This window comes from Micromonospora sp. SD12, assembly GCF_052068495.1.
GTDB lineage: Bacteria > Actinomycetota > Actinomycetes > Mycobacteriales > Micromonosporaceae > Micromonospora > Micromonospora echinofusca.
Genome location: NZ_JBQHDF010000004.1, coordinates 112,199 through 226,134, shown reverse-complemented (window position 1 = coordinate 226,134; position 113,936 = coordinate 112,199). Strand labels below are relative to the sequence as shown.

The window sequence follows — 113,936 nt, the reverse complement described above, 5'->3', positions numbered from 1 at the left end:
CGTGGACCTGCTGCTCTCGGACTCCACCAACGCGGAGATCCCCGGCTTCGTCACCCCCGAGCGGGAGATCGGGCCGGTGCTCGACTCGATCTTCGCGAAGGCCAAGGGGCGGATCATCGTCGCGTCGTTCGCCTCGCACGTGCACCGGGTGCAGCAGGTCTTCGACTCCGCCGCCGAGCACGGCCGCAAGGTCGCCCTCATCGGCCGCTCCATGGTCCGCAACATGGGCATCGCCCGCGACCTGGGGCTGCTCAACATCCCGGCCGGGCTGGTCGTCGGGCTGGAAGAGGCGACGAACATGCCGCCCGAGCAGATCGTGCTGATGTCCACCGGCTCGCAGGGCGAGCCGATGAGCGCCCTGGGCCGGATGGCCAGCGGCGACCACCGGCACATCACCATCGCCCCCGGCGACACGGTGGTGCTGGCCTCGTCGCTGGTGCCCGGCAACGAGACCTCGGTCTACCGGGTGATCAACCGGTTGGCCCGGGCCGGCGCCGTGGTGGTGCACAAGGACGTGGCCAAGGTGCACGTCTCCGGCCACGCGCCCGCCGGCGAGCTGCTCTACCTGCTCAACGTGGTCCGTCCCAGCAACCTGATGCCGGTGCACGGGGAGTGGCGGCACCTGCGCGCGCACGCCCGGCTCGGCATCGAGTCCGGCGTCGCCCCCGACCGGGTGGTGCTCTGCGAGGACGGCGACGTCGTCGACCTCGTCGAGGGCCGGGCCAGCCTGGTCGGGCACGTGAAGAGCCGCTACGTCTACGTCGACGGCCTCGCCGTCGGCGACGTCAGCGAGTCGCTGCTCACCGAGCGCCGGATCCTCGGCGACGGCGGGTTCATCGCCACCACGGTGGTGGTCGACTCGGTGACCGGCAAGGTGGTGGGTGGCCCGACGCTCTCGGCGAAGGGCTTCTCGGAGGACCCGGAGGCGTTCAGCCCGGTGATCCCGCTGGTCACCGAGGCCCTGAACCGCGCGGCCTCCGACGGCATCACCGACCCGCACCAGCTCCAGCAGATCGTCCGGCGCACCGTGGGGCGGTGGGTGAACGACGCGTACCGGCGTCGACCCATGATCGTTCCCACCGTCGTCGAGGTCTGACCCGCGCCGACGACGCCCGCCCGCACCCCGTGTGCCGGCGGGCGTCGTCGTGGGGGCACAGGACCGGCCTCCGCCGATCAGGCCAGCAGCGCGTTCAGCTCGCCGTAGCTGATCGCGCCGGCAAGCGAGTCGTACGACCCGGAGCGCAGCGCCTCCTCGGCGGCCCGCCGGACCAGCCCGTACGCCGCCCCGGCGACGGCCGAGCCGAGGCTGACCCGGGCCACCCCCAGCGCGGCCAGCGTGGCGACGGGCAGCCCACCCGGCCCGGTGAGCACGTTGACCGGCCCGTCGATCCCGGCGACCAGCGCGCCGATGGTCTCGGCGTCGACGACGCCCGGCACGAAGACCCCGTCCGCGCCCGCCGCCCGGTACGCCTCCGCCCGGCGCAGCGCCTCCGCCAACCGGTCCGCCGGGTCGCCCACCGCCCGCAGGTAGACGTCGGTGCGGGCGTTGACGAAGAGCCGCACCCCCGCCTCGTCGGCGGCGTCCCGGGCCGCCCGGATCCGGGCGCACTGTTCGTCGACCGGCCGTAGCGCCGACGTCCCGGCCGCGGGGGCGTCCTCGATGTTCACGCCGACCGCGCCGGCGGCCAGCACGCCGGCCACGGTGCGGGCGACCCCGGCCGGGTCGGCGGCGTACCCGCTCTCGATGTCCGCAGTGACGGGGACGGTGACGGCGGCGGCGACGCGGGCCACCACCGCCAGGGCGTGCTCCCGGTCCAGTTCGTCGCCGTCCCGGGCGCCCAGGCTCCATGCGACGCCGGCGCTGGTCGTGGCGACCGCCGCCGCGCCGCAGTCGGCCACGATCCGGGCGCTGGCCACGTCCCAGGCGTTGGGCAGGACGAGCGGGGTGCCGGGGCGGTGCAGGGAGTGCAGGAGCTGGGCGGCGTGCTGCTGGTGCGTCGTCGTCATGGGCACCAGTCCACCAGGGCGCGAGGAGATCGTCCGGCGGGTTTCGGACACCACCCGTGGGCCGCCGGCCGGTCAGGGGAGGGCGGCCACCGCGTCGGCGTACGCGACGCAGGTCTGCACGGCCGCGTCGAGCAGGACCGCGAGCTGGGCGGGGGCCACCCCGTGCGCCAGGTCGGTGGCGACGTGGCTGGCCAGCATCAGCTCGCCGTCCTGCTCGTGCACGTACGCCTTCGGCAGCAGCCGGTCGTGGTTCCAGGCGTTGCAGAAGGCGTACGCCTCCGCGAGCCGGTCGGCCGGCAGCCGGCGGCTCGCCACGGACCGGGCCTGGAGGATCTCGCCCCGCTCGCCGCCGCGCCGGAACTGGATCAGCGCCTCGCCCCACCGGCCCGTCACGCCGCCGCGGTCGTCCACTTCGTAGCGGTCCCCGCGTCGGTCGAGGGCGGCGGTGATCATCGCCACGCTCAGCGGGCGGGGCTCGTCGTCCGGCGGCGGGGCCTCCTCGGCCGGGTCGTCGACGTCGTCGGGGCCGTCGTCGGACGGCAGGGGCACCGGCGCGGCGGCCGGCCGCTCGGCCAGCCAGGACGCGATCCGGCCGGACTGGTGGCCGGTGCCGTTGCGGGCGTCGAAGCTGCCGGCCAGCGCGGTGGCCACGCCCAGCAGGGTCGCGCCCAGCGTGGCCACGTCCAGGTCGGCGGCCGGCCGCACCCCGTACGCGGGGCGGTGCACCGTCCGGCCGCCGAGCCCCGCCTGCACGGCGAGGGCGCAGACCAGCGCCCCGGCGGCGGCGAACTCCATCGCCGACAGGTCGTCGTGCGGCTGGTCCAGCCGGGGCAACTGCTCGGCGAGGACGTCGAGCCCCCGGGCGGGGTGCCCGGCCAGCGCGCACCACCGCAGGTGCGCGGCGAGCAGCGGGAAGGCGGCCCGCTCCCGCCGGTGGCGCCGGTACGCCCGCACGTGCGCCTCGGCCGCCCGCTCCGGCTGGCCGACCCGCAGCCAGGACAGCATTCCGGCGGCCAGCGCCCGCTCCGGTTGCTCGGTGCAGCCGTCCGCGCCGTCGGCGACGTCCCCCAGGGCGGCCAGCGCGGCCGGATGGTCGCCCCACCCGGCGAGCAGGTCCGCCCGCCGGGCCGCCGCGCAGTCCGGGCAGCCGCCGACCGGTCCCGGATCCCCGGCCGCCCAGCGCTCGTAGCACCGCCGGGCGGTCGGCTCGTCGCCGAGGTGGTCGGCGATGCGGCAGCGCAGCTCGGCGACGACCGCCGGGTCGTCGGCGGCACACGCGGCGAGGTCGTCCAACATGGCCCGGGCCTGGTCCAGCCCGACCCGTGGCGAGCCGAGCAGGGCCTCGACCGCGTAGCGCCGGTGGCGCCGCAGCAGCTCGGCCTGGTCGCCGGCCAGCAGCTCGGGGTGACGCTGGGCGGTGGCGAGGCAGCGGCGCAGCGGCTCGACCAGCCGCCACCGCTCCCCGTGCAGGAGGTACGCCTCGATCAACGCGAACCGGGCCGCGAGCGCCGTCCGGTCGTCGCCCGTGGCGTCGGCGTGCGCGGCGATCCGCTCCAGCTCGGTGCTGCGGGCCTCGCCGTCTGGGGTGTCGCGGGCGTCGGCGAGCGCGCCGGCCAGCGCGGGGTCGGGCCGCAGGCCCCCGCGCCGCAGCCCGCTCCACCAGCCGGGCAGTCCGAACGGGTCGAGGCCGCGGCCGGCCAGGCCCCCGCCCTGACCCGTCACGCCACCACCCCGCCGGGCAGCCGGGCCACCTCGGTGGCGAGCTGGCAGCCGGTGGCGATGCCGCAGTCGAGCAGTTGGTCGAGCTGGTGCGCGGTGACGCCGCGCTCCAGGTCGGTGATGACCTCGCCGCAGATTCGGGCCCGCCCGTCGTCCTCGACGTGCACGAACGCCTTCGGCCAGAGCCGGTCGTGGTTCCACGCGTTGCAGAAGGCGTGCAGCGCCGGTACGTACTCGATGGGGAACGTCGGCGCGGTCAGGGTGCGGACCTGGAGCAGCTCCCCGGCGGTGCCGGGGCGCAGGAACCAGATCAGGCTGTCGTCCCAGCGGCCGACCAGGTCGCCGTCGGCGTCGGCCCCGACGTGGTATCCCCGGCTGCGCAGCACGGCGGCGATCAGCTCGCCGGTCAGCGGCTCCAGCGCCCCCGGGTGTCCGGTCAGGGGGCCGTCCCGGCCGTCCTCGGTCTCCGGCGACGGCATGGGGGCATCCCTTCTGAGGCAGATATCACGTGACGCGGCGGGCCCGCGCTGCGACACGCGGACACGACCCGGAAAGGCGGCGTTCTGCCGGGTCACGCCATTAGGTTGATGCTATGGCGGGCCGTACCTCTCAGGCGAGCCGGCGGCGCGGCGCGTCGCCGCGTGGCACCACGAACAGTCGTGCCCGTCAGCCGGCGAAGAAGGCCGGCCGGGCGGCGCCCCGGCGGCGGCCGGCGGCCCGGCCCGGCCCGGGCCCGATCGTCGGGCAGGCGGTCCGCGCACTGTGGATGGGGATGGCGCACGGCGTCGGCTGGGCGTTCCGGCAGGCCGGCTCCGCCCGGGGGCTCGACCCGGAGCAGCGTCGTGACGGCGCGGGCCTGCTGGTCTTCGGCCTCGCCCTGCTCAGCGCGGTGGCCCTCTGGTTCTCCGGCGCCGGTCCGGTCGGCGCGCGGCTGGCCGACACCGTCCGGCTCTTCCTCGGGGCGATCTCGGTCGTGGTGCCGGTGCTGCTGATGATCGGCGCCTGGCGGCTGATGCGCGAGCCCGTCGATCCCGAGCACCGCGGCCGGGGGCTGGTCGGCTGGACGTCCATGCTGGTCGCCACCGCCGCGATGCTGCACATCGGACAGGAACCGGCCGACGCGGGCCAGCGCGACTTCGCCGGCGGCCTGGTCGGCGCCGGCGTCGGCAGCCTCATGGAGCGGGCGGTCACCGCCTGGGTGGCCGTGCCGCTGCTGATCCTGCTGCTGGTCTTCGGCCTGCTGGTGGTCACCGCGACCCCCATCAACAAGGTGCCCGAGCGGCTCGGTCTGCTGTTCGGCACCCGGATCGCCCCGCCCGTCGGGCCGGAGGAGACCGACGAGGCGCCCGCCAAGCCCGCGCGCCGTAAGCGTCCGGCGAAGCGAGCCGCCCCACCGCCGCTCGACCCGGCGGAGTTCGACGAGGACCTCGACGGGGTGGACCTCCAGGAGACCCTGGTGCTGCCCCGCAAGCCCCCGGGCCGGGTCCCGGCCACCCGCAAGCCGGCCGAGCCGCCGGAGCACTCTCCCGCCCCGACCCGGGCCGAGCAGCTCGCGCTGACCGGGCTGTCGGGCGACTACACGCTGCCGCCGGCCAACATGCTCGGCAGCGGCGCGGCCCCGAAGTCCCGGAGCAAGGCCAACGACGAGGTCATCGTCGCGCTCACCGGCGTCTTCGAGCAGTTCGGCGTGGACGCCGCCGTCACCGGCTTCACCCGCGGGCCGACCGTCACCCGCTACGAGGTGGAGCTCGGTCCGGGCGTCAAGGTCGAGCGCATCACCCAGCTCTCCCGCAACATCGCGTACGCGGTGAAGTCGCCCGACGTGCGGATCCTCAGCCCGATCCCGGGCAAGAGCGCGGTCGGGGTGGAGATCCCGAACACCGACCCGGAGAACGTGGCGCTCGGCGACGTGCTGCGCTCGCGGGCCGCCACCAGCGACCACCACCCGATGGTGGTGGCGCTCGGCAAGGACATCGAGGGTGGCTACGTGGTGGCCAACCTCGCCAAGATGCCGCACATCCTGATCGCCGGCGCGACGGGTGCGGGCAAGTCGTCCTGCCTGAACTCGCTGCTGGTGTCCATCCTCACCCGGGCCACGCCGGACGAGGTGCGGCTGCTGCTGATCGATCCGAAGCGGGTCGAGATGACCGGCTACGAGGGCATCCCGCACCTGGTCACCCCCATCGTGACCAACGCCAAGAAGGCGGCGGACTCGCTGGAGTGGGTCGTGCGCGAGATGGACATGCGCTACGACGACCTCGCCGCCAACGGGGTCCGGCACATCGACGACTTCAACCGTAAGGTCCGCAACGGCGAGATCAAGGCGCCGCCGGGCAGCGAGCGGGAGATGCGCCCGTACCCGTACCTGCTGGTGATCGTGGACGAGCTGGCGGACCTGATGATGGTCGCCCCCCGCGACGTGGAGGACTCGGTCGTCCGGATCACCCAGCTCGCCCGCGCGGCCGGCATCCACCTGGTGCTGGCCACCCAGCGCCCGTCGGTCGACGTGGTCACCGGCCTGATCAAGGCGAACGTGCCGTCGCGGCTGGCGTTCGCCACCTCCTCGCTCGCCGACTCGCGGGTCATCCTCGACCAGCCGGGCGCGGAGAAGCTGCTGGGCCGCGGCGACGGCCTCTTCCTGCCGATGGGCGCCTCGAAGCCGATCCGCATCCAGGGCGCCTGGGTGACCGAGCGCGAGATCGCCGACGTGGTGAAGTTCTGCAAGGACCAGCGCGAGCCGGAGTTCCGCCCGGACGTGCTCGTCGCGCCGGACGCCGGCAAGAAGAAGATCGACGAGGAGATCGGCGACGACCTCGACCTGCTGGTGCAGGCGGTCGAGCTGGTGGTCACCTCGCAGTTCGGCTCGACCTCGATGCTCCAGCGCAAGCTGCGGGTCGGCTTCGCCAAGGCCGGGCGGCTGATGGACCTCATGGAGACCCGGGGCGTGGTCGGCCCGTCGGAGGGGTCCAAGGCCCGTGACGTGCTGGTCAAGCCGGACGAGCTGGAGGAGGTCCTGGTCGGGCTGCGCGGCGGCGAGGACTAGGACCGGCCGGCCGCTGCTGGCGCGGGGGCGTTCCCGGTCGTCACCGGCCGGAGGCTGAGCCCGGCAACCGCCCCACAGGGCGCACAGGCGACGGGCCCGCCGGCACGCCGGCGGGCCCGGTCTTCGCCCGGGGGAGCGGGGGTCAGTTGTTGACGAGCGCGTTGATGATCAGCAGGCTGATGACGATGGCGGCCACGTTGGCGGCGGCGGCGTACCAGCCGAGCGGCTTGTCGCCGAGCACGGCGCCGACGATGCCCAGGACCAGCCCGATCACGCCGAAGACGAGCGGGTTGAGCAGGAGCGCGAGGACCGCGAACACGAAGCCCAGGATCGTGCAGATGCGGGCGGCGTTGGTGCGCGGGCGGGCGGTCGAGTGCATGTTGGCCATTGTCTGCCTCCGTGGGTGAGAGCCTTTCCGGTGCCAGGCACAGCTCTACCCACTGTGGCCTTCCGTCACGCCTCGCCCCGGAAGAGGCCGGTCAGTGGAAGATCTTCAGGCCGACGACGCCGGCGACCACCAGCAGCAGGCAGGCGATCCGGGGCAGGCTGGCCGGCTCGTTCAGCGCGAGCATGCCGACCAGGGCGGTGCCGACCGCCCCGATGCCGACCCACACGACGTAGCCGGTGCCGACCGGGATCTCGCGCAGCGCGTACGCCAGCCCGGCCATGCTGAGCACCAGGGTCACCCCGAAGACCAGCGACGGGACGAGCCGCGTGAAGCCGGCGCTGCGGTCGAGGGCGATCGCCCACGCGGTCTCGAGAAGTCCGGAGATCACCAGCACGATCCAGGCCATGGGGAATCACCTCTGCGTCGGCGCCCGGACCGTCGGGCCGGGACGAGTGGGTCGGTACACACACGCGGGGCGTCTTGGCCTGACCGGGTACGCCCACCACTCGTCCGGGGCGACCGTGGCCGCCACGTCCGACGTTAGCACCGGCCGGGCGGCGGCCCGGGTGAGCCGGGCCACCACGACTTGACGTGAACCTCGCTTCAACTTGCAGTATCGGATCATGCCGCTGCTCTTCGCCGACTCCGACGTCGCCGCCGCGCTGGACGCACCCACCACGGTGGCCGCGATGCGCGACGCCGTGCTCGCCGCGTACGCCGGCCGCCTGGTGGCCCCGCCCCGGGCCGCCGCGCCGCTGGGCGGGGGACGGATGGTGCTCACCGCGGGGCACCTCACCGGCGAGTGGTACGGCTACCGCTCGTACGACACGTTCGGGCACCCGGGGAGCGAGCAGGTGGTGGTGCTGCACGACGGGCGTACCGGGGCGGTCCGGGCGGTGGCGGTCGGCGAGGAGCTGGGCTCCCGGCGTACCGGCGGGCTCGGCGGGGTGGCCGTGGACGCCCTGGCCCGACCGGACGCCGCCACCCTGGGCGTGATCGGCTCGGGCGGGCAGGCGTGGACCCAGCTCTGGGCCGCCGCAGCCGTCCGCCCGCTGCGCGAGGTCACCGTGCACAGCCGCTCCGTCGCCCGGCGGGAGGCGTTCGCCGCCCGGGTCCGCGCCGAGCTGGGCGTGCCGGCGCGGGCGGTGGAGTCGGCCCGCGCCGCCGTCCGCGACCGCGACGTCGTGGTGCTCGCCACCACCGCCGTCACCCCGGTGCTCGACGCCGCCGACCTGGCCCCCGGCACCCACGTCAACGCGGTCGGCTTCAAGCAGGTCGACCGGCACGAGTTCGGCGCCGACCTGCTGGACGCCGCCGACCTGCTGGTGACCGACTCGCCCGCGCAGGCGGCCGCGTACGACCCGCCGATGCTGGCGGCGCTGCCCGCGTACGCCGGGCGGTTGCGCGACCTGGGCGCGGTGCTGGCCGGCGCGGTCCCCGGCCGGACCGACGCGGACCAGGTCTCGGTCTTCTGCTCGACCGGCCTGGCCGGCACGGAGGTCTTCCTGCTCGACCGGCTGGTCCGGGTCGGCGCGGCGGTGGGCTGAGCCGGCCGTGACGGCGGGGGAGTGTGAGGCGGTCGATGCGGCGGCCCGCCGTTGACGGTCGCCGCCCGCCGGCCCGGTACCCTCGGATGGTGTCTGCCACCTCCTCCTCCGACAACTCCAGCTCGGCGCGTCTGGAGCCGCGCCGCGGCCTGGAGTCGTCGTCCAACGACTCCGGCTCAACGGCTCCGGCGACGCCGCGCCACGACGTGGAGTCGTCGTCCGACGGCCGTCGGGTCGCCCTGCTGACCCTGGGCTGCGCCCGCAACGAGGTCGACTCGGAGGAGCTGGCCGCCCGGCTGCACGCCGACGGCTGGCAGGTGACCACCGACGGCGAGGGCGCCGACGTGGTGGTCGTCAACACGTGCGGTTTCGTGGAGAAGGCGAAGCAGGACTCCATCCAGACCCTGCTGGCCGCCGCCGACACCGGTGCCAAGGTGGTCGCCGCCGGCTGCATGGCCGAGCGGTACGGCCGCGAGCTGGCCGACAGCCTCCCCGAGGCGCAGGCGGTGCTGAGCTTCGACGACTACCCGGACATCGCCGCCCGGCTGGACGCCGTGGTCGCCGGCGAGCGGATCGGCGCGCACACCCCGCGCGACCGGCGTGAGCTGCTGCCGCTCACCCCCGTCTCGCGGCGCGACAGCGCGGTGTCGCTGCCCGGTCACGGCACCCCGGCCCGGGGCGTCACCGAGACCGACGAGCACACCCCGGCCCACCTGCGCCAGGTGCTGCGCCACCGGCTCGGCACCGGCCCGGTCGCCTCGCTCAAGCTCGCCAGCGGCTGCGACCGGCGCTGCGCGTTCTGCGCCATCCCCGCCTTCCGCGGCGCCTTCGTCTCCCGTACGCCCGACGAACTGCTCGCCGAGGCGGAGTGGCTGGCCAAGACCGGCGTACGCGAGCTGGTGCTGGTCAGCGAGAACTCCACCTCCTACGGCAAGGACCTGGGCGACCCCCGGGCGCTGGAGAAGCTGCTGCCCCAGCTCGCCGCGATCGACGGCATCGTCCGGGTGCGGGCGAGCTACCTCCAGCCGGCCGAGACCCGGCCCGGCCTGGTCGAGGCGATCGCCACCACGCCCGGCGTGGCGCCCTACTTCGACCTGTCGTTCCAGCACTCGAGCGAGCCGGTGCTGCGCCGGATGCGCCGCTTCGGCTCCACCGACCGGTTCCTGGAGCTGCTGGCGAGTGCCCGCGCGCTGGCCCCGGAGGCGGGCGCGCGGAGCAACTTCATCGTCGGCTTCCCCGGCGAGACCCGCGCCGACTACCAGGAGCTGGTCCGGTTCCTGACCGAGGCGCGGCTGGACGCGATCGGGGTCTTCGACTACAGCGACGAGGACGGCACCGAGGCCGCCGGGCTGTCGGGCAAGGTCTCCGCCGCCACGGTCAAGCGCCGCTACGACAGGCTCAGTGCGCTCGCCGACGAGCTCTGCTCCCAGCGCGCCGAGGAGCGCCTGGGTTCCACGGTCGAGGTGCTGGTCGACTCGGTCGACGACGGCGTGGTCGAGGGGCGGGCGGCCCACCAGGCCCCCGAGGTCGACGGCTCGACCACCCTCGTGGCCCCGTCGGACGGCGGGGTGGACCTGGCCGCGCTGCGCCCGGGCGACCTGGTGCGGGCGACGGTCACGGGCACCGAAGGGGTGGACCTGGTCGCGGTCCCGGATGAGATGATCTCGGCTGCGCCCGGCGCAACACGGTGACGGCGGGCCCGGACGGAGCGGGGGAGCCACGTGGTGGGGTGCCAGGTGCGCCACGGCGGCCGGAGCGGGGCGCGGCGGTGACCGGGGCGACGGACTCGACTCCCGCGCCGGTGGTGGCGGGCGTGCCCGTGCTGAACGCGGCCAACGCGCTCACCGCGTTGCGCCTCGTCCTGGTGCCGGTCTTCGGGGCGTCCGTGGTCGCCTCGGCGATGACCCACGCCGGCTGGCGGATGGTCGCCTGCCTGATCTTCGTCGTCGCATCGGCGACCGATCTGGTGGACGGCTGGATCGCCCGCCGGTTCGCCCTGGTCACCTCGGTGGGCAAGGTCGCCGACCCGATCGCGGACAAGGCCCTCACCGGGGCGGCGCTGCTGCTGCTCTCCTGGTACGACCAGCTGCCCTGGTGGGTGACCGCCGTGATCCTCGCCCGCGAGCTGGGCATCACCGCGCTGCGCTTCTGGGTGATCCGGCACGGCGTGATCGCGGCCAGCCGGGGCGGCAAGATCAAGACTGCGCTCCAGATCCTGGCCATCACGTGGTACCTGTGGCCGATGCCGGCCGTGCTCGCCGCCGTCGGCCCGTGGATCATGGCCGCCGCCGTCGGCGTCACGGTGGTCACCGGCTTCGACTACGTCGCCCAGGCCCTCCGGCTCCGCCGCCCCACCACCTGAGCCGCCGCACGCCCGGATGTCGACGGCTCCGGGGGCGTACCCCCGCGCCGGTCGGGGAGGATGCGTAGGGCGGGCCGGGCGGGGAAAGGACCCGGGACATGGACAGTGACGCGGACGGAGTACGGCCGGTCGGGAGCCCGGCGGCCGGCGTGGTGCACAGCCTCTCGGAGCGGCACGAGACCCTCGCCACCGTCGAGTCGCTCACGGGCGGGCTGCTGGCCGCCTCGATCGTCGAGATCGCCGGGGTGAGCGGGATCTACCGGGGCGGCCTGGTGGTCTACGCCACCGAACTCAAGTCGCTGCTCGCCGACGTACCGGAGGATCTGCTGGCCGACCGGGGGCCGGTCGACCCGGACGTGGCGGTGGCCCTCGCGGAGGGCGGACGGCGACGCTGCGGGGCCGACTGGGGCCTGGCGACCACCGGGGTGGCCGGTCCCGAACCGCAGGACGGCAAGCCGGTCGGGCTGGTCTACGTCGCCGTGGCCGGGCCGTCCGGCACCGAGGTCCGGCAGCTCGACCTGGCCGGCGGTCGCGACCACATCCGCTCGGCCGCGGTCGTCGAGGCGTTGCGGCTGCTCGCCGGGCGGATCCACGAGACCGACGCCGCCGCGGCGGCGGAGTCCGACACCCGGGCGGCCGGGGCCCACGGCGGGCGGACCGACGCGGCCGGCGCGGGTCGCCGGTGACGGTTCTCCCCGGATCCGAGGGGCGGGGTGGGATGTCGTGAGGGCCCGCAACGGGTACGGTTGCGGGAAGGCTCCGGCGACCGGTGCGGCTCGACGCGCCGGACGGGCCGCGTGAAAGAGTGGTGTCCCTCAGGGGGAGGTGCGAATGGTCCTGCTACGCCGCGTGATCGGTGACGCACTGCGGGCACGCCGGCAGGGGCAGCACCGCACCCTGCGGGAGGTCTCCTCCGCCGCCAACGTGAGCCTCGGCTACCTCTCCGAGATCGAACGCGGCCAGAAGGAGCCCTCCAGCGAGCTGCTGGCGGCGATCTGCGACGCGCTCGGCGCGCGCCTGTCGGAGCTGCTGCGCGAGGTCAGCGACACGGTCGCCCTCGCCGAGCAGATGCCCGGCGTGCTGGTGCCGGTGCAGGACGAGCCGGCCGTGCCCGCCGCCCCCGTCGCGGTGCGCAGGAGCACGGGTCGGGGCGTGCACCAGGTCAGCTCGGACGGCACGGTCGCCGTCCAGGTCCGTCAGGACTCCCCGCTCAAGGCCACCCTGCGCAGCTCCCGGGTCCGGGGCAGCGAGCGCGACGTGGTCTGCGCCGCCTGATCCACCTTCCGCTCTCGCGCCACGTGGTCGGCCTCGACGGGGCCGCGTACCCTTGATCGCGGACGGCGTCGGCGCTCGCTTCGCTCGCCGGTACGGGTGCCCGGGTGGCGTCCGGCTGGGACGATGGAGCCACTGCCGCGCCGGAGCCGGCCGGGAGCATCCGGCGCGGTCGAGGCGGAGCGACGCTACTGAGGGGACAACGCAAAGATGGCGAACCCGTTCGTCAAGGGGTGGAAGTACCTGATGGCGCTCTTCGGCGCCAGGATCGACGAGCACGCCGATCCGAAGGTGCAGATCCAGCAGGCCATCGAGGAGGCTCAGCGCCAGCACCAGGCGCTGGTGCAGCAGGCCGCCGCCGTGATCGGCAACCAGCGGCAGCTGGAGATGAAGCTGTCCCGTCAGATGTCCGAGGTCGAGCGGCTGCAGGCCAACGCCCGCCAGGCCCTGGTCCTCGCCGACCAGGCCCGCGCCCGGGGCGACGAGACCGAGGCCGGCCGCTACGAGCAGTCCGCGCAGACCCTGGCCACCCAGCTGGTCTCGGCCGAGCAGGCCACGGAGGACCTCAAGACCCTGCACGACCAGGCGCTCGGCGCCGCCGCCCAGGCCCGCCGGGCGGTCGAGAACAACTCGATGATCCTCCAGCAGAAGCTCGCCGAGCGCACCAAGCTGCTCAGCCAGCTGGAGCAGGCCAAGATGCAGGAGAGCGTGGCCCGCTCGCTGGAGTCGATGTCGTCGCTGACCGCTCCCGCCAACACGCCCTCGCTCGACGAGGTGCGCGACCGCATCGAGCAGCGCTACGCCACGGCGATGGGCCGTGCCGAGCTGGCCGGCAACTCCGTCGAGGGCCGCATGCTGGAGATCCAGAAGTCGACCCTGGACTCGGCCGGCTCCTCCCGGCTGGAGCAGATCCGGTCGAGCATGGCCGGCGAGCAGCTCGGCGCCCAACAGGAACGACCGGGTGTGGAGCAGGCCCAGCCCGCCGCGCCGGCCGCCGACCCGGCGGCCGCCGCCCGGCTGAACGAGATCCGGGCCAGCATGGGCCGCGAGCGCGGCACCGGGGACACCACCGCCGCCGGCTGAGCGGCCGGGTCGAGGAGGCAGAGGTGGCAGACGAGCGCACGCGGTACTTCCGGCGCCTGAGCAGGTTGCGGGGGTCCGCACGCCGGTGGAGCGTCACGGCCGGTGGCCTGAGCGGCGCCGCCGCCGTGCTGACCCCGTACGCCGGGCTCGGGCTGCCCGACGCGGCGTGGGCGGCCGGCGCGGGCGGCGCGCTGGTGCTCGCCGCCTGGCGCTGGATCGACCTGCGGGCGCTGGCCGCCCAGCCGGCGCCGCCGCCGCTCGATCCGGCCGAGGCCGCCGCGCGGTCGCGCGCCAAGCTGGTCGCCGCCGTGGAGCGGCTGCCCGTCGGCCCGGGGGTGCTCGCCGAGGTCCGGCGGGTGCGCTCGCGGGTGGCGCTGCGCGGCACCAGCGCCGCCGAGCCGTGGGCCCGGCTGGACCGGGCCGCCCTCACCCTCGCCGGGATGACCGGGCGGCTGACGGGGCTGGCGTCGCCGGCCGTGCTGGAGGCCGCCGAGGCCGACCGGTCGCTGCGCGACCTCGCCGACCGGGTGGCCAGCGTCGAGCGCACGCTGCGGCTCGCCCCGGCCGAGTCCCGTCCGCCGCTGGCCGAGGCGCACCGCGCCCTGACCGCGCAGTTGGAGGAGGGCGTCACCGCGTACGAGCGGCTGGTCGTGGCCGCCGCCGGCTACGTCGCCGGGGACGCGCACCCCGACGCCGCGCACCCGGCGGCCTCACGCCTCACCGAGGCGACCGACCTGCTGCACGGCGTCGCCTCGGCCCTGACCGAACTCCGCGCCGTCAACGCCCCGCTCCGCACCCCCTGACGCCGCCCCGCCTCACGATCCGGCGCGGGCCGGTCACGGCGGCGTGGTTATCGGGATCGGGCCGGTGAACGGGGAGGCGCCGACCACGTTGAACGACCGGATCCGGTAGTGGTAGGTGACGCCGCGCGCCAGGCCGGTGTTGGTGAAGCCCCGGCCGGTGACGGTGAAGGTCGCCACCTCCCGGCTGAACGCCGGGTCCAGCGCCCGCTGCACGATGAACCCCGCGCCCGGCGCGGCCGGGGTGCTCGCCGCCCAGCCGAGGATGACCGTCGCCGTGTCCGGCCCGGGGGCCGTCGCGGTGGCGGTCACCCCCGTCGGCGGGCCCGGCGCCGGCGGGGTGGTCGCCCGGGCCACCGTCGACCAGGCCGAGGCGGCGCCGAGGTAGGTGGTCCGCACCCGGTAGTAGTACGTGGTGTCGGGGGCCACGGCGGCGTCGAGGTGGTTGTCGCCGACCCCGATGGCCGTGGTGCCCGGCCCGCTGCTGAACGTCGGATTGGTGGCCCGCTGCACGTCGATCCCGGTGGCGAAGGAACGGTTGGCCCAGCGCAGCGCGATCCGCAGCGGCGCGGCGGGCGGGATCGTCGCGGTCAGTCCGGCCGGCGCGGCGAGCTGCACCGAGGCCGGCACGCTGTTGGACCACGTGGAGCAGCTCACCGCGTTCTCCGCCCGGATGCGGTAGTGGTAGGTCACCCCGGGTGTGACGGTGGCGTCGGTGTAGCGGTTCGCCGTGGCCGCCACGGTGATCGACGTGAGCCCGTCGGTGAAGGCGGCGTCCGTGGCCCGCTGGAGCAGGTGGCTGGTGGCCGGGGGGCGACTGCCGTTGCCCGTCCAGGTCAGCGCGATCGCCGGCAGCGCGGTGGCCGAGCCGGGGGCCGGGGTCGCGGTCAGCCCAGTCGGTGCCCGGGGCGACATCCGTAGCACCAGCGGCCGGATCATGCCCTGGTCCCGGTGGCCGCCGAGTTGGCTGTGCCAGTGGTACTCCCAGCCCAGGTTGACGAGCTGGTTGACGACCAGCGCGGGCCGCCCGTCCACCGGGCTGACCGGGGTCGAGCCGGTCCGGGCGCCGGCCGGCCGGAGCGGGTCGAGCAGCCGTACGCTGTCGCCGATCTTGAAGGGCAGGGGTGGCGCGACCGGCCGGAGCGCGACGATCACGTCCTCGCGCGGGTCGACCCGGACGACCTGCTTCCAGCCCCGCTCCGCCGGGTGTGGCGCCCGGGTGGCGCCGTCCCAGCCGACCCGGCCGATCACCTGCACGTCGCAGCCGGTGAACCGCACGGGCTGGGTCTGCCGGCTGTTGCCGCGGATCCGCCAGATCTGGGTGCCGTCGGTGGGCCCACCCACCGCGACGGCCGGGTCGCTGACGTGCAGCACCTCGGTGGCCGGGTCGCTCGGCCCGAGCGGCAGGACGGTGGGGGAGAGCGGTCCGGCGTGCGGGTGCCCGACGCCGAGCCGGCCGACGAGCCGGCCGTGCTCCGGCTCGAAGACCTGCTGCACCGACTTGACCTCGATCGGCAGGAGCACCGGGGCGGCAGCGTCGGCCGGAACGAAGCTGACCGTCGCGGCGTGCACCGGCACCACCGTGTCGCGCGCCGTCCGGGTGCCGAGGGCGGCGTCGTACGCCGGCTGCGGCACGATCGGCGGCCGCTGGCTGGCCGCGTACGCGGCGGGCAGACGCTCGCGCAGCCGCGCCAGGTCGTACGGCGGCGCCGGGGTCCCCGCCACCCGGAACTGGAGCAGGGTGCGGGTGTTCGGCCCGTACCCGGGGCGGGTCGGCGGCGCCCCGCCCTCGGCGGTGCGGTCCGGGCCACCGGTGAAGTGGTCGGCGCGCGGGTCGAAGCCGGGCAGCGGGGCGGGACAGTCGTTGTAGAGGATCAGCGTGCCGCCGGGCGCGACGGTGGAGAAGTCGACCAGCACGTCGGCGACCTCTCCCGGGGCGAGCAGCAGCGCGTGCGCGTCGACGTTGAGCACGGTCGGGTCGCGCCGGTCGTACCGGTAGCCGACCGGCTGGTTCGGCACCGGCACCGGCGCGGGGAGCAGGCCGCACTCGTTGCCGATCTGGACGAGGCGCGGGCCGGCGGCGCGCGGGTCCGGGACCCCGCCCTCGCGCCCGTCCGTCGGCCAGCCGGCCGGCCGGTCCGGCGCGCGTACCGCCTCCACCATCGGCACCTCCCCGGCGTCGGCGTCGGTCAGCGCGCCGTCCGCGTCCCACATCGGCCCGTCCGAGCGGGCCCGGTAGAGCTGGAGGTTCAGGGCCCGGTCCAGGCAGGCGTTGAGGATCCGGAACCGGTACGTCCTCGGTTCGACCTCCAGGTACGGGTACGCGATCCCGTTGACCAGCACGGTGTCGCCGAACGCGTCGGGCACCGCCGAGGGGTGCGGTACGCCGGGTGCCAGCGGCGGTTCGTCGGGTTCGGCGACGGGATCGTGGTGCGGGTTCGGCACCGGGTCAGCCCGGTGGGGCGTGGCGGGCTGCTCCCGCTGCCCGGTGTCGTCGGCCGTACGCGACCAGGGGCCGTAGTCCCACCGGCCGGTCGGGTTCGCCCCGTCGGCCCGGTGCGGGTTCTGCCGGGGCTGGTAGACGTGCGGGTGCCAGAGGTTGCCCCGGGAGCCCCAGCGGTCCCGGTCCCACGTGGGGTCCTCCGCGGCGAGCTGGGCGTCCTCCGGCACGAAGGTCTTGTCCTCGAACACCAGGGGCAGCTGGTCGGCGGGGAGCACCCCGTCGGCGACGAGCCGCTCCTCGGCCGGGTCCGTGAGCAGGTAGAGCGCGAGCTGCCCGGAGTAGACGGTGAGCCGGGCCAGGCCCACGGTGTTGTCGTGGAACCAGCACAGCCGCCCGCTCTGCTCGTTCGGGTAGTAGAGCGTGGTGGCGCCCGCGCCGGGCGGCGGCATGTCGGGCACGTGGGTCAGGCCGGGCCCCGTCGGGTACGGGGTGATCTCACCGGCCGGGGTGACCCACTGCCAGGGGTTGCCGGCGCTGGTCCAGCCGGTGTGCGCGCCCGCCAGCCGCAGCACCGCGCGGTTCTGCGGGTAGGGCGCCGGGCCGTCGAGCGGGCCGGCACCGGCGCCGTCGACGGTCGCGTCAACCGGCAGGAAGAGCTCGCCGGAGCGGCCGGTGGGCAGCTGGTTGATGAACTTGACCCGGACCGGCCGGCCCCGCCGGGCCAGGATGAACGGACCCAGGTGCCAGGGCCGCCCCGCCGGCACGACCGTGTTGTGCCCGTGGGCGTCCGTGCCGAGGTTGAGCTGCCGGTAGCCGCGCAGCCGGGTCGCCGGCAGGTCCCGGTGCAGCCGCTGCGCGTACTGCTCCAGGCCGATCTCGTAGTAGTCGCAGCCCGGGTAGCTGACGGTGTCGGGCACCGCCACCGGCAGGCGGGCGCCCAGCTCGGTGCGGCCGGGCGTGCCGAGGCGCGGCAGCGCGTCGACGAACTTGCGGATGCCGGTGCCGGGCACCACGGAGCCGTCGGCGTCGACGACCGGCAGCGGGCTGCGCGCGTGGTTCGGCACCGGGCCGAAGTAGCGCGGGACGGCGGCCGGATCGAGGCTGGCCGGCGCGGCGACCGGCTCCGTCGCGCGCCGGGCCGCCGGGACGGGACCCGCCCCGGCCCCGTCGGCGGCCCCGCCGTCGGGGCGGGCCGGCACCCGCTGCGCCCACGGGACGCGGAGTCTGCGGAACAGCTCCATGGCTCTCCCCGGTCTCGGGCGCGGCGGCCGCCACCGCGACGTGGCGGACCCGTCGCGCGTCGCTGACGATGCGTGAGGAGTCAACCGCAGCATGCGACCTCGACGGCGGGGTTAGGAAGTACCCAATCGTCCGTTTCTGTGGCGGGGATGCGACTCGCCGCCGCAGCGCCGGAGTGTCCCGCCCGACACGCCGACCCGGGCGTCAGTCCGCCTGGCGTTCGGGTTGGCAGACCGGGCACCAGTAGGTGACCCGCTCGCCCAGTTCCTCCTTGCGGATCGCCGTGCCGCACCGGCGGCAGGGCTGGGCGCGCCGGCCGTAGACGTAGCTGGTCTGCCCCCGGTGCAGCGATCCGGTGGTGCTCTGCGTCCAGCGGCCCCGGTTGGCCGCGAGCAGCTTGCGCGCCAGCGCCACGGTGCCCGCGAGGTCCGGCACCGCGCGTACCGGGGTCCAGGGCGAGACGCCGCGCAGGAAGAGCACCTCGCACTTGTAGAGGTTGCCGACGCCGGCCAGGTTGCGCTGGTCCAGCAGCGCCTCGGAGATGGTGGCGTCCGGGTGGGCGGCCAACCGGCGTACGGCCTCCGCCGGGTCCCAGTCCGCGCCGAGCAGGTCGGGGCCGAGGTGCCCGACGAGGGACTCCTCCTCGGCGGTCGGCACCAGCGCCAGGTCGTGCAGGTGGTAGCCGACGGCGACGGCCCGCGCGCTGCGCAGCACCACCCGGATCAGGTGCGCCGGCCGGGCCGTCCACCGTTCCCCCGGCGCGTACGCCCGCCAGGCGCCGTCCATGCGCAGGTGTGAGTGCAGCGTCCAGCGCGCCCCGGCATCGTCGCCCGCGTTCGTCGACGAGGTCGCCCCGGTGGGCGGGGGCGCGGCCTTCGGTGGGGCGGTGAGACGGAGCAGCAGGTGCTTGCCCCGGCTGGCCGACTCCCGCACGGTCCAGCCGGTGAGGTCGGTGGCGGCGAGCTGCGGCACCCGGAAGTCGCTGCCGGTGAGGCGGGCGCCGGCCAGGGCGCGGTGCAGTACGCGGGCGGTGTTCCAGACGGTGTCGCCTTCGGGCACCCGTCCATCCTTCCTCGTCCGAGCCTAATTCGCATGTGTCGCCATTTGTATGGAGGTTCCTGTCGATCTACCCACAAGGGCACGATCAGGGGGTTCTGAGGAGAATGCCCATGATTCTGCCCCAACGTCGTGCCCGTACCACCGCCCTGACCGTCATCCTCGCCCTCGCCCTCCTGCCCTCCCCGAGCCCCGCGCTCGCCGCCGCCGCCGACGGCGAGCGGTGGAGCGCCGACCTCTCCCGCGTCGACGGCGACGACGTCAACGTCCGGCACACCCGAGCGGGGCTCCGCCTGGCCGACTCCCGCCCCGCGCCCGCCCGCTCAACGCGCAGCGCGGTCGCCGAGGGGATCTTCCTCGCGCCGCCGCGCACCCTGACCCGGCCCGCCACCCGGGTCAGCGCCACCGTCGTCGCCCGTACCGCCGCCGGTGGCACCGCCGAGGCCCAGGTGCGGGGGTGGCGGGCGGCGGGCTGGACCGAGTGGCGCGACGCCACCGGCGGAACGGTCTTCGACCGGCCGGTCACCCGCGTGCAGACCCGGGTGGTGCTCACCGCGAGCCGGCCCGGCGCCACCGCCGAGGTGCGCGCCGTGCGGCTCACCGCCGACACCGTCGCCGCCGTCTCCGCCGCCACGCCCGGCCTCACCTACCGGGTGTACGCGACCCGCATCGGGCTGGTCGGCGACGTGACCGCCAACGGGCACACGATCGTGGCGCGGGACCACTTCGTCGCGCTGCCGTCGCGGCGCGGCCTGTCCCCGGCGAACACCGGCGACTACACCGTCCGGGTCTGCACCACCACCGGCAGCCGCTGCGAGTACGCCCCGGTCTGGGACGTCGGCCCGTGGAACACCCGCGACGACTACTGGAACCTCAGCGCGGTACGGGAGAACTGGAAGGACCTGCCGCAGGGCCGGCCGCAGGCACAGGCGGCCTACCAGTCCGGCTACAACGGCGGGCGGGACCAGTTCGGTCGGGTGGTGCTGAACCCGGCCGGCGTCGACCTCGCCGACGGCACCTTCTGGGACGGGTTGCAGCTGACCACGAACGCCTGGGTGGACGTGGCGTACCTGTGGACCGGCAGCGGCCCGCGCGGCGTGGTGGGCGACGGCCCGCTCAACATCCGCACCGGCGCCGGTACGGGCTACGCGGTGCGCGGCCTGGCCGCCCGGTACGCCAACGTGCCGATCCAGTGCTACGTGACCGGACAGACCGTCGTCGGCCCGTACCGGACCACCAACCGGTGGAACCGCCTCGCCAGCGGCCAGTACGTCAGCCACGCGTACGTCTCGGCGGTCTACGGCGGCACCGTGCCGCTCTGCTGACCCCCCCACCCCGTACGCCCGCCGGGCCGGTCGGCGGAATCCGCCCGGCCCGGCGCGGTGACCGGACTGGTCCGGCCGGGCACCCGGCGGCGGCCCGCTCCGGTGCCCGGCCAGGTCAGGCGGCGGCGTGTCTGCTCAGCCGGCCGCGATGCGCAGCAGGTCGCCCGGCGTCACCGCCAGCAGGTCCACCGCCCGGCCGCCGTTGACCGCCACGGCGACCCGGCCGGCGGAGTCGGCGTGCACCACCAGCCCGCCCGGCGGGGCGTCGCCGAAGGTGCGCCCGTGCACGGCCTCCCGGCCGGGCGCGGAACCGGTGCCCGGCCCCACCCGGACCCGGGCCGGCAGCGGCGCCAGCAGCTCGCCCGGGGCGGCCAGCTGGACGTTGCCGAAGTGGTCGACGGTCAGCACCTCGGCCGCGAACCCGTCCGCCTCCCGCCGGAGCACCGGCGCCGGCAGCCGGACGAGGGATCCCGGGTCGACCGCCGGGCCGAAACGGGTCAGCGGCGCGCCGAGCGCCAGCCGAGCGGCGACCGGCGCGAAGACGTCCCGGCCGTGGAACGTGCGGGACACCTCGGGCGCGAGCCAGGCCGGATCGGTCAGCTCGACGGCCGCGCTCACCCCGCCCAGCGCCTCGGCGGCGTCGACCAGCAGGCCGTTGTCCGGCCCCACCAGCAGCCCGCGCGGGGTGGCCAGCGCGACGCCCCGACGGGCCGTACCCACGCCCGGGTCGACGACGGCCACGTGCACCCCCTCCGGCAGGTGCGGCACGGCCTGCGCGAGCACCGCCGCGCCCCGGCGCACGTCGGCCGGCGGGACCAGATGGGTCACGTCGACGACCCGGGCCTGCGGCGCCAGCCGCGCGATCACCCCGTGACAGGCGGCGACGAACCCGTCGGCGAGGCCGTAGTCGGTGGTCAGCGAGATCCACGGGGCGCGGTCCGCGCCGTGCTCCGTACTACCGTCGGGCACCCCTTCGCCGGCAGCGAGCAACAGCTCCAGGACCAGCTCGTCGTGCAGCCCGATGCCGTCCTCGCCGACCACCGGGATGCTCGGCTTGAGCCGGCGGGCCCGGTCCACCGCGCCCCGGTCCACGCGCACCAACCGCAGCCCGCGCCGCTGGTAGAACCGCAGCGCCCGCAGGTTGTCGTTCGTCGTGACGAGCCAGAGCCGGTGCCGGCCCCCGGCCCGGGCCACCTCGGCCGCCGCCGCCAACAGGGCCGTGCCGATGCCGCCGCCGGGCGCCGCGGCAACCACGCTGACGACCTCCAGCCCGTCGGCGTCGGCACGGTAAGCGAGCGCCCCGACCACCGCGCCCGCGCCGTCGGCCGCCACCAGCGTCGGCAGCGTACGCAGGTCGTGGCGGGTGTCGTGGGCGACGACGTACGGCCCGCCCCACTCGCGTTCGTGCAGCGCGTCGACCGCCGCGCGGTCCCCGGCCCGCGCCGGCCGGACGGTCATCCCGGTCATCGCGTCCACTCCCGTCGTCCTCGGCTTCCCTCGTCGACCGGTCGGGATCGTACCGGTGCCGGCCGACCGGGGCGGGTTGGCGGAAATGGGACAGCGGCACTGACCGACTGGCCACTGCCGGGACGGGACCCGGTTGGGCAGACTGCCAGGGGTGACCAACCGGAGCCTGCCCGCCGTCGCCGTGCTCGTGATCGCCGCCGCCCTCACCGCCGCCTGCGGCGACGACGCGGAGGACCGGCACGCCGCGCCCTCCGCCGCCCCGGCGTCGACCCCGGCCGCCGTAGCGTCGTCGGGCCCGGCCGAGGCGCCCGCCGCCACGCCGACGCGGCCCGCCCCGCCGGCCGCCTCGCCGACCGGGGCGGCTCCGGCGGTTCCGAGCGCCGGCGGTGCGACCGAGCGCCGTCCCGCCAGCCCGCCGCCCGTGAAGCTGCCGGCCCGGCCGACCGGTACGCCCGGCGCGCGGCAGGTCGTGGACGCGTTCAAGGCCGCCGGGCTGAAGGTGCCGAACCCTCGGGACCGGTCGGTCGAGTGCGGCCCGGACGGGCTCGGCCTGGGCTGCTCCGAGCTGATCGCCACCGACGCGGTCACCGTCTACGTCTTCCCCGACGAGACCAGCGCCAGCGAGATCGCCGAGACGTGGGGCGGCCAGTCGTTCCGGCGGGGCACGGTGGTGCTCAACTACCTGGAGGCGAAGACCCCCACCGCCGACCGCGCCCGCTACGAGAAGGTCCTGACGGGCCTGCGCTGACCGCCCGGGCCTGCCCTCCTCGGCGCCACCCGACTCGACTGGGCGCGGCCTGACGCGGCTCGCTCACCGGATGTGGCCTGGCGCGGCTCGGCTGGGCGCGGCCCGGCGGCGCCCGGACGTGTCGGGGCGGGTCAGCCGCGCAGGCGCAGGCCGCGCGGGGTGGCGCGGAAGCCGGCCGCGGTGAGCGCGTCGTGCAGTGGCGAGGAGTGCACCGCCCCGCCGTCGGCCCGCTCCACCGACATCGCGCCCAACGCGCCCGAGTGCACCGCGTCGGCGAGCGCCTTACCGGCCGCCGCCAGCAGGTCCGCCTCGTCGGTGAAGGAGAGGATGGTCCGCCCGCCGCGCTCGACGTAGAGCACCAGGTCGCCGGCGACCAGCACCACCACGGCACCGGCCTTGCGCCCCGCCCGGTGCCCGGTCGCCGGGGTGGCCCCGTCGCCCGAGTCGACGGCCCGCTCCGGCCAGGACAGCGCCGCACCGTACGGGTTGGCCGGGTCGGTGGCCGCGAGCACCAGGGCGGGCCCGCCGCGCCCCCGCCCGCCGTCGGTCGGCTCGGCCAGCGCCCGGATGCGGTCCACCGCACCCGGCACCGCGAACTGCGCCGCGCCCAGGCCCTCGACGAAGTAGCCCCGCCGGGCCGCGCCGCGCTCCTCCAGCGCCGAGAGCACCGGATAGACCGCGGCGAAACCGCCGGTGACCTGCTCGGCCAGCACCGCGCCCCGGGTCACCACGCCGTGCCGTTCGAGCAGCACGTCGGCCAGGGCCGCGGCGCGGCGGGTCGGGTCGGTGTCGCGTTCCGGCAGCCGGGACCAGCGGCCGGCGACGGTCGGGGGGCCGCCCCGCGTCGGCAGGGCCACCCGCCCGGGGCGTCGGTAGCGAGTGCGCGGCGCGGCGGCCCGGGAGCGGTGCGCCCCGCCGCCGCCGAGCGCCGCGCGCAACGGCGCCAGGGTGTCGTTGGTGAGGTGACCGGCCCACACCAGGTCCCAGACGACGGCGGCCAGCGCGGCGTCGTCGGTCGAGCCGACCCGGTCGGACAGCGACCGGAAGAACAGCGCCTGCCCGTCGCCGAGCGCGTCCAGCACCGCGTCGTGCAGCGGGGTGCGGGTGAGCGCCTCGTCGGGCGGGGGGAGCAGCAGCGGCGCGACGTCCGAGTACGCGAGGGTGACCCAGCCGTCGCCGCCGGAGATGGCGCCGGAGCCGGCCCAGAGCACCTCGCCGCTGGCGCAGAGCTCGTCGAGCTGGGCGGGGGAGTAGTCGGCGACCCGGCCGGGCAGCACCAGCCGTTCCAGCGCCGACGCCGGCACCGCCGCCCCCTGCAACTGCTCCACGGCGGCGGCCAGCGCCTCCACCCCCCGCGCGGAGGAGCCCACCTGCTGCCAGCGGGGCAGGAACGCGGCCAGCGCCCGGGGCGGCACCGGCTCGATCTCCCGGCGCAGCGCGGCCAGGGAACGGCGGCGCAGCAGCCGCAGCACCTCCGCGTCGCACCACTGGCTGCCGGCGGTGTCGGGGGTGAACTCGCCGGCGACCACGCGCCCGGTGGCGGCGAGCCGGCGCAGCGCCTGCTCGACCACGAAGACGCCGAGCCCGAAGCGGGCCGCGCAGGTGGCGGCGACGAAGGGCCCGTGCGTACGCGCGTAGCGGGCGACGAGGTCGCCGAGCGGATCGGCCACCGGGGCGAGGTAGGCCTCGGCCACCCCGACCGGCAGGGCCACGCCGAGGGCGTCGCGCAGCCGGGCGGCGTCCTCGACGCCCACCCAGCGCTCCTCGCCGGCGACGCGTACGCGCAGCACCCGCCGGGCCGCCGCCAGCTCCGTCAGCCACCCGGGTGAGGCACCCCGCTCGGCCAGCTCCGCCTCGGAGAGGTCGCCGACCACGCGCAGCAGCTCGACCACGTCCTCCGCGTCGCGCGGGCGGCGCTGCTCGGTCAGCCAGCGCAGCTGCCGCTCGGTCTCGGCCAGCACCGCCGGATCGAGCAGCTCCCGCAGGTCGACCCGGCCCAGCAGCTCGCCGAGCAGGGTCGAGTCCAGCGCCAGCGCGGCGGCCCGGCGCTCGGCCAGCGGCGCGTCGCCCTCGTAGAGGAACGCCCCGACGTAGCCGAAGAGCAGCGACCGGGCGAACGGCGACGGCTGGGCGGTCTCCACCTCGACCAGGCGCACCTTGCGGGCGGCCAGGTCGCGCATCAGCTCGGCCAGCGCGGGCTGGTCGAAGACGTCCTGGAGGCACTCCCGGGCGGCCTCCAGGGTGACGGGGAAGTCGGCGTACTCGCGGGCGACGTCGAGCAACTGGGCGGCGCGCTGGCGCTGCTGCCACAGCGGCTGGCGGCGGCGCGGGTCGCGCCGGGGCAGCAGCAGCGACCGGGCGGCGCACTCGCGGAACCGGGACGCGAAGAGCGCGGACGTGCCGACCGACTCCTCGACGAGCTGGGCGATCTCCTCCGGCTCGAAGACGACCACGTCGGCGCCGGGCGGCTCGTCGGCCGTGTCGGGCAGTCGGACCACGATGCCGTCGTCGGACGGCATCACCTGCGCGTCCACGCCGTAGCGCTCGGCGAGCCGGCGGCCGATGGCCAGCGCCCACGGCCCGTTGACCCGGGCGCCGAGGACGCTGTGCACGGCCAGCCGCCAGTCGCCCAGCTCGTCGCGGAACCGCTCGACCACCACCGTGCGGTCGTCGGGCAGGGACCGGGTGGCGGCGCGCTGCTCGCGCAGGTAGGCCATCAGGTTGCCGGCGGCCCAGTCGTCCAGCCCGCCGGCCCGCAGCGCGGCCACGGCCGTTTCGTCGTCCTGCCGCAGCAGGGCGCGCACCCGCGCGCCGATGGCCCGGCCCAGCTCGACGGGCCGGCCGAGCTGGTCGCCCTTCCAGAACGGCATCTTCGCCGCCTGGCCGGGGGCCGGCGAGACCAGCACCCGGTCGGGGGTGATCTCCTCGATCCGCCAGGACGACGAGCCGAGCAGGAAGACGTCGCCGACCCGGGACTCGTAGACCATCTCCTCGTCCAGCTCGCCGACCCGGGCGGCCCGCTCGGCCCCGGCCAGGAAGACGCCGAAGAGCCCCCGGTCGGGGATGGTGCCGCCGCTGGTCACCGCGAGCCGCTGCGCGCCGGGCCGGCCGGTGAGCGTGTCGGTGGCGCGGTCCCAGACCAGCCGGGGCCGCAGCTCGGCGAACGCGGTGGACGGGTAGCGGCCCGAGAGCATGTCGAGCACGGCGTGCAGGGCCGAGTCGGGCAGCTCGGCGAATGGTGCCGCCCGGCGTACCAGCACGGCCAGGTCGCCGACGCGCCACGGCTCCAACGCCACCATGGCGACGATCTGCTGGGCCAGCACGTCGAGCGGGTTGCGCGGATGGTGCAGCTCCTCGATGGCGCCGTCGGCCATCCGCTCGGCCACCACCGTGCAGGAGAGCAGGTCGCCCCGGTGCTTGGGGAAGACCACGCCGCGGGAGACCGCGCCGACCTGGTGCCCGGCCCGGCCGACCCGCTGCAGGCCGGCGGCCACGCTGGGCGGCGCCTCGATCTGCACCACCAGGTCGACGGCGCCCATGTCGATGCCCAGCTCCAGGCTGGAGGTGGCCACCACGGCGGGCAGCTGACCGGACTTGAGCGCCTCCTCGATGTGCTTGCGCTCCTCGCGGGAGACGCTGCCGTGGTGGGCGCGGGCGATCACGGGCGGCGCGCCGGCCGCCGCGCCCGCCTGCGCCATCAGCTCCGCGGGCGTACGGCCGACGCGCACCGGCCCCGCGGGGCCGCCCCACCCGTCGCCCTCGCGGGCCGCCGGCGGGGACCCGCCGGCCGACTCCTGCCCGGCCGACTCCTCGCCGGCCAGCTCGTTGAGCCGGGCGCAGAGGCGCTCGGCGGAACGCCGGGAGTTGGTGAAGACGATGGTCGAGCGGTGCGCCCTGACCAGGGAGAAGACGCGCTCCTCCAGCGCCGGCCAGATGGACGCCCGACGTGCGCCGAGACCGCCGAGGTCGTCCTGCGGCGGCTCCTGCTCGTCGAGGCGGGTCATGTCCTCCACCGGGACCTGGACGCTGACCTCGATCGTCTTGGCGCTGGGTGGCGCGACCACGTCGACGGGGCGGGCGCCGCCGAGGAAGCGGGCGCACGCGTCGACCGGCCGGACGGTGGCGGAGAGGCCGATCCGCTGCGCCGGGGCGGGCAGCAGCTCGTCGAGGCGCTCCAGGGAGAGCGCGAGGTGGGCCCCGCGCTTCGTGCCGGCGACCGCGTGCACCTCGTCGACGATCACCGTCTCGACCCCGCGCAGGGAGTCGCGGGCGGCGGAGGTGAGCAGCAGGAACAGCGACTCGGGCGTGGTGATGAGGATGTCCGGCGGGGTGCGCGCGAAGGCCCGTCGCTCGTCGGCGGGGGTGTCGCCGGTGCGCATCCCCACGGTGATCTCCGGCGGCGCGACGCCGAGCCGGGTGGCGGCCTGCCGGATGCCCGTCAGGGGGGTGCGCAGGTTGCGCTCGACGTCGACCGCGAGCGCCTTGAGCGGGCTGACGTAGAGCACCCGGCACCGGTGCCGGGGGTCGGCCGGGGCGGGCTCGCGGGCCAGCCGGTCGAGCGACCAGAGGAACGCCGCCAGCGTCTTGCCCGAACCGGTGGGGGCCACCACCAGCGCGTTGCGCCCCGCGGAGACGGAATGCCACGCGCCGGTCTGGGCGGCGGTGGGCGCGGCGAAGGCGGCGCCGAACCACTCCCGGGTGGCCGCGCCGAAACCCGCCATCGCATCCGTCACGCCGACCATCCTGCCCCGACGGACCGACATTCAGGCCCTCGCCGGGGACGCGGCGCCCCGCTCCGGCCCCACCGCGCCGTTTGCACGTTTAATCCATTAAGTCTTACTTAACTGCTTGATTGTGTCCCACAACATAAAGTAACTTCACTCGGAGCGTCAGCCTGGGGTGGAGGGGATCGGATTGACCGTCGAGCAGCGGAGCTTCGAGCCAAGCACCGACGTGCTGATCCGCAAGGTCGACAGTCATCTCGCCGCCGTCCGCACCGGCCTGTCCGGCCCGGAGCTGGAGCTGGCCGAGCGGCTCGCCGCCGCGCTGCGGGAGCTGGTCGTCTCCACCGCGCAGGCCAGCGCGGCCGACCGGGGACAGGTCCGCGCCGCCGTGCACTACTTCGTGCTACGGCGCGAGAGCCGGGGCCGGCTGCTGCCGGTGCGCTCCCTCGCCGCCGCCCAACGGGTGGTCAACAAGGTCGTGGTCCAGCTCGGCCGCCCCGACCTGCTGGTGGAGCCCCGGCGTGAGCGTCCCGCCCGCGAACCCGTCGCCCCCGCCGCCGAGGTCATCGTCGGCTGAGCGTCCACCACAACCGGGACGAATTCGCGCAAAACCGCCCGCCGTGTGACGAACTGGCGTGTGATCGCACCTAGGTGCCGTCCCACCTCAGGCGCGCGCCGCAGCCACCTCGACCGGGAGCGCGGGTGCTCGTACTGCTGATCCTCCACTGCGTGGCGGCCCTCGTCGCGCCGCTGCTCGTCCGGTGGTGGGGTCCCCGCGCCTGCTACCCGCTGGCGCTGGCGCCGGCGGCCGCGTTCGGCTGGGCGCTGGCCCGCACCCCCGCCGTGCGCGACGGCGGGGCGGTGGTCGAGACGTACCCGTGGATCGGCCAACTCGACGTGGACCTGGCGCTGCGGCTGACCACCCTGTCCTGGCTGATGGTCCTGCTCGTCGGCGGCGTCGGCGCGCTGGTCCTGATCTACAGCGCCCACTACTTCGGCCGGGAGTCCACCGGCGTGGCCCGCTTCGCGGCCGTCATGGTGGCCTTCGCGGGGGCGATGCTCGGCCTCGTCCTCGCCGACGACCTGCTGCTGCTCTACGTGTGCTGGGAACTCACCACGATCTTCTCGTACCTGCTGATCGGGCACAGCGCCGAGCGGCGTGCCAGCCGGTGGGCGGCGGCGCAGGCGCTGACCGTGACCACGCTCGGCGGGCTGGCGATGCTGGTGGGGTTCATCATGCTGGGCGGGCACGCCGGCACCTACCGCTGGTCGGAGATCGTCGCGGCCCCGCTGCCGGGCGGGGCGTACCTGGTCACGGCGGTGCTGCTGATCCTCACCGGGGCGCTGTCCAAGTCGGCGCTGCTGCCGTTCAGCTCGTGGCTGCCGGTGGCGATGGCGGCCCCCACGCCGGTGAGCGCGTACCTGCACGCCGCCGCGATGGTGAAGGCGGGCGTCTACCTGATCGGGCTGCTCGCCCCGGTGCTGGCGGCCGTCGGCCCGTGGCGGCCGGTGGTCGTGGTCGCGGGCCTGGCCACCATGCTGGCCGGGGGCTGGGCGGCGCTGCGGCAGACCGACCTGAAGCTGCTGCTGGCGTACGGCACGGTCAGCCAGCTCGGCCTGATCGCGGTGGCGATCGGGGCGGGCACCCCCGACACCGCGCTGGCCGGGGCGGCGATGCTGCTGGCCCACGCGCTGTTCAAGGCGCCGCTGTTCCTCGTCGTCGGCATCATCGACCACGGCGCCGGCACCCGCGACCTGCGGGAACTGTCCGGGCTCAGGCGCGGCGCGCCGCTGCTCGTCGCTGTGACGGTGCTCGCCGCCGCGTCGATGGCCGGGCTGCCACCGCTGGTCGGCTTCGTCGCCAAGGAGGCCGTGCTGGCCGCCTTCATCGACCGGCCCGCCGTCCTCGTCGTACTGGTGGCCGGCGCCGCGCTCACCGTCGCCTACAGCGCCCGGTTCGTCTGGGGCGCGTTCGCCACCCGGCCGGGCGTGGCGCCGACCGTCCTCGGGCGGGTTCCCGCGTCGATGCTCGGCCCACCGGCCCTGCTGGCCGCCGTCGGGCTGCTCGCCGGCCCGGCCGCCGGGATCCTCGACGGCCTGCTCCGCCCGTACGGCGAGCTGTTCGGCACGGTCGGCAAGGACCTGGCGCTGTGGCACGGCCTCAGCCCCGCGCTCGGCTTCTCCGCGCTCGCCGTGGCCGGCGGCGCGGTCCTGTTCGCGCTGCGCGGACCGCTCGCCCCGGTGCTGGCCCGGCTGCACGTCCCGGTCACCGGCAACCAGGGGTACGAGTGGACCACCCGCCGCCTCGACCGGCTGGCCATCGAGGTCACCGGAGCCACCCAGCGCGGCTCGCTGCCGCAGTACCTCGGCGTCATCCTGCTGGTGCTCACGGTGGTGCCCGGCGGGGCGATGCTGGCCACCCGGCCGTGGCGGGACCGGATCGCCCTCTGGGACAGCCCGTTGCAGGTCCTGGTGGTGACGGTGGTGACCGTCGCGGCGGTGCTCGCGGTGGGCGCCCGCCGGCGGCTGACGGCGATGCTGCTGGTGGGCATGACGGGCTACGGCACCGCGATGCTCTTCGTGGCCCACGGCGCGCCGGACCTGGCGCTGACCCAGTTCCTCGTCGAGACCGCCACCATCGCGGTGTTCGTGCTGGTGCTGCGCCGGCTGCCGGAGCGGTTCTCGGCCCGCCCGAGACGCAGGCGGTGGGTACGCCGCGCGATCGGGGCGGCCGTCGGCGTCGTGGTCGGTGGGCTGGCCCTGACCGCCGCGGCGGCCCGCCAGGCGCCCACCATCTCCGACGCGTTCCCGGATCTGGCGGTCACCCAGGGGTACGGCCGCAACGTGGTCAACGTGACCCTGGTCGACATCCGGGCCTGGGACACGATGGGCGAGCTGTCGGTGCTGGTGGTGGCCGCGACCGGCGTGGCCAGCCTGGTCTTCCAGCGCTCCCGCACCGGGCCCCGCCCACGTCGCCCCGAGCCGCCGAAGCGGGTGCAGCGGCCGGGGCACCGGGTCTGGCTTCGCGGCGGGGCGACCCTGCACGAGCGGCAGCGTTCGATCGTGCTGGAGGTGGTTACCCGGCTGGTCTTCCACACGGTGGTGGTCTTCTCCCTGTTCCTGCTCTTCTCCGGCCACAACGCGCCGGGCGGCGGCTTCGCGGGCGGCCTGGTGGCGAGCCTGGCGCTGGCCGTGCGCTACCTGGCCGGCGGGCGCTACGAGCTGGCCGAGGCGGCCCCCGTCGGCGCCGGCACGGTGCTCGGCGCCGGCCTGCTCGTCTCGATCGGCACCGGGACTGTCTCGCTGCTCGCGGGCGGGTCGGTGCTCGAGAGCGCCCGGATCGACCTGTGGCTGCCCGTGATCGGCGACTTCTACCTGATCACGTCCCTCTTCTTCGACGTCGGCGTCTACCTCGTCGTGGTCGGGCTGGTGCTGGACATCCTGCGCAGCCTCGGCGCCGAGGTGGACCGGCACATCGAGGCGGCCGGCGAGTCCGGGGGCGGGCTGCGGGTCGACCGGCGGGGGGAGCGGGCGTGAGGAGCGGCGTCGCGGGACCGGCCCTGGTGCTGGTCGTGGCCGCCGGGGTGTTGTGCGGCTGCGGGGTCACCCTGCTGCTGGAACGCAGCCTGAGCCGGATCCTGCTCGGCGTCATCCTGCTCGGCAACGGGGTCAACGTGCTGATCCTGCTGGGCGGGCGCGCGGGGGCCGCCCCGGTGGTCGGCACGGCGCCCGCCGGCACGCTGAGCGACGCGCTGCCGCAGGCCATGATCCTCACCGCGATCGTGATCACCTTCGGGCTGACCGCGTTCCTGCTGGCGGTGAGCTACCGCAGCTGGTACCTCACCGGCGACGACGAGGTCCCCGACGACATCGAGGACCGGCAGGTCCGGGAGGCGGCCGAGCGCAACGAGCTGGCCACCGCCGACCTCGGGGGCGAGGGCCCGGACGCCGACCCCGAGCAGGTCGACCCGGAGCCGCCGCGCCGGCGCGGGGGCGGCCCCGGATGACCGGGTACGCGGGAGGGGGCGCCCGATGAGCCGGCTCGTGCCGCTGCCCGTGGTGGTGCCGCTGCTGGGCGCGGCGCTGACCCTGCTGCTGTTCCGGTGGCCCGGGCTGCAACGCGTCGTCAGCGTCACCTGCCTGGCGGTCACGCTGGTGGTGGCGGCGGTGCTGCTGGTGCAGGCGTACCGGCACGGGCCGGTGGTGGTCCAGGTCGGCGGGTGGCCGGCGCCGGTGGGTATCGTGCTGGTCGCGGACCAGCTCGCCGCGCTGATGCTGGTGGTCTCCTCGGCGGTGACGCTGTGCGTGCTGCTCTACTCCGTCGGCCAGGGGCAGGGCGACTTCGGCGAGACCGTGCCGGTGACCATCTACCACCCGACCTACCTGGTGCTGACCGCCGGCGTGACCAACGCGTTCCTCGCCGGCGACCTGTTCAACCTCTTCGTCGGCTTCGAGATCCTGCTCGCCGCGAGCTTCGTGCTGATCACCCTCGGCGGCACCGAGACCCGGATCCGCACCGGCTCGACGTACGTGGTGGTCAGCATCCTCTCCTCGATGATCTTCCTCGCCTCGGTGGGCCTGGTGTACGCGGCCACCGGCACCCTGAACATGGCCCAGCTGGCGCACCGGCTGGACGCGCTGCCCGACGGCGTACGGCTGACCCTCCAGCTGATGCTGCTGCTCGCCTTCGGGGTCAAGGCGGCGGTCTTCCCGCTCTCGGCCTGGTTGCCGGACAGCTACCCGACCGCCCCGGCCCCCGTCACGGCGGTCTTCGCCGGCCTGCTCACCAAGGTCGGCGTGTACGCGATCATCCGCACCGAGACGCTGCTGTTCCCCGGCGGTCAGCTCGCCGGGCCGCTGATGGTGGTGGCCGGACTGACCATGCTGGTCGGCATCCTCGGCGCGGTGGCCCAGTCCGACATGAAGCGGCTCTTCTCCTTCACCCTGGTCAGCCACATCGGTTACATGATCTTCGGCGTGGGGCTGAGCACCGTGGCCGGGCTCTCCGGCGCGATCTTCTACGTGGTGCACCACATCACCATCCAGACCACGTTGTTCCTGGTCGCCGGTCTCGTCGAGGAGCGGGCCGGCAGTACCGACCTGCGCCGCATCGGCGGGCTGGCCCGGGCGGCCCCGCTGCTCGGCGTCCTCTTCTTCGTCCCGGCCATGAACCTCGCCGGGATTCCGCCCTTCTCCGGGTTCCTCGGCAAGCTCGGCCTGCTCCAGGCCGGCGTCGCGGCCGGCGAGCCGCTGCCCGGCGCGCTGGTGGCGGCGGGGACCGTGACCAGCCTGCTCACCCTCTACGTGGCCTCGCGGGTGTGGAACATCGCCTTCTGGCGCGCGCCGCAACTGGCCACCGCCGAGCCGGTCGTGCGCCTGCCGGCGTTGATGGTCGGCGCGACGATCGCGCTGGTCGGGCTGGGGCTGGCGTTGACCGTCGTCGCCGGGCCGCTGTTCGACGTCACCGCCGACGCGGCGGTCGACCTGCGCGAGCGCACCCCGTACATCCGTTCCGTGCTGCCGGCCGGTGCCCCGTGACCCCGGGCCCGCAGGCACCGCCGCGCGGGCGGGGGCGGCGGCGCGACCAGTTGATCGCCTTCGGCTGGCTGGTGCTGGTCTGGATACTGCTGTGGGGGGACTTCTCCTGGGGCAACCTCGTGGGCGGGGTGGTGGTGGCCGGCGCCGTGCTGGTGTTCTTCCCGCTGCCGCCGGTGAGCTTCGGCGGCCGGTTGCGCCTCGGGCCGCTGCTGGTCTTCGTGGTGCGTTTCGTCGGCGAACTGGTCAGCGCCAGCGCGCACGTCGCGCGGGTCGCGGTGCAGCCCGGCTACCAGCCACGGGCGGCGATCATCGCGGTCCGCCTGCGGGTGCACACCGACCTGAACCTGGCGCTCACCGCCGAGGCGCTGTCGCTGGTGCCGGGCACGCTGATCGTCGAGGTCGACCGCAACACCGGGGTCCTCTACGTGCACGTGTTCGACACCCGCGGCCCGCAGGACCTCAGGGGCAGCCGGCGGCGGATCCTCGCCGTCGAGCGGCGGCTCGTGCGCGCCGTCGGCTCCGCCGCCGAGGTCCGCCGGGTCAGCGCCGATCCCGTCGAGAGGGGACCCGAACCGTGACCACGTTACTCGCCGCCATCCTCACCCTCCTGTTCTCGGTGACCGCGCTGCTGGCCCTGATCCGGCTCTACCGCGGGCCGTCGCTGATCGACCGGGTGGTCGCGGCCGACATGCTGCTCGCCACGATGGTGGGCGCGGTGGGCGCGGAGGCCGCGGTGAACCGTCACGCCACCACCCTGCCGGTGCTGGTGGCGCTGTCCATGCTCGGCTTCGTCGGGTCGGTGTCGCTGGTCCGCTTCGCCGTCCGCGAGGACGGGGAGGCCTGATGTGGGGCACGCTGGCCGACTGGCTGGGCGGCGGCTGCCTGGTGGCCGGCGCGCTGCTGAGCCTCGCCGCGGGGATCGGGGTGCTGCGCTTCCCGGGCACGCTGGACCGGATGCACGCCGCGACCAAGCCGCAGGTGCTCGGGGTGCTGCTCCTTCTGCTCGGCGTGGCGCTGCGGCTGCGTACCCCGGCCGACCTGGGCATGGTGGCGCTGGTCGGGATCTTCCAGTTGGCCACCGCTCCCGTGGCGGCGCAGATGATCGGCCGGGCCGCGTACCGCGCCGGCCGGGTCGAGCCGGCCCTGCTCGACGCCGACGAACTCGCGCCCGCCGACCGTCGTGCGGGTGGCGGGGGCGATCCGTCCTGACCCGCGACCTCCGGGGGATCGCATCCGTGGCGTCCCAATTCGGGGACTGCGACGAATCTGAGTCTTGCGTCTTGCCGGGTGGTCTGCCCCGCTGCACGCTTTCGCAGTGATGGCTGTCGATCAACGGCCGTCCGCCGGTCACCGCCCACCCGGCGGGACCGGGACCACCGGACCCCGGAGGACCAATGAGACCCCGCACCCCCCGCTCCGCCTGGCTGGCCGCGCTGGCCGTGGCGGCGGCGACGGTCGTGACCGCCTCCTCGGCGACCGCCGCGCCCACCACCACGGTTCCCGCCGCCCCCGCGGCGCTCGCCGCGCCCCCGGACATCCCGCTGGCCAATGTGAAGGCGCACCTGTCCCAGTTCCAGTCCATCGCCACCGCCAACGGCGGGAACCGGGCGCACGGTCGCCCCGGCTACCTCGCCTCGGTCAACTACGTCAAGGGCAAGCTCGACGCCGCCGGGTTCACCACCGTGGTGCAGTCGTTCAGCTACGGCGGCGCCACCGGCTACAACCTGATCGCCGACTGGCCCGGCGGAGACCCGAACCAGGTGGTCATGACCGGGGCGCACCTGGACAGCGTCACCGCCGGCCCCGGGATCAACGACAACGGCTCCGGCTCGGCCGCGATCCTGGAGACCGCGCTCGCGGTGGCCCGCAGCGGCTTCACCCCCACCAAGCACCTGCGCTTCGGCTGGTGGGGCGCCGAGGAACTCGGGCTGCGCGGCTCCCAGTACTACGTGAACAACCTGCCGTCGACCGAGCGCACCAAGATCAAGCAGTACCTGAACTTCGACATGGTCGGCTCACCCAACGCCGGCTACTTCGTCTACGACGGCGACAACTCCGACGGGGTGGGCTCCGGCCCCGGCCCGGCCGGCTCGGCGCAGATCGAGCAGACCATCCAGGCGTACTTCAGCTCGATCGGCGTGCCCACCCGGGGCACCGACTTCGACGGCCGCAGCGACTACGGGCCGTTCATCAACGTCGGCATCCCGGCCGGCGGCACCTTCACCGGCGCCGAGGGCACCAAGTCCAGCGCCCAGGCCTCGCTCTGGGGCGGCACGGCCGGCCAGGCGTTCGACCCGTGCTACCACCGCTCCTGCGACACCACCAGCAACATCAACGACACCGCGCTGGACCGCAACGCCGACGCCATCGCGTACACGGTGTGGGCGCTGGCCGGCACCGGCACCCCGCCGGGCACCACCGTCTTCAGCGACACCTTCGAGACCGCCACCGGGTGGACCGCCGACCCGGCGGGCACGGACACCGCCACCCTCGGCCGGTGGGAGCGCGGCGACCCGGCGGCCACCAGCTCCGGCGTGGCCACCCAGCTCGGCACGACCGTCAGCGGCAGCTACGACCTGGTCACCGGGCCGCTCGCCGGCAGCAGCGCCGGGGCGTACGACCTCGACGGCGGGGTGAGCACCATCCAGTCGCCGGCCATCACGCTGCCGTCGACCGGCACCCTGAACCTCTCGTTCTCCTGGTACCTGGCCCACCTGAACAACGCCAGCAGCGCCGACTACCTGCGCGTACGGGTGGTGGGCAGCGGCACCGTCACGGCGCTGAACGCGACCGGGGCCGCGACCAACCGGGCGGCGGCCTGGCAGAGCGCCAGCGTCGACGTCTCCGCCCTGCGGGGACAGACCGTACGGATCGTGATCGACGCGGCCGACGCCAGCGGCGCCAGCCTCGTCGAGGCGGCCGTCGACGACGTGAAGATCACCCAGAGCTGACGCCGGAAGAGGCCCCCGACCGGCCGGTGTCGGGGGCCTTCGGCACACCTTCAGCGGATATCCAGCCGATCCCGATAAAATGGGCCGCATGATCGACTCTTCTGCCCAGGAGGGCAGCAGTAGCCAGCCGGGTCGTGCCCGGCGTATCCCGACCCCGACGTCCCCGGGAGCCCTGAGCGACCCGTGTTGATCGTCGTTGGTCTTCTCCTCATCATCGTTCTCACCGTCGCCACGGGTTACTTCGTGGCCCAGGAGTTCGGCTACGTCGCCGTGGACCGCGGCCGGCTCAAGCAGCTGGCCGACGACGGCGACAAGGCCGCCGCCCGGGCGCTGGAGGTGACCGGGCGGCTGTCGTTCATGCTCTCCGGCGCCCAGCTCGGCATCACCGTCACCGCCCTGCTGGTCGGTTACGTCGCCGAGCCGTTCCTCGGCGCCGGGCTGGCCGAGCTGCTCGGGGGCGCCGGCATCTCGACGGCGGTCAGCCTGCCGCTCTCGGTCGCCCTGGCCCTGGTCCTCGCCACCGTGGTGCAGATGGTCCTCGGTGAGCTGGCCCCGAAGAACCTCGCCATCGCCCGGGCCGAGCCCCTCGCGAAGGCCCTGAGCAGTTCCACCCTGTTCTATCTCAAGATCGCCGGCCCGCTGATCAAGCTCTTCGACCGGGCCGCCGTCCGGCTGCTGCGTCGCGTCGGCATCGAGCCGATCGAGGAGCTGCCCAGCGGCGCCACCCCGCAGGACCTGGAACAGATCATCGCCGAGTCCCGCCAGGAGGGGCACCTGACCGCCGAGATGTCCACGCTGCTCGACCGGGGGCTCGACTTCCGGGGGCTCACCGCGGGCGAGGCCATGGTGCCCCGCGTCGACGTGCACACCGTACGCGCGCACGAGCCGCTCAGCCGGGTCGTCGAGCTGCTGGACACCGGCAAGTCCCGCTTCCCCGTACGCGGTACCGAGGGCGTCGACGACCTCGTCGGCGTGGTCGGCATCGCCGACGTGCTCGGCGTACCCCCGGAGAAGCGCGCGAGCACCCCGGTCAGCGCGGTCGCCGGCCCTCCGCTCCTGGTGCCGGAGACGCTGCCGCTGCCGACCGTGCTGGACCGCCTGCGCTCCGGCCACCGGCAGCTCGCCTGCGTGGTCGACGAGTACGGCGGCTTCGCCGGCGTGATCACGCTGGAGGACATCGCCGAGGAACTCGTCGGCCCGATCCGGGACGAGGACGACCCGCCGGAGCGGGCCCCGGCCCGCCAGGCGGACGGCTCCTGGGTGGTGCCGGCCCGCTGGCGCATCGACGAGGTCGCCGACAGCACCGGCATCGAACTGCCCGAGGCCCCGGAGTACGACACGCTCTCCGGCCTGGTCATGCGGGAGCTGGGGCGCGTCCCCGAGGTCGGTGACCGGCTGGAGATCAGCCTGCCGGCCGACGGCGAGGACGGCGCGGAGGGACCGCGCGCCCTGGTCGAGGTGCTGGCCGTCGACCGGCACGTGGCCGACTCCGTCCGGCTGCGGATCGCCGAGCCCGGGGAGGTGTCCGCGTGAGCCCCGGCATCGCGCTCTTCACGTCGGTGATCCTGCTGGCGCTGAACGGCTTCTTCGTGGCCGCCGAGTTCGCCCTGGTGGCCAGCAAGCGTTACCGGCTGGAGCACGCCGCCGCCGGTGGCGGCCGGGCCGCCCGGGCCGCGCTGGACGGCGTACGTGAGCTGTCGCTCATGCTCGCCGGCGCGCAGCTCGGCATCACCCTGTGCACCCTGGGTCTCGGCGCGCTCGCCGAACCGGCGATCGAGCACCTGCTGAGCCCGCTGCTGCACGCGGTCGGGCTGCCGGACGCCGCGAGCCACGTGATCGCGCTGATCTTCGCGCTGAGCGTCGTCACCTTCCTGCACCTGGTGGTCGGGGAGATGGCGCCGAAGTCCTGGGCGATCACCCACCCGGAGCGCTCGGCGGTGCTGCTGGCGTTGCCGTTCCGCGCCTTCGCGCGGGTCGCCCGGCCGGTGCTGTCGGTGATGAACGCGCTGGCCAACGCGATGCTGCGGCTGGTCAAGGTCAACCCGCAGGACCAGCTCGCCCAGGTGCACGGCCCGGACGAGCTGCGGATGCTGCTGGAGCAGTCCCGCGAGCACGGCCTGTTGGGCGCCGAACAGCACGAGATGCTCACCAGCATGCTGGAACTCCAGGGCACCACGGTGGCGCAGGTGATGGAGCCGTTCGACCAGATGGTGACGGTGCGCCGCGACGAGGGAGCCGACCGCATCGAGCAGGTCAGCCGGGACAGCGGCCGGTCGCGGCTGGCCGTGCTGGACGCCAGCGGCGACGTCTGCGGCCTGGTCCACGTCCGGGAGGCGGTGCGGGCCACCACCACGGGCCGTACGGTCACCGCCGGGGACCTGATGACCAACGCCCTCACCCTGCCGGCCACGGCGTCGGTGACCGAGGCGGTGGCGGAGATGCGCGCCCGGCAGTCCCAGCTCGCGCTGGTGCGCAACGGCGGCGGGCCGGCCCGGCCGGTCGGCTTCGTCGCACTGGAGGACCTGCTGGAGGAGGTCATCGGCGAGTTCGACGACGAGACCGACCCGGTGCCGCGCGGGCGACGCATGAGATGAGACCGGAGGGGTGGCCGCTGTTCGCCGAAGTCGGGGCGGCCACCCGCCGGGTCCGCGACCATGGAGGGGCCCGGGCGAGGTCCGCGACCATGGGGGGTGACGGGCAGGCGCGGCCCGGTCGTGGACGGGGGAGTGCTGTGCGGTTGACGGGGGTGTCGCCCGAGTCCGGCGGGACCGGACTGTCGGTGCGCACGGCCCTGGCCAACCCGAGCACCCGCCCCGGGCTCCGGCTGCCGGGGCGGGTCACCGTCGTCGCCGGCTCCACCGACGTACCCGTCCTGCACGTCCGGCTCGGCCTGGTCACCACGGCCGAACCGGACGACCCGGAGGCGCCCCGTCGCCTGGTGCAGTTCCACCAGGCCACGGTGGCTGGCGCCTTCGTGCTGCGCGCCGGGCGGGGCCGCTCGATCCCGTTCGAGTTCCCGCTGCCGTGGGAGACCCCCGTGACCGTCTTCGGCGGGGTGCCCCTGCTCAGCCTGCGGATGGGGCTGCGTACGGAGGTGGCTGTCGGGCCGGGGCTCGACCAGGGCGCGATGGTGCCGGTCTTCGTGCACCCGCTGCCCACCCAGGCGCACGTCCTGGCGGCCCTCGACACGCTCGGCTTCAGCATGCGCCAGGCCGGCCTGGTCGACGTGCGGCTGCCGGGGGTGGCGCAGACCCTGCCCCTGCACCAGCGGCTGGGCTACTGGGTGGCGCCGCTCTACGCCGGACCGATCACCGAGCTGGAGCTGATCTTCATCGCCGAGCCGGCCGGCCTGGAGGTGATCCTCTGGCTGGACCGGCGGCTGGCCCTGGCCGGGATCACCCACCAGAGCATCAGCCGGTTCCGGGTCTGGCACACCGGCGCCGAGCAGCGGGACTGGGTCGCGACCGTGGACGCCTGGCTGCGCGCGGCGATCAACCGGCACGCGGCGGCCGCCGCGCACGCCGACTGGTCCGCGACCATCTCCGAGTCGGCGCACGTCAGCCGCCCGCCGGACGAGCCGATCCACCCCGGCTTCGGCCTGGGCGGCACGGCCGGCGGCGGCGGCTCCGGCGGCGGCGACGGCACCTGACCCGGAGCGGGGCGGCGAGGCACCGCCCCGGCAGCGTCAGGCGGCGACCGTCCCGGCAGGGCCAGGGCGTGCCGGCGGCCCCGCCGGGTCAGGCGCTGGCGGTGGCCAGCTTGAGGCTGAAGCCGAGGAAGAGCGCGGCGACACCCGTGGTGGCGCCGGCGGCCAGGCGGTGGCGCCGGCGGAACTGGGCAGCCAGGAACGTGCCCGTGAAGATCAGCGCGGTCAGGTAGAGCGCGCTGGTGACCTGGGCGATGAGCCCGAGCAGCAGGAACGACAGGGCCGGCCAGGCGTAGCCCGGGTCCACGAACTGGATGAAGAACGAGACGAAGAAGAGGATCGCCTTCGGGTTGAGCAGGCTGATCACCAGCGCCTTGCGGAACGGGCTGCGCAGCGCCGCCGGCTCCGCGGCGTCGATGAGCCGCGGGGTGGCCGGGTCGTTGCGCGTCCGCCAGCGCCGCCACGCGCCGCGCAGCATCGTCAACCCCACATAGCCGAGGTACGCGGCGCCGGCGTACTTGATCACGAGGAAGAGCGGCGGGTACGCCTGGACCAGCGACGCCACGCCGGCGGCGGAGAGGACCATGAGCACCCAGTCGCCGACGAAGACCCCGCCGGCGGCCCGGTAGCCGGCCCTCACGCCCCGTTGGGCGGCGGTGGAGAGCACGAAGAGGGAGTTGGGCCCGGGCAGCAGAACGATCGCCACGGTGCCCAGCACGTACGTCCAGATGTCGGTGATACCCAGCACGCCCGCCATCATGAGGCCACGGGTGCCGCCCGGCGAAGCCTTTCCCGCAGCGTGACCTGTGCGTTCGGCCACTCGTCGACGGTCATCGAATACTGCACGGTGTCCCGCCAGGAGCCGTCCGGGCGGAGCCGGTGCCGGCGCAGCACCCCCTCGCGGGACGCACCGAGGCGCTCGATCGCCCGCTGCGAGCGCTCGTTGCGGATGTCGGTGTGCCAGACCACCCGTACCGCGCCCAGCTCCTCGAAGGCGCGGGCGAGCAGCAGCAGCTTCGCCTCCGTGTTGATCCCGGTGCGCCACCAGGGCCGGCCCAGCCAGGTGTAGCCGATCGCCACCGCCCGGCGCTCCGGGTCCACCTCGTAGAAGGAGGTCGTGCCAACCACGGCGCCGGTCACGGCGCAGCGCTGCACCCACGGCACCCGCTCGCCCCGCCGGTGGGCGGCCAGGGCGACGGCGATCCCCTCGGCGGTGCCGGCGGGGTCGGCCGGCTGCGGGCTGCCGAGGTGCCGCCAGACCTCCGGGTCGGCGGTCGCGGCGTGCAGCTCGTCGGCGTGCGCGAGGTCGAGCGGTTCCAGCAGCACGTGCTCCCCGCGCAGCACCGCCGGATCGAGCCACGGCGAGGTCCGCTCCCGCAGGTACGCCGGCACCGGCACGCCCACCCCGGCGTCGGGCTCGGGCGCCCCGGCGGTCAGCCGCAGCGGCACCACGCCGGCCCAGTGCGGCAGGGCGAGGTCGGTCTCCTCGTCGCGTACGCCGCCGGCGCGGGCGCGCACCGACACCTCCCGAAGCGGCAGGGCCAGCACGGCCGTCTCGGCCAGCTCCCGGCGCGAGGGCGGACGGCTGTCGGCGCTGCGCCCCCGGGCGGCCTTCTCCACCAGGGCGGTCAGCATCCGCAGCTTCTCCCGCTCGTCGGCGACCAGCCGCGCGGTGCCGTGCGCCACGACCGAGCGGTAGTTGGCGCTGTGGTGGAACTGCGAGCGGCCGTAGACGAGGCCGTCGAGCAGGGTGACGGCGACGCAGACCGGCAGCCCCTCGCCCCGGGCGGCGAGCAGCGGCCGGCTGCCGGTGGAGCCGTGCAGGTAGAGGGTGTCGCCGATGCGCACGTGCAGGGTGGGCAGCACGCGGGGCTCGCCGTCGACGGTGAACCCGAGCGCGCAGTCGTACGCCTCGTCGAGGACGGCGTGCGCGGCGGCCTCGTCGTAGCTCATCCGCTCCCGGGAGCGGCTGGCGGTGGTCCGGTCGGTGGGTGTGTACATGACTCGACCTTTGTTCTAGTACAATCCCTGATTTGTGTCAGCACGCTATCAGTTCGTCGGTACGACGGCCGCCGAGATTTCGGCCAGCATCGAATCGGGCATCCGCTCCGCCGCCCTCGCCCCCGGCGACGCGCTGCCGCCGGTGCGCGAGCTCGCCGCCCGGCTCGCGGTGAGCCCCGCCACCGCCGCCCGCGCCTACCAGGAGCTGCGCCAGCGGGGCCTGGTGGTCACCGCCGGCCGGCACGGCACCCGGGTCCGGCCCCGGCCGCCCGTGGCGGCCCGCCGCTCCGCGCTGCGCCCGCCGCCCGCCGCCGGCCTGCGCGACCTCTCCCGGGGCGAGCCGGACGTGCGGTTGCTGCCACCCCTCGGGGCACACCTCGCCGGCCTGGCCGCCGCCGCGGGCGAGCCGGTCGGCTACCCGGCCGCCGGGGTACTGCCCGAGCTGGCCGAGGCGGCCCGCGAGCGGCTGGCCGCCGACGGCGTACCGGCAGCGGAGCTGACCGTCACCGGCGGGGCGCTGGACGGCATCGAGCGGCTGCTCGGCGCGCACCTGCGCCCCGGGGACGCGGTCGCGGTCGAGGACCCGGGCTGGGCCAACCTGCTCGACCTGGTCGCCGCGCTCGGACTGCGGCCGATCGGCGTGCCGGTCGACGACGACGGTCCGCTCGTTGCCGGGGTCGGCGCCGCCCTCGCCGCCGGCGCGCGGGCGCTGATCGTGACGAGCCGGGCCCAGAACCCCACCGGCGCGGCGGTCTCCGCCGAACGGGCCGGCGAGCTGCGCGCCCTGCTCGCCGGGCGGTCCGACCTGCTGCTGATCGAGGACGACCACGCCGCCGAACTGGCCCGCGTACCGCTGCACCCGCTCGCCGGGGCGACCCCGACGTGGGCCTTCGTCCGCTCGGTGAGCAAGCCGTTCGGCCCCGACCTGCGGCTGGCCGTGCTGGTGGGCGACGAGACCACCGTGGCCCGGGTGGCCGGGCGCGCCCGGGTCGGCGCCGGCTGGGTCTCCACGGTGCTGCAACGGCTGGTCCTGGCGCTCTGGCGCGACCCCGCCGTGGCCGCGCTGGTGGACCGGGCCGCCGGCAGCTACGAGCGGCGGCGCGCGGCGCTGATCGGGGCGCTCGCCGACCACGGCCTGACCGCCCACGGGCGCAGCGGCATCAACGTCTGGCTGCCGGTCGACGACGAGACGAGCGTGCTGACCGCGCTGCGCGACGCCGGCTGGGCGGTCGCGCCCGGCGCGCTGCACCGCATCGCCGGCCCGCCGGCGCTGCGGATCACCGTCAGTTCGCTGGCCGAGGCGGAGATCCCGGAGCTGGCCGAGGCGGTGGCCCGGGCGGTCCGGCCCGCCCCCGCCGCCGACTTCACGGCGTGAGGGGGGAGCGCGTGTTCCCTCCCGCACCGGGTAGAACAGTCGTCATGGCCGAGCAGACCGAGACCGCGCCGGGCGCGCAGAAGTTCATCCCGGCGCGCGCCGACACCCTCGACGACCTGCGCGCCGCCGCCGCCGGCTGCCGGGGCTGCGAGCTCTACCGGGACGCGTCGCAGACCGTCTTCGGTCGCGGCGAGGCCGGCGCGCGGGTGGTCTTCGTGGGCGAGCAGCCCGGCGACCTGGAGGACCAGAAGGGCCTGCCGTTCGTCGGCCCCGCCGGCCGGCTGCTGCGCAAGGCGGTCGACGACGCCCGGCTCGACCCCGGCCACATCTACCTCACCAACGCGGTGAAGCACTTCCGCTTCGAGCTGCGCGGCAGGCGACGCATCCACCAGACCCCGGACCGGGTGCACGTCACCGCCTGCCGGCCCTGGCTGGTGGCCGAGTTCGCCCAGCTCCGCCCTGAGATCGTGGTGGTGCTGGGCGCCACCGCCGCCAAGGCCCTGCTCGGCCCGACGTTCCGGGTCACCCGCCAGCGCGGCGAGCTGCTGCCCTGGCCGGAGTCGGCCCAGCACCCGGAGGACTTCCGGCGGGTGCCGGTGGATTCCACGGGCGCCGTCGCGGACGCCCCGCCGGCCCGGCTGCTGGCCACCATCCACCCGTCCGCCGTGCTGCGCGCGGACGACCAGGACAAGGCGTACGAGGGGCTGGTCGCCGACCTCACCGTGGCCGCCCGCGCCCTCGCCGGCCGGTAGCGAGGCGTCGACCGCGCAGCAGGCTCTCGGCGGCCCGGGCTTCGGTCGATGCGAGGGCGCAGGCCCGCGCTGGGATTGCCGCGCCGGCCCTTTCGAGCTGAGTCGTTTGCGACATCAGGGCGTCCGGAGCGCTGATGCGTTTGTGACATCAGCTCCAAAGGACGCGCCCGGCCCACCCCGGTCGCTTCTTCGCCCGCTGAAGCCCGCGTCCCTGGCTCAGCGGCACGACCGGCCAGCATCGGCGGGCGCGGGGGAGTGCCTGCGGAGGCGACCGGGTACCGCTCCGGGCATGTCCCCCCGCCGCACCCGCCGTCCGCCACTGATCCGGCTGGGCGCGCCCGGCCCGTACGTGCTGGCCGCCGCGCTCGCCACCGTCGCCTGGTTCGTGGCGCGGCTGCTCGATGGCTCCGGTCGTTCCCCGGCGGAGGCCCTGCTCGGCGCGGGGGTGGGCGGCGTGCCCTGGGGGCTGTTCCCGTTGGCCCTCGGCTGGGTCGTGCGGGCCGACCGTGATCCGGCGTGGGAGGCGGCCCGCCGCGCGCTGCATCGGGGCCAGCTCCCGGCCGACGAGCAGGCCCGGGCGGCTACGGTCGACCACCTGCCCGTGGCCCGGCGCGGGGCGGTGCTCGGCCTGGCAGGCGGCGTCGCGCTCTTCGGCGGGCTGGCCGCGCTCGCGGCGGCGCTCGACCGGCCGTTGACCGCCGGCCTGCTCGGCACCGTCCTCGCCGCCGTGCTCGGCGTCGCCGCCCTGACCCTGGCCAGGGTGCGCCGACTGGAACGCTCGCTCGGCGGCCCTGGGCAGGGCGGGTGAGCGGTGCCACACTTGCCGCCATGGAGCAGCATCTCTACGAGCGCGACCACGAGGAGTTCCGCGAGCTGTGCCGCGAGTTCCTGACCCGCGAGGCGGTGCCCCACCACGAGCGCTGGGAGGCCGACGGGATCGTCGACCGCGAGGTGTGGCGCCGCGCCGGGGCCGCCGGCCTGCTGGGCATGGACGTCGACACGGAGTACGGCGGCGGCGGGCAGCGCGACTTCCGGTTCAACGCCGTGCTGGACGAGGAGATCGTCGCCGCCGGCTGCACCGGGCTCGGCTTCGGCCTGCACAACGACGTGGTGGCGCCGTACCTGACCGAACTCACCACGGACGAGCAGCGCAAGCGCTGGCTGCCCGGGTTCTGCTCCGGCGACCTGGTCACCGCGATCGCGATGAGCGAGCCGGGCGCCGGCTCCGACCTGGCCGGCATCCGTACGAGCGCGGTCCGCGACGGCGACGGCTGGGTGCTCAACGGCCAGAAGACCTTCATCACCAACGGCGAGATGGCCGACCTGGTGGTCGTGGTCGTGCGTACCGCCCCGGACCAGGGCGCGCACGGGGTGAGCCTGATCGCCGTGGAGAGCGGTACGCCCGGCTTCTCCCGGGGCCGGCGGCTGGCCAAGGTCGGGCTCAAGGCCAACGACACCGCCGAGCTGTTCTTCGACGACTGCCGGGTGCCGGCGGAGAACCTGATCGGCACCGAGAACCACGGCTTCTACCACCTGATGGCCAACCTGCCCCGGGAGCGGCTCAGCATCGCCGTCGCCGCGGTGGCCGCCGCCGAGCGGCTGCTCGCCGTCACCCTCGACTACGCGCGTTCCCGGCAGGCGTTCGGCCGGCCGATCGGCGCGTTCCAGCACAACCGCTTCCTGCTCGCCGAGCTCGACACCGAGGTCACCATCGCCCGCACCTTCGTCAACCACTGCGTCGCGGAGTACGACGCCGGCCGGCTCTCGGTCACCGACGCGGCCAAGGCGAAGTGGTGGACCACCGAGTTGCAGAACCGGGTCGCCGACCGCTGCGTGCAGCTGCACGGCGGCTACGGCTACATGCTGGAGTACCCGGTGGCGAAGGCCTGGCTGGACGGGCGGGTGCAGACCATCTACGGCGGCACCACCGAGATCATGAAGGAGATCATCGGTCGGGGCCTCGGGCTGTAGCGTCAACCGGCTGCCGGGCGGCGGGGCTGGTGCGCAAGGATGAGATGGCATCTCGCCCCTTACCCCGAAGGAGCCGCCATGGCCACCGACCTCGCCGCGCCGCTCGCCGCGCCCGACGTCGCGGCCATCCAGCGGCGTACCCTGCGGCTGCTCTTCGTCACCCAGATCATCGGCGGGATCGGGGTGACCATCGGCGTCGCCGTCGGGGCGCTGCTCGCCTCCGACATCGCCGGCACCGCCGTGGCGGGCCTGGTCAGCAGCGCCGCCGTCGTGGGCGGGGCGTTGCTCGCCGTGCCGGTCACCCGGATCATGACCGTCCGTGGCCGGCGGCCCGGCCTGGTCGTGGCGTACCTGACCGGCGCGGCCGGCGGCGCTCTGGTGGTGCTCGCCGCGGTGACCCGCTGGGTCCCGCTGCTCTTCCTCGGCATGCTCCTGTTCGGCGGCGGCAGCGCGGCCAACCTCCAGGCCCGCTACACGGCGGTGGACCTGGCCGAGCCGGTGCGCCGGGGCCGCCAGCTCTCGTTGATCGTCTGGGCCACCACCCTCGGCGCGGTCGCCGCGCCGAACTTCGCCTCGCTCGCCGACCGCACCACCAGCGGCTGGGGGCTGCCGACGCTGGCCGGTCCGTTCGCGTTCAGCGCCGTCGCGCTCGTGCTGGCCGCCGGGGCGATCCTGGCGCTGCTGCGGCCGGACCCGCTGCTTACGGCGCGCCGGCTGGCGGCGACCGGCACCCCGGCGACCCCCGTCGTCGTGCCGGCGCCGACCGCCCGGGGCGGTGCGGGCATGCGGGCCGCCTGGGCGGTGGTACGCGCGCGGCCGGCCGCCCGGCTCGGCATCGTCGCGGTGGCGGTCGGCCACCTGGTCATGGTCGCGGTGATGGTGATGACCCCGGTGCGCCTGCACGAGTGGCACGACGACGCCGACGTGCTGCGGGTGGTCGGTCTCGTGCTGAGCCTGCACATCGCCGGCATGTACGCGCTGGCCCCGGTGGCGGGCTGGCTCACCGACCGGGTCGGTCGCCGGGCGGTGATCCTCGGCGGCGTCGGGCTGCTGCTCGCGGCGTGCGTGGTCGCCGGCACGGCCGGGCACCACACGGCCTGGCTCTCGGTCGGGTTGTTCCTGCTCGGCCTGGGCTGGTCGGGGACCATGGTCGCGGGCTCGACGCTGCTGTCGGAGTCGGTGCCGGTGGGGATCCGGCCGAGCGTGCAGGGGCTCTCCGACCTGACCATGGGCCTGGCCGGCGCCGCCGCCGGGGCGGTCAGCGGGTTTGTCGTGGAGGCGGCCGGTTACCCGGTGCTCACCGGACTCGCGGCGGTCGCGGTGGTGCCCCTGGTGACGCTAGCGTTGCGGCCGGTGCCGGTGGGGGCACCGGACGAGGAGGACTGATCACGTGCGGCTGACCGACTTCTGGTCCCGGCTGGAGGAGGCCTTCGGGCCCGGCTACGCGGGCAGCATCGCCCGCGACCAGGTCCTCTCGCAGCTCGGTGGGCGGACCATCGAGCAGGCCCTGGCGTCGGGTGAGCAGGCCCACGTGGTGTGGCGGGCGGTCTGCGCCGCCTATCCCGACCGGGTGCCCGCTCGACTACGCTGAGCAGCCGTTTCGCGGCTTCCGCGTGTCGCTTGCCGACTCGTACACCTGTTCGGCTATTGTCCACAGCGGGGTGCTCGTCCACAGCTCACGGCCGGTCGGCTGGTTTTCTGTCGGACCCAGCGCCTAGCGTGTCCGCGTGACGCGAAGCTCAGGAAAGACGCCGGCGAAGGCAGGGGTGGCAAACATGGCCGCAGGGCCCGATCGGGAGAAGGCACTCGACCTTGCTCTCGCTCAGATCGACAAGCAGTTCGGCAAGGGTTCGGTGATGCGGCTGGGAGAGCGGCCGGTCGTCCAGACCTCGGTGATTCCGACGGGTTCGATCGCGCTCGACGTGGCGCTCGGCGTGGGCGGTCTGCCCCGGGGCCGGGTCGTCGAGATCTACGGTCCGGAGTCCAGCGGTAAGACCACGGTGGCCCTGCACGCGGTGGCCAACGCCCAGCGGGCCGGCGGCATCGCCGCCTTCGTCGACGCCGAGCACGCGCTCGACCCGGAGTACGCCAAGGCCCTCGGTGTCGACACCGACGCCCTGCTGGTCTCCCAGCCGGACACCGGCGAGCAGGCGCTGGAGATCACGGACATGCTGGTCCGCTCCGGCGCGATCGACATCATCGTCATCGACTCGGTGGCCGCGCTGGTGCCGCGCGCCGAGATCGAGGGCGAGATGGGTGACAGCCACGTGGGTCTCCAGGCCCGGCTGATGAGCCAGGCGCTGCGGAAGATCACCGGTGTGCTCAACAACACCGGCACCACGGCGATCTTCATCAACCAGCTCCGCGAGAAGATCGGCGTGATGTTCGGCAGCCCCGAGACCACCACGGGTGGCCGGGCGCTGAAGTTCTACGCCTCGGTCCGGCTCGACGTGCGCCGCATCGAGAGCCTCAAGGACGGCACCGACGTGGTCGGCAACCGCACCCGGGTCAAGGTCGTGAAGAACAAGGTCGCCGCGCCGTTCAAGCAGGCCGAGTTCGACATCATGTACGGCAAGGGCATCTCCCGCGAGGGCTCGCTGATCGACGTCGGCGTCGAGCAGGCGATCATCCGCAAGTCCGGCGCCTGGTACACCTACGACGGCGACCAGCTGGGCCAGGGCAAGGAGAAGGCCCGCGAGTTCCTCCGGGAGAACCCGGACGTGGCCGCCGAGATCGAGAAGAAGATCCTGGAGAAGCTCGGCGTCGGGGTCGGTGCGGGTGACGCCGCCGGCGGCCCGGAGCTGCCGCCGGTCGACTTCTGACCGGTCCCTGACCTGTGGCAGGAAGACGCGCCCGCACCGGGCGGGGCTGGGATGCCAGTCCCGCCCGCGCGGGTGACGACGACACGCCCCGGCCCCGCCGGGCCCGGCGCGGCCGGACCGGCGACACCGACCCCGAGGCGCCCTCGACCCCGCCGCGCGACGAGGCCGAGCTGGCACGGGAGATCTGCCTGCGCCAGCTCGCCGTCCGACCCCGCACCCGGGCCGAGTTGGCCGGGGCGCTGGCGAAGCGGGGCGTCTCCGACGAGGTCTCGGCGGAGGTGCTCGACCGCTACGACGAGGTCGGCATCATCGACGACGCCGCGTTCGCCCGGGCCTGGGTGGCCAGCCGGCACTCCGGCCGGGGCCTGGCCCGCCGGGCGCTGGCCAACGAGCTGCGCCAGCGCGGGGTGGACGGCGAGGTCGCGAGCGAGGCCCTCGGCGAGCTGGACGAGGAGACCGAGGCCGAGACCGCCCGCGTCCTGGTCGAGCGGAAGCTGCGCACCGCCCGGGGCGAGCCGGACGCCGTCTTCCGGCGGCTGGTGGCCATGCTGGCCCGCAAGGGCTACCCGCCGGGCGTGGCGATCCGGGCGGTGAAGGACGCGCTCGCCGCACAGAGCGCCGAGGCGGCCGACTTCGCCGAGCAGATCGACGCCGACGCGCTCGCCGACGCCGAGGGCGAGCTGGACCGCGACAGCCGCCCCCTCGGTTGAGCGGGGCGGCGGGCGTGTGGTGCCGAGCCCGCTGAGCCCGGCGACGGCGGAGGGGAGACTTCGATGCTGAAGGCGTGTCTCAACGGGGCCCGCACCCGTGCCGAGCACCCGGCGGTGCCGGTCACCCCGGCGGAGCTGGCGGCCGACGCGGCCCGTTGCGCCGGCCTCGGCGCCGACGCGGTCCACGTGCACCCCCGGGACGCCGACGGCCGGGAGTCCCTGCACCCGTCGGTGATCGCCGCCGCGCTGGAGGCGATCCGGGCCGCCCGGCCGGGGCTGCCCGTCGGGGTGAGCACGGGGGCCTGGATCGAGCCGGAGCCGGCCGCCCGGGTGGCCGCCGTCCGGGCCTGGACGGCGCTGCCCGACTTCGCCTCGGTCAACGCGCACGAGCCGGGCGCGGAGGCGGTGGCGCAGGCGCTGCACGAGCGGGGCGTCATGGTCGAGGCGGGGCTTTGGACGCTGGACGCCGTCGCCGCGTACGCGCGGTGGCGGGTGCCGGCCGGGCGGATCCTGATCGAGTGCATGGCCGAGGACCCGGCCGTGGCGCTGGCGGACGCCGCCGCGATGCTGGCGGCGCTGCCTTCCGCGCCCGGGGGTCCGCGGGTCCTGCTGCACGCCGAGGGGCCGGCGACCTGGTCGGTGCTGACCGAGGCGGTACGCCGGGGCCTGCACAGCCGCGTCGGGCTCGAGGACACGCTGTCGCTGCCCGACGGCTCGACCGCCCCCGACAACGCCGCCCTGGTGACGGCGGCCCTGACGGCGGGTGCCCGCTGACCCCTTCCAGCCGGCTCGGCGCCGTGAGGTGAGGGGCGGGGACCGGTGGGTGTGTCGGCGCGGATACGTGCGTCACAGTCCGTCACAGGGGCCTCGGCGGGTGCGGACGCGGCCGCGCCCGGCTGAGCTGGGCCGACGTGCCGCGCGAGCTGACCGGCTGCCGTTTTGTCCGCCCGTGTCCGGGCGTGCATCAGCGTTGCGTGACGCGGCAACTTCTCTCCGTTCGGGGGGTTTGATCATGAGTTCTTGACCGGAGCACCCCGGGAGACCTAGCCTCGCCATACAGGCTCACATTGCCCGACCAAGCGCAGGCTAAGCGCACAACATAGATCGCGTAACGGAACAGCATCACTTTGACCGATCCGATCGGTCATCGGCGACAGCTCGGACTGGCCGGTCCGACGCTGGCGCGACAACTGCACCCGGCCGTCGGCGATGCTCCCGTGCGGGCACCGTCGACGGAAGCTACCCCACGGCCAGTCGCTCCGGTCGGGCGTCCACAGCCGCAGGGTGCGTGCCCATCGGCACGGTCGCTGCGGTCCCGACGTTCAGGGGAGGCGGCCATGGCGAGGCGGCGCAGTTGCATCGGGGTGCCGACATGAGCGGGCCGGTCGCCGGGCAGGAGCCCGCGCCCGTCGGGGCACCCCGCGCGCCTCGGCCTTCCGGGCCGCTTCGCGGCCCTTCCGCTTCAGCCGCGTCGCGGGACGGGGCGCCGGCATGAGCGGGTTCGACGTCGTGATCCTGGCCGTGGTGCTGGTCCTGACCGTGGTCGTGCTCGGGGCGGTGCTGCTCGGCGTACGGGCGCTGCGCCGCTTCGGTGCGGCGCCGGCACCGGAGGATCCCGCCTTCATCGCCGAGAAGGACCGGCAGGAGCAGTCCCTCGCGGCCCTGCGTACCGCCGCCGACGAGGCCAACAGCACGATCGACGTGGCGAAGTCCGCCGCCGCGGCGGCGCGCGCCGAGGCCGCCGCCGCGAAGGCCGAGGCCAAGGCGGCCCGGGCGGAGGCGCGCCGGGTGCTCGACGACGCCCGGGCGGAGGCCGACACCGTCCTGGAACGGGCCCACAAGCAGGCCGAGGCCGACGCGGAGCAGCTGCGGGCCACCGCCCGCCGCAGCGGCGAGCGGGAGGTCGCGGTGCTCGCCGCCACCACCCGGGAGCAGGCCGCCGAGGTGGAGCGGCGGGCCGCCCGGATGGACGAGCGCGAGCGGCTGCACACCGAGGAGGTGGAGCGCCTCGCCGAGCGGGAACGGCAGCTCACCGCCGCCAGCGCGGCCCTGTCGGCCCGGGAGGCCGCGCTCGCCGAGCGCGAGGCCGAGCTCGCCGAGGCGGAGGAGCAGCGGCGCCGCGAGCTGGAGCGGATCGCCGGCCTGACCGCCGACGCGGCCCGGGCCGAGCTGATCGAGGCGATCGAGGTCCAGGCCAAGCGGGAGGCCGCGCTGCTGGTCCGCGACATCGAGTCCGACGCGCGCGGCACCGCCGAGCAGCGCGCCCGGCACATCGTCGTCGACGCCATCCAGCGGGTCGCCAGCGAGCAGACCGCGGAGAGCGTGGTCAGCGTCCTGCACCTGCCCGGCGACGAGATGAAGGGGCGGATCATCGGTCGCGAGGGCCGCAACATCCGCGCCTTCGAGTCGGTCACCGGCGTCAACCTGATCATCGACGACACCCCCGAGGCGGTGCTGCTCTCCTGCTTCGACCCGGTGCGCCGGGAGGTCGGCCGGCTGACGCTGGAGAAGCTGGTCCTGGACGGGCGGATCCACCCGCACCGCATCGAGGAGGTCTACGACCAGGCCCGCCACGAGGTGGACCAGCTGTGCCAGCGGGCCGCCGAGGACGCCCTGGTCGAGGTCGGGATCACCGAGATCCACCCGGAGCTGGTCACCCTGCTGGGGCGGTTGCGCTACCGGACGTCGTACGGGCAGAACGTGCTCAAGCACCTGGTGGAGACCGCGCACATCGCCGGCATCATGGCCGCCGAGCTGCGGCTCGACGTGCCGATCATCAAGCGTTCGGCGTTCCTGCACGACATCGGCAAGGCGCTCACGCACGAGGTGGAGGGCAGCCACGCCATCATCGGCGCCGACCTGGCCCGCAAGTACGGCGAGAGCGAGGACGTCGTCCACGCCATCGAGGCGCACCACAACGAGGTGCCGCCGCAGACCATCGAGGCCGTCCTGACCCAGGCGTCCGACGCCTGCTCCGGCGGCCGGCCGGGGGCTCGGCGGGAGAGCCTGGAGGCGTACGTCAAGCGGCTGGAGCGGATCGAGGAGATCGCGGCCGGCAAGCTCGGCGTGGAGAAGGTCTTCGCCATGCAGGCCGGCCGGGAGATCCGGGTGATGGTCAAGCCGGACGACGTCGACGACATCGGCGCCGCCGTGCTGGCCCGGGACGTGGCCAAGCAGATCGAGGAGGAGCTGACCTATCCGGGTCAGATCCGGGTCACCGTGGTCCGCGAGTCCCGGGTGACCGAGATCGCCCGCTGACGGCGTCGACACGAAGGGCCGGCCCGATCATCGGGCCGGCCCTTCGTCGTCAGGTGTGGATCAGGCGCCGCCGGTGCCCTCCGCCTGCGCGCTGAGCGCGGCTGGGGGCGGGTTCTGGGCCGGGGTGCCGGCGGTCTTGCGGCCCCGGGAGAGCCGGCGCTGCACGTACTGGGCCAGCTTCGACAGCGCGTAGTTCACCACGATGAACATGACCGCGATCACGACGTAGACCTGGATCGGGTTGTCCAGTACGCCGATGATCTGCTTGCCGATGTTCAGGGTCTCCTCGTAGCTGATGATGAAGCCGAGCGAGGTGTCCTTGAGCACCACGACGAGCTGGCTGATCAGCGCCGGCAGCATGATCCGGAACGCCTGCGGCAGCAGGATCATCCGGGTGGTCTGCGCCGGGGAGAGCCCGATCGCGGCTGCGGCCTCGGCCTGCCCGCCGGGCAGGCCCTCCATGCCGGAGCGGAGGATCTCGGCGATCACCACGGAGTTGTAGATGGTCAGGCCGATGACCAGGTACCACAGCGTGTCGAACGAGACGCCGAACTCGGGGAAGCCCCGGGCCACGAAGAAGATCGTGATGACCACGGGCAGGCCCCGGAAGACCTCGACGCAGACCCGGGTGACCGCCGACAGCAGCGTGCTCAGCCCGCGCAGCAGGTACGACAGCGGCGTGGCGAGCCCGGTGAACCGGCGCCGGGTCAGGCTCTTGAGCTGGATCCGCAGCACCGCGAGCAGGGTGCCGACCACCAGCGAGGAGACGATCGCCAGCGCGGCGGCGGTCAGGGTGTTCTTGAAGCCGAGGCCGATGCGGTCCCACACCAGCGAGAAGTTCTCGTTGGAGGGGTCGATCAGCGGCCCCCACAGCTCCATCGAGAACTGGCCCTTGTCGTCCAGCGGACGGTAGATCAGGAAGTACGCGGCGACGAGCAGCAGCACCGTCGCCACCACGCTGCCGATCAGCGTGAGCCGGCGCTGCCGGGGGCCGGGGACGTCGTAGAGGACGCTCTGCTGGCTCATCGGGCCACCGCCTGCCGCTTCTCGACCCGGTCGAGGAGCGCACCGAGGGGGACGGTCATGATCAGGTATCCGATCGAGATGCCGATGGCGACGGGGACGAAGGCGTAGCCCTCGGCCGAGGTGAGCTGGTCGGCGGTCTGCGAGAGGTCGCCGACGACGCCGAAGAAGCCGACCAGGGCCGAGTTCTTGATCATCGCGATGATCACCGAGCCGAGCGGCACCACCGAGGCCTTCCAGGACTGCGGCAGGACCACGTACCGCAGGTTCTGCCCGAAGGTCAGCCCCAGCGACCGGGCGGCCTCCGCCTGACCGGCGGGCACGGCGTTCACCCCGGAGCGCAGCGCCTCGCAGACGAACGCGGCGGTGTAGAGCACCAGCGCGACCAGCGCGAAGCGGAAGTACGGCAGATCCGTGCCGAGCCGGCTGAACAACGAGTCGAGCACCGGGATCCGCAGGAAGTCGGCGTTGGAGCCGAGCGCCGGCAGGCCGAACGCGGCGAAGAACATCACCACGGTCAGCGGCATGTTGCGGAAGACGTTGACGTAGCCGGTACCGACCGCGCGCAGCGGCGGCACCGGGGAGATCCGCAGCACCGCCAGGACGGCGCCCAGGATCAGGGCGCCGACCGCGGCGAGTACGCAGATCTGGAGGGTGAGCCAGAAACCACCCGCGAAGACGTCGAACTTGTCGATGAGCACACTCACGGGCCGGTCTTCCTCCCCACCCTCCAGATCAACGGATCAGATCAGTAGCGGTTGACGGTCGGCGCGGAACCCAGCTCGGCACCGAACTTGCCGGCGGTGTCGTCCCAGGCCTTCTTCCAGCTGCCGTCGGCGAACGCCTTCTCCAGCGTGTCGTTGACGAAGTTGCGGAAGTCGGTGTCCTCCTTCTTCACCCCGAGGCCGTACGGCTCCTTGGTGAAGTTCTCGCCGGCCAGCTTGAACGACGCCTCGTCCTTGGCGATGTAGCCGAGCAGGATCACGTTGTCCGTGGTGACGGCGTCGACCTGGCCGCCCTTGAGGGCGTCGCGGCACTTGTCGTAGGTGTCGAAGAGCACCAGCTGGGTGGCGACGTCCTTGACGTACTTCTTGATCTCCTCGGCCGGCGTGGAGCCGGTGACCGAGCAGACCTTCTTGGCGCCGTCCTTGAACGAGTCCGGCCCGGTGATGGTGGTGTCGTCCTTCTTCACCATGATGTTCTGGCCGGCCTCGTAGTAGGGCCCGGCGAACGCGATGCGCTCCTTGCGCTTGTCGTTGATCGTGTAGGTGGCGGCGACCAGGTCGACGGTGCCGTTCACGATCACGTCCTCGCGGACCTTCGAGGGGGCCTCGACCCACTCGATCTTGTCCTCGGGGATGCCCAGCTCCTTGACGATGATCTTCGCGACCTCGACGTCGAAGCCCTCCGGCTTGCCCGACAGGCCCTTCTGGCCGAAGCCGGGCTGGTCGAACTTGGTGCCGATCTTGATGGCCTGGGCCTTGTTCAGGCGCTCCATCGTGCTGCCGGCGGCGAAGGACTTGCTGCCGGCGCCGGTGCCCTCGTCGGCGTCGTCGCCACCGCAGGCGGTCATGCCGAGCGCCAGGGTGGCGGCCGCCGCGAGCGCCGCTACGCGCGTGATACGCATGTTGATCTCCTTTGTGGACGGAACCGCCGGGGGACGGCGCGCTCCAGGTATGGACGCCTAGTGCGTGAGGATCTTGGAGAGGAAGTCCTTGGCCCGCTCGCTGCGCGGGTTGGCGAAGAACTCGGCCGGCGGCGCGTCCTCGACCAGCTGGCCGTCGGCCATGAAGATGACGCGGTTCGCCGCGTGCCGGGCGAAGCCCATCTCGTGGGTGACCACGACCATGGTCATGCCCTCGCTGGCCAGGGACGTCATCACGTCCAGCACCTCGCCGACCATCTCCGGGTCCAGCGCGCTGGTCGGCTCGTCGAAGAGCATCGCCTTGGGCTGCATGGCCAGGGCCCGGGCGATCGCCACCCGCTGCTGCTGGCCACCGGAGAGCTGGGCCGGGAACTTGTCGGCCTGGTTGGCGATGCCCACCCGGTCGAGCAGGGCCAGGCCGCGCTCACGAGCCGCCGCCGGCTTCTCCTTGCGGACCTTGACCGGCCCGAGGGTGACGTTCTCGAGGATCGTCTTGTGCGCGAAGAGGTTGAACGACTGGAACACCATGCCGACCTCGCTGCGCAGCTTCGCCAGCGCCTTGCCCTCGGCCGGCAGCGGCTGCCCGTCGAAGGTGATCGTGCCGGAGTTGATCGGTTCGAGGCGGTTGATCGTGCGGCACAGCGTCGACTTGCCGGAGCCCGACGGGCCGATCACGACGACCACCTCGCCGCGCCCGACCGACAGCGAGACGTCGTCCAGCACGTGCAGCGGCCCGAACCACTTGTTGACCGAGTCCAGCACGATGAGCGGTTCGCCCGTCGTCACGTCGTTCACCGTCCCTGTCGTCGCGCGGGGTCGGACGACCCCCGGTTGGGCAACTGTAGGCGGGGGGATGTGGCGGTACGCAACTCAGTTGGTCACGGAGCGATAACACCAGTTCGGATGGGGGTCAAGAGTCCGATTTTGACCGCGCCGCGGCCCGCCTGCGATGGCGGGGGAGGGGCGGTGCGGAGATCATGTGGGGATGACGGAACCGGTACGGCTGACCCGGTACGCCCGGGGTGGCGGCTGCGCGTGCAAGATCCCCCCGGGTGAGCTGGAGGCCATGGTCGCCGGGCTCGGCCCGGCCACCGGCACCGCCGAGCTGCTCGTCGGGCTCGACCACGGCGACGACGCCGCGGTGGTCCGGCTCGACGAGCGCACGGGCCTGGTCACCACCGCCGACTTCTTCACCCCGGTCGTCGACGACGCGTACGACTGGGGGCGCATCGCCGCGACCAACGCCCTCTCGGACGTGTACGCCATGGGCGGGACCCCCCTCGTCGCGCTGAACCTGCTCTGCTGGCCGCGCGACGTGCTGCCGCTGGAGCTGGCCCGGGAGGTGCTGCGCGGCGGGCAGGACGTGGCCCGCGACGCCGGCTGCCACCTCGCCGGCGGGCACAGCGTCGACGATGAGGGCCCCAAGTACGGCCTGGCCGTCACCGGGGTGGTCCGGCCGGAGGAGCTGATCACCCTGGACGCGGGCCGTGCGGGTCTGCCGCTGTCGCTGACCAAGCCGCTCGGCGTCGGGGTGCTCAACACCCGGCACAAGGCCACCGGCGAGAGCTTCCCCGAGGCGGTCGCGGCGATGACGACGCTCAACCGGGACGCGGCACGCGCGGCGGTGGCGGCCGGCGTGCGCTGCGGCACCGACGTGACGGGCTTCGGCCTGCTCGGGCACGCGTCCAAGCTGGCCCGGGCGAGCCGGCTGACGGTGGCGATCGACGCGGCCCGGGTGCCCTACCTGGCCGGCGCCCGGGAGGCGGTGCGCGACGGGCACGTCAGCGGCGGCAGCCGGCGCAACCTGGAGTGGGTCACGCCGTGGACCGACTTCGGCCGGGTGGCCGAGGAGGACCGGCTGCTGCTGGCCGACGCGCAGACCTCGGGCGGCCTGCTGGTCGCCGGCGAGCTGCCGGGCGCCACCGTGGTCGGCGAGCTGCTGCCGCCTGGGGAGCACCGCGTGGTCGTGCGCTGAGGACGGCCCCGCCCGGCTCCTGGCGGCGGCTTCGGCAACCGGATGACGCCCGCCCGTGTCGTCGGCTGCGGGGCGGTCTTCGGGGCCGGGGCGGAAGGATCTCTTCCGCCGGCGTGTGGCGTACGGAGCGGGCCACCGTACCCGATAAACTGTCACCTTCCCGCTACTCCGAGCAATGGCGCTCGAGGAAATTTTGCCCGGAATGGTCACAGACCGGTAACTTGCCCCCGGCTGAGGTCATATGCCCCCCACCATCGTCAGTAAGGCCCGATCCGGAGGCCGGTGGGACGAGCACAGCGAGGAGGCGGCATGACCGAGCTGTGGAACTGGAGAATCGAGCAGGTGCGGCCGGTGGAGGTCTACCCGGCACTGGCCGAGGCGCTCGGCCGGGTGGTGATGCCCCTGGCGGCGGCGGACCCCACCCGCCTGCCGACGTACGCGGTGATCTGCGACGTCTGGCAGGCGCCGGGCGAGTTCGCCACGATCGTGGACTGCTACGGGGTGCCCGAACGGCTCTCCGAGCATGGCAGCGTCGCCGCGCTGGCGCGGCTGCTGGACCGCAACTGCCTGCTGCGCGACGACACGCTCGACGCCGGGCGGCACCTGCTCGTCGCGCCCGACGGCACGATCCGGCCGGTGCACTTCGACGTCCGGGAGACCGACGACGGCGAACTGCTCACCAACCAGCGCCTGTGCACCGAGGCGGATCCCCGCTGTCGCGGCTGGTCGCAGTGCCACCGCTCGCGCTGGGCGCCGGACTCGGTGCTCCCGGCGCTCGCCGCCGCCTGACCCGCCGGTTGCCGTGGTGCCAGCAAGGCCCGGGGCCCGGCGGCGGGTCAGCTCGCCGGGCCGGCGGAGCGGCCGCCGCGTACCTCCAACTGGGCGAGCAGGGTCGCGGTGGCCGACGCGACCGCGGCGACCGCCGCGTCGAAGGCGGCGGCGTTGTGGGCGGCTGGCTTGCGGAAACCCGAGATCTTGCGGACGTACTGCAACGCCGCGGCGTCCACGTCGGCCAGGGTCACCTCCTCGGTGTACGGCTCACGCAGGGTCTTGATGCTCCGGCACACGGCTCCTCCTCGTTCGGGTTGGTCGGCGGGCGGCGGATACGCTGTCGGGGTCATGACTACCGCAGCGGCGAGCAGCCCGCGCACCTATCAGGTGCGCACCTACGGCTGCCAGATGAACGTGCACGACTCCGAGCGCATTTCCGGCCTGCTGGAGGGCGCGGGCTACGTGCGCGCCGCCGAGGCCGACGACAACCCGGACGTGGTGGTGTTCAACACCTGCGCCGTCCGGGAGAACGCCGACAACCGGCTCTACGGCAACCTCGGTCACCTGCGCCCCGTCAAGGCCAAGCACCCGCAGATGCAGATCGCCGTGGGCGGCTGTCTCGCCCAGAAGGACCGGGGCGAGATCGTCCGCAAGGCGCCCTGGGTCGACGTGGTGTTCGGCACGCACAACATCGGGTCGCTGCCGGTGCTGCTGGAACGGGCCCGGCACAACGCGGCGGCCGAGGTGGAGATCCTCGAGTCCCTCGACGTCTTCCCCTCGACGCTGCCCACCCGGCGCGAGTCCACGTACGCGGGCTGGGTGTCGATCTCCGTCGGCTGCAACAACACCTGCACGTTCTGCATCGTGCCCTCTCTGCGGGGCAAGGAGAAGGACCGCCGCCCCGGCGACATCCTCTCCGAGGTCCGCGCGCTCGTCGACGAGGGCGTGCTGGAGGTGACCCTGCTCGGGCAGAACGTCAACTCCTACGGCGTCGAGTTCGGCGACCGGCTGGCCTTCGGCAAGCTGCTGCGCGCCTGCGGCGACGTCGAGGGGCTGGAGCGGGTGCGGTTCACCAGCCCGCACCCGAAGGACTTCACCGACGACGTGATCGCCGCGATGGCCGAGACCCCCAACGTCTGCCACTCGCTGCACATGCCGCTGCAGTCCGGCTCCGACGACGTGCTGCGGGCCATGCGCCGCTCCTACCGGGCCGAGCGCTACCTGGGCATCATCTCGAAGGTCCGGGCGGCGATGCCGGACGCGGCGATCACCACCGACATCATCGTCGGCTTCCCCGGCGAGACCGAGGCCGACTTCGAGCGCACCCTCGACGTGGTCCGCGAGGCCCGCTTCTCGTCGGCGTTCACCTTCCAGTACTCCAAGCGCCCCGGCACGCCGGCCGCCACGATGGACGGCCAACTGCCCAAGCAGGTCGTGCAGGAGCGCTACGAGCGGCTGATCGCCTGCGTCGAGGAGATCACCTGGGCGGAGAACAGGAAGCTCGTGGGGGAGACCGTCGAGGTGCTGGTCGCTGTCGGCGAGGGGCGCAAGGACGAGCGCACGGGCCGGATGTCCGGCCGCGCCCGCGACGGCCGCCTGGTCCACTTCGCCACCGGCGCGAACGGCCAGCGTGGCGACGCCGGGCTGATCCGTCCCGGCGACGTCGTGCACACCACCGTCACCTACGCCGCCCCGCACCACCTCAACGCCGACGGCGAGCCGCTGTCGCACCGGCGCACCCGGGCCGGCGACGCGGCCGAGGCGGGACGCGCCCCGCGTACGCCCGGGGTGCTGCTCGGGTTGCCAACGATCGGCGCGCCGGCCGCGTCGCCCGCGCCGACGACCGGCTGTGCCGCGCACTGACCCGCGACCGGCCGGGACCCGCCCGCGCGGGCCCCGGCCGGAGCGTCAGCGGCCGCCGTCCGGGCGACCGGAGGTGGAATCAGCAGGCGGCGCCGTTGAGCTTGACCGTGCCGGGCGCGGCGGACGAGCCGTTGGCGGTGAAGCCGACGGTCACCGAGGCGCCCGGTGCCAGCGCCCCCGCCCAGGTCGGGGCCGCCGCCGTCACCGTGGTGCCGGACTGGGTCACCGTGGCGTTCCAGCCGCTGGCCAGGCTCACTCCGGTCGGCCAACTCCAGGTGACCTGCCACGGGTTGACCGTCGCGGTGCCGGTGTTCGTCACCGTCAGCTCGCCCTGGAAGCCGCCCTGCCAGGCGTTGACCTGCCGGTACGCGGCCGTGCAGCCCCCGGTCGGCGACGGCGTCGAGGTCGGCGTCGCCGTCGGCGTCGGGCCGCCCCCGCCGCCGACCGGCGGGATCAGGTACGGCTGGAGGATGGCCTGCTTGGTGGTGTTGATGCTGGTCCAGTCGTCGAGCGCGATGCCGCCGGTGTCACCCGAGTTCGGGTTCCACGACCAGTACGTGAACGACATCCCGTCGAGCCCGGTGCCGGTGTAGGCCATCAGCTTCTCCAGCCACACCCGGTCCCGGGGATCGGCCAGGGTGCTGCCGAACTCGCCCATCATGATCGGCGCGATGTTCTGCTTGTGCAGGTAACCCCAGTACTTGTCCCAGATGCCCGGCAGGTTGTCCGGGAAGTCGGGGGACTTGAACCAGTTCTGCTCGAAGACCGAGGTGGCGTACTCGTGCGGCGAGTAGACCAGCCGGTTCGGCACGTCGAGCCGGACGGGGAAGTCCTTGGCCTTCGTCAGGTTGCCGCCCCACCAGCCGCAGTCCTCGTCGTTGCTCGGGTCGTTGTCCCAGACGTTGGAGAGGCCGCCGCTGGGGCAGCTCACCCCCTCCACGAAGATCAGCCAGTTCGGCTGCACCGACAGGATCGCGTTGCCGGCCCGCTCGGCGGCCAGCCGCCAGTCCCGGGCCGGATCGCCGCAGCCCCAGCACGCGCCGGTGGCCGCCGGGTTGGTGCCCTCGGCGTGCGGCTCGTTGTGCAGGTCCGCCCCGATCACGGTGGTGTTGCCCGCGTACCGCTGGGCGAGCATCTTCCAGTCGTTGATCCAGGTCGCCTCGGAGACCGTCGGGGTGTACCACAGCGGGGACTGGCCGGCCGACGTCGGCCGGTGCCGGTCCAGGATGACCCGCATCCCCTTGCCGCCGGCGTACCCGATGACCTTGTCGAGGATCTGCAACGGGGAGAGCCCGACCAGGTCCGGGTTGACGAAGTCGTTGATGCCGCTGGCCGTGGCGCCCGGCTTCAACGCGTCGTTCGAGTACGGCACGCGCAGCGTGTTGTAGCCGAGACTGGCCATCTTGTCGATCTGGCCCCGCCACGGGTTGGTGGACCACAGCCCGTGAAAGGTCTTGTTGTCGGTCTCCATGCCGAACCAGTTGATGCCGGTGATGCGTACCGTCGCGCCGGTGCTGTCGACGATCCTGTTGCCGTTGGTGTGCAGGTAGCCGGTGCCGGTGCCGGCGGGGGCGGCGACGGCCGGGGCGGTGCTGACGGCGGCGGCGACGAGGACGCCGGCCGCGGCGGTGGCGAGCGCGGTGATCGCGCCGCCGAGGGCGCTGCGTCGGTGCATACGAGCTCCACTTCGAACTGCCCGCCGCCGCCTGGGCGGCGCGGGCGGGAACCGGGCGACGTCCGTCGGGCTGCCCTCAGCGGTACGCGGACAGGGCGCGACGGGACGTGCCACGTGGGATGCGGCCGCTCGCGGGACCACCGGCGTCCCCCGACGACGCGGCGTGCGCCGTCGGCGCCCTCGCGCCGGTGCCGGACCTGGCTCCGCCGCTCATTCTGATCAGCCCGCCTCGATGCGTCAACCGCCCCGTCCCCGGGTGGACGGGCGACCACCGTGGCCGCACCCGCTGCCCGGGCAGTGGGCCGGACAGGCGGAAGCCCCGGTCCGTGGTGGACCGGGGCTTCCGTGGCGACTCGGTGCGTGGCGCTCGCCGGGCGCCCGGGCGCGAGGGCGGCGATCGCCAGCCGGGGCGTACGGCTCAGCCGGCCTGCTCGGCGAGCTGGAGGAACTGCCGCTTCGATGCCAGCGCCTGCTCGGCTTCCTTGACCCGCCGGGCGTCCCCGGCCGCCTGGGCCCGGGCCAGCCGCTCCTCGGCCTCGGCGACCTGCGCCCGCATCTGGGCGAGCAGGGGGTTGTCCTCCTTGGTGGTGCGCCGCCACGCGGAGTCCATCACCTCGCGGACCTTCTCGTCGACCGCGCGCAGCCGGCGCTCCAGCCCGGCCGCCGCCTCGCGGGGCACCCGACCGGCCTCGTGCCACTGGGCCTGGATCTCGCGCAGCTTGGCCTGTGCGCCCTTCGGGTCGCCGTCGACGTCCAGCGCCTCGGCCTCGGCGAGCAGCGCCTGCTTGCGCTCCAGGTTGCCGCGCTGCTCGTTGTCGCGGGCGGAGAAGACCTCGCTGCGCCGGGTGAAGAACTCGTCCTGCGCGCCCCGGAACCGTTCCCAGAGCTTCTGCTCCGCCTCCTTGGAGGCCCGTGGCGCGGCCTTCCACTGGTTCATCAGTTCCTTGAGCTGGTTGGCGGTGGCCGCCCAGTCGGTGGAGTCCTTGAGCTTCTCGGCCTCGGCGACCAGCTCCTCCTTGACCGTCTGCGCCTGCTTGCGCTGCGCGTCGAGGGAGGCGAAGTGGGCGCCCCGGCGGCGGGTGAAGCCGTCCCGCGCGGCGGCGAAGCGCTTCCACAGCTCGCCGTCGGTCTTCTTGTCGACCCCGCGGATGGTCTTCCACTCGTCGAGGATCTCCTTGAGCCGGTCCCCGGCGGTCTTCCAGCCGGTCGACTCGGCGGCGAGCTTCTCCGCCTCCTCCACGAGGGCCTGCTTGCGCGCGAGCGCCTCGCCACGGGCGGCCTCCCGGGCGGCCTTGGCCTCGCCGGCCTTCTCCTCGGCGACCGTGGCGAGCCGGTCCAGCCGGGCCGCCAGCGCGTCGATGTCGCCGACGACGTGCGCCTCGGCCAGCGACGCGCGGATCCGCCGGATGGTGGTCAGTGAATGGCCGGCGTCCGCGGCACCCGAGTTGAGCCGGGCCTCCGTCAGGTTGACCTCGGTCACCAGGTCGTCGAAGCGGCGGGCGAAGTGGGCCAGCCCCTCCTCGGGCGCTCCCGCCTGCCAGGATCCGACCACCCGCTCGCCGTCGGCGGTCTTGACGTACACGGTGCCGTCCGCGTCCACCCGTCCGAAGGCAGTCCAGTCGCTCATGTGCCCATCCTCGTTCTCCCGGCGTCGGGGAGCAGTCCCGCGATCGCCGCCACGGCGCAGCAAAGTTTCCCTCGGCATTGTCACAGGTGCGACCCCGTTCCCGTCGAGCGCCTATCGCCGACCGTGACCATACGGTGTCCTACCGCCCGCGGACGGGCTCCCTGGGGGGAGTGTCGCAATCCGCCGTGCGGCCTTTGCGACGTGCCGGGCGTTCCCGGGGCGGGTGCGGGGTGGTGGGCGCCGTCGTGCCGATACCGTTGCCTGGTGCCCCTGGTCGCCGCCGCCGTCTGCCCCCATCCGCCGCTGATCGTCCCCGAGTTGGCGGGCGCCGCCGCGCCCGAGCTGGACGAGCTCCGTGCCGCCTGCGACGCCGCGGTCGCCGGGCTGCTCGCCGCCGACCCCGAGGTGGTCGTCCTCGTCGGCGGCGGGCCGGAGACCATCCGCTTCAACGCGGCCGACCACGGCTCGCTGCGGTCGTACGGCCTCGACCGGCAGGTGCGGCTGTGGAAGGTGAACTGCGCCGGCGGCGAGCGGCTGCCGCTGAGCCTGACCATCGGCGCGTGGCTGCTCGGGCGCTCCCGCACCGAGCTGCCCCGGCTGGCCCGGTCCGTCGCGGCCGACGCCTCCCCGGCGCAGTGCGCCGAGCTGGGTGCGGCGCTCGGCGCGGCGACGGAGCCGCGCACCGCGCTGCTGGTGACGGGGGACGGGTCGGCCTGCCGGGGCCCGAAGTCGCCCGGCTACGACGATCCGCGCGCCGAGGCGTACGACGACGCGGTCGCCCGCGCCCTGGCCGACGCGGACGCCGAGGCCCTGCTCGACCTGGACCCGGTCCTGTCGGGGCAGCTGAAGGTCGCCGGGCGCGCGCCCTGGCAGGTGCTGGCCGGCGCGGTCCGCGCGACCGGCGGCGACTGGCGCGGCGAGCTGCGCCACTACTCGGCGCCCTACGGCGTCGCCTACCTCGTCTCCTCCTGGGCGCCGGCGTGACCGCCCGCCCGCCCGCCGGGACGGTCGTCGCCGTGGTCGGGCCGACGGCGGCCGGCAAGTCGGCGCTGAGCATCGCGCTCGCGCACGCCCTCGACGGCGAGGTCGTCAACGCCGACTCGATGCAGCTCTACCGGGGCATGGACATCGGCACCGCCAAACTCACCCCGGCCGAGCGCGAGGGGGTGCCGCACCACCTGCTGGACATCTGGGACGTCACCGAGCCGGCGAGCGTCGCGGAGTACCAGCGGCTGGCCCGCGCCGCCGTCGACGACGTCCTGGCCCGGGGCCGGGTGCCGCTGCTGGTCGGCGGCTCCGGGCTCTACGTGCGGGCGGTGCTGGAGCGCTTCGAGTTCCCCGGCACCGACCCGGCGGTGCGCGAGCGGCTGGAACGGGAACTCGCCGAGGTCGGCCCCGCGCCCCTGTACGCCCGGCTGCGCGAGGCCGACCCGGCCGCCGCGACGGGGATCCTGCCCGGCAACGGCCGGCGGATCGTGCGGGCCCTGGAGGTCATCGAGCTGACCGGGGCGCCGTTCACGGCCGCGCTGCCCGAACCCACCCCGTACTACCCGTCCGTGCAGCTCGGGGTGGACCTGGACACCGCGCTGCTGGACGAGCGGATCGCCCTGCGGGTGGACCGGATGTGGGCCGACGGGCTGGTCGCCGAGACCCGGGACCTCGTCGGGCGGGGCCTGCCCGAGGGGCGTACGGCCAGCCGCGCGCTCGGCTACCAGCAGGTGCTGCGTCTCCTGGCCGGGGAGCTGACGGAGGCCGGGGCGCACGACGAGACCGTGCGGGCCACCCGGCGCTTCGTGCGGCGGCAGCGCTCCTGGTTCCGGCGCGACCCGCGGATCCACTGGCTGGACTCGGCCGCGCCGGACCTGGTCCCCGCCGCCCTGCGCCTGCTGCCCGCCGGTGCGGGATGATGGGGGCGTGCAGTTCACCAAGGGCCACGGCACCGGCAACGACTTCGTCATCCTCCCCGATCCGGAGAACCGGCTCGACCTGACACCCGGGCTGGTCGCGGCCCTCTGCGACCGCCGGCGCGGGCTGGGCGGCGACGGCGTGCTGCGGGTGGTCCGGGCGGCCGCGCACCCGGAGGGCGCCGCGACAGCGGGCGAGGCCGAGTGGTTCATGGACTACTGGAACGCCGACGGGTCGTTCGCGGAGATGTGCGGCAACGGCGCCCGGGTCTTCGTCCGCTACCTGGTCGCCTCCGGGCTGGCCGAGCCGGCGGAGGGGGCGCTGCCCGTGGCGACCCGGGCCGGCGTCGTGCGCGCGCTGGTCACGGCCGACGCCATCGCCGTCGAGATGCGCCGCCCCCGGCTGTACGACACGGCGACGGCCACCCTCGGCGGGCTGACGCTGCCCGGTACGGCGGTGGACGTGGGCAACCCGCACCTGGTCTGCGCGCTGCCGGCCGGGCTGGAGCTGAGCGCGCTCGACCTCACCCGGGCCCCCGAGGTCGACGCGACGGTCTTCCCCGCCGGGGTGAACGTGGAGTTCACGGCGCCCGGCGAGCCCGTCGACGACACCGACGGCCACGTGCTCATGCGCGTGTACGAGCGCGGCTCCGCCGAGACCCTCTCCTGCGGTACGGGCGCCTGCGCGGTGGCCGCGGTGGCCCTGCGCGACGCCGGGCGGGACACCGGTGTACTGGCGGTGGACGTCCCGGGCGGACGCCTCTCGGTCACGGTGACGGAGGAGAGCTGCTGGCTGGCCGGCCCGGCCACCCTGGTAGCCACCGGCACCCTGGACCCCACCGCCCTGACGACCCCCTGACCCGTCCGGCCCTGACCCGCCCGGGCCTGACCCGGTCGTTCGTCAGGGGGTGGCGCTGGCTTCGGCGGCGATCTCGGGGAGGTCGGCGGGGCCCGGGTCGGCGGCGGGGGCCGGGGTCGGGTTCTGGGCGGCGGCGCGCACCGCGGCGGCGACCGCCGGGGAGACCCGGGAGTCGAAGACGCTGGGCACGATCACCGTCGGGTTGATCTTGTCCTCGCCGACCACGTCCGCGATGGCCCGGGCCGCCGCGATCGCCATCTCCTCGGTGAACTCCTCGGCGTGCGCGTCCAGCATGCCGCGGAAGACGCCCGGGAAGGCGAGCACGTTGTTGATCTGGTTCGGCTGGTCGGAGCGGCCGGTGGCGACCACGGCGGCGTACTTGCGCGCCTCCCGCGGGTCGACCTCCGGGTCCGGGTTGGCCAGCGCGAAGACGATCGAGTCCTTGGCCATCGTGGCGATGTCGTCGCCGGTGAGCAGGTTCGGCGCGCTGACCCCGATGAAGACGTCCGCGCCGCGTACCGCCCCGGCCAGGTCGCCGGAGTAGTTCTCCCGGTTGGTGTTCTCGGCCAGCCACTGCCACGCCGGGTTGAGCCCGCTCTGGCCGCGGTGCAGGGCGCCCTGGCGGTCGTACGCGATGATGTCGCCGACGCCCTGGCGCAGCAGCAGCTTCATGATCGCGGTGCCGGCCGCGCCCGCGCCCGAGACCACGACCCGGACGTCCGCGAGCTGCTTGCCCACGACGCGCAGCGCGTTGGTCAGCGCGGCCAGCACGCAGATCGCGGTGCCGTGCTGGTCGTCGTGGAAGACCGGGATGTCCAGCGCCTCGCGCAGCCGCGCCTCGATCTCGAAGCAGCGCGGCGCCGCGATGTCCTCGAGGTTGATCCCGCCGTACGCCGGGGCGATGGCCTTGACGATCTGCACGATCTCGTCGGTGTCCTGGGTGTCGAGCACCACCGGCCAGGCGTCCACCCCACCGAAGCGCTTGAACAGCGCCGCCTTGCCCTCCATCACCGGCAGCGACGCCGCCGGCCCGAGGTTGCCCAGGCCCAGCACGGCGGAGCCGTCGCTGACCACGGCGACGGTGTTGCGCTTTATGGTCAGCCGGCGGGCGTCGGCGGGGTTCTCGGCGATGGCCTGGCAGACCCGCGCCACCCCCGGGGTGTACGCCCGGGACAGCTCGTCACGGTTGCGCAGCGCCACCTTCGAGCTGACCTCGATCTTGCCGCCGAGGTGCAGCAGGAAGGTCCGGTCGGACACCTTGCGCACGTCCACGCCGTCCAGCGCGGTCAACGCGTCGACCACCTGGTCGGCGTGGCTGGCGTCGGCGGTGTCGCAGGTCAGGTCGACGAGCACGTGGGTCGGGTCGGAGTCCACCACGTCGAGGGCGGTGACGATCGCCCCGGCCTCACCCACGGAGGTGGTCAGCCGGCCGATCGAGGACGCGTCCGCCGGCACGGCGATCCGAATCGTGATCGAGAATCCGGCACTGGGAAGTCGGGTGATGGCCACGGGGTCCCTCCGTCGACGCTGAACGGCTCGCCCCGCATTTCTACTCGCCCCGGCCGGCCCCTTCGGCAGCCGCCCCCACTTTTGTGGCCCGTTCGAGCGGGCATATAGCGGGTGCGTTCCGCGTTGGCACATGTCAGGATTGCTCGGTACGTGACAGAACGGACAGGAGACCGGCTTGCACAACCAGGAGACCCTACTTCCCTACGAGGACGACGAGCTCGACGCCACCACCGGTGAGTTCGAGCTGTCGGAGCGGCAGGCGCTGCGGCGGGTCCCCGGCCTCTCCACCGAACTCGCGGACATCACCGAGGTCGAATACCGCCAGCTGCGCCTGGAGCGCGTCGTCCTCGTCGGCGTCTGGACCGAGGGCACGCAGAGCGACGCCGAGAACTCCCTCACCGAGCTGGCCGCGCTGGCGGAGACCGCCGGCTCGCAGGTGCTCGAAGGGCTGATCCAGCGGCGCAACCGCCCGGACCCCGCCACCTACGTCGGCCGGGGCAAGGTCGACGACCTCGGCTCGGTCGTGCTCTCCACCGGCGCCGACACGGTGATCTGCGACGGTGAGCTGTCGCCGTCGCAGCTGCGCAACCTAGAGCAGCGCACCAAGGTCAAGGTGGTCGACCGCACCGCGCTGATCCTCGACATCTTCGCCCAGCACGCCAAGAGCAAGGAGGGCAAGGCGCAGGTCGAGCTCGCCCAGCTCGAATACCTGCTGCCGCGCCTGCGCGGTTGGGGTGAGACCCTCTCGCGGCAGACCGGTGGTAGCGGTCGCGGCGGTGGCGCCGGCGGCGGCGTGGGTCTGCGCGGCCCCGGTGAGACGAAGCTGGAGACCGACCGGCGCCGGATCCGCCACCGCATCGCCCGGCTGCGCCGGGAGATCAAGGGCATGAAGACGGTACGCCAGACCAAGCGCGCCCGGCGTTCCCGCAACGCCGTGCCGGCCGTGGCCATCGCCGGCTACACCAACGCCGGCAAGTCGAGCCTGCTCAACCGGCTGACCGGGGCGGGCGTGCTGGTGGAGAACGCGCTTTTCGCCACCCTCGACCCGACCACCCGCAAGGCCACCACGGCCGACGGGCGGCTCTACACCCTCTCCGACACGGTCGGGTTCGTCCGGCACCTGCCGCACCAGATCGTCGAGGCGTTCCGCTCGACCCTGGAGGAGGTCGCCGAGGCCGACCTGGTGGTGCACGTCGTCGACGGCACCCACCCGGACCCGGAGGAGCAGGTCCGGGCGGTCCACGAGGTGCTCGCCGAGGTGGGCGCCGACCGGCTGCCCGAGCTGCTGGTGGTCAACAAGACCGACGCGGCCGACGAGGAGACGCTGCTGCGGCTCAAGCGGCTCTGGCCGGAGGCGGTCTTCGTCTCCGCGCACACGGGTCGCGGCATTGACGGGCTGCGCGAGGCCGTCGAGGCGCGGCTGCCCCGCCCCGCGGTGGAGGTCCGCGCGGTGCTGCCGTACGACCGGGGCGACCTGGTGGCCCGGGTGCACCGCCAGGGCGAGGTGCTGAGCACCTCCCACCTGCCGGAGGGCACCCTGGTGCACGTACGGGTCGGCGAGGCGCTCGCCGCCGAGCTGGCGCCGTTCCGGGCGGAGGAGGACCCGGCGGTCGCGGGCGCGCGGTGACGGCCTCCCGGCGTCACGCGTCGGAAACTCCCGGCGTGCGACACTGATTCAATGCGCCGCGCTGTTTCTTCGGTCACGGTCGTCCTCGGCTTGCTGGGGGCGACCGTGGCGTGTACCGGAGTCGCCCTGACTGCGGCACCGGCCTCGGCCGCGTCCTCGCTCGCGGCCGCCCCGGGCAAGAAGCGGTGCACGGTCACCGACGAGCGGCTGCGGGAGCTGTCGGGCCTGGTGGCCACCAAGAGCGGCTACATCGTGATCAACGACGGCACCGAGGTGGAGAGCCGCAAGCGGGTCTTCTTCCTCGACACCAAGTGCGGCATCTCGAAGGAGCCGGTCCGCTACTCGGGGCAGGGTCCGTTCGACACCGAGGACCTGGCGCTCTCCCCGGACGGCACCACGCTCTGGATCGCCGACACCGGCGACAACGTCACCAGCCGTGAGCGTCGTGAGCGGGTGGCGCTGTGGAGCATGCCGGTCGACGGGTCGAAGCGGCCGGTGCTGCACCGCCTCTCCTACCCGGAGGGCAAGCCGCACGACGCCGAGGCGCTGCTGATCGGCGACGACGGCACCCCGTTGATCATCACCAAGGTGATGTCCGGCAAGGCCCAGATCTTCTCCCCCGCCGAGAAGATGAAGAGCGGGGACACGCCGCCCGTGCCGATGAAGAAGGTCGGCGAGATCAGCCTGCCGGAGACCGACACGGACAACCGCCTCGGCGCTCCCGGCCGCGTGGCGATCACGGGTGCGGCCCGCTCACCGGACGGCGCCCGGGTCGTGGTGCGCACCTACGCCGACGCCTTCGAGTACGACGTCACCGACGGCAACGTCCTGGCCGCCCTCACCGGCGGCAAGCCCCGGGTGACGGCGCTCGCCGACCCGTTCGGTGAGGCGATCACCTACAGCCCCGACGGCAAGACCTTCCTCACCGTCTCCGACGGCGGCCAGCTCGACGAGGACGCCCCGATCGACATCCTCGGCTACACCCCCTCCACGGAGGGCGCGAAGCCGGTGGCCGGCGGGGGCGAGACGCCGAAGAAGGCCGGCCAGTCGTGGGTCGACGGCCTGAGCCTGAGCGACATCACGTACCTGATCGCGGCAGTGGGGGTGATCGGCGCGCTCATGGTGGCGGCCGGTGTCTTCGGCATCCTCCGGGCCCGGCGCAGGCCGACGCCCGTCCGCCGCGACGACGGTCCGGAGCGCGACGACGCCCTCGGCGACGACCGGCGTGCTCCGGCGGACGACGACTTCGTCGCGCCGGGCGACCGGGGGCGCGGCGTCTACGGCGGTGCGCCGGCGGGGCCGGTCTACGGCGGCCCTGCCGGTGGGCGCGGCGGCCGTCCGCCGGCCGGCGGCGGGGTGCACGGCGGTGCCCGTCCGGCTGGTGGTGGCGTCTACGGCGGAGCCCGTCCGGCTGCCGGCGGCGGTGTCTACGGCGGCGGCCGTCCGCCCGTCGACGGGCCGCCGCCCGGCCTGGGCGGGCCGCCACCCGGTGGTCGCCGCCAGGGTGGCGGCGCGGGTGACCGGCAGGGTGGCGGTGGCCGGCAGGGTGGCGGTCGCCCCGGTGGCGGTGTCTACGGTGGCGGGGGCCAGCCGGGCGGTGGCGTCTACGGTGGTGGCCGGGCGGAGCCGCCGCGTCGGGGCGGCGAGCCGGATCCCCGTGGCCAGCGGCCGGTCCGCCGGCGCGACGACGGCCCCGAGGACGGTCGCGGCTACGGGCACGTGCCCGGAGGCGGCCGGGGCTACCGGGGCGACCGCTACTGAACTCCGCCGGACCGACGGCCGTGACGGACCGACGGCCGTGACGGACCGTCGGCGGTGAGGGACCGACGGGTGACCGCCGGCGGCGGCCACCCGGTGTGGTGGTGGCGGATCAGATGCGGCGCAGCACCGCGACGACCCGGCCCATGATGGTGGCGTCGTCACCGGGGATCGGGTCGAAGGCCGGGTTCTGCGGCATGAGCCAGACGTGCCCGTCGCGGCGGCGGTAGGTCTTCACGGTCGCCTCGCCGTCGAGCATGGCGGCGACGATGTCACCGGCCTCGGCCGTCGGCTGCTGCCGGACCACGACCCAGTCGCCGTCGCAGATGGCCGCGTCGAGCATCGAGTCGCCCTTGACCTGGAGCATGAAGACCTCGCCCTCGCCCACCAGCTCGCGGGGGAGGGGGAAGATGTCCTCGACGGCCTGCTCGGCCAGGATCGGGCCACCGGCCGCGATCCGGCCCAGCATCGGCACGTAGGCCGGGGCGGGGCGCTGCGAGCGGGCCAGCTCGTCGTCGACGTCGGCGGGCGCCCGGACGTCCACGGCACGCGGCCGGTTGGGGTCGCGGCGCAGGAAGCCCTTCTTCTCCAGCTCCTTGAGCTGGTAGGCGACGCTGGACGGGGAGACCAGGCCGACGGCCTCGCCGATCTCGCGCACGCTCGGCGGGTAGCCGTGCCGCTCGACCCAGGTGCGGATGAACTCCAGGATCCGGCGCTGCCGGGCGGTGAGATCCACCGTCGCGGGGTCGGGGAAGGCGCTGACCACCGGGGTGACCGGGCGCACGGCCGGCTGCCCGGTCCGGCTGCGCGCGGCGCCCCGGCGTCGGGTGGCTGGCGGGCCCGCCTCGGTGATCTGCTGCGGGCTCTTCGGCCGGCTGGCCCGATCCTCGGTCACGTCCGTCCTCCCTGGTCGGCGCTGGGTGCCTTGGCGGCTCGTGGTGCGTGCGGTGCTGCGGTGTGCGAGCTGACCGGTGGACGGAGGGATTCCGCGCCCGGTTCTTCAAGACCGTATAGGTGAGTTCGGTCATTTTCAAACATCTGTACGACCTTGCTCGGCGTGTCGGGATGAAAAACGGGTCCGCTCGTACTCGTGTTCTGATAAATGGTACGTCGGATCGAACGGGTGTTCGACTTTCGTCCGATCGTCGGCCGGTTCGCGACGGTCGGACCGGTAACTCCCGGGGCCGTCGCACGGTTGGTCCTGCGGCGGGCGGCGCGCTGGTCGGCCCCGGAGTTCGGGTGACGCGCCGGACACGCCGGCCAACTTGACCTCCGATCCGCAGCGGCCTACGGTCGACCCCTAGATGTAGTAGTCACACGGGCGTAAGTCGCCTACAGGTTGGGTTCGACTACCGACCGCACTCCGGCACCGTCGACACGGCGAAGACCATCGACAGATGGCTCCGCCGCGCTCACGCGTGTCCGGGAAGCGGTCGGCGGGCCCGCGATCGACGAAGGAGGTCGGGTGCGATGCGGTGTCCGTACTGCCGGCACGCAGACTCCCGGGTCGTCGACTCGCGGGAGGCCGACGACGGCCAGTTGATCCGCCGGCGGCGGTCCTGCCCGGAGTGCGGCAAGCGGTTCACCACGGTGGAGGAGGCGGTCCTCGCGGTCGTCAAGCGCAGCGGGGTCACCGAACCGTTCAGCCGCACGAAGATCGTCGGCGGGGTGCGCAAGGCGTGCCAGGGTCGGCCCGTGGACGACGACTCGATCGCGCTGCTCGCGCAGAAGGTCGAGGAGACCGTCCGGGCCAAGGGGGCCGCCGAGATCCCGAGCCACGAGGTGGGGCTGGCCATCCTGGGCCCGCTGCGGGACCTGGACGAGGTGGCCTACATGCGGTTCGCCAGCGTCTACCGGTCGTTCGACTCGCTCGCCGACTTCGAGCGGGAGATCGAGACGCTGCGGGCCGCCGCGCGCGCCCGGGAGGGCGCCGGGGCCGAGGCGGCCGAGGTCGCCGGCCGTACCAGTTGATTTTTTTCTTTGCAGATGACGACAAGTCGGATCGGGCGGCGGGTGGCCGTGCGGACGAGGGGGCGGATGAGATGTCGGGGGACGGTGTGACAACCAGCAGGGCACGGAACAAGGCCGGCGCGGGACTCAAGATCGAGCGGGTCTGGACCACCGAGGGGGTGCACCCCTACGACGAGGTCGCCTGGGAGCGTCGCGACATCGTCATGACGAACTGGCGGGACGGCTCGGTCAACTTCGAGCAGCGTGGCGTCGAGTTCCCGGAGTCGTGGAGCGTCAACGCGGCGAACATCGTGACCACCAAGTACTTCCGGGGCGCCGTCGGCACCCCCGAACGGGAGTGGTCGCTGCGGCAGCTCATCGACCGGGTGGTCACCACCTACCGCACCGCCGGTGAGGAGTACGGCTACTTCGCCGGCCCGGCCGACGCCGAGGTCTTCGCCCACGAGCTGACCTGGATGCTGCTGCACCAGGTGTTCAGCTTCAACTCACCGGTCTGGTTCAACGTCGGCACGCCCTCGCCGCAGCAGGTCAGCGCCTGCTTCATCCTGGCCGTCGACGACTCGATGGACTCCATCCTCGACTGGTACAAGGAGGAGGGGCTGATCTTCAAGGGCGGCTCCGGCTCCGGCGTCAACCTGTCCCGGATCCGCTCCTCCCGCGAGCTGCTCTCCTCCGGCGGCAACGCCTCCGGCCCGGTCAGCTTCATGCGCGGCGCCGACGCCTCCGCCGGCACCATCAAGTCCGGCGGCGCCACCCGGCGCGCGGCGAAGATGGTCATCCTCGACGTGGACCACCCGGACATCCAGGAGTTCGTGGTCACCAAGGCGCGCGAGGAGGACAAGATCCGCGCGCTGCGCGACGCCGGGTTCGACATGGACCTCGGCGGCGCCGACATCGTCAGCGTGCAGTACCAGAACGCCAACAACTCCGTGCGGGTCTCCGACGAGTTCATGACCGCCGTGGAGAACGGCGGGGGCTTCGACCTGCGCGGCCGGCTCGACGGCGCGGTGATCGAGACCATCGACGCCAAGAACCTGTTCCGCACCATCTCCCACGCCGCCTGGGAGTGCGCCGACCCCGGCCTGCAGTACGACGACACGATCAACGACTGGCACACCTGCCCGGAGACCGGGCGGATCACCGCGTCGAACCCGTGCTCGGAGTACCTGCACCTGGACAACTCCTCGTGCAACCTGGCCTCGCTCAACCTGATGAAGTTCCTCCGCGCCGACGGCGGCTTCGAGGTGGAGAAGTTCGTCCGCTCCGTCGAGTTCGTCATCACCGCGATGGACATCTCGATCTGCTTCGCCGACTTCCCGACCGAGAAGATCGGCGAGACCACCCGCGCCTACCGGCAGCTCGGCATCGGCTACGCCAACCTGGGCGCCCTGCTGATGGCCTCCGGCCTGCCGTACGACTCGGAGCAGGGCCGCTCGGTGGCCGCGGCGATCACCTCGCTGATGACCGGCACCGCGTACCGCCGCTCCGCCGAGCTGGCCGGCGTCGTCGGCGCGTACGACGGCTACGCCCGCAACGCCGAGCCGCACAAGCGGGTCATGCGCAAGCACGCCGCCGCCAACGACGAGATCAAGCCGTCGGGCACCGTGGCCACCGCGATCGTCCGCGAGGCCACGAAGCAGTGGACCCAGGGCAACAAGATCGGTGACAAGTTCGGCTGGCGCAACTCGCAGGCCAGCGTGCTCGCGCCGACCGGCACCATCGGCCTGATGATGGACTGCGACACCACCGGCGTCGAGCCGGACCTGGCGCTGGTCAAGTTCAAGAAGCTGGTCGGCGGCGGCTCGATGCAGATCGTCAACCAGACCGTGCCGCGCGCCCTGCGCAGCCTCGGCTACCCCGAGGAGCAGGTCGAGGCGATCGTGGAGCACATCGCCGACCACGGCCACGTGGTCGACGCCCCCGGCCTGAAGCCGGAGCACTATCCGGTCTTCGACTGCGCGATGGGCGAGCGCTCGATCGCGCCCATGGGCCACGTACGGATGATGGCGGCCGTCCAGCCGTTCATCTCCGGCGCCATCTCCAAGACGGTCAACATGCCGGAGCAGGCGACCGTCGAGGACGTCGAGAAGATCTACTTCGAGGGCTGGAAGCTCGGCCTCAAGGCGCTGGCGATCTACCGCGACAACTGCAAGGTCGGCCAGCCGCTGTCGGTCGCCAAGCCCAACAAGACCGTCGCGACCACGGAGGCCCCGGCCGAGGTGGAGAAGGTCGTCGAGAAGGTCGTCGAGTACCGCCCGGTGCGCAAGCGGCTGCCGAAGAAGCGCCCGTCCCAGACGGTCAGCTTCTCCGTCGGCGGCGCCGAGGGCTACCTCACCGCCTCGTCCTACCCGGACGACGGCCTGGGCGAGGTCTTCCTCAAGATGTCGAAGCAGGGCTCGACCCTGGCCGGCGTGATGGACGCCTTCTCGGTGGCCATCTCCATCGGTCTCCAGTACGGCGTCCCGCTGGAGACGTACGTCAGCAAGTTCACCAACATGCGCTTCGAGCCGGCCGGCATGACCGACGACCCGGACGTGCGGATGGCCGCCTCGGTGATGGACTACATCTTCCGTCGCCTGGCGCTGGACTTCCTGCCGTACGAGCGCCGCGCGGAACTGGGCATCTTCACCGCCAGCGAGCGGGCCGCCCAGCTCCGGGCCGAGGCGGAGGCGGAGGCGAGCGGTGCGGACCTCACCGCGATGGCCGCCTCCGCCCCGGTCGAAGCGCCGGCCGAGCCGAAGACCGGCCCGATCGCCCAGCCGGCACAGGAGACCGCCGACGTCGCCGCCGCCAAGCCGGCGCCGCCCGTGGGCTCCAGCACCGAACTGCTGGAGGCCGTGATCGGCAAGGCCGCCGACGCGCCGCTCTGCTTCACCTGCGGTACGAAGATGCGCCCGGCCGGTAGCTGCTACGTCTGCGAGGGCTGCGGCTCCACCAGCGGTTGCAGCTGACGTACGAGTAGACCATGGTGGGCCGGCAGGTATCTGCCGGCCCACCATGGTCGTTGCTGGACGCCTGTCTTCCTGGGTCCGAGGGGTTAGCGCGCCGATCTGGATTCACTGCGCCTCGACGGGGACGTGACAGATGCGGTCGGCACCAAGCAGGACATCGGCAACGACGGCGGAGGACTCGTTCGCAGCATCACGGCCGGAACCCAGGATCGCGGTTGTCGCGACGTCGGCGCCAGCTACCTTCGCGATGTGCCTGGACGTCGCCGTGTCCGCGCGCGGCGTCTCGTCAGCGGTCCTCGTCGCCGTCGGTCGGGCGGGGCGGGCGATTGTGCCGGGCCCACTCGTCCACCTCGTCCGCGTCCCAGACGGTCGTCCCGATCAAGCGGGCGATGGGTTCCGGGAATCCAGGCCTACGGGTGATTTGTAGAACCCGCTGACGCGACACGCCGAACAGGGCGGCCAACTCGCCAGGCCCGTACAAGCGCGGTCGCTTCACGGCCTGAAGGTAAGTGCGACATTCTCTTGGCGATTGTCACTTACAGATTGACAACCCCAAAGGAGGTGGTGTGTGGTGTAGCGGAGCCCGCTGGTGACAGCGGGACGACGGATCGCCGGGAGGTCACATGCCGAAGCGCGTGTCGTACGACGGCTATCTGCTGGCGGTGGCGCTCACTCTGGCCCGTCGGCACCGCCCGGTCTGGTCCTGGCAACAGTGGCGTCGCCTCTGTCGATGCGGTTCGGAGTTGCCCTGTCGGGCCCGGCATCGCGCCCCGATAGGCCGAGGTCACTGGCCTGGGGAGGAGGCGTCATGACCACCCACGGCCCCGTCCTGCCCTGTGGACCTGCGGCGGCTGCTCCAGCACCTGGAGGAGATCTCGGCGGGCCGAAAGCCGCGTCACGGGAGGCGAACACCGTGAGGCGTCGGCTGCGATCATCGGAACATGACGATCGCCGAGAGCTACGTCGAGTTCGGCACCCGTGAGGCGCGCGGCGTTTCCCCGACGTACGAGCGACTGTCCCTCGCCGTCTCCCGCGACGACGAACTCCTGGCCCGGCTCGCCGCGCTCCCGCCAGGAAAGCGGCAGCCGAACCTGCTGTTCGGCGTCGTACGACTGCTCGGCGGACCCGTCGACGGCCCGGCGGCCTTCCGCGACTTCGCGCTGGCCAACTGGCCGGCGATCGAGGCGGAACTGCGCACCCGCGCGACCCAGACGAACGAGCCCGGGCGGTGTGCCGTACTGCTGCCCGTGCTCGCCGCGTTGCCGCAGCCGCTGGCGTTGCTGGAGGTCGGCGCGTCCGCCGGGCTCTGCCTCTACCCCGACCGGTACGCCTACCGCTACGGCGACCACGTGCTCGGCGCGGGCGACCCGGCCTTCGGATGCGCCGCCACCGGTATGGCCCCGCCGGACCGGCTGCCGGAGGTGGTGTGGCGGGCCGGCCTGGACCTGAATCCGCTGCGGGTGAGCGATCCGGCGGACGTCGCGTGGCTCGACGCTCTTGTCTGGCCGGAGCACACACATCGCCGCGCCCGGCTGCGGGCCGCAGCGGCCGTCGCCGTGGCCGAGCCGCCGCTGCTCGTGCGCGGCGACCTGGTGGACGACCTGCCCGCGCTGGCCGCGCGGGCGCCGGCGGGCGCGACGCTGGTGGTGTTCCACACCTCCGTGCTCTACCAGGTGCCGGCACCGCGCCGGGCGGCGTTCACGGACGCGGTACGCCGCCTGCCCGGCCACTGGATCTCCAACGAGTCTCCGGACGTGCTGCCCCACGGCGCGTTGCCGGAACCGCCGGACGGGGCGCTGTACAACGTGCTCGCGTTGGACGGCCGGCCACTCGCCTGGACGCGCTCGCACGGGCAGGCGATGACCTGGTTCGGCTGACCCGGCCGGGCTGCCGTGCCGTCTTCCGGCACGGCAGCCCCGCGTACGTCAGTGCTGCTTCTGCTGGCAGGGCACGCAGAAGCGGGCGTGCGGCAGCACCTCCAGGCGCTCCCGGGGGATCGCGGCGGAACACCGCTCGCAGATGCCGTAGCGGCCCTCGGCGAGGCGACGAAGCGCCCCGCTGATCTGCTCGATGCTCTGCCGGGTGGCGGCGATCAGCGCGCTCTGGGTGTGCGCCTCGCCCGGGTCGCCGGTGTCGGCGGTGAGCTGCGTCAGCCGGACGGTCTGCGCCTCGAAGTCGTTGGTCAGTGTCGTACGCAGGTCGTCGAGCCACTTCTGCTCGCTGGACTGGGTGGGCGTGGTCATGGCGTAGCTCCTTCGGGAAAAAGAAAAAGGGCCGAAGCTGGATAGCTTCGCCCTGGTGGCCGTTCGCAAGAGTTGCAACCGGTTCACGGAGGGCCACGTCCGGCGGGGCTCGGCAGTCGGGAGGCGACCGAGCCGGCGCACGACGGCGCGACTGCGGATCGCACCACCCGGGTCGCCACGTTCACCCGCAGGGCACACCGGCAGGCAGCAGCGGGCGCCGCCGTCACCACGACGGCGGTGCTGCTCTGCTGACCGGTCGAACACATGCAGCCACCATAGGCCGGGCGGAGCGGAAAGCCAACGTGCTTCCGTGCGCACGGGCCGGCCCGGTGCCCGGGGTCACCCGGCCGGGAGGTGCGGCCTGGTCGGCCGCCGACGGGCCCCGCCCGGAGCCAGTGCTGACATCGACCGGTCACGCCGCCGGCATGTCCCGCATCCGCCGCAGCGGCGAGAAGACGACGAAGAGCGCGGCGCTCCACGTGCCGAGCACGCAGATCCACAGCGCCGGCCGCAACCCGAACTGGCTGGCGAGGGTGCCGCCGGTGAGCGCGCCCACCGGGATCACGCCGAAGCAGACCCAGAGGAACGCCGCGTTCACCCGGCCGAGCAGGGCGGGCGGGGTGATCCGCTGCCGGTACGTCATGGCGGCCACGTTGTAGAGCACCGCGTTGGCGGAGAACGCGGCCATGCCGATGCCGTAGAGCAGCACGCCCCAGCCGGGCTGCGCCAGGGGCATCAGCAGGTACAGCGGGCCCGGGGCGGCCATCGCCACCCAGATCACCCGGGCCGAGCCGAGCCACGCGGTCAACCGGTCGGCGAACGCGCCGACGACCAGGCCGCCCACGGCGCTGACCGAGAAGACCAGCCCGACCAGCGCCGGCGTGGCGTGCAGCTCCTTGAGCAGGAAGACCACCTCGATCGAGCCGGACGCCATGACGAAGAAGTTCGAGGTGGTGGTGCAGGCGAGGATGCTGCGCAGGATGGGCTGGCGGCGGATGAAGCCCAGCCCCTCGGTCATCTCCACCCGCAGCGGCACCCGCTCGCGGCGTGGCGCGGGCCCGGCCGGCGCCTCCCGGATCAGCAGCAGGGTCAACCCGCTCACGGCGAAGGCGACGGCGGTGACGACGAGCGTCCTCGCGGCGCCGACCAGCCCGACCAGCACGCCGCCGATCGTCGGGCCGACGAGTTCGGCGGAGTCCTGGCCGACGGTGAGCTTCGCGTTGGCGTCCACGAGGCGTTCCGACGGCACCAGTCTCGGCAGCATGCTCTTGTGGGCCACCGTGAACAGGACGGTGAGCACGCCGGAGAGCCCGACCACCGCGTACAGGAAGCCGAGGGTGAGCTGACCGACCAGGGCGACCACCGGCACCGACAGCAGCAGCGCGGCCCGGCCAAGGTCGCAGGCGACCATCAGCCGCCGCTGGTCGACGCGGTCGGCGAGGATGCCCGCGGGCAGGGAGAAGATGAGGTACGGCAGCCAGGCGAGCGCCGTCAGCAGCGCCACCTGGAAGACGCTGGCGTCGAGTGTGCCGACGGCGAGCAGCGGCACCGCGACGTTGGAGACCCGGGTGCCCAGTTCGCTGAGCGTCTGCCCGGCCAGGAGCAGCCCGAAGTTGCGGCTGCGCAGCAGCGAGGGTCGTTTCGGGGCGGTGCCTGCGGCGGGCCTGGCCGCCTGCTGCGTCACGCCGGGCTTCCGGTGCGGGCCGGTGACCGGTGTGGGGAGGCCGCCGACCTCGCGGGATTCGACGCGGCTCGCGGGCGCCCGGCCCGTCCGTGGTCCATCCGGTCAGCCTGCCGGCCCCGTCCGGATCGACGCCACTGGTTATCCGATCCCCGTACGGGCGGCCGCGCGCCCCCTGGCCGACCATCCGCAGTGCCGCGACCTGCGGATCCGGCGGTGGCCCGGCGCCCCGCCCGGGGCAGGCGCCGCCGAGCACGTCTCTAGACTGCGCCGGTGACCGGAGAGCGACGACCGCTGGCGGACCGGCCGCTGACCGAGCCGCACCCGTCCCGGCTGCCGCCGCAGCACCCGGACCGGGAGCGGATCCTCGCCGCGCACTCCGCCGCCCTGACCGCCGGCGAGGCGGGCTACCTCGACCCGGCCACCGGTCTCTTCGTGCTCAGCGCGGGTTTCCTGGCCCGGCGCGGCACCTGCTGCGGGCGCGGCTGCCGACACTGCCCGTACGTCGACGACTGAGGGAGTCCGGCCGAGGGCTACCGCCCGGCCGGGCCACATCGTACGGTTTCCGGCGGACGCGTCGGAGTGGACAGCGGAGGAGTGAGCGTGCGCGGGCGGATGCTGGGCGCCGGGGTGGCGGTGCTGTTGGTGGCCGGCTGCGGCGCGGAGGCCGAGCCGGTGGCCCTACCACCTCCCGCACCGGTCGCCGTCGACGTGGCCGCCGCCTCCTCCGGCGGGGCGTGCCGGCTGTTGGACTTCGGCGTGATCGAGCAGCACGCCGGCGTCCGCTTCGACGTCGCGGCGGCCAGCGCGACCGGCGACAGCCACACCTGCGTGGTGCGCGCGGGTCAGGACGACCTGCCGGAGCTGACGCTGACCGTCACGCGGACGTCGATCGACGCGGCGACCTTCACCGCCGACGTGGTGCCGGCGAAGGCGGCCAAGGTGCCCGGGCTCGGCCAGCGGGCATACCGGCGGACCGTCTCGGCCAAGGGTGGCGCCGGACCGGTCGCGGAGGTGGGTTGGCTGGCCGCCGAGGCCCGCCTCGTCACCCTGCGCTATGCCACTGCCCGCGACACGGTCAGGGCCGACGCCGAGCGGCTCACGGAGGCGCTCGTCACGCTGGCCGGGCAACTCGACATCCGGGCGCTCTGACTCCGGCCCGGGCCGCCGCCCGCGCGTCGGCCGGTGCGGGTGCGCCCTGCGTCCGGTGCGAGCCGGCCGAGCAGGCGACGTGCCCGGAACGGATCAGTGCGCGGCGACGAAGACGCGGGAGGCGATCTCGCGCGGCAACCTGATGCGGTCACCGGAGCGGTCGATCGACACCCCGTCGCGCTCCTGCGCCACCGTGACGGTCGCGCCCGGGTCGACGCCGGCGGCGTGCAGCTGCCGGAGCACGTCCGCGTCGGTCTGCACGCTCTCGCAGATGCGTCGCACCACGACGGGCCCCGACAGCCCCGGGAACGCCAGGTTGCGCTCGCCCTCGACCGGGGCGGCGGTCGTCTGCTCCGGCGTGCCCAGCTGGTCCAGCCCCGGGATCGGGTTGCCGTAGGGGGAGCGGGTCGGCCGGTTGAGCAGGTCGTAGACCCGCTTCTCGACGGCGTCGCTCATCACGTGCTCCCACCGGCAGGCCTCCTCGTGGGCCTCCTCGTAGGGCATCCCGATCACGTTGACCAGCAGCAGCTCGGCGAGGCGGTGCTTGCGCATCACGGAGACCGCGTTGCTGCGGCCGTGCGGGGTCAGCGCCAGGTGGCGGTCGCCCTCGACGGTCAGCAGGCCGTCGCGCTCCATCCGGGCGACGGTCTGGCTGACGGTCGGCCCGCTCTGCCCCAGCCGCTCGGCGATGCGGGCACGCAGCGGCGGAACCCCCTCCTCCTCCAGCTCGAGGATGGTCTTGAGGTACATCTCGGTCGTGTCGACCAGATCATGCTTCACGTCAGCGGACCTCCGGCCAACGATGCTACCTCGGCGTTCACCGAACGACCCACGGCGAACCGCCAGGTCCGCGCCGGGATGGTGTTGACTGGACGCCATGCCCGCCTCCGATGATCTCATTGTCGAGGCCGGTCGGCTCGCGGTCGAACTCGGCCAGGCAGACCCGCCCACGCTGCTCGACGTCCGCTGGCGGCTCGTCGGCCCGCCGGGTCGGGAGGACTATGCCGCCGGTCACCTGCCCGGCGCGGTCTTCGTCGACCTGGACACCGCGCTCTGCGGCCCGCCCGGCCCCGCCGGCCGCCACCCGCTGCCCGACCCCGCCGCCCTCCAGGCGGCGCTGCGGGCCGCCGGCGTCCGCGCCGGTCACCCCGTGGTGGTGTACGACGGCGGCGACGGCATGGCCGCCGCCCGCGCCTGGTGGACCCTGCGCTGGGCGGGCCACCGGCCGGTACGGCTGCTGCACGGCGGCTTCCCGGCGTGGCAGGCCGCCGGGCTGCCCGTCAGCACGACGGTGCCGACGCCGCGGCGGGGCGACGTCGAGGTGCGTCCCGGCGCGCTGCCGGTGCTCGACGCGGCGGAGGCCGCCCGGCTGGCCGCGGCCGACGACGGTGTCCTGCTCGACGTGCGCGCCGCGCCCCGCTACCGGGGCGAGACCGAGCCGATCGACCCGGTCGCCGGGCACGTGCCCGGCGCGGTGAACCTGCCCGCCGGCGAGTACGTCGCCGAGGGCCGGTTCCCCGCCGTGGAGGCGCTGCGTGAGCGGTTCGCCGCCGCCGGGGTGGGCGAGGACCGGCCGGTGGGGGCGTACTGCGGGTCGGGGGTGACGGCGGCGCAGGCGGTGTTCGCGCTGCACCTGGCCGGCCGGCCGGACGCGGCACTGTATGTCGGGTCGTGGAGCAACTGGGTCGCCGACCCGGACCGCCCGGTGGCGACGGGGCCGACCCCGACCGGGTGAGCGAGGAGCGGGGGCACCGACGGCACCCGGCGGCTGAGCGGGCAACCGCGTCGGGCGACACCCTGCGGCTGGGCAGCGCGTGCGCGGGCACGCCCGGGTGCGCGTGCGACGATGGGGCCATGTCCGACGACACGGTGGTGGTGTGGGACGAGTCCCTGCTCGCCTACGACATGGGGGATCATCCCCTCGACCCGGTACGGGTGGAGCTGACGTTCGCCCTGGCCCGGGAGTTGGGCGTCCTCGCCCGTCCCGGCGTGCGGCTGGTCAAGCCGGAGCCGGCCGACGACGCGCTGCTGAGCCGGGTGCACGACCCGCGCTACCTCGCCGCGGTGAAGGCCGCCCCCCGCGACCCGCTCTTCGCCGGCTTCGGGCTGGGCACCTCCGACAACCCGGTCTTCGAGGGGATGCACGAGTCCAGCGCGCTCGTGGCGGGTGCCACGGTGGCGGCGGCCGAGGCGGTCTGGCGGGGCGAGGCCCGGCGGGCGGTCAACGTGGCCGGCGGCCTGCACCACGCCATGCCGGCCCGCGCGGCCGGGTTCTGCGTCTACAACGACCCGGCGGTGGCGATCGCCCGCCTGCTCGACCTGGGCGCCGAGCGGGTCGCGTACGTGGACGTGGACGTGCACCACGGCGACGGGGTGCAGCAGGTCTTCTGGAACGACCCGCGGGTGCTCACGGTCAGCGTGCACGAGACACCGCTGGCGCTCTTCCCGGGCACCGGCTTCCCCGACGAGACGGGCGGGCCGGGCGCCGAGGGCAGCGCCGTCAACCTCCCGCTGCCGCCGGGTGTGGACGACGCCGGCTGGCAGCGCGCCTTCCACGCGGTGGTGCCGTCGGTGCTGCGCGCGTTCCGGCCGCAGGTGCTGGTGACCCAGTGCGGCGCGGACGGGCACCGCCTCGACCCGCTGGCCGACCTGAACCTCTCCGTGGACGGGCAGCGCGCCACCTACCTGGCCCTGCGGGCGCTCGCCGACGAGTTGTGCGAGGGCCGCTGGGTGGCCACCGGCGGCGGCGGGTACGCGCTGGTGGAGGTGGTGCCCCGGGCCTGGACGCACCTGCTCGCGGTGGCCGCCGGCGACCCGGTCGACCCGGCGACGCTGACCCCGCCGGCGTGGCGGGAGTTGGCCGCCGCGCGCCGGCCGGGCCGGCAGATCCCGTTGCGGATGACCGACGACGTCGACCCGGCGTACGAGCCGTGGCAGCCGACGGGGGAGCCGAGCGCGGTGGACCGGGCGATCGCGGCGGCCCGCAAGACCGCCTTCCCGCTGTTCGGGCTCGACCCGCACGACCCACGCGACTGAACCGGTGCCGGAAGGGACCGCACAGGTGACCACGGTGGAACAACCGGTGGATGTGCTGCTCAGCGACGGCACCACCGTGCAGCTGCGCCCGATCCGCCCGTCGGACGGGCCGGGCGTCGTAGCGATGCACTCCCGCTTCTCGGAGCGCACCCGCTACCTGCGCTACTTCTCGCCGTACCCGCGCATCCCGGAGCGGGACCTGCAACGCTTCGTCAACGTCGACCACCGTGACCGGGAGGCGTTCGTGGTGCTGGTCGGCGAGCGGATCGTCGCCGTCGGCCGCTACGAGCGGCTGGGTCCGCAAGCGCCGGAGGCCGAGGTGGCGTTCGTGGTCGAGGACGCCTACCAGGGCCGGGGCATCGGGTCGGTGCTGCTGGAGCACCTGGCCGACGCGGCCCGCCGCAACGACATCGCCAGCTTCGTGGCCGAGGTGCTCCCGGCCAACGGCGCGATGCTGCGGGTCTTCTCCGACTTCGGCTACCAGGTCCAGCGGCAGTTCGCCGACGGCGTGGTCCATCTGACCTTCCCGATCGCCCCCACCGACGCGACGCTGGAGGTGCAGCGCGGCCGGGAGCACCGCACCGAGGCCCGCTCCGTCGCCCGCCTGCTCGCCCCGCGTGGCGTCGCCGTCTACGGCGCCAGCGCCACCGGGCAGGGCGTCGGCGCGGCGGTGCTCGGGCACCTGCGCGACGGCGGCTACACCGGCGCGGTGGTTCCGGTGCATCCGAGCGCGGCGTCGGTCGCCGGGCTGCCCGCGTACCCCTCGGCGGCCGATGCCGGCGTGCCGGTCGACCTGGCGGTGGTGGCGGTTCCGCCGGAGGCGGCGACGAGGGTGGTCGCCGACGCGGCCGCCGCGGGCGCGCACGGCCTGGTGGTCATCTCGGCGGGCTTCGCCGAGGCCGGCGGGGAGGGCGCGGCCGCGCAGCGCGCGCTGGTCCGCGCGGCGCACGCGGCGGGCATGCGCGTGGTCGGCCCGAACTGCCTGGGGGTGGCCAACACCGACCCGGCCGTACGCCTCAACGCCACCCTCGCCCCCCGGCTGCCGGTGCCCGGTCGGGTGGGCATCTTCAGCCAGTCCGGCGCGTTCGGGGTGGCGCTGCTGGCCGAGGCGGACCGGCGCGGGCTGGGGCTGTCGAGTTTCGTCTCGGCCGGCAACCGGGCCGACGTGTCGGGCAACGACCTGCTCCAGTACTGGCAGGACGACCCCGGCACCGACGTGATCATGTTGTACCTGGAGACCTTCGGCAACCCGCGCAAGTTCGCCCGGCTGGCCCGCCGCATCGGCCGGGACAAGCCCGTCGTGGCGCTGGCGTCGCCGGCCCGGCCGCCGGGGGTGGGCGACTCGGCAGGCCCGGACGAGGTGGCGGTCGCCGCGCTGTTCGCCCACTCGGGCGTGATCCGGGTGGACACCGTCGCCGAGCTGCTCGACGTCGGGGTGCTGCTGGCCCACCAGCCGCTGCCCGCCGGGCCGCGCGTCGGCGTGGTCGGCAACTCCTCGGCGCTGACGGGGTTGGCGGCCACCGCCTGCGCCGCGCAGGGGCTCACCGTCGCCACCGGCTATCCGCGCGACGTCGGCCCGCGCGCCGGCGCCGCCGAGTTCGCCGCCGCGCTCGCCGAGGCGGGCGCCGACGACGAGGTGGACGCCCTGGTGGTGGTGTTCGCCCCGCCGCTGCCCGGCCAGCTCACCGACACCGACGCCGACTTCACGGCCGCGCTGCCGAGCGCGTTCGCCGCTGGCAAGCCGGCGGTGGCGACGTTCCTGGTCGGCCGGGCGCCCGCCGGGGTGCCCGCGTACCCGAGCGTGGAGGAGGCCGTGCGCGCCCTCGCCCGGGTCGCCGCGTACGCCGACTGGCTGCGCCGGCCCGCCGGGGTGCCGCCGGAGCTGACCCGGGTGGACCGCTCGGCGGCGCACGCCGCCCTGCGCCCGGAGGCCCTCGATCCGGCGGGGCTGCTCGCGGCGTACGGGATCGACGTGGTCGAGTCGGTGCCGGCGCGCTCGGCCGGGGAGGCCGCCGAGGCGGCGGCGCGGCTGGGTTTCCCGGTGGCCCTCAAGGCCGCCGCACCCGGCCTGCGGCACCGCCTCGACCTCGGCGCGGTCCGGCTCGACCTGCCCGACGCGGCCACGGTCCACCGCGCGTACGCGGAGATGTCGGCGCTGTTCGGCGCGGACGTCCTGGTGCAGCCGATGGTCCCGCCCGGCGTGGCCTGCGTGGTCGAGCTGGTGGAGGATCCGGCGTTCGGCCCGGTGGTCGGCTTCGGGCTGGGTGGCGTCGCCACCGAGCTGCTCGGCGACCGGGCCTGGCGGGCGGTGCCGCTGACCGACCTGGACGCCGCCGAGCTGGTCGACGAGCCCCGGGCGGCGCCGCTGCTGCGCGGGCACCGGGGCGCGGCGCCGGTGGACCGGGCGGCGCTGGCGGAGCTGCTGCTGCGGGTCGGCCGCCTCGCCGACGAGCAGCCCCGGGTGCGTGCGCTGACGCTCAATCCGGTGCTCGCCCGCCCCGACGGCTTCTCGGTGCTGCACGCCACCGTCCGGGTCGGCTCCGCCGTGGCCCGCCCCGACACCGGCCCCCGCCGCCTGTGAGGAGGGGCGCCCCCGCGCCGCGTGCGCAGGGCGCCCTCCCGGCGGCGGCCCTCAGGCCCGCTCGGAGATCTGCTGCACCGCCCAGGCGTTGCCGTCGGGGTCGGCGAAGAAGAGGAACCCGACGTTGTCCAGCGGGTCGGGCACCGGGCGGGGGTTCTCGCCGACGACCTGGATCTCGCTGACCTCGACGCCGCTCTCGACCAGCTCGGCCCGCGCCCTTCGCAGGTCGGGCACGACGAGTTGGAGGCCCTTGAGCGAGCCGGGGGGCATCTCCGGCACCACCCCCTTGCCGATCACGATGGAGCAGCCGGAGCCGGGCGGGGTCAGCTGCACGATCCGCGCGTCGTCGTTGATCACCGTGTCGTGGTCGACGGCGAAGCCGAGCCGGTCGGCGTAGAACGACTTGGCGCGGTCCACGTCGGAGACCGGCACGATCACCACTTCCAGGGTCCAGTTCATGCTGTCGCTCCTCCTGTCGTCGTTGGCCGGCCCAGCAGCTCGGCGAGGCGGGTGAAGCTCTCGCCGACGCCCCGGGCCATCGGGTAGCGCAGCACCCTGTCGCGGCCCGAGGGGGTGGCGTAGCGCAGCGTGCTGGTGACGGTGGTGCGCCCGACGAGTTCGGCGAACTCGTGGGTGATCAGGGTCTCGCCCGGATAGGACTGGTCGTCGAAGAGTTCGGTGAGGACCAGTCGCCGGGGCGGGTCGATCCCCCGGTACACCCCGCTCTGACCCATCCGCTCCCCGCCCGGGCCCTGCGAGACGAAGCGCCACCGTCCGCCCACGCGCAGGTCCACCTCGCACTCGACCAGCCGCCAGCCGCGCGCGCCGTACCAGTGCACGAGCAGCTCCGGGCGGGTGAAGGCGGCGAAGACCAGGGGCGCGGGCGCGTCGAACAGCCGGCTCAACACGATCTCCCGGTCGCCCGGCGCGTGGACCACCAGTGGGTCGCCGTCGCCGGTCACCGGGTGGCGTCCGGGGTGTCGTCGCGCCCGGTGCCGGCGGGGGCACCGGCCCTCTGGGCGGTGGGCTGGAGGTCGTCGAGCAGGGCGTCGAGGCGCTGGTAGCTCTCCGCCCAGTAGTCCCGGTAGCCGGCCAGCCAGGCGGTGGCCTCCCGCAACGGGCCGGCCTCCAGGCGGCACGGGCGACGCTGGCCGTCGCGACCCCGGCTGACCAGCCCGGCGCGCTCCAGCACCCTGAGGTGCTTGGAGACGGCCGGTTGGCTCATCGCGAAGGGCGCCGCCAGCTCGGTCACGGTGGCCTCGCCGGACGCCAGGCGGGCCAGGATGGCCCGCCGGGTCGGGTCGGCCAGCGCCGCGAAGGTCGCATCCAGCAGGTCGGCGCGCACGATTCGATAACCTCCCGGTTCAATAACCAGATGGTTTTATATCCCGGCGGCGCCGTCGGGGCAAGCACAGTCCCGGAGCGCCGGACGAACGCGAGGCCCCGGCGAACCGCCGGGGCCTCGCGTGGCGCAGGGACGTCAGCAGGCGTACGCCTCCAGGCGCTGCGCCCGCTCCGGGGCGCGCAGCTTCAGCAGGGTCACCTTCTCGATCTGCCGGATCCGCTCCCGCGACAGGCCGAACTCCCGGCCCACTTCGTCGAGGGTGCGCTGCCGGCCGTCGTCGAGGCCGAAGCGGAGCCGGATCACGGCCTGCTCCCGCTGGGAGAGGGTGGACAGCACGATGCTCACCTCGTTGCGCAGCTCGCCCTGCGCGGCGGCGTCGCCCGGCTCGGCGCTCGGGTCGACGGCGGCCACGAAGTCGCCGAGCGCGCTCTCGCCGTCCTCGCCGACCGCCTGGTCGAGGCTCACCGGCTCCCGGTCGTACGAGATCAGCTCGATCACCTGGAACTCCGGGATGTCCATGGCCCGGGCGACCTCGGCGACGGTGGGCTCCCGGCCCAGCGAGACGGAGAGCTCGCGACGGGCCCGGACCATGCGGTTGACCTGCTCGACCATGTGCACCGGGATGCGGATGGTGCGGGCCTGGTCGGCCATCGCGCGGGTGATCGCCTGCCGGATCCACCAGGTGGCGTACGTGGAGAACTTGTAGCCCTTGGCGTAGTCGAACTTCTCGACCGCGCGGATCAGGCCGAGGTTGCCCTCCTGGATCAGGTCGAGGAAGGCCATGCCGCGGCCGGTGTAGCGCTTGGCGATGCTGACCACCAGGCGCAGGTTGGCCTCCAGCAGGTGGTCCTTCGCGGCCCGACCCTGCGCGACGATCAGCTCCAGGTCGGCCCGCAGCTCCGTCGAGACGGGGGTGCAGGTCGCCAGTTTCTCCTCGGCGAACAGGCCGGCCTCGATCCGCTTGGCCAGGTCGACCTCCTGGGCGGCGGTCAGCAGCTTCGTGCGACCGATCCCGTTCAGGTATGCCCGGACCAGATCCGTGGAGACGCCGCGCTCGTCGGTGGCGTCGAGGTCGGTCAGGCTGTCGGTGGCGCTCGCGGCCTCGGTGGTGCCCGCCGGGCGCGTCCGGTGCTCCGTCATCTGTTGGGCCATCTCAGTTCTCCCCGTGTCCACGTCTGTGCCGTTGGTTCCGGCCCAGTGGTGCCGGTGTGACACACAGCTTGGCGGGCGGGGCGTGAAACGGGAGTGAGGCGATCGGGGACCCGACATTAAACGCGTCGATGGCCTGCTCAGCGTACGCGGCTCGTCGCCGAGCGGTTGTTGCCGCAGGCGGTTACCGTGCCAGCGGTCGGCCGGCACGGCCGGCGTCGCCGGCGACACGGCGCAGCGAACTGGTCAAGGAGGTTGGCGTGGTCTTCAAGCGGCTCATGCAGGCGATGGGTGTGGGTGGCCCGTCGGTGGAAACCGTGCTGGCGAACCCGAACTGCCGCCCCGGCGGGCAGTTGGAGGGCGTCGTCCACGTGGCCGGCGGCGACCACCCCGTCGACGTGGAGTACGTCGCCCTGGGCCTGGTCACCCGGGTCGAGGTGGAGAGCGGCGACAACGACTACGAGACCACGCAGGAGTTCCACCGGCAGGCCGTGACCGGCGCGTTCCGGCTCGACGCGGGGCAGCGCCACGACATCCCGTTCCGCTTCCCCGTGCCGTGGGAGACGCCGCTCACCGAGCTGTACGGGCAGCACCTGCACGGCATGACGATGGGGCTGCGTACGGAGCTGGAGGTGGCCCGCGCGGTCGACAAGGGCGACCTGGACGCGGTGGCGGTGCACCCGCTGCCGTCGCAGCAGAAGATCCTGGAGGCGTTCCTGCGGCTGGGCTTCCGGTTCGCCCGCGCCGACGTGGAGCGGGGCCACATCTACGGCGTACGGCAGAGCCTGCCCTTCTACCAGGAGATCGAGTTCTACCCGGCGCCGCAGTACGCCGGGGCGATCAACCAGCTGGAGGTCACCTTCGTCACCGACCCGCAGCAGATCCAGGTGGTGCTGGAGCTCGACAAGCGCGGCGGGCTGTTCACCGAGGGACGCGACGCCTTCGGCCGCTTCACCATCGACCACGCCACCGCCGAGCGCACCGACTGGGCCGCCCAGCTCGACGCCTGGATCCGCCAGTCGCTCCAGCGCCGCGGTCTCTTCTCCTGACGCCTGCCCCGACCTCTCCGGCCGCGCACGAGGGCGACGGGACGGGGCCTTGTGGCCGTCGTCCCCGTGACCGGCGAGGAGAGGCGGGAGTGCGGGCGCTCAGAGGTCGAGCAGCACCGTACGGGGGCCGACGTTGACGCTCTCGACCAGCATGTGGGCGCGGAAGCGGCCGGTCTGCACCTTCGCGCCCCGGGCGCGCAGCGCCTCCACGACCGCCGTCACCAGGGGCTCGGCGACCTCCGCCGGGGCGGCCGCCGTCCAGCTCGGACGGCGACCCTTGCGGGCGTCGCCGTAGAGGGTGAACTGGCTGACCACCAGGATCGGCGCGCCGGTGTCCGCCGCGGACCGCTCCTCGTCGAGGATCCGCAGCTCGTGCACCTTGCGGGCCATCGTGCGGGCGGTCTCGACGGTGTCGGTGTGGGTCACCCCGAGCAGCACCAGCAGCCCGTCGTCGATCGCGCCGACCACCTCGCCGTCGACCGTCACGCCGGCGCGGCCGACGGTCTGCACCACGGCCCGCATCAGTCGGCCACCGGCTCGATGAAACCGCGCTCGACGAGGTGCGCGACGATCGGCCCGGCCGCCTCGGCCAGCTCCCCGGGGGCCACGTCGTGCGCGGCGGCGAGCAGGGCGAGCTGGTCGCGCAGCGGCAGCCGCCCGTCGGCCCCGCCGACCAGGGCCAGGACCAGTGGGTCGATCTCCTCGGTCCAGCGCAGGCCGTGCGGCATGGCCAGCACCTGCCGGTCCACCGCCCAGCCCTCGTCGCCCATCGTGGCCTCCTGCCGAAGCTGGAGCCCGTCGGCGGCCCGGAAGCGGGCGGCGAGCAGCCCGTCGGTGTCGCGGTCGCGCAGCCAGTCCTGGCGGTCGAACCACGCGCCGACCCGGTCGCCGAGCGGCGCCTGCACCCGCTGGCGCAGGTCCTCCACCCGCAGGACCGGGTCGTCGTGGCCGGAGCGGCGCAGCGAGACGATGCCGAAGCCGACCGCCTCCACCTTGTGCGCGTCGAACCAGTCCAGCCAGTCCGCCATCCGGCGCGGGTCGGCCGCCTCGCCCACGTCGGTGAGCCACAGGTTGACGTACGCCATCGGGTCGGCCACCTCACGCTGGATGACCCAGGCGTCCAGCCCCGTGCCGGCGAACCAGCCGGTCACCCGCTCGGCCCAGTCCTCCCCGGCGACGTGCACCCAGTTGGCCAGGTACTGCATGGTGCCGCCCTCGGTCAGCAGGCCGGGCGCGGCGGCGGCCAGTTCGGCGCCGATCGCGTCGCCGACCCGCCCCGAGTCGCGGTAGACGTGCGTGGTGGTGCCGGGGCCCACCACGAACGGCGGGTTGCTCACCACCAGGTCGAAGCGTCGCCCGGCGACGGGGGCCACCAGGTCGCCGCGGAGCAGCTCCCAGTCCTGGCCGTTGAGCGCGGCCGTGGTGGCGGCGAAGCGCAGCGCCCGCGCCGAGAGGTCCGTGGCGGTGACCCGTCCCGCGTGGGTGGCCAGGTGCAGGGCCTGCACGCCGGACCCGGTGCCCAGGTCCAGCGCGGTCTCGACGGGCCGGCGTACGGTCGCGCCGATGAGCGTCTGCGTCGCCCCGCCGATGCCGAGGACGTGCTCGGCGTGCAGCGGGCGACCGGGCCGGGCGCTGGCGGGCACGTCGGCGAGGACCCACCAGTCGTCCCCGTACGGCTCCAGGTCCACGCCCATGCGCAGCCCGTCGCCGTGCCGCTCGACCAGGCCCCCGGCGAGCGCCTCGTCCAGCGACAGCGGCGCCAGCGCGGCGGCCACGGCGGCCTCCGGCTCGGTCTGCTCGCAGATGAACACGCGGATCAGGGTGCCGAGCGGGTCGCGGTCCTCGGTGGCGCGCAGCGCCGCCCGGAAGTCGTTGCGGGCGACCCCGCCGGTGGCCTGCGCGCCGAGCCGGGTGGCGATGCCGTTCGAGGTGAATCCCGCCCGGGTCAGCGCGGTCCGCAGCGCCTCGACGCCGGCGGGGGAGAGCAACATGTCGTGTCCGTCCACGTCGCCATCCTGCCTGGTGCGCGGCGCGGGCACGCGGCCACCCGGCGATCCTCCGGCCCACTCCCACGACCCGTGGGCGGTACGCGAACGCGCGTGTCCGGGCACCGGCCGGTCGGCGTGGTGACAGCATTGACGCCATGACGCTCGCACTGCCCATCGACCCGGAGGCCAACCGGCTGCTGGAGCGCAGCCCGCTGGCGCTGCTGCTCGGCATGGTCCTCGACCAGCAGGTGCCGATGGAGAAGGCGTTCTCCTCGCCGTACGTGCTGGCGCAGCGCCTCGGGCGCGACCTGGACGCCCGGGAGCTGGCCGGGTACGACCCGGAGGCGCTGGTCGCCCTGTTCGCCCAGCCGCCGGCGCTGCACCGGTTCCCGAAGGCCATGGCGGCCCGGGTGCAGGAGGTGTGCCGGGTCCTCGTCGACCGCTACGGCGGCGACGCCGCCCGGCTCTGGTCCGACGCCGCCGACGGCCGGGAGCTGCTGCGCCGCATCGCCGACCTGCCCGGCTTCGGCGCGCAGAAGGCGCAGATCTTCCTCGCGCTGCTCGGCAAGCGGTTCGGGGTCACGCCGGCGGGCTGGCGGGAGGCGGCCGGCGGCTACGGCGACGCGGACGCCCACCGGTCGGTGGCCGACGTGACCGACGCCGACTCGCTGCGCCGGGTGCGCGAGTACAAGCAGCAGATGAAGGCGGCGGCGAAGGCGAAGACCGTCGGCGGCTGACGCAACCGCGGGGTCGGGCCGGTCGTTGTAGCCAGGATGGTGACGACGGGCAGCCGATGACGGACGAGCGCGCCGGGCGGCTGCTGCGGCCGGAGGAGAGCTCGCCCCGGGCCACCTTCCTGGAACTCTTCTTCGACCTGGTCTTCGTCTTCGCGTTGACCCGGGTCTCCGTGCGCCTGGTCGCCGCCGCCGGTGCCCCCTTCGGCGAACTGGTCCTCGAGATCGTGCGCACCGGCGCGCTCTTCCTCGCCCTCTGGCTGCTCTGGTCGATCACCGCCTGGGTGACCAGCCGGTACGAGCCGGAACGGGTGGTGATCCAGTTCGTCGTGGTGGGGTCGATGTTCGGCGCCATGGTGATGGCCGTGGCGCTGCCCCGGGCGTTCGAGGAACGGGCCCTGTCGTTCGTGCTCGCGTACCTGGCGGTGATGATCGGCCGGCCGCTGGTCATGGCCTGGGCGCTGCGCCACCACCCGCGCCGCACGGTCCCGCTGCGACTCGGCGCCTGGGCGGTCGCGGGCGCCGTGCCGTGGCTGGCCGGGGCGCTCGCGCCGGAACACCTGCGCCTGCCGCTGTGGGTGCTCGCGCTGGCGGTCGACGGCATCGGCCTCGGGCTCGGCTGGCCGCTGCCCCGGCTGGGCCCGGCGCGCGCGTCCGGCTGGCTGATCGCCGGTGAGCACCTGGCCGACCGGTACCAGCAGATCTTCCTCATCTCGCTGGGGGAGACCATCCTGGTGATCGGGCTGACCTACAGCGGGGCGGAGTTCACCGCCGACCGGGCCGGCGCCTTCACGGTCGCCTTCGTCACCACGGCCCTGCTCTGGCGGATCTACTTCCACCGGGCGGGTCACCTGCTCGGTGAGGCGCTGCGGGTGGCCCGGTCACCCGGGCGGCTCGGCGCCTCCGTTGGCGGCACCCACCTGCCCATCGTCGTCGGCGTGCTGAGCGCCGCCGTCGGTTACGAGCTGGTGATCCACCACCCGTACGGCCCGGCCGACCCGGCCTGGCTGGTCTTCATCGTCGGCGGTCCGGCGCTCTTCCTGGCGGCCCGGGCCCGCTTCGAGTACGAGATCTTCGGCCGGGTGTCCTGGTCCCGGATGGGCGGCCTGCTGGCGTTGCTCCTGCTGACGCCGGTGCTCGCCCTGGCCCCGCCCATGGGGGCGCTCACGCTGGTCGCCGCTGTACTGGCCGGGGTGGCGGTCGCCGACGCGCGACGCAGCCGGGGCCGTGCCCCGGAGAGGTCCGCCTCGCCGCTCGGGCACGGCGAAGCGGGGGAGACGGGCTTCCACCGGGCCCCGTGAGCGGGGTGCGGGGTCAGGCGGCGGTCGGCCGGGAGAGGGCGGCCAGGGCCCGCCGGACGTCGGCGAGGGAGACCGTGGCGGAGTCGTCCAGGTCGGCCAGGCCGGCCTCGATCCACTGCCGCATGAGGGTGGTGACCCCGATGCCCCGCGCGTCGGCAGCGGCGCGGACCCGCTCGTACGTCTCCAGCGGCAGGCGCACCGAGCGGCTGACCATGGGGGTGTCGGTGTCGGGGGCGGGCAGCTCCACCTGCGGGCTCCCGTCGATCAGCTCCGCGAGCCGGTCACCGCCGCTGTGGAACTGCTTGGTCGCGTCGTTACGGTTCATCGTCACCGCCTCCTCATCGAGATCTCCGCACGGCCTCGTCGTAGCGCTTCGCCTCGACGTCGCTCAGCTCGCGGGCGGAGAGGATGTCCCAGTCGTTGTCGGTGCCGTCGGCCTCGGCGAGCAGCACGGCCAGTCGGCGCCCCCGGCGGGCGGCGGCGTAGACGACCATCACGTCGTCGCCGAGGTGCCGGATCACCCGGCGGGTGCTGTGCAGCGCCTCCCAGACTTCCCCGGGCGTGACGTCGTAGACCCTCAGGTTGGCCAACGCCTCGTCGGTGAAGCTGAACCTGCTGCCCACGGCGCGAGCGTACCACGCGGGTAACACGAGGCCGGGTCGAGCGATTCTCGCTGATCACGCGCCGGAGGTGTCAGGATGGGGCGTAACCCCCTCGAGGAGGTCCATGGTGAAGCGTCAGGCGTACCAGCCGATCCTGATCACCGACGCCTCGCGCAGCCAGGACGACCAGCTCACCAGCCGTCAGAAGCGCTACGTGCTGATGATGGGCATCCGGGTGGCCTGCGTGATCGTCGGTGCCGTCCTGGTCGGCGTGCAGGCCCCACTGCTCTGGCTCTGGCTGCCGATGGTGGCCCTGGGCATGGTGCTCATCCCGTGGCTGGCGGTCCTGCTGGCCAACGACCGCCCGCCCAAGGAGCAGCACCGGCTGGCCAACCGGTTCCAACCGCGCCACCGCGACGAGACCCCGCCGATGAGTCTCACCGCCGAGGAGCGCCCCCACAAGATCATCGACGCCGAGCCCTGACCCACCCGTTCCGTCGGGGGAGGCCCGGCGCCCGCACCTGCCCGGCAGGTCACGGAGCGGGGCGGGCGCCGATCTGCGAGACGGCGAGCGCGCCGAGGTCGCCGGCGCGGCCCAGCGCCACCGTCGGCTCCGCGCCGTCGAGCCAGGCGGCCAGCAGCCCGGCCGCGAACGCGTCCCCGGCGCCGGTGACGTCGACCACCGCCACCCGGCGGGCCGGCGCGACGGCGACCGACGCGGCCCGGTCCACCCAGACCGCCCCGGCGGCGCCCTGCTTCACGACGATCCGCCGGGCGGAGGCCGACAGGACCCGCCCCTGCGCCGCCGGGTCCAGCCCGCCGGCCAGCACCGTCGCCTCGTCGGCGTTGACCAGGAGCAGGTCGACCCCGCGTACCCAGGACAGGAAGGCCGCCGCGCCGACCCGCCGCAGCGGGGCCGCGGAGGCCGCGTCGACGCTGGTGCTGAGACCGCGCTCGCGGGCGGCGGCCAGCGCCCGCAGCCCCGCCGGTCGGGACTCGTCGTCCAGCAGGGTGTACCCGGACAGGTGCAGGTGCCGCGCGTCCGGCGCCGCGGCCAGCGCCGCGTCGACGTCGCGGGGGGCCAGCCGCAGGTTCGCGCCCCGCTCGGTGACCATCGACCGCTCCCCGGCCGTGGCCAGCACGATGACCGTCCCGGTGGCGCGGTCGGGGCACACGGTCGTCGCGCAGTCGACCCCGGCGCGCTCCAGCTCGGCCACCCGGTCCCGGCCGGCGTCGTCGTCGCCGACGGCACCGACCAGCGTGACCGGTACGCCCTGGGCGGCGAGCCAGGCCGCGGTGTTGGCGGCCTGCCCGCCGCCGCTGAACCGGATCGCCGCCGGGGTGTCCGACCCGGTGGCCATCGGCCCGGCCAGCACCGCCACCACGTCGGTGATCAGGTCACCGACGACGAGGACGCGGCCTGCGCTCATGCCCCGGCGCGGCGGGCGGCCGCGGCGACGGCGATCCGGGCGGCGAGGTCGGCGTTGCGCAGGATGATCCGGACGTTCACCGCCAGGCTCGCCCCCTCGGTCGCCGAGTGGAAGTGCGCGAGCAGGTAGGGCGTCACGGCCTTGCCGGTGACCCCGTCGCGCTCCAGCAGGGCCAGCCCGTCGGCGAGGGTCCGGTCGTGCAGCTGCGGGTCGAGCTGCTCGTCGGTCGGCAGCGGGTTGGCCACGATCAGGCCGCCGTGGTGCACGCGCTGCTGCTCCCGGGCCACCAGCACGTCCGCCACCTGCTCGGCCGACTCCAGCGACCAGTCCAGGTCGAAGCCGCCGTCGGTGATGAAGAAGCCGGGGAAGCGCCGGGTCCGGAAGCCGACGACGCCGACGCCGAGGGTCTCCAGCCGCTCCAGGGTGGCGCCCACGTCGAGGATCGACTTGACCCCGGCGCAGACCACCGCGATCGGCGTACGGGCCAGGGTGACCAGGTCGGCCGACTCGTCGAAGGTCTGCGCCGCCTCCCGGTGCACCCCGCCGAGGCCGCCGGTGGCGAACACGGCGATCCCGGCGGCGGCGGCCACCGCGCTGGTCGCGGCCACGGTCGTGGCGCCGTCCGCGCCGGTCGCGGCGGCGAGGGCGAGGTCGCGTACGGAGAGCTTGGCGACCCCGTCGACGGTGGCGAGCCGGGTCAGCTCCGCGTCGTCGAGGCCCACCACGAGCCGCCCGCCGACCATGCCGATGGTCGCCGGTACCGCGCCCGCGTCCCGGACGGCCTGCTCGATCTCGCGGGCCACCCGCAGGTTGTCCGGCCGGGGCAGGCCGTGCGAGACGATGGTGCTCTCCAGGGCGACGACGGGACGCCCGTCGCGCAGGGCGTCGGCAACCTCGCTGCCGTAGCGGATGTGAAAGTCGGTCACGTCACCACCGTACGGCCCCCGACCGGGCGACCTGAAGTGGACCGGAGCGGGGGTGACCTGCCAGACTTGACGGTCGGAGGTGCAGAAGTGAGCACAGAGGTTCTCGAGCGTCCGGAGCTGAAGGACGCCGACACCGGTCCCGAGATGTTCCACTACGTGCGCAAGGAGAAGATCGCCGAGAGTGCCGTCATGGGCACGTTCGTCGTCGCGCTGTGCGGGGAGACCTTCCCGGTCACCAAGGCCGCTAAGCCCGGCTCGCCGGTCTGCCCGAAGTGCAAGGAGATCTACGACTCCTGGGGCGAGTGAACGTGGGCGACCCTCCGGGGCGCGCACGTAACCTTCGCCGGTGACCACCTCCACCGCCCTGCTCCTCGCCGACCTCACCGGGGTGGCGGTCTTCGCCGCCTCCGGGGCCTCCGCGGCGGTGGCCAAACGGCTCGACCTCTTCGGCGTCGTCTTCGTCGGCTTCGTGGCCGCGCTCGGCGGCGGGATCTTCCGTGACCTGGCGATCGACGAGGCGCCACCGCTGGCCTTCGGCGACTGGCGGTACGCCGCGACGGCCGCCGTCACCGCCGCCGCCGTCTTCTGGCTGCATCCCCAGTTCGCCCGGCTGCGCACCACCGTGCTGGTGCTCGACGCGGCCGGGCTGGCCCTGTTCACCGTCACCGGCACGGTCAAGGCCCTCGACGCCCAGGTGCCGGCGGTGGGGGCCTGCGTGATCGGCATGCTCACCGCGATCGGCGGCGGCCTCGGCCGCGACCTGCTCACCGCCGAGATCCCGGTGGTGCTGCGGCGGGAGATCTACGCCGTCGCCGCGCTCGTCGGCTCGATCCTCGTGGCCCTGCTGGACGCGCTCGGGCGCGCCAACGCCGTCTGGCTGACCGCGGCGGCGGTCGTGGTCTTCCTGCTGCGCCTGGTGGCGCTGCGGCGGCGCTGGTCGGCGCCGGTGGCCACCCTGCGTCCCCCGCGTACGGGAACCTCCGGCAACCGCCCCTGACGGGGTGACGGATGTGACCAGCGTGGCGTCGGCTGGGTCGGGCGGGCCGCGCTGGTTATGCTGAGTCGGCCTTCGCGGCACCACCTGCGCGGAGGCGTTTTCATGGGCGGCGGTACCCGTGGCCCTCGCCCGGGGTCCGCCGTCAGGCGGTCGGAGAGGAGCTTCCCGTGGCGGCCCGGATGCCGGCGATCGAGACGTTTCCGGCACTGCGCGCGTGGCAGCGCAAGGCACTCGTGGAGTACCTGCGCCGACGGGACCCCGACTTCACGGCGGTCGCCACCCCGGGCGCCGGAAAGACCACCTTCGCCCTGCGGATCGCCGCCGAGCTGCTCGCCGACGGCACCGTCGAGGCGGTGACCGTGGTGGCGCCGACCGAGCACCTGAAGACCCAGTGGGCACAGGCGGCGGCCCGGGTCGGCATCCAGCTCGACGCCGCGTTCCGCAACGCCGACCTGCACTCCTCCGCCGACTTCCACGGCGCCGTCGTCACGTACGCGCAGGTCGGCATGGCACCCCAGGTGCACAAGCGGCGCACCCTCACCAGGCGCACCCTGGTCGTCCTCGACGAGATCCACCACGCAGGGGACAGCCGCTCCTGGGGCGACGGGGTGAAGGCGGCCTTCGAGGGCGCCGAGCGCCGGTTGATGCTGACCGGGACGCCGTTCCGCTCCGACGACAACCCGATCCCGTTCGTCAGCTACGAGCGGGGCGGCGACGGCCTGCTGCGCTCGCGCGCCGACTCGGTCTACGGCTACGCCGACGCGCTGCGCGACGGCGTCGTACGGCCCGTGCTCTTCCTGGCGTACTCGGGGGAGACCCGGTGGCGCACCAATGCCGGGGACGAGCTGGCGGCGCGCCTCGGCGAGCCGATGACCCAGGACCTCGTGGCGCAGGCGTGGCGTACGGCCCTGGACCCGGCGGGCGACTGGATGCCGCAGGTGCTGCGGGCCGCCGACGCCCGGCTGACCGTCCTGCGCAACGCGGGGATGCCCGACGCCGGCGGGCTGATCATCGCCAGCGACCAGCAGACCGCCCGCTCGTACGCGAAACTCATCGAGCAGATCACGGGCGAGCGCGCGGCGGTGGTGCTCTCCGACGACGTGGGCGCATCGGCGCGGATCGCGACGTTCGCGGCGTCCGAGCAGCGCTGGCTGGTGGCGGTCCGGATGGTCTCCGAGGGCGTCGACATCCCCCGGCTGGCGGTCGGCGTCTACGCGACCAGCGCCAGCACCCCGCTCTACTTCGCGCAGGCGATCGGCCGGTTCGTCCGCGCCCGCCGCCCCGGCGAGACCGCCTCGGTCTTCCTGCCCAGCGTGCCGCACCTGCTCGGGCTGGCCAGCGAGATGGAGGCCGAGCGGGACCACGTCCTCGGCAAGCCCAAGGACCGCGAGGGCTTCGACGACGACCTGCTGGAGCGCGCCCAGCGCGACGACCAGGCCAGCGGCGAGCTGGAGAAGCGGTTCGCCGCGCTCTCCGCCACGGCCGAGCTGGACCAGGTGATCTTCGACGGCGCCTCGTTCGGCACCGCCGCCCAGGCCGGCACCCCCGAGGAGGAGGAATACCTCGGCCTGCCCGGGCTGCTCACCGCCGACCAGGTGGCCCTGCTGCTCACCAAGCGCCAGCAGGAGCAGCTCGCCGCCCAGCGGCGCCGGGCCACCCGGCCCGCTGAGGCGGCCGCTGAGGCCCCCACGGCGCCGCCGGCACCGATGAGTGCCGCCCAGCGTCGGGTCGCCCTACGCCGCCAGCTGAACGCCCTCGTGGCCGCCCGGCACCACCGCACGGGGCAGCCGCACGGGAAGATCCACGCGGAGCTGCGCCGCCTCTGCGGCGGCCCGCCGAGCGCCCAGGCCACCATCGAGCAGCTCGAGGAACGCATCGCCACCGTCCAGACCCTCTGACGGCGGCCGGATCACCGCCGCCGGCACGGAGGACGCCTCCGGTGAGAGGGACGCCTCCGGTGAGAGGGACGCCTCCGGTGAGAGGGACGCCGCCGGGCCTGAGCGAGGCCAGCGACGAGGAACGCGTTCGGGCCGAGGGACGCCTCCGGTCGGAGGGACGCCGCCCGGTCCGATGGACGCTGCCAGCGCGTAGGGATGCCGTCGGCCCGAAGGACGCGAAAAGCCGGCCGGAGGCCCCGCAAGGGGCCTCCGGCCGGCTATGTCGTGGATCTACGGAATCTCTCAGTTCGCCATCAGATCGGCGCCACGCCAGCTGAACTCCGGGTCCGTCGCGAATCGCACGGTGATCTTCACGAGATCCTCCGCGTACTTGTTCGCGTGGTGCCCACAGAACACCAGCTCGCTCCCACCCGCCAGAGTGATCCGGAGCTTGCCGGCAGCATTGCAGCGGTCGCACCGTTCATCGGCGGCTGGGGGAGCCACCGTTTCGGGCGGCGGCGTGAGGGTCGGGGTCATCGCCTTCCTCCTCTGGTCGTCACCGATGAACAATCTCTTCGGTCGTTGCTCACCTATCGTGCAACACCCTGTCCCGGCGCTGCCTTCCCTGTGTGCCCGCGGGGGACCGAGGTCACACATGGCACGGACAGTGTGCCGTGCACCAAGGGTGCCACGTCAACGATCACAATCGTGCAACCGGACGGTCACCTTCCGACGTTGCACGCCAGGTGATCAAAACGACACGTTCGGTTGACGATCGCGATCAGTCCAGGTAGTCGCGCAGCACCTGCGAACGCGACGGGTGGCGCAGCTTGGACATCGTCTTGGACTCGATCTGCCGGATGCGCTCCCGGGTCACCCCGTAGACCTGGCCGATCTCGTCCAGCGTGCGCGGCTGGCCGTCGGTCAGGCCGAAGCGCAGGCGTACCACGCCCGCCTCACGCTCGGACAACGTCTGGAGCACCTGCTGGAGCTGGTCCTGCAGGAGCGAGAACGAGACCGCGTCGACCGCGACCACGGCCTCCGAGTCCTCGATGAAGTCGCCGAGCTGGCTGTCGCCCTCGTCGCCGATGGTCTGGTCCAGCGAGATGGGCTCCCGGGCGTACTGCTGGATCTCCAGCACCTTCTCCGGTGTGATGTCCATCTCCTTGGCGAGCTCCTCCGGGGTGGGCTCGCGGCCCAGGTCCTGGAGCAGCTCGCGCTGGATGCGGCCGAGCTTGTTGATGACCTCGACCATGTGCACCGGGATGCGGATGGTGCGGGCCTGGTCGGCCATCGCGCGGGTGATCGCCTGCCGGATCCACCAGGTGGCGTACGTGGAGAACTTGTAGCCCTTGGCGTAGTCGAACTTCTCGACCGCGCGGATCAGGCCGAGGTTGCCCTCCTGGATCAGGTCGAGGAAGGCCATGCCGCGGCCGGTGTAGCGCTTGGCCAGCGAGACGACCAGCCGGAGGTTGGCCTCCAGCAGGTGGTTCTTGGCGCGCTCGCCGTCGCGCGAGATCCAGCCCAGGTCCCGCTGCATCTCGCGGGTGAGCTTCTCCTCGCCCTCCTCGGCCGCGCGCAGCCGCTCGGCGGCGTAGAGCCCGGCCTCGATCCGCTTGGCCAGCTCCACCTCCTGCTCGGCGTTGAGCAGCGGGACCTTGCCGATCTGCTTGAGGTACGCCCGGACGGAGTCGGCGGAGGCGGTCAGCTCTGCGTCGCGGCGGGCCTGCTTGAGTGCCTCCGACTCCTCGTCGTCCCACTCGAAGTCGTTGTCGCTGGCCGAGTTGGCGGCGTCGGTCTCGGCGGCCCGGGTCAGCTCCGCGGGCTCCTCGACGACGACGTCCTCGATCTCGGCGGCCAGCTCCTCCGGGTCGATGTCGCCTTCGCCCTCGCCCTTGGCCTTGCCGCCGGCCTTGGTCGGCTTGGCGCCGGCCGCCGCGACCGTCGCCTTGGTGGCCCGGGTCGACTTGGTCGCCTTCGCCGGCGCGGCGGCCTTGGCGGCCACCTCGGCGGTGGTGCCGGCGGCCTTGCGGGGGGCGGCCTTGCGCGGGGCGGGCGCTGGGGCCTCGTCGGCCGCGGGCGCCTGCTTCGGGGCGGGCGCGACGGCCTTCTTGGTGGTCTTGGCGGTGGTGGCCCGGGACGCCGGGGTGGCCGATCGAGCGGCGGCGACGCGGCGGCGGGTGCTCGCCGAGCCGTCCACCACCACGGTCACTCCCGCCTCGGAGAGCGCCCGCAGGATCTTCTTGGCCTGGGCCGGAGTCACCTCGGCGGACTCGACGGTGCGCGCGAGCTGAGCCGACGTGAGCTGACCACCGGCGCTCTGCGCGTGGGCGATCAGAGTGTCGGTGAGCGAGCGAACGTCGGCGCCGGTCTGGCGGGGTTCTGTCACGAATGACCTTCCGGAGGCGAAGAGCGAGCACGGCCGGGTCGTCCGACGCAGAGCGGGGCACCTTGCCGGGCGATGTGGTTGAGGGACCCCCGTGTCCCGGGCCGGCCGGTCGTTGGCGGTCCGTCGCAGCGTGGGCAGGGGTGAATTGTAACGCCGTCTGCGGCGATCATCCGTCGCCGCACGGCGGACCGGCGGCGGGGGCCGCCGATTCGACGCAGATGTGGACTTTGTAAGGATGGTACCGCGCGTGGCCCGGAACACCCCGGCCGTGTGGGAAGGGGACGAACGATGGATCGCTCGACGCCGTCGGAACTGCTGGAGATCGCGGTCGACGTGGCCCGGGACGCGGCCGCGACCGCGTACCGGATGCGGGTCGAGGGCGTCTCGGTGGCCGCCACCAAGAGCACGGTCACCGACGTGGTCACCGCCGCCGACCGGGCGGTCGAGCGGCAGGTGGTCGACGCGCTGCGCCGGCTGCGGCCGGGCGACGCCGTCCTCGGCGAGGAGTACGGGGTGGGCGAGACCGGCCCGGTAGGCCCCGGCGGGGTCCGCTGGATCGTGGACCCGATCGACGGCACCGTGAACTACCTCTACGGGATCCCGCACTGCGCGGTGTCGCTCGCCGCCGAGGTCGACGGCCAGGTGGTCGCCGGGGTGGTGCGCAACGTCAGCACCGGCGAGGAGTGGACGGCCACCGTCGGCGGGGGCGCCTGGCGTGCCGGCGAGCGGCTGCGCTGCTCCACGGAGACCGACCTCGGCCAGGCGCTGGTCGGCACGGGGTTCGGCTACGACGCCGGGCGCCGGGCCCACCAGGCCCGGGTGCTCGCCGAGCTGATCCCGCACATCCGCGACATCCGCCGCTTCGGCGCCGCCGCGTTGGACCTCTGCTTCGCGGCGGAGGGGCGGGTGGACGCCTACTACGAGAAGGGGCTCGCCGCCTGGGACCAGGCCGCCGGCGCCCTGGTCGCGACCGAGGCCGGGCTGCTGGTCGCCGGGCTGGGCGGACTGCCGGCCGGCCCGGACCTGGTGATCGCCGCGCCGTCGGCGCTGTTCAAGCCGCTGCACGACCGCCTCGCCGACCTGGACGCCTCGGGCGGTCCCTGACCGGCCGGTGCCGCGCCCCCGGCGGAACCGGGGGCGCGACGCGCGGTCAGTCGTCCTGCGGCATCGGGCAGGAGCCGGCCGGCGCGACCGGCGCGCCGAGGTCGCCCAGGGACTGGTTGACCTCGGTGGTGGTGGCGAGCTGCTGGAAGCCGCTGCCGAGCACCACGTCGACGACGTCGTCGGTGCGCTTGGCGTCGTAGTCGTACTCGGCGTTGTCGAGGAAGTAGGCCCGCAGCAGGTGCGCCGAGCCCACCCCCTTGGGGCCGTAGCGCAGGACCGCGATGTCGTCGATCTGCTTCTTCTCGTCGCCGAACTTCTTCACCTGGAACTTCCGGTTGCGGAAGTCGTCGGCGATGGACGTGGCCAGGCCGATCCGGTCCGTGCCGTTCAGCACGTTGATCTTGACGTCCTTGGGTTCCCGCAGTGTCACGTCGGCCAGCGGCCAGCCCTCGGGGCAACCTCCGGCGAGGCCGGCGCTGCTCTGGGTGTCGCGGACCAGCGCGACGACCACGAAGACGAGGGCCAGCACCGCCAGCAGGCCGACGACAACGAGTGCTCGCACTCGCGCAAAGCTCATCAGGGTGCTCCCCGGACAGTGGTGGGTGGTGGCGGCCGCCGGGTGGACGGGCCGCCCCGCCGGCCGTCGAGTACGCCGCTGAGGTTAACGGTTGTCCGGCCGTCGCGTGGAAACAGCCGGACATGCCGGCGCGCCATCCGGGAACCGGGTAGTACTACCCCTATCTTCGTGTCGCCTGAGTCACATTGGGAACAACTTCGCGTGCGGGGGCGTACATCTCAGCCACGAGGGCGGTATACATGCCTCGCCCAAAGGGGGGGTATGTTCCGCGCTCGCCGGGTGTTCCTTGAGGATGCCTCCGTCCGTGCTGTCTTCGGGTCGGGTGACCGACACAAGTGGTGGCCGGCCAGCGGAACCGAAACAGCGTCGTCCGGCGTTACAACCGGAAGCGACAACATCGATATGGGAGAGTGAAACCGATGGCCACCGACTACGACGCCCCGCGTCGCGACGAGGTCGACCTCGGCGAGGACAGCCTGGAAGAGCTCAAGGCCCGACGCGTCGACTCACAGTCGGGCGCCGTTGACGTCGACGAGGCCGAGGTGGCCGAGAGCTTCGAGCTGCCCGGCGCCGACCTGGCGGACGAGGAACTCACGGTCAAGGTGCTGCCGATGCAGCAGGACGAGTTCCGGTGCGCCCGCTGCTTCCTCGTGCACCACCGCAGCCAGTTGGCGGTGGAACGCAACGGCGAGCTCATCTGCCGCGAGTGCGTCTGACATCGTGCGTCCGCACCAGCGGCGGCTCCCTCGCCGGGGCCGCCGCTGATCGAGTCGCCGTGCGGTACTCCCGGGGACCTGCTTGACTCGTTGACGGGTGACCGTCAGGTCGACGTCGGTCCATTCGGGAGGTCGGGCATGAGCGAGCGGAGCGAGTCCGGCGGCACGCGGGGCACCGACCCGCCCCGCGCCGGCGTGGTGGGCGACCCCGGCGCGCGGGGCGACCACGCCGACGTCGTTCCCGCCGGTGGTGGCCACGGCGACGGCGCGTCCGCGCCCGGCGCGGACGAGTTGGGCGCCACCGTCGCGGCGCTGACCGCCGACGACGTCGCGCCGGCCCGCCGGCGGCAGTTGCTCGGCCGACTCGTCGGGCAGGCGCGCGCGCGTGGGCTGACCGACCTGTTCAAGCCGAAGAGCGCGGTGCGCTGGATGGTCGACACGGTCGCCGAGATCGCCCCCCACGTGCCCGTACGCGACCTGGCCACCCTGCGCCAGCACTTCGACGGCCTGGACGGCGAGGAGCTGGCCGAGCGGCTGGTGCGCAACGCCGCGCGGACGACCGCCGGGATCGGCGCCGCCGGCGGAGGAGTGGCGGCGGTCGAGTGGGCGGTTGCCCCGACCCTGCTCTCCGCGCCGGTCCTGCTGGCCGCCGAGACGGTCGCCGTGGTGGCCGTGGAGCTGAAGCTGATCGGCGAGCTGCACGAGGTCTACGGGGCGCCGGTGCCGACCGGCGGCACCCAGCGGGCGGTCGCGCTGGTGCAGTCCTGGGCCGGGCAGCGGGGGATCAATCCGATGATGCCCGGCGTCGGGGTGGGCGCCGTGCTGGGCACCGCCGCGCGCAAGGAACTGCGCGACACCCTGCTCAAGCGCTTCGGCCGCAACCTGACCACCCTCGGCCCCTTCCTCACCGGGGCGGCGGTGGCCAGCTACCTCAACCGCCGGGCCACCCGGACGATGGCGGACCAGCTCCGCAGCGACCTGCGTCGCCGGTCCAAGGCCCTGCCGGGCAGCCCGCCGGCCCTCCCCGGCGCCCGCTGACCGCCGGGAGCAGGGCCGGCAGCGGCCGGGACGACTCAGGGACGGGCGGCGCCGGCACCACCGAGGCATCACGGGGTGTGCCAGGTCCGGCAGCGGCCGGGACGACTCAGGGACGGGCGGCGCCGGGACCACCGAGGCGTCGCGGCGGGTTCAGGGCCGGGCGGCGTCGCGGGCGGCGAGGAGCGCCTCGGCCAGCTCGACCGGGCGGCGGGTGCTGACCACCCAGAACGGGGTGGGGTCGGCCGGGTCGTCGAGGACCACCTGGACCGCGCCGGGGACCCACGGCCGCTGCACCACGAACGCCAGCGGGTCGGCGCCGACCCCGAGCACCTCACGCCGGCCGGCGGCGTCCAACGGGACGACGTCGGCGACGAACCGGACCGGCAGCCGGGCGTCGTCCACCCGCAGTTCGCCGTCGCGTACGGCGATCCTGATCCGGCCGAGCCAGACCAGGCCGGCGACGGTCGCCGGCAGCAGCACCACGAACGGCAGCCAGGCGCGCACGCCGGGCGCGCCCATCCAGACCTCCACGGCGAGCAGCGCCGCCGCGCCCAGCCCGCCCACCCACAGCCACCAGGGCATAGTGAGCCGCTCGGCGTACTGCGGGGGGCTCGCGGCGGCCGGCGCCGGGGAGGGCGAGGATGGTGACAGGCTCACTCCTGCCAGGGTACGGCGCACGAAGCGCGACGGAACCGGCAGGATGGCAGGGACACCCCAGTAGGACGGACGGAAGAGGGGAACCGTGACCGACGTCGTACCCGTGCCCGTACGGCAGCTCGACCCCGAGCTGCCGCTGCCGGCGTACGCCCATCCCGGTGACGCCGGGGCAGACCTGGTGGCGGCGGCGGACGTCGAGCTGCCACCCGGCGGCCGGGCCCTGGTTCCGACCGGCGTGGCGATCGCGTTGCCGGAGGGGTACGTGGGCCTCGTCCACCCCCGTTCGGGGCTCGCGGCCAGACTCGGCGTGACGGTGCTCAACGCGCCCGGTACGGTCGACGCCGGCTACCGGGGTGAGATCCTGGTCAACCTGATCAATCATGATCGGGACACACCGGCGAAGATCTCCCGTGGCGACCGCATCGCGCAGCTCGTCGTGCAGCGGGTGGCGCGGGCGGACTTCCGGCCGGCGTCCGAGCTGCCCGAGTCCCGGCGCGGCAGCGGCGGGCACGGCTCCACGGGCGGCCACGCCGGCCTGGCGCCGTCCCCCACGGTTGGCGGGCAGGGCACGACCCCGGACGCACGGCGGGCGCCGGACGTGCCGGACGCGCGACGGGAAGAGCGGGACCGGGCAGGCGGCCGGACGGAAGAGGTGGCAGGGTGAGCACGAACAGCGGAGGGTTGGCGCAGTGATCTTCTCCCGGAAGCGGGACAGTGCCGCACGGCACGCCCGCGACGAGCGGACGACCGAGGTCCTCGACTCCCACGAGGAGGCGGCCCCGGCCCGCGGCCCGTACGACCTCTCGGAGGCGCCCGAGGGGGTGCAGCGGCTCGACCTGGGCAGCCTGCACATCCCGGCGGTGCGTGACGTCGAGGTGCGGGTGCAGGCCGACCCGGAGGGCGTGATCCAGCAGGTCGTGCTCGTGCACGGCTCGAACGCGCTCCAGCTCGGCGTCTTCGCCGCGCCGCGCTCCGAGGGCATCTGGGACGAGGTGCGCGAGGAGATCCGCCAGTCGCTGTTCAACGACGGCGCCGCCGCCCAGGAGGTCCAGGGCGAGTACGGCACCGAGCTGCGCGCCCGGGTGCGTACCCCGGACGGGCTGACCGACCTGCGGTTCGTCGGCATCGACGGGCCGCGCTGGATGGTCCGCGGCGTCTACCAGGGCGACGCGGCCACCGATCCGAACGCCGCCGGCCCGCTCGCGGAGTGCCTCGACGGCCTGGTGGTCGACCGGGGCCAGGAGGCCAAGCCGGTGCGCGAGCCGCTGCCGCTGCGGCTGCCCCGCGACGTCACCGACCAGGCGGGTGAGCAGGCGGCGGCCGACGGCAACCCCGCGCCCGCGCCCCGCGAGGCCTGACCGTCCGGCACGACGCGCCGGGACCGGCCCTGTCGGCGTACGCTGGCGGGACGGTTCCGGCGTCGCCGGGGCCCGCCCGGGTGCCGGCGACGTGTCGGCCAGCGTGGAGAGGGTGACGCGGAGGTCATGTCGACCGACGAGGGCCGGGGTTCGCTGCGCCGCATGCTGCGACGGCTCACCGCGAGCGAGGCGGAGATCGAGGCGCAGGAGCTGCGCCGGGAGAGCGCCGAGCACGGCGGTGTCCCGGCCGGGCAGTGCACGCGGGGCCAGGTGGTCTCCGTGGCCGGCCGGCTGCGCACGGTGGTCTACACCCCGCGGACCAACCTGCCCACGCTGGAGGCGGACCTCTACGACGGCAGCGACGTGGTCACCCTGGTCTGGCTGGGCCGGCGGCACATCGCCGGGATCGAGCCCGGCCGGCACCTGACCGCGCGCGGTCGGGTGGCCGTGCGCGACGACCGTAAGGTGATCTACAACCCGTACTACGAGCTGGAACCGCCGAAGTGACCCGGTGGCCGCGGCGGACGGAAGGCGTGCGATGACGACGGGACAGCACCGGGCGGCACAGCCGGAGAGCGACCCGCAGGGCGAGGAGCCGCTGCCCACCCTCGCCGAGCAGATGGCCGACCAGCTCGGCGGCTGGCGGGGGCTGGTCGAGTCCAGCATCCCGGTGGTCGTCTTCGTACTGGCCAACATCATCGGCGAGCTGCGGCCCGCCGTGATCGCCTCGGTGGTGGTGGCGCTCGTGATCGCCGGTCTGCGGCTGGCGCAGCGCCGGCCGGTGCGGCACGCGGTCAACGGGCTCTTCGGCGTCGCCGTCGGCGCCGCGATCGCCTGGCGTACCGGCGACGAGCGGGACTTCTACCTCCCCGGCATCCTCTACGGCATCGGCTACGGGCTGGCCCTGCTCGTCTCGGCGGCGGTCCGTCAGCCGCTGGTGGGGTGGATCTGGTCGGTGCTGGTGGCCAAGGGCCGCTCGGAGTGGCGCGACGACCCGCGCCTCGTCCGGACCTTCACGGGGCTCACCGTGCTCTGGGGCGTGGTGTGGCTGGCGAAGGTGGGCGTGCAGGCCGGGCTCTACCTCGCCCACCAGGACACGGCCCTCGGCGTGGCGCGGCTGGTGCTGGGCTACCCGCCGTACGTGCTGCTGCTGCTGATCACGGTCTGGACGGTCCGGCGGGTGACCCGGGAGTCGGAGCCCGAGGCGCTGCCCGGCGGCTGAGCCGCCCCAGCACCACCCGGCGGCTGAGCCGCCGCCTCAGCGCTGCCCACGGGTGCGCTCGACGCTGTCCGCCCCGAGCATCACCGTGCGCACGGCGTCCTCGACCTCCGCCGTGCACACGAAGATCAGCTCGTCGCCGGCCTCCAGCGGGTCGTCCGGCGTGGGCACCAGCACCCGCTTGCCGCGCAGGATCGCCACCAGCGCCGAGTCGCGGGGCAGCGGGACCGCGCGCAGCGGCTCCCCGACGTACGGGGCGGTCGGCGGCAGGGTGATCTCCACCAGGTTCGCCTCGCCCTGCCGGAACGTCATCAGCCGGACCAGGTCGCCGACGGTGACCGCCTCCTCGACCAGGGCCGCCATCACCCGCGGCTTGCTCACCGCGACGTCGACGCCCCACTGCTCGGTGAAGAGCCACTCGTTCTCGGCCCGGTTGACCCGGGCCACCACCCGGGGCACCGCGAACTCGGTCTTGGCCAGCAGCGAGACCACCAGGTTGACCTTGTCGTCCCCGGTGGCCGCGACCACCACGTCGCAGCCGGCGATGTCGGCCTCCTCCAGGCTGGCCAGCTCGCACGCGTCGGCCAGCACCCAGTCGGCGGCCGGCACCCGGTCGGGCCGCAGCATCCGGGGCTGGCGCTCGATGAGCATCACCTGGTGGCCGTTGTCGATCAGTTCCTGGGCGATCGAGCGGCCCACGTTGCCCGCACCAGCGATGGCGATGCGCATGCTCACAGCCCTCCTTCCGGCGGCGCCGCCGCCACCGACGTGACCGTCGCCGCGATGTCGTCGGTGACCAGCATGAAGATCTGGTCGCCCTCCTGGACGACGCTGGAGCGGGTCGGCAGCGTGCCGATGCCGAAGCGGATGAGATATGCCACCCGCGCCCCGGTCGCCTCCTCCAGGGCGCGCAGCGGCCGGCCCACCCAGTCCTTGTGCACGGGCACCTCGACGATCGACACCGTGCTCGTCGGGTCCCGGAAGATCTCCACGTTCCCCTCGGGCACCAGGTGCCGCAGCATCCGGTCGGCGGTCCACCGGACGGTGGCGACGGTGGGGATGCCGAGCCGCTCGTAGACCTGCGCGCGGCGCTGGTCGTAGATCCGCGCCGCCACCCGGGACACGCCGAACGTCTCCCGGGCGAGCCGGGCCGAGATGATGTTGGAGTTGTCGCCGCTGGAGACGGCCGCGAAGGCGTCCGCCCGCTCGATGCCGGCCTGCCGGAGCACCTCCCCGTCGAAGCCGGCACCGGTGACGGTGATCCCCGCGAAGTCGGGGCCGAGGCGGCGGAAGGCGTCGGCGTCCTGGTCGATGACCGCGACCGAGTGCCCCCGGGACTCCAGGCTGTAGGCGAGGGTCGAGCCGACGCGGCCACAACCCATGATCACGACATGCACCGCGTCCCTCCTCAAGGTGCGCAACGCCCGGCCGGTGAGCGTGCCGTCTGCGAGCCTGCCACGTTCCCGGCGCGGGCGCGGACCGACGGTACTCCGCCCGCCCGCGCGGTCGCGATCGACCACCCCGCGACGCCCACCAGCGTGGTCGTACGCTTGGCGGTTGTGGCCAGACCCACCTCGCTGCTGAAGCGGCTGCTGCTCGGTCGACCGTTCCGGTCCGACCGGCTCAAGCACACGCTTCTGCCCAAGCGCATCGCGCTTCCCGTGTTCGCCTCCGACGCGCTCTCCAGCGTCGCGTACGCGCCCGACGAGATCCTGCTGACGCTCTCCATCGCCGGTGCCTCGGCGTACTTCTTCTCGCCGTGGATCGCCCTGGCCGTCGTGGTGGTGATGCTCACCGTCGTCGCCAGCTACCGGCAGAACGTGCACGCCTACCCCTCCGGCGGCGGCGACTACGAGGTGGCCACGGTCAACCTCGGCCCCCGGGCGGGCGTCGCGGTGGCCAGCGCGCTGCTGGTCGACTACGTGCTCACGGTCGCCGTCTCGGTCTCCTCCGGGGTGGCGAACCTGGGCTCGGTGGTGCCGTTCGTGGCCACCCACAAGGTGCTGATCGCCGTCACCGCGGTGGTGCTGCTCACCGCGGTCAACCTGCGCGGCCTGCGGGAGTCCGGCACGGCCTTCGCCATCCCCACCTACGGCTTCATCATCGTGATCGTCGGGATGCTGCTCACTGGCCTGGTGCGGGTCTTCGTGCTCGGCCACGACCTGCGCGCGCCCAGCGCCGGCCTGGAGATCCAGGCCGAGCACAGCGTCACCGGCTTCGCCCTGGTCTTCCTGCTGCTGCGCACCTTCTCCTCCGGCTGCGCGGCGCTGACGGGCGTGGAGGCGATCTCCAACGGGGTGCCGGCGTTCAAGGCCCCGAAGAGCCGCAACGCGGCCACCACGCTGCTGCTGCTCGGCACCATCTCGGTGGCCATGCTGGTCGGCATCATCTGGCTGTCCCGGCTCACCGGCCTGCAGTTCGTGGAGGACCCGAAGCTCCAGATCATCTCCGGCCCCGACGGGTACGTGCAGAAGACCGTCACCACCCAGCTCGGCGAGACGGTCTTCGGCTCCGGCTCGGTGCTGCTCTTCGTGGTCGCCGGCGTCACCGCGCTGATCCTCTTCCTGGCCGCGAACACCGCGTTCAACGGCTTCCCGGTGCTCGGCTCGATCCTCGCCCAGGACCGCTACCTGCCCCGGCAGCTGCACACCCGCGGCGACCGGCTGGCCTTCTCCAACGGCATCGTCTTCCTGGCCGTCGCCGCGATCGTGCTGATCGTCGGCTTCCAGGCCGAGGTGACCCGGCTCATCCAGCTCTACATCGTCGGCGTGTTCGTCTCGTTCACGCTCTCCCAGGCCGGCATGATCCGGCACTGGAACCGGCATCTGAAGACCGCGCGGGACCCGCAGGCGCGACGGCGGATGCTCCGCTCCCGGGCGATCAACACCTTCGGCATGGCGATGACCGGCACGGTGCTGGTCATCGTGCTCGTCACCAAGTTCCTGCTCGGCGCGTGGATCGCCATCGCCGCGATGGCGATGATCTACGCGCTGATGCTGGCCATCCGCCGGCACTACGACCGGGTCGCCGCGGAGCTGACCCCGCCGGACGAGGGCCGCGCCGTGCTGCCGGCCCGCAACCACGCCGTCGTGCTGGTCAGCAAGCTGCACAAGCCGACCCTGCGGGCCGTCGCGTACGCCCGGGCCACCCGGCCCGACACGCTGACCGCGGTGACCGTGAACGTCGACGACAAGGACACCCGGGACCTTCAGGCGGACTGGGAGCGGCGGGACCTGCCCGTGCCGCTGACCGTCGTCGACTCCCCGTACCGGGAGATCACCCGTCCCATCCTGAACTACGTGGCCGGGCTGCGCCGGGAGTCGCCGCGCGACGTGGTCACGGTCTTCATCCCGGAGTACGTGGTGGGGCGCTGGTGGGAGAACCTGCTGCACAACCAGAGCGCGCTGCGCCTGAAGGGCCGGCTGCTCTTCGAACCGGGGGTGATGGTGACCAGCGTGCCGTGGCAGCTCGCCTCGACCGCAGGCAAGGATCTGGACCGGCTGGACGCCACCCTGACCCGGGGCCCGGCGCGCGGTCCCCGGGTCGCGCCGCGCGGCACCCTGCCGCCGAGCGTCCCGCCCGTCGTGTCCGCGCCGCCCGGCGAGGGTGGCCCGAGTGGTGGGGGTGAGCGGTGAGCCCGCAGGAGGACGGCCGGGGGCTGGAGGAGGCCGAGCGGGTCGAGGTGACCGTCGGGGCGGTCGCGCCGGGCGGGCACTGCGTCGCGCGGGTGCACGGGCAGGTCGTCTTCGTCCGGCACGCGCTGCCCGGCGAGCGGGTGGTCGCCGAGGTGACCGAGGTGCACAAGGGGTTCGTCCGGGCCGACGCGGTGAGCGTGCTCGAGGCCGCCCCGGACCGGGTCGAGCAGCCCTGCCCGTACGCGAAGCCGGGTCGCTGCGGCGGGTGCGACCTTCAGCACGTCGCCCCGGCCGCGCAGCTCGACTGGAAGGTCGCGGTGGTGCGCGAGCAGCTCACCCGCCTCGGTGGGCTCACCGACGCCGAGCTGGACGCCCTCGGCGTGCGGGTCGAGGCGCTGCCCGGTGGGCCGCTCGGCTGGCGCTCCCGGGTCCGCTACGCCGTCGACGGGGCGGGCCGGGCCGGCCTGCTCAAGCACCGCTCGCACGAGGTGGTCCCGATCGACCGCTGCCTGATCGCCCACCCGGCGATCCGGGAGCTGCCCGTGCTGGCCCCGACCGGGGCGCGCTGGCCGGACGCGGACGCGGTCGAGACGGTCGCCTCCACCGGCGGGGACGTGGCGGTGACCGCCGTCGCCGACGGGGTGCCCCACCCGGTGAGCGGCCCGGAACGCGTGCGCGAGGTGGCGGCCGGCCGGGAGTGGACGCTGCCGGTGTCGTCATTCTGGCAGGTCCACCCGGCCGCCGCCGACACCCTGGTCGACGCCGTGCTGGAGCTGGTGGACCCGCGCCCGGGGGAGCGGGCCTGGGACCTCTACGGCGGGGCGGGGCTCTTCGCCGCCGCGCTCGCCGGCCGGGTGGGCGAGACGGGCCGCGTCACCCTGGTCGAGTCGGCGGCGCAGGGCGTCGCCGCCGCCCGCGATAACCTGCGCGACCTGCCCGGGGTGGAGGTCGTACCGGCCCGGGTGGAGACCGCGCTGGCCCGCCGCCGGATCACCGGGCCGGTCGACGTGGTGGTGCTCGACCCGCCGCGCTCCGGCGCGGGCGCCCGGGTGGTGCGCGACGTGGTGGCCGCCGGGCCGCGCGCGGTCGCGTACGTGGCCTGCGACCCGGCCGCCTTCGCCCGCGACGTGCGCACCTTCGCGCAGCAGGGCTGGCGGCTGGCCGCGCTGCGCGGCTTCGACCTGTTCCCGATGACCCAGCACGTCGAGCTGGTGGGTCTGCTCCTGCCGCCCGACGGAGCCGCCCGCTAGCCTGACGCGATGAAGATCGTCGGGCTGATGTCGGGGACCTCCTACGACGGGGTGGACGTGGCCGCCGCCGAGTTCGCCCTCGACGGCGACACGCTGCTGCTGCGCCCGCTGGGGCACCGCGGCCTGGACTACGACGACGGGCTGCGCGAAGCGATCGGCGCGCTGCTGCCGCCCGGGAGCACCACGATCGAGGCGGTCTGCCGGCTGGACAACCGCCTCGGCGAGGTCTTCGCCGAGGCGGCGGCCCTCGGCGTCGAGCTGGCCGGCGGCGCGGTCGACGCGGTGGTCTCGCCCGGGCAGACGGTCTTCCACTGGGTCGCCGACGGGCGTGCCCGGGGCACCCTGCAACTGGGCACGGTGGCCCGGGTGGCCGCCCGGGTCGGCGTACCCGTGCTGAGCGACCTGCGCTCGGCGGACGTCGCGGCCGGCGGGCAGGGCGCGCCCCTGGTCCCGGCGTTCGACGCGCTGCTGCTCGACCCGGCCGACAGCGCGGCCCC

104 protein-coding genes, 1 pseudogene and 1 riboswitch (2 of these 106 running past the window's edge) are annotated in these 113,936 nt (G+C 74.3%); of the genes and pseudogenes, 65 read left to right on the top strand and 40 right to left on the bottom strand.

Going from position 1 to position 113,936, the window contains the following annotated elements:
• Positions 1–1,096: the 3' portion of a ribonuclease J gene (locus ACTMS2_RS10925; protein ID WP_089001472.1), read on the top strand. The gene continues 593 nt to the left of window position 1, outside the view; the window shows 1,096 of its 1,689 coding nt (coding positions 594–1,689); the start codon falls outside the window, past its left edge; its stop codon occupies positions 1,094–1,096.
• Positions 1,097–1,173: 77 nt separating this feature from the next.
• Here ACTMS2_RS10925 and ACTMS2_RS10920 read toward each other — a convergent pair whose 3' ends face one another.
• From ACTMS2_RS10920 to ACTMS2_RS10910, 3 genes are all read right to left on the bottom strand, one after another.
• Entirely contained in the window at positions 1,174–2,007 is an 834-nt protein-coding gene (locus ACTMS2_RS10920) for an isocitrate lyase/PEP mutase family protein (RefSeq protein ID WP_441175297.1), read from the bottom strand.
• A 72-nt stretch (positions 2,008–2,079) separates the two neighbouring features.
• Positions 2,080–3,729, bottom strand: a complete 1,650-nt coding sequence (locus ACTMS2_RS10915; protein WP_441175296.1) for a YbjN domain-containing protein — start codon at positions 3,727–3,729, stop codon at positions 2,080–2,082.
• Positions 3,726–4,205 (bottom strand): YbjN domain-containing protein, encoded by a 480-nt coding sequence (locus ACTMS2_RS10910; protein WP_089001469.1) that lies wholly within the window; start codon positions 4,203–4,205, stop codon positions 3,726–3,728. The genes ACTMS2_RS10915 and ACTMS2_RS10910 overlap by 4 nt, the downstream gene beginning before the upstream one ends.
• Positions 4,206–4,318: 113 nt before the next feature.
• On the opposite strand from ACTMS2_RS10910, the gene ACTMS2_RS10905 reads away from it, so the two are divergent.
• On the top strand, positions 4,319–6,769 hold the full coding sequence (locus ACTMS2_RS10905) for a DNA translocase FtsK 4TM domain-containing protein (RefSeq protein ID WP_441175295.1): 2,451 nt from the start codon (positions 4,319–4,321) through the stop codon (positions 6,767–6,769).
• Positions 6,770–6,911: 142 nt separating this feature from the next.
• Here ACTMS2_RS10905 and ACTMS2_RS10900 read toward each other — a convergent pair whose 3' ends face one another.
• On the bottom strand, positions 6,912–7,157 hold the full coding sequence (locus ACTMS2_RS10900; RefSeq protein ID WP_121396024.1) for a hypothetical protein: 246 nt from the start codon (positions 7,155–7,157) through the stop codon (positions 6,912–6,914).
• Between the two features lie 91 nt (positions 7,158–7,248).
• Positions 7,249–7,563 carry a DMT family transporter gene (locus tag ACTMS2_RS10895; RefSeq protein WP_101414654.1) on the bottom strand — a complete coding sequence of 105 codons (315 nt, stop codon included), beginning with the start codon at positions 7,561–7,563 and terminating at the stop codon, positions 7,249–7,251.
• Positions 7,564–7,626: 63 nt separating this feature from the next.
• Positions 7,627–7,691: riboswitch (guanidine-III (ykkC-III) riboswitch) on the bottom strand.
• An 89-nt stretch (positions 7,692–7,780) separates the two neighbouring features.
• On the opposite strand from ACTMS2_RS10895, the gene ACTMS2_RS10890 reads away from it, so the two are divergent.
• The 7 genes from ACTMS2_RS10890 (at position 7,781) to pspM (ending at position 14,224) form a co-directional block, all read left to right on the top strand.
• The gene (locus ACTMS2_RS10890) at positions 7,781–8,704 is read left to right on the top strand and encodes an ornithine cyclodeaminase family protein (RefSeq protein WP_441175294.1); all 924 of its coding nucleotides are present in this window, start codon (positions 7,781–7,783) and stop codon (positions 8,702–8,704) included.
• Between the two features lie 206 nt (positions 8,705–8,910).
• On the top strand, positions 8,911–10,395 hold the full coding sequence (rimO, locus tag ACTMS2_RS10885; protein WP_441175486.1) for a 30S ribosomal protein S12 methylthiotransferase RimO: 1,485 nt from the start codon (positions 8,911–8,913) through the stop codon (positions 10,393–10,395).
• A gap of 77 nt (positions 10,396–10,472) precedes the next feature.
• Positions 10,473–11,066, top strand: coding sequence for a CDP-diacylglycerol--glycerol-3-phosphate 3-phosphatidyltransferase (pgsA, locus tag ACTMS2_RS10880; protein WP_441175293.1), 594 nt, complete (start codon positions 10,473–10,475; stop codon positions 11,064–11,066).
• Positions 11,067–11,164: 98 nt separating this feature from the next.
• A complete protein-coding gene (locus tag ACTMS2_RS10875) occupies positions 11,165–11,752 on the top strand; it encodes a CinA family protein (protein ID WP_441175292.1) in 588 nt (195 codons plus the stop codon).
• 145 nt (positions 11,753–11,897) lie between these two features.
• Complete coding sequence (locus ACTMS2_RS10870) at positions 11,898–12,341, top strand: helix-turn-helix domain-containing protein (protein WP_089001461.1); 444 nt, start codon at positions 11,898–11,900, stop codon at positions 12,339–12,341.
• 207 nt (positions 12,342–12,548) lie between these two features.
• Entirely contained in the window at positions 12,549–13,421 is an 873-nt protein-coding gene (locus tag ACTMS2_RS10865) for a PspA/IM30 family protein (protein ID WP_441175291.1), read from the top strand.
• Positions 13,422–13,444: 23 nt separating this feature from the next.
• Positions 13,445–14,224, top strand: coding sequence for a phage shock envelope stress response protein PspM (gene pspM, locus ACTMS2_RS10860; protein WP_089001459.1), 780 nt, complete (start codon positions 13,445–13,447; stop codon positions 14,222–14,224).
• A 33-nt stretch (positions 14,225–14,257) separates the two neighbouring features.
• Here pspM and ACTMS2_RS10855 read toward each other — a convergent pair whose 3' ends face one another.
• Positions 14,258–17,905, bottom strand: coding sequence for a hypothetical protein (locus ACTMS2_RS10855; protein WP_441175290.1), 3,648 nt, complete (start codon positions 17,903–17,905; stop codon positions 14,258–14,260).
• Positions 17,906–18,107: 202 nt separating this feature from the next.
• Positions 18,108–18,962, bottom strand: a complete 855-nt coding sequence (locus ACTMS2_RS10850; RefSeq protein ID WP_441175289.1) for a zinc finger domain-containing protein — start codon at positions 18,960–18,962, stop codon at positions 18,108–18,110.
• Positions 18,963–19,072: 110 nt separating this feature from the next.
• Here ACTMS2_RS10850 and ACTMS2_RS10845 point away from each other — a divergent pair, with 110 nt between their 5' ends.
• Positions 19,073–20,284: a hypothetical protein gene (locus ACTMS2_RS10845; RefSeq protein WP_441175288.1), complete on the top strand. Its 1,212-nt coding sequence runs from the start codon at positions 19,073–19,075 to the stop codon at positions 20,282–20,284.
• 135 nt (positions 20,285–20,419) lie between these two features.
• Here the strand turns inward: ACTMS2_RS10845 and ACTMS2_RS10840 are convergent, their stop codons facing one another.
• Positions 20,420–21,253: an SAM hydrolase/SAM-dependent halogenase family protein gene (locus ACTMS2_RS10840; protein WP_441175485.1), complete on the bottom strand. Its 834-nt coding sequence runs from the start codon at positions 21,251–21,253 to the stop codon at positions 20,420–20,422.
• 150 nt (positions 21,254–21,403) lie between these two features.
• Positions 21,404–21,742: pseudogene (locus ACTMS2_RS10835) on the bottom strand (GNAT family N-acetyltransferase); the annotation flags it as partial.
• Positions 21,743–21,902: 160 nt separating this feature from the next.
• Here ACTMS2_RS10835 and ACTMS2_RS10830 point away from each other — a divergent pair.
• Positions 21,903–22,499: a hypothetical protein gene (locus ACTMS2_RS10830; protein WP_441175287.1), complete on the top strand. Its 597-nt coding sequence runs from the start codon at positions 21,903–21,905 to the stop codon at positions 22,497–22,499.
• 131 nt (positions 22,500–22,630) lie between these two features.
• On the opposite strand, the gene ACTMS2_RS10825 is transcribed toward ACTMS2_RS10830, so the two are convergent.
• Positions 22,631–27,241 (bottom strand): ATP-dependent helicase, encoded by a 4,611-nt coding sequence (locus ACTMS2_RS10825; protein ID WP_441175484.1) that lies wholly within the window; start codon positions 27,239–27,241, stop codon positions 22,631–22,633.
• 172 nt (positions 27,242–27,413) lie between these two features.
• Between ACTMS2_RS10825 and ACTMS2_RS10820 the strand changes: the two genes are divergently transcribed.
• The 11 genes from ACTMS2_RS10820 to ACTMS2_RS10770 all read left to right on the top strand — a co-directional run bounded on the left by ACTMS2_RS10820 (position 27,414) and on the right by ACTMS2_RS10770 (position 39,361).
• A complete protein-coding gene (locus ACTMS2_RS10820) occupies positions 27,414–27,800 on the top strand; it encodes a hypothetical protein (RefSeq protein WP_089001453.1) in 387 nt (128 codons plus the stop codon).
• A 125-nt stretch (positions 27,801–27,925) separates the two neighbouring features.
• A complete protein-coding gene (locus tag ACTMS2_RS10815; protein ID WP_441175286.1) occupies positions 27,926–30,760 on the top strand; it encodes a Na+/H+ antiporter subunit A in 2,835 nt (944 codons plus the stop codon).
• The gene (locus ACTMS2_RS10810; protein ID WP_441175285.1) at positions 30,757–31,230 is read left to right on the top strand and encodes a Na(+)/H(+) antiporter subunit C; all 474 of its coding nucleotides are present in this window, start codon (positions 30,757–30,759) and stop codon (positions 31,228–31,230) included. The genes ACTMS2_RS10815 and ACTMS2_RS10810 overlap by 4 nt, the downstream gene beginning before the upstream one ends.
• 25 nt (positions 31,231–31,255) lie before the next feature.
• Positions 31,256–32,761, top strand: coding sequence for a Na+/H+ antiporter subunit D (locus ACTMS2_RS10805; RefSeq protein WP_441175284.1), 1,506 nt, complete (start codon positions 31,256–31,258; stop codon positions 32,759–32,761).
• Positions 32,758–33,339, top strand: coding sequence for a Na+/H+ antiporter subunit E (locus tag ACTMS2_RS10800; RefSeq protein WP_441175283.1), 582 nt, complete (start codon positions 32,758–32,760; stop codon positions 33,337–33,339). The genes ACTMS2_RS10805 and ACTMS2_RS10800 overlap by 4 nt, the downstream gene beginning before the upstream one ends.
• Positions 33,336–33,605, top strand: a complete 270-nt coding sequence (locus ACTMS2_RS10795; protein WP_441175282.1) for a monovalent cation/H+ antiporter complex subunit F — start codon at positions 33,336–33,338, stop codon at positions 33,603–33,605. The genes ACTMS2_RS10800 and ACTMS2_RS10795 overlap by 4 nt, the downstream gene beginning before the upstream one ends.
• Entirely contained in the window at positions 33,605–33,970 is a 366-nt protein-coding gene (gene mnhG, locus ACTMS2_RS10790) for a monovalent cation/H(+) antiporter subunit G (RefSeq protein WP_441175281.1), read from the top strand. The genes ACTMS2_RS10795 and mnhG overlap by 1 nt, the downstream gene beginning before the upstream one ends.
• A 185-nt stretch (positions 33,971–34,155) precedes the next feature.
• Positions 34,156–35,712 (top strand): M28 family peptidase, encoded by a 1,557-nt coding sequence (locus ACTMS2_RS10785; RefSeq protein ID WP_441175280.1) that lies wholly within the window; start codon positions 34,156–34,158, stop codon positions 35,710–35,712.
• Positions 35,713–35,895: 183 nt separating this feature from the next.
• On the top strand, positions 35,896–37,245 hold the full coding sequence (locus tag ACTMS2_RS10780) for a hemolysin family protein (protein WP_441175279.1): 1,350 nt from the start codon (positions 35,896–35,898) through the stop codon (positions 37,243–37,245).
• Entirely contained in the window at positions 37,242–38,306 is a 1,065-nt protein-coding gene (locus tag ACTMS2_RS10775) for a hemolysin family protein (RefSeq protein WP_441175278.1), read from the top strand. Before ACTMS2_RS10780 ends, ACTMS2_RS10775 begins: the two co-directional genes overlap by 4 nt.
• A gap of 137 nt (positions 38,307–38,443) precedes the next feature.
• Positions 38,444–39,361 (top strand): sporulation protein, encoded by a 918-nt coding sequence (locus ACTMS2_RS10770; protein WP_441175277.1) that lies wholly within the window; start codon positions 38,444–38,446, stop codon positions 39,359–39,361.
• Positions 39,362–39,449: 88 nt separating this feature from the next.
• Here ACTMS2_RS10770 and leuE read toward each other — a convergent pair whose 3' ends face one another.
• Positions 39,450–40,118 carry a leucine efflux protein LeuE gene (leuE, locus tag ACTMS2_RS10765; RefSeq protein ID WP_441175276.1) on the bottom strand — a complete coding sequence of 223 codons (669 nt, stop codon included), beginning with the start codon at positions 40,116–40,118 and terminating at the stop codon, positions 39,450–39,452.
• Entirely contained in the window at positions 40,115–41,359 is a 1,245-nt protein-coding gene (locus ACTMS2_RS10760) for a bifunctional pyridoxamine 5'-phosphate oxidase family protein/GNAT family N-acetyltransferase (protein ID WP_441175275.1), read from the bottom strand. Before ACTMS2_RS10760 ends, leuE begins: the two co-directional genes overlap by 4 nt.
• A gap of 34 nt (positions 41,360–41,393) precedes the next feature.
• On the opposite strand from ACTMS2_RS10760, the gene ACTMS2_RS10755 reads away from it, so the two are divergent.
• The 10 genes from ACTMS2_RS10755 (at position 41,394) to rny (ending at position 52,247) form a co-directional block, all read left to right on the top strand.
• Positions 41,394–42,734 carry an aminotransferase class I/II-fold pyridoxal phosphate-dependent enzyme gene (locus tag ACTMS2_RS10755; RefSeq protein WP_441175274.1) on the top strand — a complete coding sequence of 447 codons (1,341 nt, stop codon included), beginning with the start codon at positions 41,394–41,396 and terminating at the stop codon, positions 42,732–42,734.
• A 44-nt stretch (positions 42,735–42,778) separates the two neighbouring features.
• The gene (locus ACTMS2_RS10750; protein ID WP_441175273.1) at positions 42,779–43,486 is read left to right on the top strand and encodes a UdgX family uracil-DNA binding protein; all 708 of its coding nucleotides are present in this window, start codon (positions 42,779–42,781) and stop codon (positions 43,484–43,486) included.
• A 289-nt stretch (positions 43,487–43,775) separates the two neighbouring features.
• The gene (locus ACTMS2_RS10745) at positions 43,776–44,294 is read left to right on the top strand and encodes a hypothetical protein (RefSeq protein ID WP_441175272.1); all 519 of its coding nucleotides are present in this window, start codon (positions 43,776–43,778) and stop codon (positions 44,292–44,294) included.
• Positions 44,295–44,314: 20 nt separating this feature from the next.
• Complete coding sequence (locus tag ACTMS2_RS10740) at positions 44,315–45,457, top strand: acyl-CoA dehydrogenase family protein (protein WP_089001438.1); 1,143 nt, start codon at positions 44,315–44,317, stop codon at positions 45,455–45,457.
• Between the two features lie 78 nt (positions 45,458–45,535).
• Positions 45,536–46,843, top strand: a complete 1,308-nt coding sequence (locus ACTMS2_RS10735) for an MFS transporter (RefSeq protein ID WP_441175271.1) — start codon at positions 45,536–45,538, stop codon at positions 46,841–46,843.
• 4 nt (positions 46,844–46,847) lie between these two features.
• Positions 46,848–47,048, top strand: a complete 201-nt coding sequence (locus tag ACTMS2_RS10730) for a DUF3046 domain-containing protein (protein WP_357087184.1) — start codon at positions 46,848–46,850, stop codon at positions 47,046–47,048.
• Between the two features lie 184 nt (positions 47,049–47,232).
• On the top strand, positions 47,233–48,279 hold the full coding sequence (gene recA / locus ACTMS2_RS10725; protein WP_089001435.1) for a recombinase RecA: 1,047 nt from the start codon (positions 47,233–47,235) through the stop codon (positions 48,277–48,279).
• Positions 48,280–48,293: 14 nt separating this feature from the next.
• Complete coding sequence (locus ACTMS2_RS10720; RefSeq protein ID WP_441175270.1) at positions 48,294–48,989, top strand: regulatory protein RecX; 696 nt, start codon at positions 48,294–48,296, stop codon at positions 48,987–48,989.
• A gap of 63 nt (positions 48,990–49,052) precedes the next feature.
• Positions 49,053–49,763 carry a 3-keto-5-aminohexanoate cleavage protein gene (locus tag ACTMS2_RS10715; RefSeq protein ID WP_441175269.1) on the top strand — a complete coding sequence of 237 codons (711 nt, stop codon included), beginning with the start codon at positions 49,053–49,055 and terminating at the stop codon, positions 49,761–49,763.
• Between the two features lie 717 nt (positions 49,764–50,480).
• On the top strand, positions 50,481–52,247 hold the full coding sequence (gene rny, locus ACTMS2_RS10710) for a ribonuclease Y (protein WP_441175268.1): 1,767 nt from the start codon (positions 50,481–50,483) through the stop codon (positions 52,245–52,247).
• A 60-nt stretch (positions 52,248–52,307) separates the two neighbouring features.
• On the opposite strand, the gene ACTMS2_RS10705 is transcribed toward rny, so the two are convergent.
• Genes ACTMS2_RS10705 through ACTMS2_RS10690 form a run of 4 tightly spaced genes read right to left on the bottom strand, consistent with a single transcriptional unit; the run spans position 52,308 to position 55,710 of the window.
• Positions 52,308–53,273, bottom strand: a complete 966-nt coding sequence (locus ACTMS2_RS10705; protein ID WP_441175267.1) for an amino acid ABC transporter permease — start codon at positions 53,271–53,273, stop codon at positions 52,308–52,310.
• Positions 53,270–53,977, bottom strand: a complete 708-nt coding sequence (locus ACTMS2_RS10700) for an amino acid ABC transporter permease (protein ID WP_441175266.1) — start codon at positions 53,975–53,977, stop codon at positions 53,270–53,272. The genes ACTMS2_RS10705 and ACTMS2_RS10700 overlap by 4 nt, the downstream gene beginning before the upstream one ends.
• A 41-nt stretch (positions 53,978–54,018) precedes the next feature.
• Positions 54,019–54,897, bottom strand: coding sequence for a glutamate ABC transporter substrate-binding protein (locus ACTMS2_RS10695; RefSeq protein ID WP_089001429.1), 879 nt, complete (start codon positions 54,895–54,897; stop codon positions 54,019–54,021).
• A gap of 57 nt (positions 54,898–54,954) precedes the next feature.
• A complete protein-coding gene (locus ACTMS2_RS10690; protein ID WP_089001428.1) occupies positions 54,955–55,710 on the bottom strand; it encodes an amino acid ABC transporter ATP-binding protein in 756 nt (251 codons plus the stop codon).
• A 184-nt stretch (positions 55,711–55,894) separates the two neighbouring features.
• Here ACTMS2_RS10690 and selD point away from each other — a divergent pair, with 184 nt between their 5' ends.
• Positions 55,895–56,890 (top strand): selenide, water dikinase SelD, encoded by a 996-nt coding sequence (selD, locus tag ACTMS2_RS10685; protein ID WP_435871725.1) that lies wholly within the window; start codon positions 55,895–55,897, stop codon positions 56,888–56,890.
• Positions 56,891–57,199: 309 nt separating this feature from the next.
• Positions 57,200–57,679 carry a hypothetical protein gene (locus tag ACTMS2_RS10680; RefSeq protein ID WP_441175265.1) on the top strand — a complete coding sequence of 160 codons (480 nt, stop codon included), beginning with the start codon at positions 57,200–57,202 and terminating at the stop codon, positions 57,677–57,679.
• 47 nt (positions 57,680–57,726) lie between these two features.
• Here ACTMS2_RS10680 and ACTMS2_RS10675 read toward each other — a convergent pair whose 3' ends face one another.
• Complete coding sequence (locus tag ACTMS2_RS10675; RefSeq protein WP_441175264.1) at positions 57,727–57,957, bottom strand: DUF2277 family protein; 231 nt, start codon at positions 57,955–57,957, stop codon at positions 57,727–57,729.
• 52 nt (positions 57,958–58,009) lie between these two features.
• Here ACTMS2_RS10675 and miaB point away from each other — a divergent pair, with 52 nt between their 5' ends.
• Positions 58,010–59,524, top strand: coding sequence for a tRNA (N6-isopentenyl adenosine(37)-C2)-methylthiotransferase MiaB (gene miaB / locus ACTMS2_RS10670; protein WP_441175263.1), 1,515 nt, complete (start codon positions 58,010–58,012; stop codon positions 59,522–59,524).
• A 79-nt stretch (positions 59,525–59,603) separates the two neighbouring features.
• On the opposite strand, the gene ACTMS2_RS10665 is transcribed toward miaB, so the two are convergent.
• Both ACTMS2_RS10665 and ACTMS2_RS10660 read right to left on the bottom strand, forming a co-directional pair.
• Entirely contained in the window at positions 59,604–61,199 is a 1,596-nt protein-coding gene (locus tag ACTMS2_RS10665; RefSeq protein WP_441175262.1) for a cellulase family glycosylhydrolase, read from the bottom strand.
• 418 nt (positions 61,200–61,617) lie between these two features.
• The gene (locus tag ACTMS2_RS10660) at positions 61,618–62,826 is read right to left on the bottom strand and encodes a DUF349 domain-containing protein (RefSeq protein ID WP_101414689.1); all 1,209 of its coding nucleotides are present in this window, start codon (positions 62,824–62,826) and stop codon (positions 61,618–61,620) included.
• 264 nt (positions 62,827–63,090) lie between these two features.
• On the opposite strand from ACTMS2_RS10660, the gene ACTMS2_RS10655 reads away from it, so the two are divergent.
• The 3 genes from ACTMS2_RS10655 to dapF are packed head-to-tail and all read left to right on the top strand — an operon-like array spanning position 63,091 to position 65,589.
• The gene (locus ACTMS2_RS10655) at positions 63,091–63,810 is read left to right on the top strand and encodes a hypothetical protein (protein ID WP_441175261.1); all 720 of its coding nucleotides are present in this window, start codon (positions 63,091–63,093) and stop codon (positions 63,808–63,810) included.
• Entirely contained in the window at positions 63,807–64,733 is a 927-nt protein-coding gene (miaA, locus tag ACTMS2_RS10650) for a tRNA (adenosine(37)-N6)-dimethylallyltransferase MiaA (RefSeq protein WP_441175260.1), read from the top strand. Before ACTMS2_RS10655 ends, miaA begins: the two co-directional genes overlap by 4 nt.
• A 7-nt stretch (positions 64,734–64,740) precedes the next feature.
• Positions 64,741–65,589, top strand: coding sequence for a diaminopimelate epimerase (gene dapF / locus ACTMS2_RS10645; protein WP_441175259.1), 849 nt, complete (start codon positions 64,741–64,743; stop codon positions 65,587–65,589).
• Between the two features lie 42 nt (positions 65,590–65,631).
• Here dapF and ACTMS2_RS10640 read toward each other — a convergent pair whose 3' ends face one another.
• Complete coding sequence (locus ACTMS2_RS10640) at positions 65,632–67,098, bottom strand: NAD-dependent malic enzyme (RefSeq protein ID WP_441175258.1); 1,467 nt, start codon at positions 67,096–67,098, stop codon at positions 65,632–65,634.
• A gap of 175 nt (positions 67,099–67,273) precedes the next feature.
• On the opposite strand from ACTMS2_RS10640, the gene hflX reads away from it, so the two are divergent.
• Entirely contained in the window at positions 67,274–68,725 is a 1,452-nt protein-coding gene (hflX, locus tag ACTMS2_RS10635; RefSeq protein ID WP_101414694.1) for a GTPase HflX, read from the top strand.
• A 51-nt stretch (positions 68,726–68,776) separates the two neighbouring features.
• Positions 68,777–70,486 (top strand): hypothetical protein, encoded by a 1,710-nt coding sequence (locus tag ACTMS2_RS10630; protein ID WP_441175257.1) that lies wholly within the window; start codon positions 68,777–68,779, stop codon positions 70,484–70,486.
• A 109-nt stretch (positions 70,487–70,595) separates the two neighbouring features.
• Here ACTMS2_RS10630 and lexA read toward each other — a convergent pair whose 3' ends face one another.
• The gene (gene lexA, locus ACTMS2_RS10625; protein ID WP_101414696.1) at positions 70,596–71,378 is read right to left on the bottom strand and encodes a transcriptional repressor LexA; all 783 of its coding nucleotides are present in this window, start codon (positions 71,376–71,378) and stop codon (positions 70,596–70,598) included.
• A 575-nt stretch (positions 71,379–71,953) separates the two neighbouring features.
• Here lexA and nrdR point away from each other — a divergent pair.
• The 3 genes from nrdR to ACTMS2_RS10610 all read left to right on the top strand — a co-directional run bounded on the left by nrdR (position 71,954) and on the right by ACTMS2_RS10610 (position 77,282).
• A complete protein-coding gene (gene nrdR / locus ACTMS2_RS10620; protein ID WP_441175256.1) occupies positions 71,954–72,454 on the top strand; it encodes a transcriptional regulator NrdR in 501 nt (166 codons plus the stop codon).
• A gap of 71 nt (positions 72,455–72,525) precedes the next feature.
• On the top strand, positions 72,526–75,405 hold the full coding sequence (locus ACTMS2_RS10615; protein WP_441175255.1) for a vitamin B12-dependent ribonucleotide reductase: 2,880 nt from the start codon (positions 72,526–72,528) through the stop codon (positions 75,403–75,405).
• 941 nt (positions 75,406–76,346) lie between these two features.
• Positions 76,347–77,282 (top strand): DUF2332 domain-containing protein, encoded by a 936-nt coding sequence (locus ACTMS2_RS10610; RefSeq protein WP_441175254.1) that lies wholly within the window; start codon positions 76,347–76,349, stop codon positions 77,280–77,282.
• Positions 77,283–77,330: 48 nt separating this feature from the next.
• Here ACTMS2_RS10610 and ACTMS2_RS10605 read toward each other — a convergent pair whose 3' ends face one another.
• Together ACTMS2_RS10605 and ACTMS2_RS10600 are read right to left on the bottom strand one after the other, a co-directional pair.
• On the bottom strand, positions 77,331–77,648 hold the full coding sequence (locus ACTMS2_RS10605) for a TraR/DksA family transcriptional regulator (RefSeq protein ID WP_089001412.1): 318 nt from the start codon (positions 77,646–77,648) through the stop codon (positions 77,331–77,333).
• A gap of 412 nt (positions 77,649–78,060) precedes the next feature.
• Positions 78,061–79,332, bottom strand: coding sequence for an MFS transporter (locus tag ACTMS2_RS10600; RefSeq protein WP_441175253.1), 1,272 nt, complete (start codon positions 79,330–79,332; stop codon positions 78,061–78,063).
• A gap of 270 nt (positions 79,333–79,602) precedes the next feature.
• Between ACTMS2_RS10600 and ACTMS2_RS10595 the strand changes: the two genes are divergently transcribed.
• Positions 79,603–79,845 (top strand): DUF5522 domain-containing protein, encoded by a 243-nt coding sequence (locus tag ACTMS2_RS10595; protein WP_441175252.1) that lies wholly within the window; start codon positions 79,603–79,605, stop codon positions 79,843–79,845.
• An 87-nt stretch (positions 79,846–79,932) separates the two neighbouring features.
• On the top strand, positions 79,933–80,481 hold the full coding sequence (locus tag ACTMS2_RS10590) for a hypothetical protein (protein WP_441175251.1): 549 nt from the start codon (positions 79,933–79,935) through the stop codon (positions 80,479–80,481).
• A gap of 93 nt (positions 80,482–80,574) precedes the next feature.
• Here the strand turns inward: ACTMS2_RS10590 and ACTMS2_RS10585 are convergent, their stop codons facing one another.
• Positions 80,575–81,261, bottom strand: coding sequence for a metal-dependent transcriptional regulator (locus ACTMS2_RS10585; protein WP_441175250.1), 687 nt, complete (start codon positions 81,259–81,261; stop codon positions 80,575–80,577).
• A 97-nt stretch (positions 81,262–81,358) separates the two neighbouring features.
• Here ACTMS2_RS10585 and ACTMS2_RS10580 point away from each other — a divergent pair, with 97 nt between their 5' ends.
• The 3 genes from ACTMS2_RS10580 (at position 81,359) to ACTMS2_RS10570 (ending at position 86,098) form a co-directional block, all read left to right on the top strand.
• Positions 81,359–82,216, top strand: coding sequence for a sulfurtransferase (locus tag ACTMS2_RS10580; RefSeq protein ID WP_441175249.1), 858 nt, complete (start codon positions 81,359–81,361; stop codon positions 82,214–82,216).
• A 119-nt stretch (positions 82,217–82,335) separates the two neighbouring features.
• The gene (locus tag ACTMS2_RS10575; protein WP_441175248.1) at positions 82,336–83,517 is read left to right on the top strand and encodes an acetoin utilization protein AcuC; all 1,182 of its coding nucleotides are present in this window, start codon (positions 82,336–82,338) and stop codon (positions 83,515–83,517) included.
• Positions 83,518–83,542: 25 nt separating this feature from the next.
• The gene (locus tag ACTMS2_RS10570; RefSeq protein ID WP_441175247.1) at positions 83,543–86,098 is read left to right on the top strand and encodes a bifunctional acetate--CoA ligase family protein/GNAT family N-acetyltransferase; all 2,556 of its coding nucleotides are present in this window, start codon (positions 83,543–83,545) and stop codon (positions 86,096–86,098) included.
• Positions 86,099–86,149: 51 nt separating this feature from the next.
• Here ACTMS2_RS10570 and ACTMS2_RS10565 read toward each other — a convergent pair whose 3' ends face one another.
• The 4 genes from ACTMS2_RS10565 to sigB all read right to left on the bottom strand — a co-directional run bounded on the left by ACTMS2_RS10565 (position 86,150) and on the right by sigB (position 88,595).
• A complete protein-coding gene (locus ACTMS2_RS10565; RefSeq protein WP_441175246.1) occupies positions 86,150–86,557 on the bottom strand; it encodes a VOC family protein in 408 nt (135 codons plus the stop codon).
• On the bottom strand, positions 86,554–87,060 hold the full coding sequence (locus ACTMS2_RS10560; RefSeq protein WP_441175245.1) for an SRPBCC family protein: 507 nt from the start codon (positions 87,058–87,060) through the stop codon (positions 86,554–86,556). Before ACTMS2_RS10560 ends, ACTMS2_RS10565 begins: the two co-directional genes overlap by 4 nt.
• The gene (locus ACTMS2_RS10555; protein ID WP_441175483.1) at positions 87,057–87,467 is read right to left on the bottom strand and encodes an ArsR/SmtB family transcription factor; all 411 of its coding nucleotides are present in this window, start codon (positions 87,465–87,467) and stop codon (positions 87,057–87,059) included. Before ACTMS2_RS10555 ends, ACTMS2_RS10560 begins: the two co-directional genes overlap by 4 nt.
• A 111-nt stretch (positions 87,468–87,578) precedes the next feature.
• Positions 87,579–88,595, bottom strand: coding sequence for an RNA polymerase sigma factor SigB (sigB, locus tag ACTMS2_RS10550; RefSeq protein WP_441175244.1), 1,017 nt, complete (start codon positions 88,593–88,595; stop codon positions 87,579–87,581).
• 257 nt (positions 88,596–88,852) lie between these two features.
• On the opposite strand from sigB, the gene ACTMS2_RS10545 reads away from it, so the two are divergent.
• Positions 88,853–89,641, top strand: a complete 789-nt coding sequence (locus ACTMS2_RS10545; RefSeq protein ID WP_101414713.1) for a sporulation protein — start codon at positions 88,853–88,855, stop codon at positions 89,639–89,641.
• A 99-nt stretch (positions 89,642–89,740) separates the two neighbouring features.
• On the opposite strand, the gene dtd is transcribed toward ACTMS2_RS10545, so the two are convergent.
• Together dtd and ACTMS2_RS10535 are read right to left on the bottom strand one after the other, a co-directional pair.
• On the bottom strand, positions 89,741–90,163 hold the full coding sequence (gene dtd, locus ACTMS2_RS10540) for a D-aminoacyl-tRNA deacylase (RefSeq protein WP_089001400.1): 423 nt from the start codon (positions 90,161–90,163) through the stop codon (positions 89,741–89,743).
• The gene (locus ACTMS2_RS10535; RefSeq protein ID WP_357719576.1) at positions 90,163–91,647 is read right to left on the bottom strand and encodes a DUF7782 domain-containing protein; all 1,485 of its coding nucleotides are present in this window, start codon (positions 91,645–91,647) and stop codon (positions 90,163–90,165) included. Before ACTMS2_RS10535 ends, dtd begins: the two co-directional genes overlap by 1 nt.
• A 137-nt stretch (positions 91,648–91,784) precedes the next feature.
• Between ACTMS2_RS10535 and ACTMS2_RS10530 the strand changes: the two genes are divergently transcribed.
• Both ACTMS2_RS10530 and ACTMS2_RS10525 read left to right on the top strand, forming a co-directional pair.
• Complete coding sequence (locus ACTMS2_RS10530; RefSeq protein ID WP_441175243.1) at positions 91,785–92,366, top strand: HhH-GPD-type base excision DNA repair protein; 582 nt, start codon at positions 91,785–91,787, stop codon at positions 92,364–92,366.
• A gap of 56 nt (positions 92,367–92,422) precedes the next feature.
• A complete protein-coding gene (locus ACTMS2_RS10525; protein ID WP_441175242.1) occupies positions 92,423–93,664 on the top strand; it encodes a low temperature requirement protein A in 1,242 nt (413 codons plus the stop codon).
• Between the two features lie 13 nt (positions 93,665–93,677).
• On the opposite strand, the gene ACTMS2_RS10520 is transcribed toward ACTMS2_RS10525, so the two are convergent.
• Positions 93,678–93,989, bottom strand: coding sequence for a hypothetical protein (locus ACTMS2_RS10520; protein ID WP_101414717.1), 312 nt, complete (start codon positions 93,987–93,989; stop codon positions 93,678–93,680).
• A 13-nt stretch (positions 93,990–94,002) separates the two neighbouring features.
• Positions 94,003–94,287, bottom strand: a complete 285-nt coding sequence (locus ACTMS2_RS10515; RefSeq protein WP_231925747.1) for a hypothetical protein — start codon at positions 94,285–94,287, stop codon at positions 94,003–94,005.
• Between the two features lie 103 nt (positions 94,288–94,390).
• Here ACTMS2_RS10515 and ACTMS2_RS10510 point away from each other — a divergent pair, with 103 nt between their 5' ends.
• Positions 94,391–94,750: a DUF3099 domain-containing protein gene (locus tag ACTMS2_RS10510; protein ID WP_363897101.1), complete on the top strand. Its 360-nt coding sequence runs from the start codon at positions 94,391–94,393 to the stop codon at positions 94,748–94,750.
• Between the two features lie 49 nt (positions 94,751–94,799).
• Here the strand turns inward: ACTMS2_RS10510 and ACTMS2_RS10505 are convergent, their stop codons facing one another.
• Positions 94,800–95,696 carry a carbohydrate kinase family protein gene (locus ACTMS2_RS10505; RefSeq protein ID WP_441175241.1) on the bottom strand — a complete coding sequence of 299 codons (897 nt, stop codon included), beginning with the start codon at positions 95,694–95,696 and terminating at the stop codon, positions 94,800–94,802.
• Positions 95,693–96,622, bottom strand: coding sequence for a pseudouridine-5'-phosphate glycosidase (locus ACTMS2_RS10500; protein ID WP_101414720.1), 930 nt, complete (start codon positions 96,620–96,622; stop codon positions 95,693–95,695). The genes ACTMS2_RS10505 and ACTMS2_RS10500 overlap by 4 nt, the downstream gene beginning before the upstream one ends.
• An 87-nt stretch (positions 96,623–96,709) precedes the next feature.
• Between ACTMS2_RS10500 and ACTMS2_RS10495 the strand changes: the two genes are divergently transcribed.
• From ACTMS2_RS10495 to ACTMS2_RS10485, 3 genes are all read left to right on the top strand, one after another.
• The gene (locus ACTMS2_RS10495) at positions 96,710–96,928 is read left to right on the top strand and encodes a DUF3039 domain-containing protein (protein WP_089001394.1); all 219 of its coding nucleotides are present in this window, start codon (positions 96,710–96,712) and stop codon (positions 96,926–96,928) included.
• 40 nt (positions 96,929–96,968) lie between these two features.
• The gene (locus tag ACTMS2_RS10490) at positions 96,969–97,619 is read left to right on the top strand and encodes a trimeric intracellular cation channel family protein (protein ID WP_441175240.1); all 651 of its coding nucleotides are present in this window, start codon (positions 96,969–96,971) and stop codon (positions 97,617–97,619) included.
• 167 nt (positions 97,620–97,786) lie between these two features.
• Entirely contained in the window at positions 97,787–99,517 is a 1,731-nt protein-coding gene (locus tag ACTMS2_RS10485) for a DEAD/DEAH box helicase (protein ID WP_441175239.1), read from the top strand.
• Between the two features lie 282 nt (positions 99,518–99,799).
• Here the strand turns inward: ACTMS2_RS10485 and ACTMS2_RS10480 are convergent, their stop codons facing one another.
• Positions 99,800–100,033, bottom strand: a complete 234-nt coding sequence (locus ACTMS2_RS10480) for a DUF7455 domain-containing protein (protein WP_074474066.1) — start codon at positions 100,031–100,033, stop codon at positions 99,800–99,802.
• A 244-nt stretch (positions 100,034–100,277) separates the two neighbouring features.
• Positions 100,278–101,885 (bottom strand): RNA polymerase sigma factor, encoded by a 1,608-nt coding sequence (locus ACTMS2_RS10475; protein WP_441175238.1) that lies wholly within the window; start codon positions 101,883–101,885, stop codon positions 100,278–100,280.
• Positions 101,886–102,173: 288 nt separating this feature from the next.
• On the opposite strand from ACTMS2_RS10475, the gene ACTMS2_RS10470 reads away from it, so the two are divergent.
• Complete coding sequence (locus ACTMS2_RS10470) at positions 102,174–102,989, top strand: inositol monophosphatase family protein (RefSeq protein WP_441175237.1); 816 nt, start codon at positions 102,174–102,176, stop codon at positions 102,987–102,989.
• A 46-nt stretch (positions 102,990–103,035) separates the two neighbouring features.
• On the opposite strand, the gene ACTMS2_RS10465 is transcribed toward ACTMS2_RS10470, so the two are convergent.
• Complete coding sequence (locus tag ACTMS2_RS10465) at positions 103,036–103,551, bottom strand: LytR C-terminal domain-containing protein (RefSeq protein WP_172896695.1); 516 nt, start codon at positions 103,549–103,551, stop codon at positions 103,036–103,038.
• Positions 103,552–103,985: 434 nt separating this feature from the next.
• On the opposite strand from ACTMS2_RS10465, the gene ACTMS2_RS10460 reads away from it, so the two are divergent.
• On the top strand, positions 103,986–104,282 hold the full coding sequence (locus tag ACTMS2_RS10460) for a DUF4193 domain-containing protein (protein WP_007075406.1): 297 nt from the start codon (positions 103,986–103,988) through the stop codon (positions 104,280–104,282).
• 138 nt (positions 104,283–104,420) lie between these two features.
• Complete coding sequence (locus ACTMS2_RS10455; RefSeq protein ID WP_441175236.1) at positions 104,421–105,320, top strand: hypothetical protein; 900 nt, start codon at positions 104,421–104,423, stop codon at positions 105,318–105,320.
• 150 nt (positions 105,321–105,470) lie between these two features.
• Here ACTMS2_RS10455 and ACTMS2_RS10450 read toward each other — a convergent pair whose 3' ends face one another.
• Positions 105,471–105,971, bottom strand: a complete 501-nt coding sequence (locus ACTMS2_RS10450) for a DUF3093 domain-containing protein (protein WP_441175482.1) — start codon at positions 105,969–105,971, stop codon at positions 105,471–105,473.
• Between the two features lie 91 nt (positions 105,972–106,062).
• Here ACTMS2_RS10450 and dut point away from each other — a divergent pair, with 91 nt between their 5' ends.
• The 4 genes from dut to ACTMS2_RS10430 all read left to right on the top strand — a co-directional run bounded on the left by dut (position 106,063) and on the right by ACTMS2_RS10430 (position 108,557).
• Positions 106,063–106,641 (top strand): dUTP diphosphatase, encoded by a 579-nt coding sequence (gene dut, locus ACTMS2_RS10445; protein WP_441175235.1) that lies wholly within the window; start codon positions 106,063–106,065, stop codon positions 106,639–106,641.
• Positions 106,642–106,666: 25 nt separating this feature from the next.
• Entirely contained in the window at positions 106,667–107,335 is a 669-nt protein-coding gene (locus tag ACTMS2_RS10440; RefSeq protein ID WP_441175234.1) for a DUF3710 domain-containing protein, read from the top strand.
• Between the two features lie 126 nt (positions 107,336–107,461).
• Positions 107,462–107,842 carry an OB-fold nucleic acid binding domain-containing protein gene (locus ACTMS2_RS10435; RefSeq protein ID WP_089001387.1) on the top strand — a complete coding sequence of 127 codons (381 nt, stop codon included), beginning with the start codon at positions 107,462–107,464 and terminating at the stop codon, positions 107,840–107,842.
• 31 nt (positions 107,843–107,873) lie between these two features.
• Complete coding sequence (locus ACTMS2_RS10430; protein ID WP_441175233.1) at positions 107,874–108,557, top strand: DUF3159 domain-containing protein; 684 nt, start codon at positions 107,874–107,876, stop codon at positions 108,555–108,557.
• Between the two features lie 36 nt (positions 108,558–108,593).
• Here the strand turns inward: ACTMS2_RS10430 and ACTMS2_RS10425 are convergent, their stop codons facing one another.
• Together ACTMS2_RS10425 and ACTMS2_RS10420 are read right to left on the bottom strand one after the other, a co-directional pair.
• Positions 108,594–109,283, bottom strand: a complete 690-nt coding sequence (locus ACTMS2_RS10425; protein ID WP_441175481.1) for a potassium channel family protein — start codon at positions 109,281–109,283, stop codon at positions 108,594–108,596.
• A gap of 2 nt (positions 109,284–109,285) precedes the next feature.
• A complete protein-coding gene (locus ACTMS2_RS10420) occupies positions 109,286–109,951 on the bottom strand; it encodes a potassium channel family protein (protein ID WP_441175232.1) in 666 nt (221 codons plus the stop codon).
• Between the two features lie 162 nt (positions 109,952–110,113).
• On the opposite strand from ACTMS2_RS10420, the gene ACTMS2_RS10415 reads away from it, so the two are divergent.
• The 3 genes in view from ACTMS2_RS10415 to ACTMS2_RS10405 are tightly spaced (at most 9 nt apart) and all read left to right on the top strand, a layout consistent with a single transcriptional unit that may run on beyond the window.
• The gene (locus ACTMS2_RS10415) at positions 110,114–112,189 is read left to right on the top strand and encodes an APC family permease (RefSeq protein ID WP_357973353.1); all 2,076 of its coding nucleotides are present in this window, start codon (positions 110,114–110,116) and stop codon (positions 112,187–112,189) included.
• Positions 112,186–113,439, top strand: coding sequence for a class I SAM-dependent RNA methyltransferase (locus tag ACTMS2_RS10410; protein WP_441175231.1), 1,254 nt, complete (start codon positions 112,186–112,188; stop codon positions 113,437–113,439). Before ACTMS2_RS10415 ends, ACTMS2_RS10410 begins: the two co-directional genes overlap by 4 nt.
• 9 nt (positions 113,440–113,448) lie before the next feature.
• Positions 113,449–113,936: the 5' end (the start) of an anhydro-N-acetylmuramic acid kinase gene (locus ACTMS2_RS10405; RefSeq protein ID WP_441175230.1), read on the top strand. The gene runs 682 nt beyond the window's last position; only the first 488 of its 1,170 coding nucleotides appear in the window; it begins with the start codon at positions 113,449–113,451; the stop codon falls past the right edge of the window.

Coding starts and splice junctions, on each gene's coding strand:
- ACTMS2_RS10920 (WP_441175297.1), bottom strand. CDS start 2,007: ATGACGACGACGCACCAGCAGCACGCCGCCCAGCTCCTGCACTCCCTG.
- ACTMS2_RS10910 (WP_089001469.1), bottom strand. CDS start 4,205: ATGCCGTCGCCGGAGACCGAGGACGGCCGGGACGGCCCCCTGACCGGA.
- ACTMS2_RS10905 (WP_441175295.1), top strand. CDS start 4,319: ATGGCGGGCCGTACCTCTCAGGCGAGCCGGCGGCGCGGCGCGTCGCCG.
- ACTMS2_RS10900 (WP_121396024.1), bottom strand. CDS start 7,157: ATGGCCAACATGCACTCGACCGCCCGCCCGCGCACCAACGCCGCCCGC.
- ACTMS2_RS10895 (WP_101414654.1), bottom strand. CDS start 7,563: ATGGCCTGGATCGTGCTGGTGATCTCCGGACTTCTCGAGACCGCGTGG.
- ACTMS2_RS10890 (WP_441175294.1), top strand. CDS start 7,781: ATGCCGCTGCTCTTCGCCGACTCCGACGTCGCCGCCGCGCTGGACGCA.
- ACTMS2_RS10875 (WP_441175292.1), top strand. CDS start 11,165: ATGGACAGTGACGCGGACGGAGTACGGCCGGTCGGGAGCCCGGCGGCC.
- ACTMS2_RS10870 (WP_089001461.1), top strand. CDS start 11,898: ATGGTCCTGCTACGCCGCGTGATCGGTGACGCACTGCGGGCACGCCGG.
- ACTMS2_RS10865 (WP_441175291.1), top strand. CDS start 12,549: ATGGCGAACCCGTTCGTCAAGGGGTGGAAGTACCTGATGGCGCTCTTC.
- ACTMS2_RS10855 (WP_441175290.1), bottom strand. CDS start 17,905: ATGGAGCTGTTCCGCAGACTCCGCGTCCCGTGGGCGCAGCGGGTGCCG.
- ACTMS2_RS10845 (WP_441175288.1), top strand. CDS start 19,073: ATGATTCTGCCCCAACGTCGTGCCCGTACCACCGCCCTGACCGTCATC.
- ACTMS2_RS10825 (WP_441175484.1), bottom strand. CDS start 27,241: ATGGTCGGCGTGACGGATGCGATGGCGGGTTTCGGCGCGGCCACCCGG.
- ACTMS2_RS10805 (WP_441175284.1), top strand. CDS start 31,256: ATGAGCCGGCTCGTGCCGCTGCCCGTGGTGGTGCCGCTGCTGGGCGCG.
- mnhG (WP_441175281.1), top strand. CDS start 33,605: ATGTGGGGCACGCTGGCCGACTGGCTGGGCGGCGGCTGCCTGGTGGCC.
- ACTMS2_RS10785 (WP_441175280.1), top strand. CDS start 34,156: ATGAGACCCCGCACCCCCCGCTCCGCCTGGCTGGCCGCGCTGGCCGTG.
- leuE (WP_441175276.1), bottom strand. CDS start 40,118: ATGATGGCGGGCGTGCTGGGTATCACCGACATCTGGACGTACGTGCTG.
- ACTMS2_RS10760 (WP_441175275.1), bottom strand. CDS start 41,359: ATGTACACACCCACCGACCGGACCACCGCCAGCCGCTCCCGGGAGCGG.
- ACTMS2_RS10750 (WP_441175273.1), top strand. CDS start 42,779: ATGGCCGAGCAGACCGAGACCGCGCCGGGCGCGCAGAAGTTCATCCCG.
- ACTMS2_RS10745 (WP_441175272.1), top strand. CDS start 43,776: ATGTCCCCCCGCCGCACCCGCCGTCCGCCACTGATCCGGCTGGGCGCG.
- ACTMS2_RS10740 (WP_089001438.1), top strand. CDS start 44,315: ATGGAGCAGCATCTCTACGAGCGCGACCACGAGGAGTTCCGCGAGCTG.
- ACTMS2_RS10735 (WP_441175271.1), top strand. CDS start 45,536: ATGGCCACCGACCTCGCCGCGCCGCTCGCCGCGCCCGACGTCGCGGCC.
- recA (WP_089001435.1), top strand. CDS start 47,233: ATGGCCGCAGGGCCCGATCGGGAGAAGGCACTCGACCTTGCTCTCGCT.
- ACTMS2_RS10715 (WP_441175269.1), top strand. CDS start 49,053: ATGCTGAAGGCGTGTCTCAACGGGGCCCGCACCCGTGCCGAGCACCCG.
- rny (WP_441175268.1), top strand. CDS start 50,481: ATGAGCGGGTTCGACGTCGTGATCCTGGCCGTGGTGCTGGTCCTGACC.
- ACTMS2_RS10705 (WP_441175267.1), bottom strand. CDS start 53,273: ATGAGCCAGCAGAGCGTCCTCTACGACGTCCCCGGCCCCCGGCAGCGC.
- ACTMS2_RS10695 (WP_089001429.1), bottom strand. CDS start 54,897: ATGCGTATCACGCGCGTAGCGGCGCTCGCGGCGGCCGCCACCCTGGCG.
- ACTMS2_RS10680 (WP_441175265.1), top strand. CDS start 57,200: ATGACCGAGCTGTGGAACTGGAGAATCGAGCAGGTGCGGCCGGTGGAG.
- miaB (WP_441175263.1), top strand. CDS start 58,010: ATGACTACCGCAGCGGCGAGCAGCCCGCGCACCTATCAGGTGCGCACC.
- ACTMS2_RS10665 (WP_441175262.1), bottom strand. CDS start 61,199: ATGCACCGACGCAGCGCCCTCGGCGGCGCGATCACCGCGCTCGCCACC.
- ACTMS2_RS10660 (WP_101414689.1), bottom strand. CDS start 62,826: ATGAGCGACTGGACTGCCTTCGGACGGGTGGACGCGGACGGCACCGTG.
- ACTMS2_RS10630 (WP_441175257.1), top strand. CDS start 68,777: ATGCGCCGCGCTGTTTCTTCGGTCACGGTCGTCCTCGGCTTGCTGGGG.
- nrdR (WP_441175256.1), top strand. CDS start 71,954: ATGCGGTGTCCGTACTGCCGGCACGCAGACTCCCGGGTCGTCGACTCG.
- ACTMS2_RS10615 (WP_441175255.1), top strand. CDS start 72,526: ATGTCGGGGGACGGTGTGACAACCAGCAGGGCACGGAACAAGGCCGGC.
- ACTMS2_RS10610 (WP_441175254.1), top strand. CDS start 76,347: ATGACGATCGCCGAGAGCTACGTCGAGTTCGGCACCCGTGAGGCGCGC.
- ACTMS2_RS10605 (WP_089001412.1), bottom strand. CDS start 77,648: ATGACCACGCCCACCCAGTCCAGCGAGCAGAAGTGGCTCGACGACCTG.
- ACTMS2_RS10580 (WP_441175249.1), top strand. CDS start 81,359: ATGCCCGCCTCCGATGATCTCATTGTCGAGGCCGGTCGGCTCGCGGTC.
- ACTMS2_RS10575 (WP_441175248.1), top strand. CDS start 82,336: ATGTCCGACGACACGGTGGTGGTGTGGGACGAGTCCCTGCTCGCCTAC.
- ACTMS2_RS10565 (WP_441175246.1), bottom strand. CDS start 86,557: ATGAACTGGACCCTGGAAGTGGTGATCGTGCCGGTCTCCGACGTGGAC.
- sigB (WP_441175244.1), bottom strand. CDS start 88,595: ATGGCCCAACAGATGACGGAGCACCGGACGCGCCCGGCGGGCACCACC.
- dtd (WP_089001400.1), bottom strand. CDS start 90,163: ATGCGGGCCGTGGTGCAGACCGTCGGCCGCGCCGGCGTGACGGTCGAC.
- ACTMS2_RS10530 (WP_441175243.1), top strand. CDS start 91,785: ATGACGCTCGCACTGCCCATCGACCCGGAGGCCAACCGGCTGCTGGAG.
- ACTMS2_RS10525 (WP_441175242.1), top strand. CDS start 92,423: ATGACGGACGAGCGCGCCGGGCGGCTGCTGCGGCCGGAGGAGAGCTCG.
- ACTMS2_RS10520 (WP_101414717.1), bottom strand. CDS start 93,989: ATGAACCGTAACGACGCGACCAAGCAGTTCCACAGCGGCGGTGACCGG.
- ACTMS2_RS10510 (WP_363897101.1), top strand. CDS start 94,391: ATGGTGAAGCGTCAGGCGTACCAGCCGATCCTGATCACCGACGCCTCG.
- ACTMS2_RS10505 (WP_441175241.1), bottom strand. CDS start 95,696: ATGAGCGCAGGCCGCGTCCTCGTCGTCGGTGACCTGATCACCGACGTG.
- ACTMS2_RS10480 (WP_074474066.1), bottom strand. CDS start 100,033: ATGACCCCGACCCTCACGCCGCCGCCCGAAACGGTGGCTCCCCCAGCC.
- ACTMS2_RS10470 (WP_441175237.1), top strand. CDS start 102,174: ATGGATCGCTCGACGCCGTCGGAACTGCTGGAGATCGCGGTCGACGTG.
- ACTMS2_RS10460 (WP_007075406.1), top strand. CDS start 103,986: ATGGCCACCGACTACGACGCCCCGCGTCGCGACGAGGTCGACCTCGGC.
- ACTMS2_RS10455 (WP_441175236.1), top strand. CDS start 104,421: ATGAGCGAGCGGAGCGAGTCCGGCGGCACGCGGGGCACCGACCCGCCC.
- ACTMS2_RS10435 (WP_089001387.1), top strand. CDS start 107,462: ATGTCGACCGACGAGGGCCGGGGTTCGCTGCGCCGCATGCTGCGACGG.
- ACTMS2_RS10430 (WP_441175233.1), top strand. CDS start 107,874: ATGACGACGGGACAGCACCGGGCGGCACAGCCGGAGAGCGACCCGCAG.
- ACTMS2_RS10425 (WP_441175481.1), bottom strand. CDS start 109,283: ATGCGCATCGCCATCGCTGGTGCGGGCAACGTGGGCCGCTCGATCGCC.